Genomic DNA, 113841 nt, shown 5'->3' with positions numbered 1-113841 from the left:
CGGACAGGACCCGGGGGGAGCCGCCGGGGAGGGGTACGCGCGGACAGGGCGCCAGGGACGGGCACCTGCGGACGGGGAGCGGAAAGCTCGGGCACGAAGGTGCGAAGGCCCGAGGGCGCGGCGCGGGCTGCGGGCTACGAAGACCAGTCGTCCGGGGGCCGGGTCCGGCGCTGTGGGCTGCGGTCGTCCACGGGTCGGTAGGGCGGGACGTCCCGGCCCGGTTGGAAGTGCGGGCCCTGGCGGATGTGCCGGACGATCACGACCAGGTCGGCGGTGATCACCAGCCAGAGGACGCCGCAGGCGATCGCCCAGCCCGGGCGGCCGACCAGGGTGAAGGCGATCGTTCCGAAGACGGCCCAGGCCAGCCCCCACACGCACAGCCAGAAGCGCGCCCGCAGCGCACTGCGCGCGGTCGACGGTTCACTGCCCGTACGCATCGGGATCATCACTCCTCTTTGGCAACGTACTCCGCGGTGCGGATGTTCTCCAGGCAGGGGGCTGCTGGGTGTCGGGCGGGCACAGGGGATCGGCTCACTCGAACGGGTGAACAAGGGCTGGGTGGGAACGGCCGTCGGGGCGCGGGCCGTTGGGCGGGCATGGGGCTGACCATGCGTGCGGGACATCAGGGGACGGGACCGGGGGCGATCACGCCGGACGGCTGCGCGGTCGAGCTGTACTCACGGCTGCCGGTGGGGAACGAGCCCGACATCATCGCAGGCGCGGTGCCCGCAGGGGCGCACCTTCTGGAGCTGGGCAGCGGGGTCGGCCGTATGACGCACCCGCTGCTGGAGCGGGGCTACCGGGTCACGGCGGTGGACGAGTCCCCGGACATGCTGGAACGTGTCCGCGGGGCGCGCACGATATGCAGCCCCATCGAGAAGCTCGACCTCGCGGAGAGGTTCGATGCGGTGCTGCTGGCGTCGTTCCTCGTCCACACCGGTGACGAAGAGGTGCGGCGGGGCCTGCTGCGGACGTGCGTACGGCACCTCGCGGAAGGCGGCTCCGTGCTGATCCAGCGGGAGGGCGAGGACTACCACACGAGCGTGCCACGCGAACGGGTCGATCCCGGTGGCTTCACTGTGCGGATCGTGTCGTCGGAGCCGGTCGGGGACGGCACGAACTCGGTGCACGCGGAGTACGAGTTCCCGGACGCGACCTGGACACAGACGTTCCGTGCCCGGCCGCTGACGAGCGAGGAGTTCGAGGCGGCGCTGGCGGAGGCCGGGCTGAGAGTGGACGAGTACCTGACGGAGGATCGGATATGGGTGAGGGCGGTGCCGGTGGCGGCGGCTTGAGCACGGCGGAGGGGCCGGTCGGCCACTCCGGCCACCCGGTCGACCCTGACCACCGCCTGCACCTGCGGACCCACCGGGCCCTGCGGACCCACCGGGCCCTGCGGACCCACCGGGCCCTGCGGACCCACCGGGCCCTGCGGACCCACCGGGCCCTGCGGACCCACCGGGCCCTGCGGACCCACCGGGCCCTGCGGACCCACCGGGCCCTGCGGACCTGGCCCTGCGAGCCCACCAGGCCCAGGCCCTCCGAGTCCGCCCGGCCCTCCTGGTCCAGCCGGGCCTCAGCGCCCGCCTGCCGCTCCCCGTCCACCCGGGCCTCCCCGCCCGTCGGGGTTTCCGAGTGCACCTGGCCCGGCGAAGCCGCCGAGGCCGCCCAGAGCGCGCAGGCGTTCCAGTTCGCGGCGGTCCCGCTTGGTCGGGCGGCCCGCGCCGCGGTCGCGGATGCCGGCCGGGGCGACGGCCTCGCGCGGCGGGGGCGGCGGACTGTTGTCGATGTAGCACTGCACGGCCACCGGGGCGCCGACCCGCTTGCGGATCAACCGCTTGACGACGACGATCCGCTCCCGGCCCTCCTGCCGGAGCCGGACCTCGTCGCCGACCCGTACGCCGTGGGCGGGCTTGACCCGCTCGCCGTTCAGCCGCACATGGCCGCCTCGGCAGGCCGTGGCGCCCTGGGAGCGTGTCTTGACCAGCCGTACGGACCAGATCCAGCTGTCGATGCGGACGGTCTCGCCGTTCGCCGGACCGGCCGCCTCGGCGGCGGCGATCGCCGCGGCCACCTTTGGGTCGTCGATCGCGTGCACCTGCGCGGGCAGCGGGGCGTCGGTGCCGGGGCCCTCGGGCGGCGGGGCGTCGGTGAACAGGGCGGGGTCGGACGGGACGGGGGCGCCGGTCGCCTCGTGGCCGCCGGTCTCCCGGGCCGGGGGCGTCTCCTGGGTACGTTCGTCGGCCGGGGCGGCGGTGGTGTCCGGGGCGTTCCGGCTGGTCCCGCCGCCGCTTGCCCTGTCCATGCGATCGGAAGCCATGCCTTTGACCTTAATCCTTCGGGCCGGGTGTGTCGGAAGGCTTTTCCAGCGGCCCGCGCGAGGGCCGGTTGACAGGGCGGAAGCCGCGCGACGAGAGCACGGATCTACGGTGGACGCATGGACAGCAGCGCCCCTGCCGGTCTGCCCGGCCTCGACCAGCGGATCGCGGGCTGCCGGGCGTGCCCCCGGCTGGTCACCTGGCGTGAGGAAGTGGCCCGTACCAGGCGCGCCGCCTTCGCCGACTGGACGTACTGGGGGCGGCCGGTGCCGGGTTTCGGTCCGCCGGACGCCCGGCTGCTGATCGTGGGCCTCGCCCCGGCGGCGCACGGGGGGAACCGCACCGGCAGGATGTTCACCGGGGACCGGTCCGGGGACGTACTGTACGAGGCGCTGTACGACATCGGCCTGGCCTCGCAGCCCACGTCCGTGTCGGCCGACGACGGTCTGGAGCTGTACGGCGTCCGCGTCACCTCGCCCGTGCACTGCGCGCCGCCCGCCAACAAGCCCACCCCCGAGGAACGTGACACCTGCCGCCCCTGGCTCGTGCAGGAACTGGGCCTGCTGCGGCCGACACTGCGGGCGGTGGTCGTGCTCGGCGCCTTCGGCTGGCAGGCGGCGCTGCCGGCGTTCACGGAAGCGGGCTGGACGGTGCCGCGACCGAGGCCGGCCTTCGCGCACGGCACGGTGGTGACGCTGCCCGCAGGACAAGGACAGGCAGCACGGACCCCGCAGGCTTCCCCACCTGTCACGTCGGCCGACCCCACCCCAGGGACCACCACCACGCCCGGTACCACCCCCGCCCAACCAACGGCGCTCCACCTCTTCGGCTGCTTCCACGTCAGCCAGCGCAACACCTTCACCGGTCGGCTCACCCCCAAGATGCTGCGGGACGTGCTGGGCAGAGCGGCACGCACTGCCGGGTTGGCGGTGCGCACTTGAAGACCACGCGGGCGCGCCGGGGATGGCGCAGGCGCTGGTGGCCGCGACGGACCGGTACGCGGCCCTGGTAGGGCCTGTTGCGAAAGTGGATCTTGGTGGTGGATGATCACGCTCTGTGGGGCGTGGGGATCTGACGAAAGCCAGTGGGCCCGGCTGGAGCCGCTGTTGCCACAGGGCATCAAACCGGGCCGACCGCCGGTATGGACGCGACGGCAGCTGATGGACGGCACACGGTGGCGGACCCGGACCGGTGCTCCCTGGCGTGATGTGCCGGACGCTACGGACCCTGGGACCGGGTCCACGACCCGTTCCGCCGCTGGCAGCGCGATGGCACCTGGGCCCGGCTCGTCACCCAACTCCAGGCCCGGGCCGACGCCCAAGGCTTGATCACCTGGGACGTGAACGTCGACTCCACGGTCTGCAGGGCCCACCAGCACGCCGCGGGGGCGTCGAAAAAGGGGACCTGCAAAAGGAGCCACCCGGCAGCATCGCCGTCGAGCCGGCCGACCACGGCCTCGGACGCTCCCGGGGCAGGCTGACCACCAAGGTCCACCTCGCTGCCGAGCAGGGGCAGGAGCCGTTGTCCGTCCTGATCACGGCCGGTCAGCGAGGCGATTCTCCGCAGTTCGAGCCGGTTCTGGAGGCGATCGGGGTGCCTCGGCTCGGTGCTGGGCGGCCCCGTAGCAGACCGGACGGGTGCGGGTGGACTGGCTTGGATGGTCGGTTCCAGCCGCCTACGGCTTTCGCAACAGGCCCTGGCGGGGTTCCGTCTCGCACAGGTGGAGCGGGTGCGCCGGTTACGCCTGGGCTGACGACGGTGGGAACCGTGCGGCTGCTGTGTCAGGGCCGCCACTCGTACCGGACGTCCGGCTCGCGCTCCTCGTTGCCGCTGCCGTCGGTGCGCTCGACGGCGACGAAGCCGTGGCGTTCGTAGAAGCGGTGGGCGGGGGTGTTGACCTGGAAGGTCCACAGGGTCAGGCCGTGTGGCCGGCGCTGTCGGGCGAGTCGCAGGAAACGGTCCCCGAGGCCTTGGCCGCGCCAGCCCGGATCGAGGTAGAGCTGGGAGAGCTGGTCGCCGTCGAGGACCATGACCCCCACCACGCCGTCCGCGGACTCGGCCACCCAGGTCTCCCGCAGGGGCACCACCACCTCGTGGAAGTAGGCCCGCACCTCGTCGTCGGAGCGCGGCCGGACGACCGTCGGCAACGCGGCGGCGAAGGACCGCAGCCAGACGTCCGCCGCGGCGCCCGCGTCGGCCGCGACGGCACGGCGGAGCGCGACCCGGCTCATGGACGGACCCCGTCCTCGTCGCCCTCGGGAACGACGGCCGTGGCCGTGATCTCCACCAACTGCCCCGTGTAACCGAGACAGGCCACCCCGAGAAGCGTCGACGAGTGAGGACCGGCACTCAGCCCGGACGCCGCCACGACCTCCCACACGGCGGACAGTACGGCCGGCTCGCCGCTCACGACGTAGACCTCGGTCGCCAGCACGTGCGCCAAGTCCCTCCCGACGGCCCGCAGTTGCTCCTCCAGGTTGGCGATCACCTGCCGGGCCTGCCGTACGGGATCTCCCTCGCCGACGAGATTCCCGTCGGCATCGAGCGGCACGGATCCGGCGAGGAAGGCGAGCTTCGTGCCGGCTTCGACGACGGAGGCGTGGGAGTAGGCCGGGGGAGGGAAGAGGGAGGGGACGGTGACGCGGTGGATCACGGGGCTCGCTCCTGGGACGGACGGCGGGTGGACGGGCACACAGGGCGGTCACGGCGGACGCGCCCGGGGTGCAGGGGGCCACACAGGGCGGTCACGGCGGACGCGCCCGGGGTGCAGGGCCACACAGGGCGGTCACGGCGGACGCGCGTACGCCGGCCCAACCCGCCGATCATCCGCTCCCACGCGAGCACACGCACCCCAATTTCTCGCGGGGCGGCGTCGGAGCCCGCAGCTCCGCATGCCGGCCCCACCCACACTCTCCCAGCCCGTCCACGCACCACTCCGGGCCGTAAATGCCTGGAGCAACGCGACCCGGCTCCATACGCTGCGCACATGCCCACGCCGGACGACGACACGTTCCTCGACACCACCGCCGACCGCCTGGCAGCGCTGCCCACCGTCCAGGCCGTGGCCCTCGGCGGCTCCCGGGCTCAGGGCACCCATGGACCCGACAGCGACTGGGACCTGGCCGTCTACTACCGCGGCCCCTTCGACCCGGCCGACCTCCGCGCCCTCGGCTGGGAGGGAGAGGTGTCGGAGGTCGGCGGCTGGGGCGGGGGCGTGTTCAACGGGGGTGCGTGGCTGACGATCGACGGGCGGCGGGTGGACGTCCACTACCGCGATCTCGAGGTGGTGGAGAGGGAGTTGGGGGAGGCGAAGGAGGGGCGGTTCCGGGTGGAGCCGTTGCTGTTCCATCTCGCCGGGATTCCGAGCTACTTGGTCGTCGCCGAGCTGGCGGTCAACCAGGTACTGCGCGGTCAGCTGCCGCGCCCCGCGGCGTACCCGGTCAGACTGCGGCGCACGGCGAGCCGCCGCTGGTACGGCACCGCCCGCGACACCCTCGCCTACGCGAAGACCAACCACGCCCCGGCCGGCCGCCTCACCGAGGTCGCGGGCGCGCTCGCCACGGCAGCCGCACAGACCGGGCACGCTGTGCTGGCGGCCCGGGGGGAGTGGGTGACCAATGAGAAGCGGTTGCTGGAGCGGGCGGGACTGCGCGACGTCGACGAGGTGATCGGCGGTCTGGGGGCCCACCGCGGTCGGATGAGCCAGGCGATCGCCGAAGCCGAGCGGCTGTTCGAGCATGCGCTGGCCGGTCACGGCGATGAGGAAGCGACGGCGACTCGCCCCTGACCTGGGGCGTCCACCGAGGTGTCATCGCCAGGTCGGCATCCCGGCGCTCCGCGCGTCATGCCGACGGGTGAACCCGGTCGACTCCGCCTGGCTGGAACTGGCCGTTCCGGAACTCTCGGTGAGCAGCGTGGGAGCTGTTCATCGCCTTCCAGCTGCCGGAATTTCTCAATACCCCGCGCACTCAGACGCCTTTTTCAGTCGCCCTTGACACTTCGCGCCGCATGTACAGTCCGGCTTCCGTCAGAGGTGACAGAGGCAGGCGCGGGTGCGTCTGGGAAACGGGGAGAGAACGGATGAAGAAGGCGCTGTTGACCGCTGGGCTGGTAGGGGCCTTGGTGGTGGGGACGGCTGTGCCGGGTTCGGCCATGTCCGACGCAGGGTCGGCGCCGCTGCCGGGCACCGGTGCCAAGGTCGTGGCGAACGCCTGGCACTGCAACGTGTACGCCGACAAGTGCTCCTTCAAGACGTCCACCAAGACCACGAAGGGCGGCGACAAGTACAGGGTCAGCAAGATCACCAATGTGGCGACCGTGAAGGCCAACGGATGGCAGGCCACTCTCTCGCTCAGCCCCAGTGGGACGCAGGTGAGTGAGAACACCCGGCAGGTCAGCTGGACCAACGAGAACACCTGGATCGCCGACATCAGCGGCATCGCCGATCCTGGCGGCTCGATGAACACGAGCATCACCACCTGCTCCGACGGCGGCGCCTTCAAGGCCGGCGTCAAGGCGTTCGCCTCCGCCTGTGCCAACGACTGACCGACGATCCGCCGTGAAGAACAGCCTTCTCCACCGGCACCCCCGTCGTCGGAACCACGTGCTCGCCGCCGTCGCGGTGGCCATGGCCGCGGCGCTGGGTGCCTGCCTGTACGGGGGCGGGCCGGTCGAGCGGCCCGGCCCGCCCGGCGGCGACCTCGCCGAGCAACTCGACGCCCTGCGCGGTGCGAATGACCTGGTACGTGCCTCCCGCGCCGACGTCGGACGGGACCCCGCGCTCTATCCGACCGCGTACGGGCGTCTGGAGGCCGCGCTCACCACGGGCCGGCAGTCCGGCGAGCCGGAACGCGAAATCCGCCCCGCTGCCCTGGCGGATCTCGCCCGCACCGACGTGCTGGACACCCCTGCCTGGCGTGCCCACTACGTCTGTCTGTCGCTCTCGGCTTCCAGGGGCCGCAGGCCGGCTGAAGCGGCGACCGTTCTGGAACGGGCCGGTGTCCGGGACCAGGCAGAGAACGAAGCGCTCGCCCATCTGCGAACGCCGGACCGCGCGGACGACGGTCTGACCTCGCTCGCCACGCGTGCCGCCTTCCTGAACACCCTGACGTGCCTCGACCGTGAGCGCGAGGTGCCCCGCGCCGCCCTGGAGCGTCTCGCTGCGGACACCGCTCGGGCCGATCAGCCCGTACCCGTGCTCTACGCGGTCGAGGCCCTGCGTGCGGTGGGCGTACGCGCCCACGCCACCCGGGCTCTCCGGGACGCCGATGTGCTGCTGGAAGGTGACTGCGTCGGCCCGGACCCGATTCAGCGAGCCGCTCTGGCCCTGCTGCGTCAGCGGCTGCCGCAGCCGACACACGACTGTCTCCGGCCCGCGCTGCGCGACCCCGACCCCCAGACACGATGGCTGGTCCGGCGCGCGCTCACCTTCGGCGCCCCCGGCTCCTCCCCGTCGCTTCCCACTCCGGTGAGCGGCGTCCGGTCCGACGGTCTCGTCGCCAAGTCCCCGGCCCAGCTCGGCACGCTCACCGCCACCTACAACGCGGCGCGGGCCCTGACCGCAGGCGCTGAACAGGAGCGCGCACCGGGCTGGTTGAAGAAGCGGCTGAGGCAGATGGGTTCGGACCGCCGCCTCGATCCGTCCGACCGCGTCCTGCTCGCCATGACGTGCCACCGGCTGGCCCTCAGGTGCGGGCCGCAGGCCGAGAAAGGGGTCGAGGAAGCGGCCGCACTCAAGGTGCCGGCACGCCTGACGGACGCCAACCAGCGCGGCTGGTACGGCGCCATGGCAGCGAGGGCCGAGTTCGGGCTGAGCTGTCGGCACACGTCCGTCACCTTGCCGGCCGACGAGGACCCGGCCGTCCCCTCCCGCTCGCTGCGCACGGTGGTCGCACTCGCCGATGCCGGCTGTGCGGATCAGGCGGCACGGCTCACGGAGGGGACCGATCTGCCGGCCCTGGCGCGCGAAGCCCTGGCCGGTGGGGATCTCCTGACCGCGTCCGACGCCGTCCAGGCGGCCCTCGCCTCCGACCAGAGCATTCCGCAGGCCTTCTGGACGCAGCTTCCCGGCCTGTTGAGGCGGTATCGCGACGCGGACTTCCCGGACCTGTACGCCCCCTCCCCGGGCGGTGTCGCCTCCGCGGACGCGACCAGAGCGGCGTACTACCTCCTCGCTTGAGGCGCACGGCCTCGAACCCGGCGTGCGATCGGGGCCGTTCCGCCCCGGCTGTCCGGCGCCTCGCAAGCTTCTCCTCCCTCAGAAGGGCACCCGTCGTATGAACCCCCCACCTCCGCCGGACGCAGCCTCCCCGCCCGCCGTCCTCGCCGAGGGCCTCGCCTTCACCTACGCGGGCGGTGCCGGACGCGTGCACGCCGACCTGGCCCTCGACGCGGGAGCGATGGCCGCCGTCGAAGGGCCCTCGGGCTCGGGCAAGAGCACCCTGCTCGCCCTCCTCGGGCTGATCCTCTCGCCGTCCGCGGGGTCGTTGCGCATCGCCGGTACGGAAACCGGTGCCCTGTCCCCGGCGGACCGCGACCTCCTGCGTCGGCGTTCGATCGGCATCGTGCTGCAGGACCTCGGTCTGCTGACGTTCCTCAACGCCTGGGAGAACGTCGCCGCCGCCTTCGGTCCCCGTCTCGCCCGGCACCGCGCGGTGGCCCGCGATCTGCTCGGCGACCTCGGGATGGAGCAGCTCGTCGACGCACCGGTGAGCGAGCTCTCCGGTGGCCAGCGGCAGCGAGTTGCCGTCGCCCGTGCCGCCGTGAAGGAACCGGTGCTCATCCTGGCCGACGAGCCGACCTCGGGGCTCGACCCCGACACCGCCGCCGCCGTGCTGGGTTCCCTGCGGTCGTGCGCCCGGCGCGGCGCCGCCGTGCTGCTCGTCACCCACGACTCCGCCGTGGCCGGGCGCTGCGACCAGCGCCACGTGCTCGACGCCGGAGTGCTGTCGGCCGTCAGTGAGGAGAAGCTGGGATGAGTCACTGGAGTCTTCTCACCTGGAAACGCGACAGGCGTTCGTTGCGCAGGGCGATGCCCACGCTCGCCGTTCTCGCCACGTTGCTGACCACGTCCGCCGGGGTGGCGGCCGGTGCCGCCGGCGCCGTCGAGCGGGACGTGTTGGGGTCGGGTGGGCTCACTCAGGTCGAGCTCTCCTCGTTCGAGGGGGATGCGTCGGTGCGGTCGCTCACCGCTTCGGCCCTGCGCGACGCCGGGAAGGTGCCGGGCGTTCGGCGGGTCGTGGGCGACTACTCCTCCGTGCTGTACGCCGAGGAGAGCGGGACGTACGACCTGACCAGCCACACCCTCACCCCGAGCGACGATCTTCCCGTGAGCGCGGGCGCCATCCCGGCGGAGTTGGGGCCGAAGGAGGTCGTCCTGCCCGCCCACGCACAAGGCACCGACTTCTCGTCGCTGCTGGGGCGCACCGTCGCCTTCGGGTACACCCAGGCGTCCGGGACGACCGACGTCGTCCAGCTGAAGATCGTCGCCCTGTACGACCCGAGCTGGCAGGCCGACGGGCCCGGCGTCGCCTATCTGTCCGAGGACACCGCCGCGTTCCTGGCCGCCGTACGCGCCGGTCTGGAGACGGAGGCCTTCCGGGAGAAGGAGGGCGCGCAGTCCGCCGTCGTGGTGGTGGAGCACCAGCGGCAGGTGGCCGCTGTCACCCGGGCGCTTCAGGACGACGGGTTCTCGGCGTCCGCGGTGTCCGATCGGGTGCGCAACCTGCCGGGGCTGTTCGGCGTGGCGGATCTCGCGATGCGCGTCGGCGTCCTGGTTCTGGCAGGGGGCGCGCTGATGCTCGGTGCCGTTCGGGCCGGGGACAGCGCGCGGGCCCGGCTCGGTCAGCTCGCCGTTCTGCGGATCCTCGGCAGCGGCCGGCCCGAACTGCGGCGCATCCTCCTCGGCGAAGCCGTCCTGTCGGGAGGGCTGGCGGGACTGGCCGGTGTTGTCGCCGGCACCGGGCTCTCCGTCGCGCTGGCCGGGCCGCTCAGCGACGCGCTCGGCCTGCGCATCACCGTCGCCGACGCCCTGCCGGGGCCCGCCTGGGCCGCCGCGGCGCTCCTCCTGCCGGCCGTCGGGCTGGCCGCCGGAACCCTCCTCGGCAGTCGCGAGGTGCTGCGCCGGGACCCGTACCTCACGGCGCGAGCGCACGGCTGACGGGAGGAAGGGAACCTCCGCGGCAGACCTCCGCGGCGTTGCGTTCATAAAGAACGTGGCTCCTCCACACATCGTCACGCGCGGTAATACAGGCGTTCCACGTCCGCCGAGACCGCGATCTACGGCAGACAGCACCACGCACAGCCCGGCCACCGTCGCCCGAAGGCATCCACCCCCGCCCTCGCCCCGACAGGAGCCCCGTGTACCGCCGCGTCACCCGCGCCCTTCCGCCCCGGCTCGCCCACGCCCTCCGCGCCCAGCGTGGCCCCGTGCCGTGGAGTGCGGTCGTTCGAGGGGCGCTGGCCGCGGGGCCGCTGCTGCTCGTCGCCGTGCTCGCCGGTCACCCCTCCGTGGGTGTCGCCGCCGTCGCCGCCATGCTCGCCGGGATCAACGACCGGCCCGGCAGCCGACGCGCGTCCGTCCGGCGGCTCGGGGTGCCCGCCCTCGCGGGTGCGGTGGGGCTGCTCGTCGGAACGTACGCCGGACAGAACACGGGTGCCGTCGCGCAGACGCTGCTCCTTACCGGGCTCGGGCTCGTCGCCGGCGGCGTCAGCGCGGTCGGGCCGGTCGCCTCGTCGGCCGGTACGCAGGTGCTGGTCGCGAGCGCGCTCGGCGCAGGCATGCCGTTGCCCGAGTCGGGGTGGCAGCGGGCGCTCGCCTTCCTCGCGGGGCCGGGTGGCTGCTCGCGCTGCGCTTGCTGCTGCCGACGCCCGGCGCCCGTGCCGGGGACTACCGGTTCGACGGGGAAGGCAGGCGGTCGCCGACGTGTACGACGCCGTTGCCGACCTGCTCGACGCCGTCGGCACGGACCACCACCACCCGGCGCGCCGCCCTCACCGCCGCCCTCGATCACGCACAGGACGCCCTCACCGGTCCCCGGCTGCGGCGGTACGCCTCCTCGGCGGCCGAGCGGCAGCTGCACGCGCAGTACGCCGCCGCGCTGCCCCTCGCCGAAGCCGCAACCGCCCTCGCCCGGGCGGGCGAGAGCCTCGACGGGCCGGCCTCCCGGCGGGCCCCGGCGGAGCCCCGACGGCTGGCCGCAGCCGTCCGCGGCACCACGCACCCCGGGCCGCTGCCCGCGCCGTCCCGGTCGATGCCCGCCCTGCGCGCCCTCGACGACGCCCTGCTGCACGCCGCCCAGGCCTTCGACCGGGGCGGGGGCGGGTGACCTGCACACCCGGCGGCGCACGGCCAGGGACCTGCTGCGGGCCGTCGTCGGCGTCGGCGGCCGGGAGTACGGGTTGCGCGTCGCCCTCTGTTTCGGCGTCGGCGTCGCCCTCCGGTCACCGGCCGAGACCGCCGTACGGCCCGGCGCGACGTCCCCGTGACCAAGCCCCGCCGCTCAGCTCCCCACCCGCACCCACACCGGCGCGTGATCCGATCCCGCTGTGCCCCGTCGCTCCGCCGGGTCCGGTCCCACCGACGACAGCCGGGGCGCGCCCGTGCCCGGCAGCCCCGTCCCCGCCGCCGTCACCCGGCGGATCAACCGGTGGCTGCACAGGACGTGGTCGATCAGCTCGCGCCGCCCGGAGTTCACCCGCGAGAACCGCTGGTCGGCGGGGATCAGCGGCGCCACGTTCCACAGCCGGGCCGCGTCGCCCCTGTCGTCCGCCGTGAAACCGGGCGTGCCCATCTCGGAACCGGGCGGGCCGAGCAGGATCTGGGTGGTCGCCGCCTGGGCCTCGTCGTTCAGATCGCCCAGTACCACCACGTCCCGCGCCCGCCCGTCGCCCGCCAGCAGCTTGTCGGCCAGCGCGCGCAGCGCCGTCGCCTCGGCGGCCCGCCGGTACAGGGCATAGGCGGCGTAACGGGCGCGTTCGCCCTCGTCGCGCGGGTGGAAACGGCCCTCCGGGTACGACAGCAGCTTCGACTTCAGATGCGCGACCGCCACCGACAGCTCGCCGGCCCGCACCGCCAGCAGACCTCGGCCCGCCCGCGCCACCGCCGGCCCCGCGTCGTCCGCCTGCACCGGCCGCAGCGGTTCCGGGAACGCCGTCGTGTCGGACAGCACCATCAGGGGCGTACGGCTGAGGAAGCCGACCCGGATGCCCCGGCTGTCGGCGTGCTCGGACAGGGCGATGTGCCAGGTGCCGGCCAGCATCCCGGCCAGGTCGGCCAGCGCGTCCGGATCCCCGACCTCCTGTACGCCGAGCAGGGCCGGGTCGAGTTCCGCGATCACGTCGGCGAGGGAGGCGAGCTTGGTCTCGTAGGCGGCCTTGTCCTGAGGGCCGAAGGGCCCGCCGGGCCGGTAGAGGTTCTCCAGGTTCCAGGTGCCGAGCAGCATGCCGGGCTCCTCTCGAAGGCCGGACGGCGGTCTGTGGTGAGGCCAGCGTGCCCGGGGCGCGCGGGTTCTGGACAGACCCGCGACATGATGCGCCGTTCACTTCTCGCGACCCGGCGACCGCGGCGTACGTTGGCGTGATGACGCCTTCTCCCGCAGAAGCCCCCGCCGACCTCGTCATCAGCGGATGCACCGTCCTCGTGCACGACGACCAGGAGCGGATCGGGTTCGAGGAGGACGCCGCGGTCGTCGTGCGCGGCGGCGTCGTCGAGGCCGTCACGACCGCCGAGGCCGTACGGCACCGGCCGGCCGTCGAGCGCATCGACGCCGTCGGCCAGGTCGCCCTTCCCGGGTTCGTCAACTGCCACACCCACGCGCCCATGGTCGCCCTGCGCGGCCTCGCCGAGGACCTGCCCACCGAGGCGTGGTTCAACGCGGTCGTCTGGCCAGTCGAGTCCAACCTCACCGAGACGCACGTGGAGTTGGGGGCGCGGCTCGCCTGCGCCGAGATGATCCGGGGCGGCGTCACCTGCTTCGCCGACCACTACTTCGCGATGGACGCGGTCGCCTCCGTCGTCGAGGAGTGCGGGCTGCGGGCCCATCTGGGGGAGGCCTACTTCTCCTCGCAGGGCGCTCAGGGGCGCGAGCGGAGTCTCGACTTCGCGCTACGGCAGCGGGGGCGCGCCGACGGCCGTATCACCACCGCCCTCGCTCCACACGCCCCCTACACCGTCGACGAGGCCGACCTCGCCGCCAGCGCCGACCTGGCCCGCACCCACGGCCTGCCCGTGCACATCCACGCCGCCGAGAACCGCGACCAGACCGAGACGAGTCTCGCCCGCCACGGCGTCACCCCCGTCGAGGTCCTGGACCGCACCGGGCTGCTGGACACCGAGCTCCTCATCGCGCACGGCACCGGCATCGTCGACCGGGACCTGCCCCTCCTGGAGCGCGCGGGCGGTCGGGTCGCCGTCGCCACCGCGCCCCGCGGCTATCTCAAGTTCGGCTGGCCCACCACCACCCCCGTACGCGCCCTGCGCGCCCTCGGCATCCCCGTGGGACTGGCCACCGACGGTGCCGCCTCCAACAACTCCCTCGACGTGTGGGAGTCGATGGCGCTCACCGCCCTCGTGCAGAAGTCCACCGAGGAGGACCCACGCTGGCTGACCGCACGTCAGGCCCTGCACCACGCCACCCTGCAGAGCGCCGCCGCGGTCGGTCTGGGCGACTGCGCCGGCTCCCTGGCTCCTGGCCGGCGCGCCGACATCGTCCTCGTCGACCTCACCGGCCCGCACACCCAGCCCGTGCACGACCTCGCCGCGACGCTGGTGCACAGCGCACGCTCCGGCGACGTCCGCACGACGCGTCGACGGGCGGGTCCTGATGCGTGACCGGGAGCTGCTGACGCTGGACGTGGCGGCGGTCGTACGGGAGTTGGGCGAGCGCCTGCCCGCGCTGCTGGACCGGAGCCACGGCCGCCGGGTGCAGGAGTACGACACGTGACACGGCGGCCGGGCGACGGGCCCCGGAAACTCGGTCGAAAAACTTCGGGGAAGCGCGATGAGTTCCGCCGCGTCCACCGGTCACCATCCGCAACGGGACCGTTGCACAGGAGGGGCCATGTCGCTTCCGGAGATCGCCTCGCGCGACGAGTGGCGCAGGGCGCGTCAGGAACTGCTGGTCAAGGAGAAGGCGGCCACACGCGCGCGGGACGCGCTCAATGCCGAGCGGCGGCGGCTGCCGATGGTGGAGGTCGACACTGAATACCTGTTCGAGGGTGGCGACGGAAAAGCGACGCTTCTCGACCTGTTCGAGGGCAGGCGCCAGCTCGTCGTTCACCACTTCATGTTCGCGCCCGAGTGGGACACCGGCTGCCGCAGCTGTTCGGCGTTCCTCGACCAGGTCGGGCATCTGGCGCATCTGCACGCGCGCGGGACGACGTTCGCGGCGGTGTCGAGGGCGCCGTACACGCGCATTCTGCCGTTCAAGGCGCGGATGGGCTGGACGCTGCCCTGGTACTCGTCGTACGGCGACGACTTCAACCTCGACTTCGAGGCGACCCTGGTGCGCGAGGGGGAGCTCGTCGATCGGCCCGGCGTGAGCTGCTTCCTGCGGGACCGGGACCGGGTCTTCCACACCTACTCGACGTACGGGCGCGGGCTGGACGGGCTCGGCTCGACCACCAGCTTCCTCGACCTCACGGCACTGGGCCGGCAGGAGGAGTGGGAGAAGCCCGTAGGGCGCGCGTCGGCCTTCGGGGCGCCTGCGGGCAGTGCGGCAATTCGGTATCACGACGAGTACGAGGAGTGAAGCGGAGGGTAACGGTAAACGGTTGAATCGGGAGATGATTCTCACCTTTGACGGTGAACGGGTGTCAACTACGTCTCAGTAGCGTCACTTGGCGAGGCGATTTCCCTTCGGAGGGCGTTAACTCCTACAAGTACGACGCTTTCTGGAGGTGCGAGATGGTGAACGGGCGAATGGTGCTCGAACGCTTTCCCGCAGGCGGGCCGCGAGGATCGTGGCCGGCGGAGGAGTTCGCGCAGGCGCGCCGGTCGGAGGGCCTGCCCGCCGAAGTGGTGATGGACCTCGCCACGGACACGTTCCTGGTGATCGTCCGGGGTGGCAACGGCACGGAGTGAGCAGGGTCAGCCCGCCTTCGGCGCGGGCGCCGGCATCGCGAACTGTTCCGCCTGGAGCCCGTACAGCTCCGCGTACACACCGCCCTTGGCGAGCAGCTCCTGCGGAGTTCCCGATTCCACGAGCCGGCCCTCGTCCAGGACGTGCACCAGGTCCGCATGGCGTACGGACGCCAGCCGATGGGTGATCAGCACGACCGTCTGGCCGCTCCCGGCCAGCGCGCGGATCTTGTCGAAGACCTCCAGCTCCGCCCGGGCGTCCAGCGCGGCCGTCGGCTCGTCCACGATCAGGATGCTGCCCCGCCGGTAGGCCGCACGGGCGATGCCGAGCCGCTGCCACTGCCCGCCGGACAGCTCGTGCCCGCCGCTGAAGTTGCGGGCCAGCAGCGTGTCCAGACCGCGCGGCAGATCCGCGACCACCTCCTCGGCGCCCGCCTCCCCGATCGCCGCCGCCAGCCGTTCCTCGGTCACCGGCGCCGAGGGACGGCCCACCGCGACGTTCACCCGGGCCGTGAACGGCCACCGCTTGAAGTCCTGCGCCACCATCGCGATCCGCTCGGCCAGGCGGTGCCGGTCCGCGGTCGCCGCGTCGACGCCGTCCCACAGGACCCGGCCCCGGTCCGGCTTGTACAGCCCCGCCAGCAACTTGACCAGGGTGGTCTTGCCGGAGCCGTTCTCACCGACCAGCGCGATGATCCGGCCCAGCGGCAGCGTCAGGGTGACGTCGTCGAGGGCGGGGCGGGTGGCGTCACCCGGGTAGCTGAACGTGACGTTCTCGAATCGGATCTCGCGCGGGTCCTCCGGCAGCGCCGCGCCGCCCACCGGAATCGCCCGCTCGGCGGCCTCCACGTACAGGCGCTCCAGATCGCCCACGAAGAGGGCCTCCTCGTGCAGCTGGTTGATCTCCAGCACGAGCGACTCCAGGCTCGCCGAGCCGGTGCGGATCGCGATCACCGCCGTGCCCGCCACCGCCAGGGACATCGCCTCCGCGAGCAGCAGACCGCCCAGGGTGGCGTACGTCGACACCGTCGCGAGGCCGGTCCAGGCCGCCGCGATCAGGCCGGTCCGGGCCGCGAGCCGGGCCAGCCGGGCCTGCTCCGACTCCGCCGCCTCCGACATCGCGCGGAAGTGCCGCAGGAGGAACGGGCCGACGCCATGGACCCGGATCTCGGGGGCCGCCGCCGGTTCCGTCAGCAGGCCGCTGATCAGGTGCCCCGCGCGCGCGTGCTGCACCCAGGTGTGGAACGACTCGTAGCGGCGCCGGGCGTTCGTCAGCGCGCTCCACGCGCTGGGCAGTGTCATCGTCACCAGCAGTGGGAGCAGCAGCGGATGCAGCACGGTGAGCACGCCGGCCGCCGCGACCAGCGAGATCATCGCGTTCACCACGCGCGTGCCGTACATGATCATCCGGCGGGCCGAGGAGGCGCCGTACTGTGCGGTGTCCAGCAGCTTGTGGAAGGCGTGGTCCTCGATCGCCGCCAGCTCGACGGCCGCGGCCCGCTCGAGATACCGCTCCGTCGCGACGCGCTCCACCTTCGGCTCCAGCCGCCCGGTCGCGTACGTCGAGGCCGCCCGCAGCAGCGCGCCGAGCAGCAGGACGACGGCGATGGCGACCAGCGCGGGGAGGGCGCCGCGCAGCCGGTCCTCGACGGGGCCCGCGCCCATCAGCCGGCTCAGCACGCTGTTGACCGCGAAGAGGCTCACCGCCTGCGCCATGCCCCGGCCCACCTCGGCCGCCAGCACGATCCGCGCGGCGCCGCGGTCGGCCTGCCGGGCCAGCCGGAAGCTGGAGGCGAGCAGGGCGGGCATCCGGGTGATCATGGCCCGGAAGGTGAGCTCCAGGAAGGCGTCCGAGTGCTGGTTCCAGCCCATGTCGTAGCGCAGGGGGCCACCGAAGAGCAGCCGCTCCGACTCGGACACCTCCGGCTTGCCGGCCCCGCCTCTCGTCCCCACCGTCGACCTCCCCCGGACCCGCACGAAGGGCCACTATCGCGGCACGGTCCGCGACTGGGCAGGGCGCACGGCGGGGGTGGGGGGCGTGCGCCGGGGTGCGCGCGGGTGTGGGTCGCGGGGTGGGGGCGTGCGGGCGCGGGTTGCGCCGGGTGGGTGAGCTGGGGGTGGGGCTTGTGCCGGGTGGGTGAGCTGGGGGTGGGGCTTGTGCCGTCGGGGTGGCCGTGGGGTCACCGCCTGCGTCGGCTGCGGGGCCGTGGCCTCGAAGCGCCGCGCCTCTCGCGGAGTGCTACGCGGTGACCGCGCGTGACCAGCTCGGCGTGGTTCCCATGATGCGGCACACCGCCAGGTAGAGCGGGATCGGCGGGGTGTAGGGGAGGGTGCCGTCGGGGCGGTGGATCAGGCGAGGTGTCTCGGGGACGACCGCGCCGATGGCGTAGCGCGCCGGAGCGGGCCACTCCAGGGCGTAGTCCGAGTCGGACGGGACCAGCCACCACCAGTGCGCGTCGTCGGCGTACACGCATCCGACGCGCGGCAGCCGGGGCAGGACGAGCGGGCCGAAGCGGGCGGGCACCTGCACCGCGTCGCACCCCACTGGGGCCGTCATGCCCTCGGGCACGGACAGCCGCGGCGACGGTGCGTCCGTACTCCGCAGCCCGCGGCTCAGGCGGACGAGCGTGTCCAGGGCGAATGCCTGCCCGCCGACGGAAGCGGCCCTCACACCCATTCGGTCCCCGTTTCCCCGCGTGGCGGCCGGCACACGCGCGCGTGTGCCTCGTCGTCGTCCTCGCGGGAGCCGCCGGACGGGCCCGGCTTGGGGCGGGCGCCCCAGCCGAGGTCGCCGCGCGGGGCGTCGGCCTGGCGCGGCAGCTCGGCCCAGACCAGCAGTCCTGGGCCGTGCTCGTGGGCGCCCCAGGCGTGCGCGAGCGCGTCGACGAGAAGCAGTCCCCTCCCGTGCTCCTCCTCGGCGCGGCCCGAAGACGGGTGGGGATCACCCGCGGCGCACCCCTGATCACGCACGGCTATGCGCACCAGCTCGTCGCCGTCGTGCAGCTCGCAGACGACGACGTCGCTCGCGGTGTGCAGGATCGCGTTGGTGACCAGCTCCGACACCACCAGCGCGGCCGTGTCGCAGGTGTCCTCGCACACGGCCCAGCCGGTGAGCCGGGTCCGCGTCAGGCGTCTGGCCTGCGCGGGAGAACCCGGGTGTGCGGCCAGTTCGAAGCGGAACCGGCGCTCGGCAGCGGACCCCAGGGGGTCGGCTGCCGCTGCTGCACCGAGGCCGGAGGGGCCTGCGGCGGCGTCTGTTCCTAAGGGCGCGGACGGAATCACGCTTGCCACTATCGCCCTGCCGCGAACAGCTTGGCAAGTGTCACTCTGAAAATTGCAGAGTGCTGTGTGACGTAGTGGATGGTCATGGCACACTGCTCGCAACAGCATGTGATGCGGCGCCAGTTGAGGTCCCGAGGTCGGCCACGACCTTCGAATGGACCTTCGAATGGCGCCGCTGGGCTGTTGGGAATCGCACACGATTCGTACGGGATCCGGGTGAATCGCGCAGCTGTCAGGACTTCGAGAGCGGAGGTGGAGTGTGAGCGAGCCGAGGTCGGCACCTACGGTCGGTCAGGTCGTCCTCGGGCGGCGCCTGCTCGACCTGCGTGAACGCGCCGGCCTCAAGCGTGAGGAAGCGGCTCGCGTGCTGCGCGTCGCGCCCGCCACCATCCGCCGTATGGAGACGGCCGAGGTCGCCCTCAAGATCCCGTACCTCCAACTGCTGCTGAAGGCCTACGGCGTCCCCGACGACGAGACCGACGCCTTCGTCGAACTGGCCGAGGAGGCCAACAAGCCCGGCTGGTGGCAGCGGTTCCACGACGTCCTGCCTGGCTGGTTCTCGATGTACGTCAGCCTGGAGGGCGCCGCATCCCTCATCCGCAGCTACGAACCGCACTTCGTGCCCGGACTCCTGCAGACCGAGGACTACGCGCGCGGCGTCCTGAGATCGGGGGCCGTCGGCCAGACCTGGCCCGAGGACATCGAGCGCTACGTCGCACTGCGCATGCAACGCCAGGAACTGCTCACCCGTCAGGACGCGCCCCGGGTGTGGGCCGTGATGGACGAGACCGTGCTGCGCCGCCCGGTCGGCGGCCCGGAGGTGATGCGTGCCCAGATCGAGAAGCTGCTCGACGCCACGAAGCTGCCCCATGTGACCTTGCAGGTCGTCCCGTTCGCCACGGGTCCGCACCCCGGCACGTACGGGCCCTTCGTGCTGTTCCGATTCGCCGTGCCCGAACTTCCGGACATGGTCTACAGCGAGTACCTGACCGGCGCCGTCTACCTGGACGCGCGCGTCGAGGTGGCGACCCACCTCGAGGTCATGGACCGCATGGCGGCGCAGGCCGCTACGGCACATCGCACGAAGGAGATCCTCGAGGATCTCCGCAAGGAGCTGTGAATGGATCGCATCACGTCCCAGCCCAGGCCGCGGGTCCGCACCGAGCGGATCTACAACGGCATGCCCGCCCGCGAACTGGGCAGCGAGGGCTGGCACAAGCCGTGGAGCGGCGGCAACGGGGGCAACTGCCTGGAGGCGATGAAGCTCGCCGACGGCCGTATCGCGGTCCGGCAGTCCACCGACCCGGACGGGCCGGCGCTGATCTACACCTCCGACGAGATGACGGCGTTCATCGAGGGCGCGAAGGCGGGGCAGGCCGACTTCCTGCTGTCCTGATGGACTTTGGCTTGTTGGTGTCCTCACCTGCTCTTTGTTTGTGGCTCAACTTCTCTATCGTGGTGCTGAATTGATCACTTCACCTCACGTCCGATGCATACGGAGTGCCTCATGACCGGGATCGACACCAGCAAGCCCCATCCCGCGCGGATGTACGACTGGTACCTCGGCGGTAAGGACAACTATCCCGTCGACGAGGAGATGGGCCGGCAGATGCTGGCCCTCGATCCGCGCGTGCCGGTGATGGCCCGGGTCAACCGCGCCTTCATGCACCGGGCCACGCGCTGGCTCGCCGGGAACGGCGTACGGCAGTTCCTGGACATCGGCACCGGCATCCCGACCGAGCCCAACCTGCACCAGGTCGCGCAGGCCGTCGCACCGGACGCGCGCGTGGTCTACTGCGACAACGACCCGATCGTGCTCGCCCACGCGGCGGCCCTGCTGCGCGGCACGCCCGAGGGCGTGACCGAGTACCTCCAGGCGGACGTGCGGGAACCGGCCGCCATCATCGAGGGGGCCCGGAAGACCCTCGACTTCGGCCGGCCCGTGGCGCTCTCCCTCGTCGCGCTGCTGCACTTCGTCCCCGACGAGGACGGCGCGCACGAACTGGTCGCGGACCTGCTGTCCGAACTCCCCTCCGGCAGCTACCTGATGATGACCCACGCCACCGCCGATTTCACGCCGGAGGAGTCCGCCGCCGCCACCGACAAGCTCAGGGCCGCGGGGGTCACGCTCGCGCTGCGCTCGCGGGAGGAGTTCGCCCGCTTCTTCGCCGGACTGGAACTGGTCGAGCCCGGCGTCGTGGTGGTGCCCGAGTGGCATCCGGAGCTGGGGGAGCCGGTGCCGGGGCAGGACGACGGGGTGATTCCCGGGTACGCGGCGGTGGGGCGCAAGGCCTAAGCGTTGCCTCTTGCGCGCACGCCCCGCGCTTCCACCCGCGCACACGCCCCATGCTTCCACCCGCGCACACGCCCCATGCTTTCGCCCGCGCACACGCCCCGCGCTTGTGCCGGGCGTCCCAGCCCCGCGCTTGCGCCGGGCTGGGACGCCGGGCGTTCACGGAGGCGGCAGTACGCCGCACAGTGCCTCCAGTGCCGCCGCGTACGCGTGGTCCGAGGGGGTCGCATAGCCGACGACCAGGCCGTCCGGTGCGGTCATGTCGGTCCGCGGGTGCCGGAACGCGGCGAGGCCGTCGAGGGCGACGCCCTGCCGGGCGGCGGCCTCGACCGTGGAGCGTTCGGTGCCGGGCGGCAGCCGCAGCACCGCGTGCAGGCCGGCCGCGATGCCGGTGACCTCGACGTGCGGGGCCTGCTCGTCGAGCGTGGCCACGAGTCGGTCCCGGCGGCTCCGGTACCGCTGCCGCATGCGCCGCACATGACGGTCGTACGACCCCTTGGCGACGAAGTCGGCGAGGCAGAGCTGGTCCAGGACGCTCGTCCAGCCCTCACGCTCGCCCTTGGCCGCGAGGACGCCGTCGACGTGGCGCTCCGGCAACACCATCCAGCCCAGGCGCAGGGCCGGTGACAGGCTCTTGCTGACCGACCCGATGTGGATCACGCGCTCGGGGTCGAGGCCCTGCAGGGCACCGACGGGCTTGCGGTCGTAGCGGAACTCGCCGTCGTAGTCGTCCTCCAGGATCACGGCCCCCCGCGCGCGTGCCCAGTCGACGACGGCGGCGCGGCGCGTGGCGTGCAGCGGGCCGCCGGTGGGGAACTGGTGGGCGGGGGTGAGCAGGACGGCCCGCTCGCGCGCCAGCAGGTCGACGCGCGCGCCGTCCTCGTCCAGCGGGAGCGGGACCGTGCGGACACCGGCCGCGGCCAGCAGCTCGCGGTGGAAGTCGAGGCCGTAGGCCTCCGTCGCCAGCGGGCCGCGCAGGACGCCGCCCCCGAAGAGCAACCGGACGGCGTGCGCGAAGCCGGAGCAGATCACGATCCGGCCGGGCTCGGTGCGGACACCACGCGCGCGTGCCAGGTATTCGGTGAGGGCCTCGCGCAGTTCTGGGCGGCCCCCGGAGTCGCCAGGGCCGAAGGCCTCACTGGGCGCCTGCTGGAGCGCCCGCCGGTAGGAGGCGAGCCAGGCCGCGCGCGGGAACGCGGACGCGTCCGGGGTGCCCTGCCGGAGGTCGTGCCGGGGGCCACGCGCGCGTGCGGGCGTCTTCTTTGCCACCCGGGCGCTGCCCTCGAAGGGCTCGGCGCGCTCGGCGACGCGGGTGCCCGACCCCTGACGAGCGGTCAGCCAGCCCTCCGCGACGAGTTCCGCGTAGGCGTCGGCGACCGTGTTGCGGGCTACACCTAGATCCGCGGCGAGCGAGCGGTACGGGGGCAGGCGGGTGCCCGGAGCCAGCCGGCCGCTGCGCACCGCGTCCCGCAGCGCCCGGATGAGGGTGGCGCGGCGGCCGTCCGGACCGTCCAGCTCCAGGTGCAGGTCGGCGCCGATGTGCCGAGCCGGGTCGACCCATGAATTGACCCATGAATCCGCCATGGAAATGCACCCTACATCCGGTCTTTGGGGCCGTAGGTTGAGTGACATGACGACGAAGACGACGCACGCGATGAAAGCGACTGACGCGGCGAACGCGGTGCAGGCGGTGAACGAGGTGAACGCCGCGGTGAAGGGGATGGACGAGACGACCGCGTTGGACGCGACGAACACGCCGCGCGCGGTGATCGCGGCGCCTGTGGCCCCCGCCCCCACCGCCGCGGACGCCATCGCCGCCGCCGACGCCCAGCGGACCCGGCTCGACTTCGCCAAGTCCGCTCCGAAGGCCTTTCGCGCCCTCATCGGCTTCGACGCGGCGGCTCGCGAGGGCCTCGACCCGGCGCTCGTCGAGTTGATCCAGATCCGCGCCTCGCACCTCAACCACTGCGCGTACTGCCTGCACATGCACACCAACGACGCCCGCAAGGCCGGTGAGAGCGAGGACCGGCTGCACCTGGTCGCCCTCTGGGGCGAGGCCCGCCACTTCTACACACCGAAGGAACAGGCCGCGCTGGCCCTCACGGAGGCCCTGACCCTGGTCGCCGACGCCGGCGTTCCCGACGACGTCTACGCGGAGGCCGCGGCGCACTTCGAGGACCGGGAACTGGCCCAGGTCATCGGCCTGATCTGCACGATCAACACGTGGAACCGGGTGGCGCTCGCCACGGCGAAGGTCGCGGGGAAGGACGAACGCCGCCGCTGACGGGTACGCGGGAGGGGCGTGACGGTGGCGCCGGTGGCCGGATGCCGGTGGCCGGGGCCGAGGGGGCCGATTTCACGGGCCGTCGGTGGCCGGGGGCCGGGGCGCCGATTTCCCGTGCCGCCGGTGATCGGGGGCCGGCGGTGCCGATCCGTCGGGCCGCCGGTCGCGTCCTCACACCACCATCGGCCGGTCGTACGGCCCGATGGGTGCCGGGAGCGCCGAACTTCCCGTCAGGTGGCGGTCGACCGCCGCCGCCACCGCCCGCCCCTCCGCGATCGCCCACACGATGAGCGACTGACCCCGCGCCGCGTCCCCCGCGGCGAACACGCCGGGGACGTTCGTCGCGAACCCGGCGTCCCGCGTGATCGTGCCGCGGGGATCCAGCTCCAGCCCCAGCTGGTCGATGAGACCGTCCTCCCGGTCCGGTCCGGAGAAGCCGAGCGCGAGCAGCACCAGGTCGACGGGCAGGGTGCGCTCGGTACCGGACACCGGCTGCCGCCGCGCGTCCACTTCCACGAGGTGCAGGGACCGCACATGCCCCTCCCCGTCCCCCGTGAAGCGGAGCGTCGACGCCGCGAACAACCGCGCGTCCGCGTCCGCCGCCGGCGCGGTCTCCAGATCGCGCGCCTCCTCGTGCGCCGCCGAGAGCCGGTAGATCTTGGGGTAGGTCGGCCAGGGCTCCGCGTCGTCGTCCCGCTCGGCGTCCGGCTGCGCGTAGATGTCCAGCTGCGTCACCGACGCCGCACCTTGGCGTATCGCCGTCCCCAGACAGTCCGCTCCCGTGTCCCCGCCCCCGACGATCACCACGTGTTTCCCGGCCGCGGACAGCGGCGAGACCTCAAGGTCCCCCTCACACACCCGATTGGCCAGCGGCAGATACTCCATCGCCTGATGAACACCGGCCAGCTCCCGCCCCGGCACGACCAGTTCACGCCAGGCGGTCGCCCCGGTCGCGATCACCACGGCGTCGTACCGCGACCGCAGGTCCGCCGCCCCGATGTCCCGCCCGACCGCCGTCGACGTACGGAACTTGGTCCCCTCGGCCCGCATCTGATCCAGCCGCCGCTCCAGATGGTGCTTCTCCATCTTGAACTCGGGGATCCCGTACCGCATCAGCCCGCCGAGCCGGTCGTCCTTCTCGTACACCGCGACGGTGTGCCCCGCCCGCGTCAACTGCTGCGCCGCCGCCAGCCCCGTGGGCCCCGAACCGATCACCGCGACCGTCCGCCCGCTCAGCCGCTCCGGCGGACTCGGCGGCGTGAAGCCCTCCTCCCAGGCCCGGTCGGCGATCGCGCACTCGACGTTCTTGATGGTGACCGCCGGCTGGTTGATGGCGAGCACGCACCCCGCCTCGCACGGCGCCGGGCACAGCCGCCCCGTGAACTCGGGGAAGTTGTTCGTCGCGTGCAGCCGGTCGCTCGCCGTCCGCCAGTCGTCCCGGGAGACCAGGTCGTTCCACTCCGGGATGAGATTGCCCAGCGGACAGGCATGGTGGCAGAACGGTATGCCGCAGTCCATGCAGCGGTCCGCCTGCTGGTTGATGATGGGCAGCAGCGCCCCGGGGACGTAGACCTCGTTCCAGTCCCGAGCCCGCTCCTCGACCGGCCGGCGGGGCCAGTCCTGGCGGGGGGTGGTCATGAAACCCTTGGGGTCGGCCATGGCCGGATTTCCTTGCATGGGGGTACGACGGGCCGTACGTCATCGGCGGCACCCTTTCGGCCACGATACGTCCCCTCGGCCACCTGCGCAGAGCCCCTCCGGGCTGCTCACACCAGGGCCAGCACGTACGCCACCACCGCGCCGGCCGCCGCGACCGTCCGGACATGGTTCCACGCCGTCCACCCGCGCACGTACGTCGGCCAGTACGCGGACGCCTCCGCGGTGCCCGCCTCCACCCTGACCAGCGCGTTGTTGCGCGGCACGTTCGCGAGCACGGTCACCCCGAAGCACCCGAACAGATACAGCGCGCTGCCCACCAGCAGCTCCACCGCCCCCTGCTCCGGCCACAGCACGAACGTCACGACGCTGATCACCGCGCACAGCAGCGTCGACCCCAGGAACACGACCATGAAGGCCGGCCGCACCGCCGTCACATTGATCGCCTTCATCGCGGCGACGCCCTGCGCGGGCGGCAGCGCGGCGAGTGCCTGCATGACGAACGTCGAGAAGGCACAGAACACCCCGGCCACCAGCCCGGCCCCGACCAGCCCCACGACCGTCAGCACGAAGTACGGCCCGTCGATCACGCCACCCACTCCCTCCACGTCGTGCCGGGTCCCCGCCCAGCACGTCCGTCGTCCGAACCCGCCCTCAGTGAATCCCGGCCGGCCGACCCGAACCATCTCCGAGCGCCGCAGCCCCATACGCGAGCGTCCAGGCAGACGTCCCCACCACGCATCCCGCCCACAGCGGCTCCCTGGTATGCCATGTGCCCACGGCCGACGGTCCGGTCACGGCCGCGCGCACGGCCGACAACTCCCGCGGCCGACAACTCCGGCACGCCTCCCGCCCACGGCCTCTCGCCCGGCGCAGTTCCGCCATGTCACCCGGCGGAGTCGAGCCCCTCCGCCCGCCACTCCCGCAGCACCGTCTGCACGGCCGCCGCGATCCTGCGCCGCGCCTCGTACCGGGGCACCCCACTCATCAGCAGCTGGTCGTACGGCGTGTCCATGTGCCGCACCGCCGCCACGACCGCCGACGTCACCGCCCCCTCCGTGAGCGCCCGTCCGGCCGCCGTCCGCCCCACGCGCCCACTGCCCCGCAGGGACGCGTACGCCGAGATCGCCCGCGCCCGCTCCGGTGGGCACCCGGGAAACAGCCGCCAGATCTCCGCCGCGAACGCCTCCGCGAACCGCGCGTCCTCCGCCGCCCTGCGCCGCGCGTCCCGCGCCCGGCGCCGCCGCCTTGCCTCCGCGTCGGCCAGGCACCGCTCCTCGGCCCGGGCGAGCCCCACCTCCTCGACGAGGACGCCCTGCCGTTCGTAACGGCTCTTGCGACGGTTGAAGCGCACGACGACCACCGACAGGGAACTCTCCTCCCGTGCCCTGCGCGTCAGCGCCGTGTCGCCGCGCGGCAGGAACACCAGGTGCCCGAGGTCGGCACAGTGCAGGCACCGCGGAACCCCGTCCTCCATGACGAGCAGCGACAGCGGCCCGCGACGGCACTTGGCGCAGCGCTTCTTCTTCAGTGACTGGATGACGACGGGAGCGGCACGGGAGCCGTCGAGGGGTCTGATCTCGCCCCCGCCGGGGGACGGGGGAGTCACACGCACTGCCATGTCCGCTTCCTTCCCACGGCCCGCCGACCCCCACGCCCCCGACCCGGCACCGCACCCCGGTCAAGCGCCCCACCGCCCTCGCATCCGCAATCATGGTCGTGTGCGACTCGAAGCGATCACCTGGGACCGGCTCGTCGACCGTCTCGTCGAACGCCTGCTCGAGCTGAAGCCGGCTGACGGCAGCCCGTGGCCGCGCATCGCCTTCGACGGCGCCCCGGCGGCCGCCCCGGGCGACCTCGCCGCACGCGTCCACGAGGCCCTGCGCGTACGCGGCCGCCCTTCGCTCGCCGTCGCTACGGACGGCTTCCTGCGCCCGGCTTCCGTCCGCCTCGAGCACGGCCATCAGGACGTTGACGCCTATTACGACGGCTGGCTCGACACCGGTGCCCTGTGGCGCGAGGTGTTCGGCCCCCTCGAACCCGGCGGCGACGGGCGCGTCCTTCCCGACCTGCTGGACCCGGTCACCGACCGCGCCACCCGCAGCCCGTACGTCCAACTGCCGCCCGGCGGGTTGCTGTTGCTCCACGGCCCCCTCCTGCTGCGTCACTGGTTCCCCTTCGACCTGACCGTTCATCTGCTCCTCTCCCCGGGCGCCCTGCGCCGGCGCACCCCGGAAGCGGACCACTGGACCCTCCCCGCCTTCGGGCGCTACCAGGACGAGACCGACCCCGCCGGCACCGCCGACGTCCTCGTACGCGCGGACGACCCGCGCCGCCCGGCGTGGAGCGGCTGACCGGAGCGCCGCCCGGCATGGATCGGCCGACCGGAGCACCGGCCGGACTCCGGACCGAGACCGCCATGTCCGTCCTTTTATATGCGCGCGCATGTAGGCTCCGTCGGTATGACGGCTTCGACCACCTCGGCGGCGTCCACGTCCCCCGTTCCCCTCGACGACCAGGTCCGCGCCCTCCTCGACGGCGGGAACTTCGCCGGCGTCGCCACCATCGGCCCCGACGGCGCCCCGCAGAACTCGGTGGTCTGGATCAAACGCGAGGGCGACACCGTCCTTTTCTCCTCGACCGAGGGCCGCCAGAAGGTGCGCAACCTCCGCCGCGACCCCCGCGTCAGCCTCTCCGTCTTCGACCTCGCCAACCCCTACACCTCGGTCGAGATCCGTGGCACCGCCGAGATCCTCCCCGACGAGCACAAGCGGCTCCCGTACGAGCTCTCGCACAAGTACCTCGGCGTCGACCCGCCCGCCGAGAAGGACGGCGAGGTCCGCGTCATCGTCCGCGTGGTGCCGAAGAAGATTGTCCGTTTCTCCGCCTGACCACCGCTGCCCCGGGTGCGTGCGCCGGTCGACCCGGCGAGAATGAAGGGCGCCGGGACTAGCGGTGCGTCCCGCGCCGCGCCGGCCGTCCGGCACCGGGAGGTACTCCATGACCACTGCCGGAGAGATCATGCACCGGGGTGCCCAGTGGATCCCCGCGCACGAGACCCTGGACCGCGCCGCCCAGCTGATGCGTGAGCTCAACGTCGGGGCGCTGCCCATCAGCGACGAGAACGAACGGCTTTGCGGCATCCTCACCGACCGCGACATCGTGGTCGGCTGTGTGGCCATGGGGCACGACCCCTCCAAGGTCACCGCGGGCGAGATGGCCCAGGGCACGCCGCGCTGGATCGACGCGAACGCCGATGTCGGCGAGGCGCTGCAGGAGATGAAGGATCACCAGATCCGTCGTCTGCCCGTCATCGAGAACAAGCGCCTGGTCGGCATGATCAGCGAGGCCGATCTCGCCCAGCATCTGTCGGAGGACCAGATCGCCTCCTGGGCGGAGCGGGTCTACGCCAGGAGCACGAGCCGCTGACCGTCGGCCCGCCTTGCCCGCACCGGGCGGTCAGAGCCAGCCGTTGCGCCGGAATCCGCGGTACAGGACCAGGCAGGCCACGGATATGACGCCGATGACCATGCCGTAGCCGTATTTCCAGTGCAGCTCGGGCATGTGATCGAAGTTCATCCCGTACATCCCGCAGACCATCGTGGGTACGGCGATGATCGCGGCCCAGGCCGTGATCTTCCGCATGTCCTCGTTCTGCGCGACCGTGACCTGGGCGAGGTGGGCCTGCAGGATGGAGTTGAGCAACTCGTCGAACCCGGCGATCTGTTCCGTCGCACGCATCAGGTGGTCCGACACGTCGCGGAAGTAGGCCTGTATCTCCGGCTCCACCACCCGCATCGGCCGGTCGGCGAGGTCCAGCAGCGGCCGGCTCAGCGGGACCACGGCCCGCTTGAGCTCGAGGAGTTCGCGCTTGAGCTGGTAGATGCGGCCGGGGTCGGCGCGGGCGCCGTGCTCCGCGAAGACGTCCGTCTCGACGTGCTCGATGTCCGCCTGCACCGCGTCGATCACGCTCAGATATTCGTCGACGACGTGGTCCGCGACCGCGTGCAGCACCGCGGACGGGCCCTTGGTGAGTTGGTCGGGGTCGGCCTCCAGTTCCTCACGCAGCGGCCCCAGTGAGCCGTGCCGGCCGTGCCGGACCGTGATGACGAAGTCCTGGCCGAGGAACACCATGATCTCGCCGGTGTTCACCACCTCGCTGGTTGCCGTCAGTTCCTCGTGCTCGACGTAGCAGACCGTCTTGAACACTGCGAACAGCGTCTCGCCGTACCGCTCGACCTTCGGGCGCTGGTGGGCCTCGATCGCGTCCTCGACCGCCAGCGGGTGCAGGTCGAACAGTTCGGCGATACCCGCGAACTCCAGGTCCGTCGGCTCGTGCAGGCCCAGCCAGACGAACCCCGCGCCGCCCTTGCGTACCTGCTCCACCATGTCGACGAGGTCTCCGCCGAGGGACAGCCGGGTCCCCTCCTCGTAGGCCACGCAGTTGACCACCGAGGAGCCCAGCGGGGACCGGGCGGGGTGGCTCAGGTCGACCCGTCGGCCCCGCCTGGCCAACCGTGCCACCTTGCGCAGGCCGCCGACCTTGCCGAGGGCCGTGACCTTCCGCAGATTCCCTGCCATGGACATCTGGATCTCCTTGCGTGGATCCTCTCGCCGCCGCGTTCCCGCGCCGTTCGGCCAGTGTGCCAGGACCGCGTGAGCAGCGGGTAAGCCTGTGGAAAGCCCTCGTTCCGCTTGGTTCCCGGTTGTGGACAAAGGGAGTTGCCCGCAGTCCCCCGCCTTGTCTCGGGCCCCGCGCCACTGCGGATCCCTGTGGCAGACCGTGCTGTGGACCGCACGTTCGTGGCGAATCCGTCGTACCGGAGCGTCAAGCCCTCCCGGCAAATAGGATAAGTGGAATGATTTCGTTATGATGCTCACCGGAAACAACGATCGGCTCGACAGCCACCAGTCGGGGACGGTCTCGTTCTCCGACACTCTCGCCACCCTCTTCGACCCCACGACCATCCGGCACTTCGAAGCCTTCGGCGTCGGGCCCGGCTGGCGATGCTGGGAAGTCGCGGGCGGCTCCGCCGTGGTGTCCTGGCTTGCCAGGAAGGTCGGAGTGACCGGCAAGGTCGTCGTGACCGACGCCGACGCCTCGTGGGCCTCCGTGCCGTCGCGCCCGCCGGTCGAGCGGCGCGTGCACGAGGTGGGTGCGCAGGAACCGCCGGGGGAAGGGTTCGACCTGGTGCATGCCCGAGTCGCCCTCCTCCATGTGCCGGACCGCGAACGGGCGTTGCGGTCGATGGCCAAGGCCCTGCGGCCCGGTGGCCGGCTCCTGGTCGAGGATGCCGACCTCACTTTGCAGCCCTTGATCTGCCCCGATGAGTACGGCCCCGAGCAACAGCTGGCGAACCGGCTGCGGCACGGTGTGCGCCGGGTCCTCGCCGGGCAGGGCGCCGACCTCGCCCAGGGCCGCCGGCTGCCGCGTCTGCTCCGTGAGACCGGCCTGCATCGCGTCGAGGCCGACGCGTACTTCCCCGTCACGGCGCCGGCCTGCGCCGCGCTGGAGGTCGCGACGATCCGTCAGGTACGTGCGGACCTCGTCGCCGAAGGGCTCGCGTCCGACCAGGACATCGACCAGCACCTGTCGAACATCGCGTGCGGCGCGATGGACCTGGCGGCCGCCCCGATGATTTCGGCGTGGGGACGCAAGAGTTAGACCTGGTCGGCCGTCGTTCGCGCTCAGCCGCGAGGCGTCTTCTTCGGTGGTCCAGCGGCGGCACGGGTGGGCGGTGAGTCGGCTGGCGGCGCCGGAGGGCGGCGCGCGGCTCAGTCGATGGCGGCCCTGCCCCCACCGGAGGCCGGAGCCGCGGGTGGTTTTCCGCCGCGAGCCGCGGGAGGTCTTCCGCCCACCTGCTCCACCGCTCGCGCCCCGGCCGCGCACCCTTCCACCGCCGCGGCCTCCGGTTCGGCGCCCGCGAGCAGGGCGGCGAGGAACGCGCCGGTGAAGGCGTCTCCGGCACCCGTGGTGTCCCGGGGCGTGGCCGGTACGGCGGGGACGCGGGCGCGAACGGTGCCGGAGCGGGCCACCAGCGCGCCGTCCGCGCCCTGCTTGGCCACCACCAGCGGGACGTGGCGGCTCAGCTTCGCCGCCGCGTCGGCCGCGTCCGGCAACCCCGTGAGCAGGCAGGCCTCGTCCCGGCTGGGCAGCAGAACCCGCACGCCGTCGACGGCCGCCAGGAAGCGGTCCACCCCGAGCTCCACGAGGAACCCGGCCGACGCCGGATCGAGGCTGACCGGCACCCCACGCGCGTGTGCCGAGGCCAGGGCCACCGGGACCAGCGCCCGGCCCGTTCCGGAGAAGAGCAGGTAGCCGGACAGGTGCAGCCAGGCGACGCCGTCGAGCAGCGCGTCCGACCAGTCCCCGGGGGCGAGCCGCAGCGAGGCGCCGCTGTCGGTGAGGAACGTCCGTTCGGCCGCGGCGCCCGTGTCCACCAGGCAGATCACCGTCCCGGTCGGCGCCTGCGGGTCGACCACCAGACGAGCCCGCACCCCCGCCGCGGTCAGCGCCCGCTCGTGCCACACCGCCGCGTCTGAGCCGACCCTCCCGAGCAGCCGTACGTCCGGGCATCCCCAATGCGCGGCCCAGCAGGCCACGTTGGCGCCCGCGCCGCCGGGCAGCGTCCGGATCGCGGCGGCCGTGTCGGTGCCCCCTGCCAGTGGCCCCCGGTGCCGGGCGACGACATCGGTCACCACGTCCCCGACGACCAGCAGTGCGCCGCTCGGCGCGCCGTCCCCCGACCCGCTCACACCGCGGCCCAGGCCGCCGCGATCCGCGCCGCCAGCCGGACGTTGCCACGCACCGCCGCCAGGTTGGCGCTCAGCGAGGCACCCTCGGTGTGCCGCACCAGGTAGTCCAGCAGGAACGGCGTGACGGCCTGCCCGGTGACGCCCTCCGCCTCGCACGCGTGCAGCGCGTCGGCCAGCACGCGCGCGTGCAGCTCGGGATCGAGTTGCTCCGCCTCCGGCACCGGATTGGCCACGATCAGCGCCGACTCCGGTCCGCCGAGCGCGTCCTGGGCCCGCATGACGTCGGCCACCTCACCCGGGCTGGAAAGCGTCCAGTCGACGGGGTGCCCGGAGTCCGACAGATAGAAGCCGGGGAAGTGGTCCGTGCCGTACCCGGCCACCGCCACGCCCAGCGTCTCCAGCCGTTGCAAGGTCGCCGGCACGTCAAGGATCGACTTCACGCCCGCGCACACCACCGTGATCCGGGCGCGGGCCAGCAGACCCAGGTCGGCCGACTCGTCCTGCGTCACCGTCCACTGCCGGTGCACCCCGCCGAGCCCGCCCGTCGCGAACACCCGCACGCCGGCCAGCGCCGCCAGCAGCGCCGTCGCGGACACCGTGGTCGCCCCGCTCGCCCCGGCGGCCACGGCGAGCGGCAGATCGCGGTGGCCGAGCTTGCGGATCCCGTCCTCGTTCGCGATCCGCTCCAGCTGCTCCTTGTCCAGGCCGACCCGGGGCCGCCCGTCCAGCACGGCGATCGTGGCCGGTACGGCGCCCTCCTGCCGTACCGCCTCCTCCAACTCCAGCGCCACCCGCAGATTGCGTGGACGCGGCAGTCCGTGCGCGATGATCGTGGACTCCAGCGCCACCACGGGCCGGCGCGAGTGGACCGCCTCCCGCACCTCTTCGGACACCACCAGCGTCACGCGCCTGCCTCCTGTCTGTCGGTCTTCCCTCATGCCTGGCGGGCGGCGAGTCCCGTCAAACCCTTGCGGCCCGTGCCGGACCACACCAGCCTGGGGGCATGACGGACAACACGACACGTCTCGACCACGTCGTCCTCTGGGTGCGCGACCCGGTCGCCGCCGCCGACTTCTACGAGAAGGCGGTCGGCCTTGAACCGGTCAGGCTCACCGAGTTCGCCGCGGGACAGGTGCCCTTCCCCTCGGCGCGCGTCAACGACGAGACGATCATCGATCTGATGCCCCTGACCATGGCGGAGCGCATGACGATGCTCACGGGTGCGGCGGACAGTTCCGGCCACCCCGTCAACCACGTCTGCCTCGCGCTGTCCGAGGACGACTTCGACGCCCTGCGCGCCCGCCTCCAGGAACGCTCGGTCCCCGTGACGGACATCGGCCACGACTCCTTCGGCGCCCGTGGCAACGCCCGGCGAAACTTCTACTTCCGCGACCCGGACGGCAACTTCTTCGAGGCGCGCCACTACGCGTGAGACGCGTCCGCGGGGGCCCGCACGGTGGGCCCCCGTCGGACTAGTGCCGCGGCAGGCAGCGTTCACCCCGTCCCGACGCCCGGCACGCCCTCTCGCCGCACCGGCCGGAAGCCCAAGTACATCATCCAGTACGAGGGCTTCCGGCCGGCACGTCGAGAGCACGCACCGGACGCCGCTCCTTGCCGGGCAAACGTTGCCTGCCGCGGCACTAGAAGAGCGGCTGGGGCAGCACGCCCTCCAGGGCCAGCAGCCGCCGCTTGGTCTCCAGACCGCCGCCGAATCCGCCGATGCCGCCGTCGCTCTCCACGACCCGGTGACAGGGCACGACCACGGGCAACGGGTTGGCGCCCATCGCCGTCCCCACCGCCTGGGCCGCGCCCGGCTGACCGACCCGGTCGGCCAGATCCCCGTACCCGACCACCGTGCCGTACGGCACGGTGGACGCCAGCTCGCGCAGCACCTGGCGATTGAAGCCGGAGATCAGCGACCAGTCCAGCGGCAGTGCGAAGTCGCGGCGCTCGCCCGCGAAGTACGCCCGGACCTGGCGTATCGCCTCGGCCAGCAAGGGGGACCCGGGTGCCTCGACCGGCTCGGCGCCCAGCCGGGTCCTCAGCCGGCCGAGGGCCCTGTCCCGCACCGGGTCCGTGGCGTGGAACACGACGTTGACCAGACCCTCGCCGGTCGCGGCCAGCAGCAGCGGACCGATGTCGCCGGCGACGACGGTCCACACGACCTGCTGCTCGTACTGCCCATGGCTGTCCATGAGCCCACGGTACGACCCGCCACTGACAACGCCCGCCCCGCGGCGGTGCCGGAACGTCACTGCCCGCCGAGCGCGTCCCGGACGACGTCGGGCTTGTTGGTGATCACGCTGTCGACGCCGTAGCCGGCGACCTTGCGGGCGGTCGCGGCGTCGTCGACGGTCCGGTGAAGACCTCCAGCGGCCTGCCGTGCGCCCCGCTGACGCCGTGGACGGCGGAGACGTAGCCGTTCTCGACCCACTGGATGCCCAGCTCGGCCGCCTTGCCGACGGCGGCCAGGGTGTTCTCGGGCGCGTAGGCGGAGGCGCCCCGGTGGGCGAGGACCACGGGAGGCCGGTCGCCGTCGGCAGCCCCGCTGCCCGAAGCGGGAAGCAGCAGGGCGACGCTTCCCAGGAGCGCGGTGGTCGTGGCGGCGGCTGCACGCGCGTGCATGCGTAACCTTCACCTCGAACCCGGCACGGACAGCCCCACCGTGACAGCGGACGGTCAACGCCGGAGGGGTACCGAATGGACACAGGTTGAATGGAGTCGCCGGGTACCGCTCACCGGTGCGGCACAAGTGGGGCAGAGGCGTGTTTCTTTGCCGGAAAGTCGTTCGACCATTCCGGTGCGAGTCATACTCTCTGCCTCAACCCTGACCGCTCGGGCGGTTCTGGGAGGGGGAGCATTGCAGTAATTCCGGGACGGACGGGGCGGAAGGGCAGCCGCGCATGCAGGGCACGGTCGAGGGATTCAGCTACGGCCTCGTCACACCGCTCGTGGCCTATGTCATGGCCTGCCTCGGCGGTGCCCTCGGCCTGCGCTGCACCACCAGAGCCCTGCTCGTGGGCGGCCCCGGGCGCCCCGGCTGGCTCGCCCTGGGGTCCATGGCGATCGCCTCCGGCGTATGGACCATGCACTTCATCGGGATGATGGGGTTCACGGTCCAGGAGGCGCCCATCCACTACGACAAGCCGATGACGTACGCCAGCCTGGGTGTCGCCGTCCTGATGGTGGGCGTCGGGATCTTCATCGTCGGCTATCGGGGCGCCTCCGGCACGGCCCTGTTCACCGGCGGCACGGTCACCGGCCTCGGCATCGCCTCCATGCACTACCTGGGCATGGCCGGCCTGCGGCTGGACGGAAAGCTGGAGTACAACACGGTCACCGTCGCCGCCTCCGTCCTCATCGCCATGGTCGCCGCCACCGCCGCGCTGTGGGCGGCCGGGCAGGTCAGAGGAGTCCTGTGGAGCGTGGGCGCCAGCCTCGTCATGGGACTCGCTGTCAGCGGAATGCACTACACCGGCATGGCGGCCGTCAAGGTCCATCTGCACGGCACCGCCGATCCCGCCACGGGCGACTCGCCCGCCGCCCTGCTCGCCCCCATGCTGATCGGCCCGCTCGCCCTGCTGTGCCTCGCGGGCGTCGTCGTCCTCTTCGACCCGCTCATGATCATGGGCAGGCCCGCCTCGCCCCGCCCCGAGCACAAGCCCGGAGTCCCGGCCCACGCGCCGCTGCCGCACCAGACCCGCCGACCCGCGCTCCGCACCCGCCGGCTCCCGGCCCGCAGCCGCTTCCGCACCCCGCAGAACCGCTGAGCCTCGCACCGGCCGCCACCCGTCCTCGGCCGCTTCCGCCCCCCCCGCAGAGCCGTTGAGCCCTCGCACCGGCCGCCACCCGTCCTCGGCCGCTTCCGCCCCCCCCCGCAGAGCCGTTGAGCCCTCGCACCGGCTGCCACCCGTCCTCGGCCGCTTCCGCACCCCGCAGAGCCGTTGAGCCTCGCACCGGCTGCCACCCGCCCTCCGCCGCTTCCGTACGCGAAGAACCGCAGAGGTGCCGCACCCCGTCGGCACCCGGCCTCAGCGGCTCCCGCGTCCCGCAGGACCGCTACGGCCCCGCACCCGTCGCAGCCCGCCCCGCGCGGAGCGGCTTCGGCGTCCCAGACTGCTGAGGCTCCGCACCCCACCCCCGGCCGCAGTCGTCCCGCCCCCCAGAACCGCTGATCGGAGCCCGTTGTCAGTGCGGGGTCGTACGGTTGATGGCATGCGGCCCGTTTCCCAGATCGAACGCACGGTGGCGCCCTTCGAGGTCGTCAGCCCCTACCAGCCGAACGGCGACCAGCCGACGGCCATCGCCGACCTCGCCCGGCGCATCGAAGCCGGGGAGAAGGACGTCGTGCTCCTCGGCGCCACCGGCACCGGCAAGTCCGCCACCACCGCGTGGATGATCGAGAAGCTCCAGCGCCCCACCCTGGTGATGGCGCCGAACAAGACACTGGCCGCCCAGCTGGCCAACGAGTTCCGCGAGCTGCTGCCGAACAACGCCGTCGAGTACTTCGTGTCGTACTACGACTACTACCAGCCCGAGGCGTACGTCCCGCAGTCGGACACCTACATCGAGAAGGACTCCTCGATCAACGAGGAGGTCGAGCGGCTGCGCCACTCGGCGACCAACTCCCTGCTCACCCGGCGCGACGTCGTGGTGGTCGCCTCCGTGTCCTGCATCTACGGCCTCGGCACACCGCAGGAGTACGTCGACCGCATGGTGCCGCTGCGCGTCGGCGAGGAGATCGACCGCGACCAGCTGCTGCGCCGCTTCGTCGACATCCAGTACACGCGCAACGACATGGCCTTCACCCGGGGCACCTTCCGGGTCCGCGGCGACACCATCGAGATCTTCCCGGTCTACGAGGAGCTCGCCGTCCGCATCGAGATGTTCGGCGACGAGATCGAGGCGCTGTCCACGCTCCATCCGGTCACGGGCGAGATCATCAGCGACGACGAGCACCTGTACGTCTTCCCGGCCTCCCACTACGTCGCGGGCCCCGAGCGCATGGAGCGGGCCGTCAACGACATCGAGAAGGAGCTGGGGGAGCGGCTCGCCGAGCTGGAGAAGCAGGGCAAGCTCCTGGAGGCCCAGCGGCTGCGGATGCGCACGACGTACGACATCGAGATGCTCCGCCAGATCGGCACCTGCTCCGGTGTGGAGAACTACTCGATGCACTTCGACGGCCGCCTGCCCGGCTCCGCGCCGAACACGCTGCTGGACTACTTCCCCGAGGACTTCCTGCTCGTCATCGACGAGTCGCACGTCACCGTGCCGCAGATCGGCGCCATGTACGAGGGCGACGCCTCCCGCAAGCGCACCCTCGTGGAGCACGGCTTCCGGCTGCCCTCGGCGCTGGACAACCGCCCGCTGAAGTGGGAGGAGTTCCAGGAGCGCATCGGCCAGACCGTCTATCTGTCGGCCACCCCCGGCCAGTACGAGCTGTCCCGCTCCGACGGCGTCGTCGAGCAGATCATCCGGCCCACCGGCCTGGTCGACCCGGAGGTCGTGGTCAAGCCCACCGAGGGCCAGATCGACGACCTGGTGCACGAGATCCGCACGCGCGTGGAGAAGGACGAGCGCGTCCTGGTCACCACGCTCACCAAGAAGATGGCCGAGGACCTCACCGACTACTTCCTGGAACTCGGCATCCAGGTCCGCTACCTGCACAGCGACGTCGACACCCTGCGCCGCGTCGAGCTGCTGCGCGAACTGCGGTCCGGCGAGTTCGACGTCCTGATCGGCATCAACCTCCTCAGGGAGGGGCTCGACCTGCCCGAGGTCTCGCTCGTCGCCATCCTCGACGCCGACAAGGAGGGCTTCCTGCGCTCCGGCACCTCGCTGATCCAGACCATCGGCCGCGCGGCGCGCAACGTCTCCGGCCAGGTCCACATGTACGCCGACAAGATCACCCCGGCGATGGAGAAGGCCATCGAGGAGACCAACCGCCGCCGGGAGAAGCAGATCGCGTACAACACGGCGAACGGCATCGACCCCCAGCCGCTGCGCAAGAAGATCAACGACATCGTCGCGCAGATCGCCCGCGAGGGCGTCGACACCGACCAGCTGCTCGGCTCGGGCTACCGCCAGTCCCGCAAGGACGGCCGCGGCACGAGGGCCCCGGTGCCCTCCCTGAAGGACCACGCGGTCAAGGACGCCAAGCCCGCCAAGCGCGCCAAGGGCAAGGCCAAGGAGACCGTGCCGACCGACCGGCCGGCCGCGGAACTGGCCGAGCAGATCGAGGAGCTGACGGAGCGCATGCGCGCCGCCGCCGCGGACCTTCAGTTCGAGATCGCGGCACGGCTGCGCGACGAGGTGTCCGAGATGAAGAAGGAACTGCGCCAGATGAAGGAGGCCGGCCTGGCGTGACGGACCCGGGGGGACCGCTGTGACCTTGCCGGGGCTGCGCTGTGTTGCAAGACCGACACAAAGTGCGGACCGGAGTACGCCGCTGTCAGTGCCCCTGCGTATGGTGCTCGTCATCCGCGACTCCGCGGCAACAGGGGAATGCTCGAGAGGGGAATCAGCGCGTGACCGTCAACATGACAAAGGGTCAGGCCATCAGTCTGCAGAAGAACGACGGAGGCAGCCTGACCGCGGTGCGCATGGGTCTCGGCTGGCAGGCGGCCCCGCGGCGCGGCCTGTTCGGCTCGCGCACCCGGGAGATCGACCTCGACGCCTCCGCCGTCCTGTTCGCGGACAAGCAGCCGGTGGACGTCGTCTTCTTCCGCCACCTGGTGAGCGACGACGGCTCGGTGCGCCACACCGGCGACAACCTGGTCGGCGGTGTCGGCCAGGGCGGCGACGACGAGGCGATCCTCGTCGACCTGCAGCGCCTGCCGGTCCACATCGACCAGATCGTCTTCACCGTGAACTCCTTCACGGGCCAGACCTTCCAGGAGGTGCAGAACGCCTTCTGCCGTCTCGTCGACGAGACCAACGGCCAGGAACTCGCCCGCTACACGCTCGCCGGCGGCGGCGCCTACACGGCCCAGATCATGGCGAAGGTGCACCGCGCCGGCAGCGGCTGGTCCATGACCGCCCTCGGCACCCCGGCCAACGGCCGCACCTTCCAGGACCTGATGCCGTCGATCCTGCCGCTGCTCTGAGACGGCGGGCGGGGCGAGCGGCACACGACGACAACAGCCACACAGGGGGATTGAGGCGATGACGGCCGAGCTGGTGCGGGGGCAGAACCACCCGCTCTCCCAGGCCCGCCTGGAAATCAGGGTCTCGGCCGGCAAGCCGATCGTGGCCGTGGCCACGATCGGCGACGAGGAGGGCAGGGTCCGGGACCCGGAGCGGGTGGCCCACCCGGGCGCACCCAACCTGCCCGGACTGGAGGTGCCCCGCCAGGCGGCCGCCGTCCACCGTCTCGCGGTGGACCTGGACGCCCTGCCGGACGCCGCGCACCGCGTGCATGTGCTGCTCGCCCTGCCCACCGGTGCCGGGGGGCCGGCCCGCTTCGGCGCCGTGGCCGCCCCGTTCGTGGCGGTCACCGGACTCGACGGCTCCGAGGTCGCCAGCTACACCGTCACCGGCCTGGAGAGCGAGACGGCCGTCGTCGCCCTGGAGCTGTACCGCCGCCAGGACGCCTGGAAGGTGCGCGCCGTCGGCCAGGGCTACGCCGGCGGCCTCGCCGAGCTCTTCGCCGACCAGGGCCTGCCCCAGGCCCACCAGCTCGCCGGCGCCATCAACGACGCGGTCGCCCAGGGCATGGCCCGCTCGGTGGCCGCGCCGCCTTCCCGCACGGCGGACGGGGCGGGCACCCGCCAGGCCGCACCCACCCTGAGCCCGGACCACGGCGGCTCCCCCTACGGCACACAGACCCCTCAGGGCGCCGCGACGGGACGTACGGGCTACCCCGGAGGACCCGCGCCCACGGAGCCCTCGGTCCCCACGGACCCCTCGCTCCCGACCGACTCCTCCGCCCTCACCCAGCCGTCCGCGCCCACCGCGGGCGGCCCGATCGACTACACCCACCCGCGCCGCCGGAACTCCGCACCGCCCCCGCCCCCGCCGACCGCGCCCCCCGCGACGCCCGGCCGGCCCAGCCGGCCCGTCGCCGGTGACGCGACCGGCTGGTCCATGGACGAGCGGCTCTACAACCAGGTATGGGGCATGTTCGAGGACCTGGCGCGTGCCACGGCCGCATACCGCAGCGCCGTCGACTTCGCCGAGTCGCGTATGGACAAGGAGCTGGAACAGGTCCTCTCCGACCCGCGCAGCCGGATCGGGGGACAGGCCGACGCCGCCCGCGAAGCGGCGCGCGCCCGGCACGCCCAGCTCGTCGACCAGGCCCGGCAGGCCCTCGACCGGGACGTCGCCCAGCTCACCGCCGAGGCCGACGTCGTCGAACCGGCGCTGCCGCCGGCGTACGCCCGCTGGGACAACCCCGTCTGGCACGGCTACCGCGTGCCGATGGAGATGCCCATGGCGCTGCGCCTGGGTGATCTGCACCTGCCGGAGTGTGCCGAGCTGCGGATACCGATGCTCATCCGGCTGCCGCTGGAGCGCGGTCTGTGGATCGACAGCGGACGCGCCGGATCGCCCGACGGCTCGTTCCACGACGCGCACGACCTGCGGCGCCTGGCCATGGAGGCGGCGGTGGCGCATGTGGCGCGGCTGCTCGCCGTCCATCCGGCGGGCGAGTTCACGGTGTACGTCATCGACCCGGCCGGTTCAGGAGCGCAGACGCTGGTCCCGCTGGTGCAGAGCGGTGTGCTCGCGGCTCCGCCCGCGATCGGTGCCGCGGGGGTGGCGGACGTCCTGGGCACGCTCACCCAGCGGGTCGACCTCGTGCAGATGGCGGTGCGAGGCGGTGCGGCCGACGCCCTCCCGCCGGGCTTCGACACCTCCCACCACCTGGTGGTGGTCAACGACTTCCCGCACGGCTTCGACGACCGGGCGGTGACGCAGCTGCGCTACCTGGCCGACGAGGGCCCGGCCGTCGGCGTCCACCTCATGATGGTCGCGGACCGGGAGGACGCCGCCGCCTACGGGCCGCTGCTCGACCCGCTGTGGCGTTCGCTGCTGCGACTGACTCCGGTGCCCGACGACCACCTCGCCGACCCGTGGGTGGGGCACGCCTGGACGTACGAGCCGTCGCTGGTGCCGCACGGCAGCCAGGTGCTCCAGCGGGTGCTCGACCAGGTCGCCGCAGCCCGCACCAAGCATCGGTAAAGGCCGTCTGACCTGTGGCTTTGGCTCCCTCTTTACCAAGGGCTTTACCTTTCCTTGGTGATTGCGGTACTCTTTTCGGCACGGAGGGGAGTACTCCCTGACTACTGCGGCGTCCCCGTCAATACGGATCAGGCCAGATCCCGGGGCGTCGGCCCGCTTATGGGTGGAAGAGACCTCCGGCAGCGACGACGCTGACTGATTGTTCGCCGTTACGTACTGCCGGAGGCGCAGTGGATGTTTCCCTGACCCTGTGGGTCCTGACCATCGTGGGGCTCGCCGCACTCATCGCGGTCGACTTCTTCATCGGCCGCAAGCCCCACGACGTATCCATCAAGGAAGCCGGGATCTGGACGGTCGTCTGGATCGCTCTGGCGTGTCTCTTCGGTCTTGGCCTGCTCGTCTTCGGCGGGGGCCGGCCCGCCGGTGAGTTCTTCGCCGGCTTCATCACCGAGAAGTCGCTGAGCGTCGACAACCTCTTCGTCTTCGTCCTGATCATGGCGAAGTTCGCCGTGCCCTCGCAGTACCAGCAGCGGGTGCTCCTCGTCGGCGTCCTCATAGCCCTGGTGCTGCGCGCGATCTTCATCGCCGCCGGTGCCGCGATCATCGCCAGCTTCTCGTGGGTGTTCTACCTCTTCGGCGCCTTCCTGATCTGGACGGCCTGGAAGCTGATCCAGGAGGCCCGGGCGGGCGACGAGGACGAGGAGTACGAGGAGAACAAGCTCCTCAAGGCCGCCGAGCGCCGCTTCGGTGTGGCCGACAGCTACCACGGCACCAAGCTGTGGATCCAGCAGAACGGCAAGCGGGTCATGACCCCGATGCTGGTCGTGATGCTGGCCATCGGCACCACGGACGTTCTGTTCGCGCTCGACTCCATCCCGGCGATCTTCGGCCTCACGCAGGACCCGTACATCGTCTTCACCGCCAACGCCTTCGCGCTGATGGGTTTGAGGCAGCTGTACTTCCTCATCGGCGGCCTGCTGAAGAAGCTGGTCCACCTCTCGTACGGCCTGTCGATCATCCTGGGCTTCATCGGCGTCAAGCTCGTGCTGCACGCCCTGCACGAGTCCGGGGTCCACGTCCCGGAGATCAGCATTCCGTTCTCGCTCGGCGTGATCTGCACCGTCCTGATCATCACCACGATCACCAGCCTGATGGCCTCCCGGAAGCAGGCGGCCGCCGTGGCGGCGCAGGAGCGGAGCGAGGGCGCCCCGAAGGACAGCGTCGATGTCTGACCACCTCGGACGGGGTGACGCCCGTCGCCGGTGACACCCGTCAGAAGAAGCGGTGCTCGGTCAACTGCCGGGCACCGCTCCTCATTTTCCGAGTCCGCCCCGTGCCCAGGAGCCATGCTGTGACCTACGCGTCTCGTACGACTCCCGCCCCCTCCTACTGACCGGAATGCGAGGTGCGAACCGGTCTGCGAGGATCGCTGCATGATCGATCGGCTCAGGTCGCTCACGCATGGGTGGACGTACGTGGTGCCGGTGCTCGCGGCGGTCCTGCTGGTCTTCACCTGGGGCCGCCATGTGCCGGGCGCGGTCGTCGTCCTGATGACGGTCGTCCTCGCGGGCGCGGTCCTCGCCGCCGTGCACCACGCGGAAGTGGTCGCCCACCGGGTCGGCGAACCCTTCGGCTCGCTCGTCCTCGCGATCGCCGTCACGGTCATCGAGGTCGCGCTGATCGTCACCCTCATGCTGGACGGCGGCGACAAGAGCGCCTCCCTGGCCAGGGACACGGTCTTCGCCGCCGTGATGATCACCTGCAACGGCATCGTCGGACTGAGCCTGCTGGTGGCTTCCCTGCGCCACCGCACGGCCGTCTTCAACCCCGAGGGCACCGGCGCCGCCCTCGCCACGGTCGCCACCCTGGCCACGCTCAGCCTGGTGCTGCCGACCTTTACGACCAGCACGCCCGGCCCGCAGTTCTCGGGGCTGCAGCTCACCTTCGCCGCGGTGTCCTCACTGATCCTGTACGGCCTGTTCGTGGCGACCCAGACCGTCAGGCACCGCGACTACTTCCTGCCGATCACCCGTCAGGGCGAGGTGATCACCGTGGACGACCACGCCACCGCCCCATCCACCCGCACCGCCTGGATCAGCCTGGGCCTGCTGCTGCTCGCGCTGGTCGGGGTGGTCGGCCTGGCGAAGGGCGTGTCGCCGACGATCGAGTCGGGCGTGGCGGCCGCCGGCCTGGACCACGCCGTCGTCGGTGTGATCATCGCGCTGCTGGTGCTGCTCCCCGAGACGATCGCCGCGCTGCGCTCCGCCCGCCGTGACCGGGTGCAGACGAGCCTCAACCTCGCCCTGGGCTCCGCCATGGCCAGCATCGGCCTGACCATCCCCGCCGTGGCCCTGGCGTCCATCTGGCTGTCCGGGCCCCTGATCCTCGGCCTGGGCTCGACCCACATGGTGCTGCTGGCACTGACCATCGTGGTCGCCGCCCTGACGGTGGTGCCGGGCCGGGCCACTCCGCTTCAGGGAGGCGTTCATCTGGTGCTGCTGGCGGCGTACCTGGAGCTGGCGGTCAATCCGTAGGTCGGCGGGTCGGCCGCGGGGCTGGGGCCCCGAGTCAGCCGGCAGCCGCCGCCTCGGCCTCCGCCTCCGTCGCCCGCACCCGCATCGGCCGCGTCTCCGGAAGCAGCGCGAAACAGCCCAGGCTGAGCAGCGCGAGGCCGGTCATATAGGCGCCCACGCCCCAGGGCACCCGGCCGCCCTGCCCGGCCAGTGCCGTGGCCACGATCGGGGTGAGCGCGCCGCCGAGGACGCCGCCGAGGTTGTAACCGACCGCGGCGCCCGTGCAGCGGACCCGGGGCTCGTACAGCTCCGGCAGGTACGCCGCGATCACGCCGAACATCGTGACGAACGCGATCAGCGCCACCAGGAAGCCGAGGAACATCAGCAGCGGGGCGCCGGTCGCCAGCAGCGCCACCATCGGGAACATCCACAGGGCCGCCGCCGCGCACCCGATCAGGCACAGGGGCCGCCGCCCGTAGCGGTCGCCCAGGACCGCCGCCACCGGCGTCAGCGCACCCTTGATCACCACCGCGGCCATGACACTGGTCAGCATGACGGTACGGCTCACCCCGAGCCGTTCCGTGGCGTAGGCGAGCGACCAGGTGGTCACGGCGTAGAAGATCGCGTACCCGACGGCGAGCGCTCCGGCGGTGAGCAGGACCAGCCGCCAGTGGTCGCGCACGACCTCGACGAGCGGCACGCGCGCGTAGTCGTCGATCTTGAGGAAGCTGGGGCTCTCGGTGAGCGACGACCGCAGCCACAGCCCCACGAGGGCCAGCACGCCGGCGGCCCAGAAGGGGACCCGCCAGCCCCACGCGGCGAACTGGGCGTCGGTCAGCGTCGCGGACAGCGTCAGCACCGCTCCGTTGGCGAGCAGGAAGCCCACCGGGGGCCCCACCTGCGGAAAGCTCGACCACAGTCCGCGCCGGTCGGCCGGGGCGTGCTCCGCGGTGAGCAGCACGGCCCCGCCCCACTCACCGCCGAGCCCGAGCCCCTGCAGGAAGCGCAGGACGAGCAGCAGCACGGGGGCGGCCACTCCGATCGAGTCGAACGTCGGTACGCAGCCGACGGCGACGGTCGACGCACCGGTGAGCAGCAGCGAGCCGACGAGGACCGGCCGCCGTCCGTGCCGGTCGCCGATGTGCCCGAAGAGCACGGAGCCCAGTGGCCGGGCCACGAAGCCGACGCCGAAGGTGGCGAAGGCGGCCAGCGTCCCCGCCACCGGCGAGAACGTGGGAAAGAACAGCGGCCCCAGGACCAGCGCCGCCGCGGTCCCGTAGACGAAGAAGTCGTAGAACTCGATGGCCGTCCCGGCGAGCGAGGCGGCCGCGAGCCGCAGCATGGAAGGCGCCCTTACGGTGCGTACGTCGTGCATGCCGCGTCAACTACCCACGGTGACCACCGGTTACGGGGGCGCGCGGAGGTGAGGCCGTGCCTCAGTAGGTGACGGTGATGCGCCGGGCGGGACCGTCCACGCGGATCAGGCCGCCGTAGGGGATCACGAGTTGGGGGTCGGTGTGGCCGAGGTCGACGTCGAAGACGACCAGGGTGTCGGGGGCGTACGCCCGCAGCGCGCGCAGGACGGCCTCGCGCTGCTCGGCGGCGTAACAAGCGCCCTCCTCGGGGCTGTTGGGCCGCTCGAAGGACCACGTCTTGGGTCGGCCCATCAGCAGTGCCGGGAAGCGCCGCAGCAGCCCGCGCTCGCCCATGTTCCTCAGGGTCCGGAAGACCTCGGCGGCGCTCGGCATGTCCTCGGAGGTCTCCAGGAACAGCACCCCGCCGTCGAACTCGCTCAGGTCGTGCGGGATCTCCCGGTCGGCCATCAGCAGCCAGCCCAGGATCTCCAGGCAGCCGCCCCAGCTGCGGCCCTCCACCACACGGTCGGCGTTCACCCAGGTCCAGCCGGTGCCGGGCCGGGTCTCGGGTTCGGCGTCGAAGGTCGCCGGATCCGCCCAGTCGCGGCTCACGTCCCGCCAGCGCTCGGCCGGCTGCAGGTCGTACGGGCCCGTGGTGAACAGCGCCGCCCGCACGGACTCGGCGGTCTGCGGGTGCAGGGCGCCCGGACGGCCGAGCTCGGCCATGACGGACGCGCCGTGGTATCCGACGATGCCGGTGTTGCGCAGGAAGGCGAGCAGGTTGGTGTTGTCGCTCATTCCGAAGAACGGCTTCGGGCGGGCGCGGATCAACTCCCGGTCCAGCAGCGGCAGGACGGTGATCTGGTCCTCGCCGCCGATGGACGCGATGACGGCCTTGATGTCCGGGTCGGCGAACGCGGCGTGGATGTCGTCGGCCCGCTCCTGGGGCGTCGAGCCCATTGTGCGCGTCGCCGGATACTCCACCGGCTCCAGCCCGTACTCCTCCCGCAGCCGCTTCAACCCCAGCTCATGAGGGAGCGGCAGGATTCCGGGCAGGCCGGCCGACGGCGAGATGACGGCTATGCGGTCTCCCGGGGAGGGCTTGGGCGGATACGAGATCGTCGTCATGCCCGGAGGGTATGGGCCGTCCCGCCCGCGGCGCATCGTGATAAACCGGGGCTGTGCAGCCACCTCACCGGACCGGAGGAACCGTGCCCCGCACCCTGGCCAACGCCCCGATCATGATCCTCAACGGGCCGAACCTGAACCTTCTCGGGCAACGCCAGCCGGAGATCTACGGCTCCGACACCCTCGCCGACGTCGAGGTGTTGTGCGCCAAGGCGGCCGCCGCGCACGGCGGCACGGTGGACTTCCGGCAGTCCAACCACGAGGGCGAGTTCGTCGACTGGATCCACGAGGCGCGGCTCAATCACTGCGGCATCGTCATCAACCCCGGTGCCTACTCGCACACGTCCGTCGCGATCCTGGATGCGCTCAACACCTGTGACGGCATGCCAGTGGTGGAGGTGCACATCTCCAACATCCACCAGCGGGAGTCGTTCCGGCACCACTCGTACGTCTCGCTGCGTGCCGACGGTGTCATCGCGGGGTGCGGCGTGCAGGGGTACGTGTTCGGCGTGGAGCGGGTCGCGGCGCTGGTCGGAGCGGCACAGGCCGAAGCGTAGGAGCGTGGGGGAGCCGCCCGACCGGAGAGGGTGGGCCGCCGGCCGAGGGCGGGGATCGAGGGACCGGCGGCCCATACCGCGCCGGTGCCGTCGTCCCGCGCGGGGCTGTGTCCAGTGGACCGCACAACGCCGTGCGCGGGGAGCGCGCGCAGGACAGCGGCGCGTGCAGACGATTCACACGGGGCGCGCGTCTCGCAATCCGCGCCCCTGGCCCTCCGAGGTTCACCACCCGCGCGCCGTGGGCTCTCCGACGTTCACCACCCGCGAGCCGTGGGCCCTCCGAGGTTCACCACCCGCGCGCGCTGAGCCCCGCGAGGTGCGCCAGGTTCACCACCCGGACGCCCCGAGCCTCCGAGGCTGGTTCCGGCCGCGCACGCGCCCCCTCAACCTCCGGACGTCACCACCCGCGCGCGTGCCACTCCGGCAGATGCGGTCGTTCCGCGCCGAGCGTGGTGTCGTTGCCGTGCCCCGGATAGACCCAGGTCTCGTCCGGAAGCACGTCGAAAATCTTCGTCTCGACGTCGTGGATCAGGCTGGCGAACGCCCGGGGATCCTTGCGGGTGTTGCCCACACCGCCCGGGAAGAGGCAATCGCCCGTGAACACGTGCGGGTGCCCGTGCGGGTCGTCGTAGACCAGGGCGATCGAGCCCGGCGTGTGCCCGACCAGGTGACGCGCGGTCAGTTCCACGTGGCCCACCCGGATCGTGTCCCCGTCGTCGACGAGGACGTCGGTCGGCACGGGGATGCCGGCGGCGTCGTCGCGGCCCGCGTAGGTACGGGCGCCCGTGGCCGCGACGACCTCGGCGAGCGCCTGCCAGTGGTCGCCGTGCTGGTGCGTGGTGACGACGGACGCGATGCCGTCGTCACCGATCATGCCCAGCAGCGTGCGCGCGTCGTTGGCCGCATCGATCAGCAACTGCTCGTCGGTGGCCCGGCAGCGCAGCAGATAGGTGTTGTTGGCCATCGGGCCGACCGCGATCTTGCTGATCATCAGGTCCTTGAGCTCGTGCACGTCCGCCGGGCCACCGACCGTCACCTGTCCGCTGTACGTCATGCCGGCCAGTCTAGGGCGGCAGGGGTACGGCGAGCAGGGCGTCCGCGCCGCTACAGCGGGGGCAGCGACGGCAGTGGTCCGCCCTCGACGGCCAGCCCGGAGCCGTCCCGGCGCCCGGCGAGCCAGCCCAGCAGGTCGGCCGGGGAGCCGGTGACCGTGACCCCGCCCCCGCTCGGCGCCCGGCCGGTGCTCCACGCGCGCGTGCCGTCCGTCAGGCGCGTGTGAGGTACGTCGGGGTGGCCGCTGAACCGGTCGGCGAGGAAGTCGATCTCCCGATCCGTGAACTCGGCCGGCAGGTCCTCCAGCTCGTAGCCGATGCCGAGGTCCACGTGGTGCAGCTCGACCTCGACCCAGCGCCGGAACGGCACCCGGGACGCCGCGTCGGTCACGCCGTTGCGCAGCTCCACGGTGCGCGACCAGTCGGCGGGCACGTCGGCGGCCTCCTGCAAGCGGGCGGCGCTCTCCCGGACGTCGGCCAGCTGGACGTCGAGAGGGCGTGGGGCGTCCCGGTCGATGTCGGCGTCGCGGGCGTCCGCGGAGACGTACATGGGGCGGCCCTCGAGGACGTTCACGAGGGCGTCCGCGTTGCGGGCCAGGTGGGCGAGTACGTGACCCCGGCTCCAGCCGGGGAGCCGTGACGGTTCGGTCACAGCCGCGTTGTCCAACTTGGCTGCTGCGGTGAGCAGCCGTTCCGTCGCTTCCCGTACAGACGCCAGGTCACGCGCGTGATCAGTCATGACGCCGACCCTAGCCCCGCCACACCTTCGGGTGAAGGCGGTGAACCCCGACCGTTAATCGAATGCGCGTGCTATATGGTCATCGTACGCGTCGGGCATGCTGGAGGGCCGGGGATTGTTATGCAACTCGGGAATCCGACCGGCGTTGTCAGTGGCTCCCCCTAGTCTGAGAAAGCACGGGGGCCCCGCCCCTGTCACTTCTCTCAAGAAAGGTGCGGACCGGCGTGGCCGACCGTCTCATCGTCCGTGGCGCGCGCGAGCACAACCTGAAGAACGTCTCGCTCGACCTGCCTCGGGACTCGCTCATCGTCTTCACGGGCCTGTCGGGGTCGGGCAAGTCCTCCCTGGCCTTCGACACCATCTTCGCCGAGGGCCAGCGGCGCTACGTGGAGTCGCTCTCCTCGTACGCCCGCCAGTTCCTGGGCCAGATGGACAAGCCGGACGTCGACTTCATCGAGGGCCTGTCCCCTGCGGTCTCCATCGACCAGAAGTCGACCTCGCGCAACCCGCGCTCGACGGTCGGCACCATCACCGAGGTCTACGACTACCTGCGTCTGCTCTTCGCGCGCATCGGCAAGCCGCACTGTCCCGCATGCGGGCGCCCGATCTCGCGCCAGTCGCCGCAGGCCATCGTCGACAAGGTCCTGGAGCTGCCGGAGGGGAGCCGCTTCCAGGTGCTGTCCCCGCTGGTGCGCGAGCGCAAGGGCGAGTTCGTCGACCTCTTCGCCGATCTGCAGACCAAGGGTTACAGCCGCGCGCGGGTGGACGGCGAGACCATCCAGCTCTCCAACCCGCCCACCCTGAAGAAGCAGGAGAAGCACACCATCGAGGTGGTCATCGACCGCCTCACGGTCAAGGAGTCCGCCAAGCGCCGGCTCACCGACTCCGTGGAGACCGCCCTCGGCCTCTCGGGCGGCATGGTGGTGCTCGACTTCGTCGACCTCCCCGCGGACGACCCCGAGCGCGAGCGCATGTACTCGGAGCACCTGTACTGCGCTTACGACGACCTCTCCTTCGAGGAGCTGGAGCCGCGCTCCTTCTCCTTCAACTCGCCCTTCGGCGCCTGCCCCGAGTGCACCGGCATCGGTACGCGCATGGAGGTCGACCCCGAGCTGATCGTCCCGGACGAGGACAAGACGCTCGACGAGGGCGCGATCCACCCCTGGTCGCACGGGCACACCAAGGACTACTTCGGCCGTCTGATCGGCGCCCTCGCGGACGCCCTGGGCTTCCGCACCGACATCCCCTTCGCGGGTCTGCCGCAGCGGGCGAAGAAGGCCCTGCTGTACGGGCACAAGACCCAGATCGAGGTCCGCTACCGCAACCGGTACGGGCGCGAGCGGGTGTACACCACGCCGTTCGAGGGCGCCGTCCCCTTCGTCAAGCGCCGGCACAGCGAGGCCGAGAGCGACGCCAGCCGCGAGCGCTTCGAGGGCTACATGCGCGAGGTGCCCTGCCCCACCTGTGAGGGCACGCGCCTGAAGCCGATCGTCCTCGCGGTCACGATCATGGAGAAGTCGATCGCCGAGGTCTCGGCCATGTCGATCAGCGACTGCGCGGACTTCCTGGGCGAACTGAAGCTCAGCGCGCGGGACAAGAAGATCGCCGAGCGCGTGCTGAAGGAGGTCAACGAGCGCCTGCGGTTCCTGGTCGACGTGGGCCTGGACTACCTCTCGCTGAACCGCGCGGCCGGCACCCTGTCCGGCGGCGAGGCCCAGCGCATCCGCCTGGCCACGCAGATCGGCTCCGGCCTCGTCGGCGTCCTGTACGTCCTCGACGAGCCGTCCATCGGCCTGCACCAGCGGGACAACCACCGGCTGATCGAAACCCTGGTCCGGCTGCGCGACATGGGCAACACGCTCATCGTCGTCGAGCACGACGAGGACACCATCAAGGTCGCCGACTGGGTCGTGGACATCGGCCCCGGCGCGGGCGAGCACGGCGGCAAGGTCGTGCACAGCGGCTCCCTGAAGGACCTGCTCGCCAACGAGGAGTCGCAGACCGGCCAGTACCTCGCCGGGAAGAAGGCCATCCCGGTGCCGGACATCCGGCGGCCCCACGACCCCTCCCGGCAGCTCACCGTGCACGGCGCCCGGGAGAACAACCTCCAGGACATCGACGTGTCCTTCCCGCTGGGCGTGTTCACCGCCGTCACGGGCGTGTCCGGCTCCGGCAAGTCGACGCTGGTCAACGACATCCTGTACACGCACCTGGCACGCGAGCTGAACGGCGCCCGGAACGTGCCCGGACGGCACACGCGCGTGGACGGCGACGACCTCGTCGACAAGGTGGTCCACGTCGACCAGTCGCCCATCGGCCGCACCCCGCGGTCCAACCCGGCGACGTACACCGGTGTCTTCGACCACATCCGCAAGCTGTTCGCCGAGACCACCGAGGCGAAGGTCCGCGGCTACCTGCCCGGCCGCTTCTCCTTCAACGTCAAGGGCGGCCGCTGCGAGAACTGCGCGGGCGACGGCACGATCAAGATCGAGATGAACTTCCTCCCGGACGTGTACGTCCCGTGCGAGGTCTGCCACGGCGCCCGGTACAACCGGGAGACCCTGGAGGTCCACTACAAGGGCAAGTCCATCGCCGAGGTCCTGAACATGCCGATCGAGGAGGCCCTCGACTTCTTCGAGGCCGTCCCCTCGATCGCCCGGCACCTGAGGACGCTGCACGACGTGGGTCTCGGCTACGTCCGCCTCGGCCAGTCGGCGACCACCCTCTCCGGCGGCGAGGCCCAGCGCGTGAAGCTCGCCAGCGAACTCCAGAAGCGGTCCACCGGACGTACGGTCTACGTCCTCGACGAGCCGACCACCGGTCTGCACTTCGAGGACATCAGCAAGCTGCTGAAGGTCCTGTCCGGCCTGGTCGACAAGGGCAACACGGTCATCGTCATCGAACACAACCTCGACGTGATCAAGACCGCCGACTGGATCGTCGACATGGGCCCCGAGGGAGGCGCCGGAGGCGGCCTCGTCGTCGCCGAGGGCACGCCCGAGGAGGTCGCCGCGGTGTCGACGAGCCACACCGGCAAGTTCCTGCGGGACGTCCTCGGCGCCGACCGGATCAGCGACGCCGCCGCGGTGAAGGCCCCGCGCAAGGCCGCCGCGAAGAAGACGGTGGCGGCCGGCGCACCGGCGAGGAGGACGGCGACGGCGAAGGCGGTCAACAACACGTCGGCGAAGAAGGCGGCGGGAGCGACCAAGAAGGCCACGACCGCGAAGAAGACGACGCGGGCCCAGAAGACCTGAGGACCGCACACGAAGGGGCGGTGCCCCGCGGGCGTTCCCGCGGGGCACCGCCCCTTCGTCCTCTCCGGCCCTCTACAGCTCACCCAGCTCCGACGCGTACGGCGGCTCCGCGCCCGCCCGTGAGCAGGTGATCGCCGCGGCACGCGCCGCGAACCGCAGCAGACGCGTCCAGGCGTCGCCGTCAAGGCCGGCGAGTGCCTCGGGGGACAGGGCGTCCCAACTGGACAGGCCGTGCAGCAGGGCCGCGTTGACCGTGTCGCCGGCGCCGATCGTGTCCACGACGGCGACCCGCTCACCCGGTACGGAATGTTCCCCGCCGTCCCGGGTGAACACCGTCAGCCCCTCGCCGCCCCGCGTGATCACCACCGCCGAGGGCCCCTCGGCCAGCCACTCGCGTGGCGTGCCGCCCAGCCACCGCGCGTCCTCCTCGGACAGCTTCAGCAGCGTCACCGAGGGCAGCCAGCCGAGGAACCGCGCCCGGTAGGCGTCCGCGTCCGGGATCAGTCCGGCCCTGATGTTGGGGTCGAGCGCGGTGAACACGCCCTGCGCCGCCACGCCGCGCATCAGGCGCTCGTAGGCGCTCGCCCCCGGCTCCAGGACCAGCGAACAGGTGCCGAAGGACACCGCGCGTGCGGCGGCCGGAAAGCGGTCGGGGGCCGTGAACAGCCGGTCGGCGGTGCCCTCGACGTAGAAGGAGTAGGCGGCCGAGCCGTTCCCGTCGAGCGTCGCGACCGCCAGCGTGGTGGGCTCGGGGCCGCGCTGCACGGCCGAGACGTCCACGCCCGCCTTGCGCAACCCGTCGAGCAGGGCCTCGCCGAAAGCGTCGCGCGAGGTGCGCGAGCAGAAGGCCGTCGGCGAGCCGAGCCGGCCGAGGGCCACGGCGGTGTTGTACGGGCCGCCGCCGAGGGCCGGCCGGAGTCCGGCGAGGGCGCCCGTGCCCTGCGGTACCAGGTCGATCAAGGCCTCACCGGCGACGACGATCACGAGTCGGGTCCTTTCTCGGGGCAGCCGCAGGAGCTGCGGTGGACGAAGGTGCAGGGGAGCCGCACGGTCCGGGCGGGCCGGTCCGGAGCGGCGAGACGCTCCAGGAGGATCCGCACGGCCCGCGCGCCGAGGTCCTTGCTGGGCTGGGCGATCGCGGTGAGCCGGGGGGAGAACAGGTCCGCCCAGGCGAAGTCGTCGAAGCAGCACAGCGCGATGTCACCGGGCACGGACAGGCCGCGCTCGCGCAGGGCGCGCAGGGCGCCGATGGTCATGGCGTTGTTCGCGGTGACGAGAGCCGTGGGCGGCGTGGCGAGGGAGAGCAGCGCGGCGGTCGCCTGCTCGCCGCCGGCCGACTCGGAGTCGCCGTGCACGACGAGCCGCTCGTCGTGGGTGAGCCCGGCGGCGGCCAGACCGCGCCGGTAGCCGGTGATCCGCTCGGCGGTCGTGCTCAGCCCGCAGCGGCCGGCGACCAGCGCGATACGGCGGTGGCCGCGCTCGGCGAGGTGGGTGACCAGGCTCGCCACCGGTTCCGTGCTCTCCGCGCAGACCTGGTCGAACCGCGGGACGCCGCTCGCCGGAGCATCGGCCACGCGGTCCAGGAGCACGGTCGGCACCTCGTGGCGGTGCAGGTAGGAGAGCAGTTCGCGGGGATGCGGCGACGGCGCGACGATCAGGCCGTCCACGCGTCGCTCGTGCAGCAACTGGACGACCGTGCGCTCGTGCTGCGGGTCCTCGTGCGGGTCGGCGATGAGCAGGCTGTAACCCTCTTCAAGGGCGGTCGCCTCGACGCCCTGGAGGATCTCGGTGAAGTAGGGATTGCTGATGGCCGACACGGCCAGGCCGATCGAACGGGTGCGGGAGGTCACCAGGGAACGGGCAAGGGTGTTCGGGGTGTAGCCGAGCTGGTCGATGGCGTCCAGGACGGCCTGGCGGGTCTGCGGGCGCACCGGGCGGGTGCCGTTCAGCACGTGGGAGACGGTCGCCACGGAGACCCCGGCGCTCCGCGCCACGTCCACCATCGTCGCCATGCGGTCCCCTTCCCGGAGGCGCCGTTCCCGGGCAGCGCCCGAGCCGGGCCGCGGCCTCCGTGGCGGGGACCGTATCCCATCAAGGCCCGCACGTAAACGCTTGCGCAAACGTTTACGTCCCGCACTCGCCACTCAAGCCACCTCAGCCACTCACGCCACTGAGCCACCAAGCCACCGGGGCCACTCACGCCACTGGAGACACCAAGCCACCGGGGCCACCCAAGCCACCTGGGCGCATCTCACCGCCTAGGCGCTCCTCACCGCCACCCCACCCACCTCACCCCGCGTCCCACTCCCACCCGACCCCCACGATCCCCGCTCGCACCCGCGGTTCCACGAGGTGCACCGAGTGGTGGCGGCCGGTCAGCGGCAGCTCCTGGTGACCGCTGCGCGGGGCAGCCGCCGACTGCTGGGTGAACCGGTGGCAGCGCACCGGCAGGGCGTTCTCGTCGAACCGCACCTGAAGGGCGTACTGGCCGCCGGCCGGCCCCAAGCCGCGGACGTACTCACGCGACACCCCCGCCGTGCCGTCCTCGACGCCGTAGCGGAAGAGGAAGGAGTCGCCGGCCCGCAGTCGGGTGTCGAACAGCAGCTCGGCGACCAGGACACCGGACTCGTGGTGGCGGCGGACGCGCCCGGTGCGGCAGTTGTCCAGGGCGTGCACGCTCATGCGGTCCGGGACGCACCCGGGGTCGCCGTGGTGGACGGCCACGAAGCGGTCGACGCCGTCCCGGTCCGCGCGCACGATGTGGTGCGACTCGCGCCCCAGCAGCTCGCGGCGCGCCCCGATCCTTACCCGTTCGTGGTGCCCGAGCATGTGCAGACCTCCGTCGAGCGGGGCGTCCAGCTCGGCGAGCAGCCGTTCCAGGACCCCCGAGGCCTCGATGAGGGACCGGTAGGAGCGGCCTTCGGGGCGGCGCGCGGCCGCGCGCTCGTCGGCCGTCTCGGCGAGCAGCCGGATCAGCGACTCCTCCGGGAGCCGCAGAATCTCCTCCAGGGCGCGTACGGCCCGCAGCGACTCGGGGCGCTGAGGGCGGCGGGCGCCCTGCTGCCAGTAACTCAGGCTGGTGACGCCTACTTTCACGCCGTGCCGCGTCAGATGGTGCTGGACCCGCTGCAGCGGCAGTCCGCGGGCGGCTATCGCGGCGCGCAGCGCGACGTGGAAGGGACCGCCGCGCAGGGCCGTGTCCAGCACGGTGTCCGGATCCGTGTCCAGTTCCGCGGGGACGACGTCCGCGTGCGGTGTGGCGTGCGGCATGCAGGGGCCTTTCTGTGCTGGATCACAACGGCTGGTCAGTCCGTTGACGCGGGTGGTCCGGGTCACCCGGGCGGCGTCGGGCCGTCTTCCCCTCCGTGCGCCGCCGTGCACGGTCCCGAGTTCCTCCGCATTGAAGCGTGTTGACCATGCCGCGACAACACCTGGCGCCCAACCGTGGTGCGCTCGTGGCCGAGGATCGACCGGTGGCCCCGGGGCGTTCGCGCACCGGGGCGCCCGGCACCGCGGCGGGCGTTGTCCACAGGCCCGCCGGAGTGTCACCGCTCGCCAGTAGGGTGTGAGACATGGCCGATCCCTCCAGCTACCGCCCCAGGCCGGGAGACATCCCGGACTCCCCCGGGGTGTACCGGTTCCGCGACGAGCACCGCCGGGTGATCTACGTCGGAAAGGCGAAGAGCCTGCGCCAGCGCCTGGCCAACTACTTCCAGGACCTGGCCGGCCTGCACCCGCGCACGCGGAGCATGGTCACCACGGCCGCGTCCGTGGAGTGGACGGTGGTGTCCACGGAGGTCGAGGCCCTCCAGCTGGAGTACTCCTGGATCAAGGAGTACGACCCCCGGTTCAACGTCAAGTACCGCGACGACAAGAGCTACCCGTACCTCGCGGTGACGATGAACGAGCAGTACCCGCGCGTGCAGGTGATGCGCGGCCACAAGAAGAAGGGCGTGCGCTACTTCGGGCCGTACGCGCACGCGTGGGCGATTCGGGACACGGTCGACCTGCTGCTGCGCGTCTTCCCCGTGCGCACCTGCTCGGCCGGTGTCTTCAAGAACGCCGCCCGCACCGGCCGCCCCTGTCTGCTCGGCTACATCGGCAAGTGCTCCGCCCCCTGCGTCGGCCGTATCTCCGACGAGGACCACAAGGAGCTGGCGGAGGAGTTCTGCGACTTCATGACGGGCCGCACGGGGACGTACCTGCGCCGGCTGGAGCAGCAGATGGCGGAGGCGGCCGAAGAGCTGGAGTACGAGCGGGCGGCCCGGCTGCGCGACGACATCGGGGCCCTGAAGAAGGCCATGGAGAAGAACGCGGTCGTGCTGGCGGACGCGACCGACGCCGACCTGATCGCCGTCGCCGAGGACGAGCTGGAAGCGGCCGTGCAGATCTTCCACGTCCGTGGCGGACGCGTGCGCGGTCAGCGCGGCTGGGTCACCGACAAGGTGGAGGAGATCACCACCGGCGCCCTGGTGGAGCACGCCCTGCAGCAGCTCTACGGGGAGGAGACCGGCGACGCGGTGCCCAAGGAGGTCCTCGTCCCGGCGTTGCCCGAGCCGGTGGAGCCGGTGCAGGAATGGCTGGCCGTGCGCCGGGGCTCGAACGTCTCGCTGCGCATCCCCCAGCGCGGCGACAAGAAGGCCCTGATGGAGACGGTGCAGCGCAACGCGCTCCAGGCGCTCGCCCTGCACAAGACCAAGCGCGCCTCCGACCTGACCACCCGCTCGCGCGCGCTGGAGGAGATCGCCGAGGCCCTGGACCTGGACAGCGCCCCGCTGCGGATCGAGTGCTACGACATCTCGCATCTGCAGGGCGACGACGTGGTGGCGTCCATGGTCGTCTTCGAGGACGGGCTGCAGCGCAAGAGCGAGTACCGACGGTTCCAGATCAAGGGCTTTGCCGGACAGGACGACGTCCGCTCCATGCACGAGGTGATCACCCGCCGCTTCAGGCGCTACCTGGCCGAGAAGGAGCGGACGGGGGAGTGGGCCGACGGCGAGCCGGGCCTCACGAACGGCGCGGCGAACAGCCACACGGACGGCGTCGGCGGCCCGGGCGATGACGCGGACGCCACCGCCGGCACCGGCATCCCGAGCGACGACTCGCATGCCACCTCCGCGGCCGGCGCGACCGCCGCCGATCGCGCGGGCGGTCACGCGAAGGGCGCCACGGCAGTCACCGGCACCACCGATCGCACGAGCGGCCACGCGAACGGCACGACCGCCGACGCCGGCCCGAGCGGCCTCGCCCCCGGCGGCATCGGTGACCTCGTCGGCGCCCCCGTGGCGAGCAGCCTCACCGAGGACGACGGCCGCCCCAAGCGCTTCGCCTACCCTCCGCAGCTGGTCGTCGTCGACGGCGGTCAGCCGCAGGTCGCCGCCGCCCAGCGGGCCCTGGACGAGCTGGGCATCGACGACATCGCCGTGTGCGGCCTCGCCAAGCGCCTGGAGGAGGTCTGGCTGCCCGGCGAGGACGACCCGGTGGTCCTGCCCCGCACCAGCGAGGGCCTCTACCTGCTGCAACGCGTCCGGGACGAGGCGCACCGGTTCGCGATCACCTACCAGCGCAGCAAGCGCGCCAAGCGGATACGCTCCAGCCCCCTGGACGACGTCCCCGGGCTCGGCGAGACGCGCAAGCAGGCGCTGATCAAGCACTTCGGTTCGGTGAAGAGACTGCGGTCCGCGACCATCGACCAGATCTGTGAGGTCCCGGGCATAGGTCGCAAGACGGCCGAGACGATCGTCGTGGCGCTCGCCCGGACGGCCCCGGCCGCACCCGCCGTCAACACGGCGACTGGAGAGATCATGGAAGACGTGGAGGACGGGGAACCCGGGACGACGGCGGGTACCCCAGGGGAGCCCGTGACCACGGGCGCCCCGGACGAGCGACGGGGGCAGGAGAGATGACCGAGCACGAAGAGCAGCAGTCCACAGCGCAGCGAGATCAGCAACCCCAGGAAACTCACAAGGTGACCGGCGAGGATCCGACGCGGCAGGACGCCCCTCAGGACGACGGAGCACAGGTGGGTACGGGTATCGAAGCAGGCGGGGTCCCCGAAGCGGCCATCCCCGAACTGGTGATCATCTCGGGCATGTCCGGCGCCGGACGCTCGACGGCCGCGAAGTGTCTGGAGGACCTCGGCTGGTTCGTGGTCGACAACCTCCCGCCCGCGCTGATCCCCACCATGGTGGAGCTCGGTGCCCGCTCGCAGGGCAACGTGGCGCGGATCGCGGTCGTCGTCGACGTGCGCGGCCGCCGTTTCTTCGACAACCTGCGCGAGTCCCTCGCCGACCTGGACTCGCGGGGCGTCACCCGGCGGATCGTCTTCCTGGAGTCCTCCGACGAGGCCCTGGTGCGCCGCTTCGAGTCGGTGCGCCGCCCGCACCCCCTCCAGGGCGACGGCCGGATCGTCGACGGCATCGCCGCCGAGCGTGAGCTGCTGCGCGAGCTGCGCGGCGACGCCGACCTGGTGATCGACACCTCCAGCCTCAACGTGCACGAGCTGCGCGCCAAGATGGACGCCCAGTTCGCGGGCGAGGAGGAACCGGAGCTGCGGGCCACCGTCATGTCCTTCGGCTACAAGTACGGCCTGCCGGTCGACGCCGACCTCGTCGTCGACTGCCGCTTCCTGCCCAACCCGCACTGGGTCCCGGAGCTGCGCCCGTTCACCGGCCTCAACGAGGAGGTGTCGGGTTACGTCTTCAACCAGCCCGGCGCGAAGGAGTTCCTCGACCGCTACGCCGAGCTGCTCCAGCTCATCGCGGCCGGCTACCGGCGTGAGGGCAAGCGGTACGTGACCATCGCGGTCGGCTGCACCGGCGGCAAGCACCGCTCGGTCGCGATGTCGGAGAAGCTCGCCGCGCGGCTGGCGGCCGAGGGCGTGGAGACGGTGGTCGTGCACCGGGACATGGGACGCGAATGACGGGACGTACGTTGCGGCTGAGCCGGCTGCGCAGAGTCGCACCCGAGGGGCGTGGCGGCCGGCCCGCCGAGTCCCGGGGCGGCCGGCCGCGCCGCCGGGGCACCCAGCCCAAGGTGGTCGCCCTCGGCGGCGGCAGAGGACTGTCCGCATCGCTCGCCGCGCTGCGCCGGATCACCGGTGACCTCACCGCCGTCGTCACCGTGGCCGACGACGGCGGCTCCAGCGGCCGGCTCCGCGACGAGCTGGGCGTGCTGCCGCCCGGCGACCTGCGCAAGGCGCTGGCCGCGCTGTGCGGCGACGACGACTGGGGCCAGACCTGGGCCCGGGTCATCCAGCACCGCTTCCAGTCCGGCGGCGAGATGCACGGACACGCGGTCGGCAACCTGCTGATCGTGGCCCTGTGGGAGCAGCTCGGCGACCACGTCCTCGCCCTCGACCTGGTCGGCAAGCTGCTCGGCGCGCACGGGCGCGTGCTGCCCATGTCCGCCGTGCCGCTGGAGCTCCAGGCACTGGTCAAGGGGCACGACCGGGACCGGCCCGACGACATCGACACCGTCCGCGGGCAGGCGACCGTCGCCCTCACCCCCGGCGAGGTGCAGTCGGTGCAGCTGGTGCCGAGCGATCCGCCCGCCGTGCCGGAGGCCGTCGAGGCGGTCCTGGACGCGGACTGGGTGGTCCTCGGCCCCGGCTCCTGGTTCTCCTCGGTCATCCCGCACCTGCTGGTGCCCCAGCTGCTGGACGCCCTCACGCAGACGAAGGCGCGCCGGGTACTCTCGCTGAACCTCGCGCCGCAGCCCGGAGAAACCGAGGGCTTCTCCCCGCAGCGTCATTTGGAGGTTTTGGGACGACACGCCCCTAAACTCGCCCTGGACGTGGTGCTGGCCGACGAGGCCGCCGTGCCCGACCGCGACTCACTGACCGACGCCGCCAAGCGTTTCGGGGCCGCGGTCGAGCTGGCGCCGGTGGCCCGGAGGGACGGAACTCCGCGGCACGACCCGGAGCTGCTGGCCGCCGCGTACGACCGTATTTTTCGGATGCATGGAAGGATCGGCCCATGGCGATGACGGCAGCGGTGAAGGACGAGATCTCCCGGCTCCCCGTCACCCGGACCTGCTGCAGGAAGGCGGAGGTCTCCGCCATTCTGCGGTTCGCCGGCGGCCTCCACCTGGTCAGCGGGCGCATCGTGATCGAGGCGGAGCTGGACACCGCGATGGCGGCGCGGCGGCTCAAGCGGGACATCCTGGAGATCTTCGGGCACAGCTCGGAACTGATCGTGATGGCCCCGGGCGGACTGCGGCGCGGTTCGCGCTACGTCGTCCGGGTCGTCGCCGGCGGCGACCAGTTGGCCCGCCAGACCGGCCTGGTCGACGGCCGGGGCCGGCCGATCCGGGGGCTGCCCCCGCAGGTGGTCTCGGGGGCCACCTGTGACGCCGAGGCGGCCTGGCGCGGGGCCTTCCTCGCGCACGGTTCGCTCACCGAACCCGGCCGCAGCTCCTCCCTCGAGGTGACCTGCCCGGGCCCCGAGGCCGCGCTCGCCCTGGTCGGCGCCGCCCGCCGCCTGTCGATCGCCGCCAAGGCCCGCGAGGTGCGGGGCGTGGACCGGGTCGTCGTCCGCGACGGCGACGCGATCGGCGCGCTGCTCACCCGTCTCGGCGCCCATGAGTCGGTGCTGGCCTGGGAGGAGCGGCGGATGCGCCGCGAGGTGCGCGCCACCGCCAACCGGCTCGCCAACTTCGACGACGCCAACCTGCGCCGGTCCGCGCGTGCGGCGGTCGCCGCCGGCGCCCGGGTCGCCCGCGCGCTGGAGATCCTCGGTGACGACGTCCCCGAGCACCTCGCCGCGGCCGGCCGCCTGCGCATGGAGCACAAGCAGGCCTCGCTGGAGGAGCTGGGCGCGCTGGCCGACCCGCCGTTGACCAAGGACGCCGTCGCGGGCCGTATCCGCCGGCTGCTGGCGATGGCCGACAAGCGTGCGGCGGACCTGGGGATCCCCAGCACGGAAGCCAACCTCAGCGAGGAACTGGCGGACAATCTCGCCGGCTGACGCCCCGTCGGACACAGCCGGTGCCGACACCCGCCGAGGAGGCGGAGCACCGGCGTCAGCCCGCCGGCCGGTCCGACACCCGCCGAGGAGGCGGAGCACCGGCGTCAGCCCGCCGGCCGGTCCGGCACCCGCCGAGGAGACGGGCACCGGCGTCAGCCCGCCAGCCGGTCCGGCACCCGCCGAGGAGACGGGCACCGGCGTCAGCCCACGCCGGTCCGACACCCGCCGAGGAGGCGGAGCACCGGCGTCAGCCCGCCGGCCGGTCCGGCACCCGCCGAGGAGACGGAGCACCGGCGTCAGCCCGCCGGCCGGCCCAGCACCCGCCGAGGAGACCGGGCACCAACACCACGCCGCCCGGGCCTCACACCGGCATCCCGTAACACCCACTCCGCATGACACCGGCACCCCGCCGGCTACTACACCGCCGTAAACCGGCACCCCGCGCGACACACCCCGTGAACCGGCCCCCACACGACGACGCCGCACCCCACACGACGCCGCACCCCACACGCCGCCGCCGCACCCCACACGACGCCGCACCCCACACCGCGCCCCACAACACACCGAACCCCGCATCACCCCCGCCCCGCCCAACTCACCTGACGCGCTCTTGACTTGACCATGATCTGTCATGAGCCTGGCATCCATTCGCCACTGTGGCGAACCACCGCAAGGGGGGCTCATGAGACGAAGAGCGAGATCGATCCTCGCCGCCGGCGCGCTCCTGCTGGGCGGCCTCACCCTGGCACCCTTGGCCCAGGCCGACGAGAGGGCGTCCGACCCCGACACCGAAGAGGTCAAGGTCTTCCGCGCCGACGTCACCCGGCAGCAGGTTCCCCTGCTGCTCGCCACCGGACAGGACAGTCACGAACTCGGTGAACAGATCCCCGACAAGGGCACCGCCACCGTCGAGGTCTACCTCACCGACAAGCAGGCGGAGAAACTCCAGAAGCAGGGCGTCGACCTCAAGGAGCACACGCTCTCGGCGAAGGCACGCGCGCGCGTGGCCGCCGCCGGCGACGGCGTCTTCCGGCCGTACAGCGGCGAGGGCAACCTCAAGGAGGAGATCCTGAGGACCGGTCAGGAGCACCCGTCCCTGACCAAGGTCGTCTCCATCGGCAAGTCCCTCCAGGGCCAGGACATCCTCGCCCTCAAGCTCACCAAGAACGCCAAGAAGACCGAGGACGGGTCCAAGCCCTCCGTCCTCTATCTCTCCAACCAGCACGCGCGCGAGTGGATCACCCCGGAGATGACCCGGCGGCTGATGCACCACTACCTGGACAACTACGCCACCGACAAGCGCATCAAGAAGATCGTCGACACCACCGAGCTGTGGTTCGTGCTGTCGGCCAACCCGGACGGCTACGACTGGACGCACCACCCCGACGGCGACCGCCAGTGGCGCAAGAACATGCGCGACATCAACGGCGACGGCGCCCACACCATCGGCGACGGCGTCGACCTCAACCGCAACTTCGCCTACAAGTGGGGCTACGACGACGAGGGTTCCTCCCCGTACCCCACCAGCCAGACCTACCGCGGCGCCGGTCCGAACTCCGAGCCCGAGACCAAGGCGCTGGACGCCTTCGAACGACGGATCGGCTTCGAGTACGGCATCAACTACCACTCCGCCGCCGAGCTGCTCCTCTACGGCGTCGGCTGGCAGGTCGCCACGCCGACCCCGGACGACGTCCTGTACGAGTCCCTCGCCGGGACGCCGGAGAACTCCGCGATCCCCGGCTACCACCCGCAGCTGTCCTCCGAGCTCTACACGACGAACGGCGAGGCGGACGGCCACGCGGCGAACATCCACGGCACGGCGATGTTCACCCCGGAGATGTCCACCTGCCAGTCCGCCTCGAACGTCGACCCGAACGACGCCTGGAACCCGGCCGACTGCGAGTCGATCTTCACCTTCCCGGACGACGAGAAGCTGATCCAGCAGGAGTTCGTGAAGAACATCCCGTTCGCGCTGTCCGTCGCGGAGTCCGCCGCCCGGCCCGACCAGCCCAGGTCGTCGGTCGGCGTCGACGCCCCCGACTTCACCCCGGAGCAGTTCTCGACGTCGTACTCGCGCGGCGCCGACCAGGAGGTCTCCGTCGTCGTCCGCAAGTCCGTGCGCGACAAGGAGCTGAAGTACCGCGTCAACGGCGGCCGGACCCACGACATGCGGCTGCGGCCCTGGCAGGGCGGCGAGACGTACGGCGGTGAGGACAACCTCCACTTCGACGAGTACCGGGCGAAGGTCGCCGACGGCGCCCCGGGGGACGAGGTCGAGGTCTGGTTCACCGGCGAGAGCAGGTCCGGGAAGCGCACCGAGAGCGAGCACTTCACCTACACGGTCGCCGAACGGCCGCGCGCCGACGTGCTCGTCGTCGCCGAGGAGGGCGCACCCGCGACCCACGCGCAGACCTACGTCGACGCGCTGAGGGCCAACGGCGAGCGCGCTCTCGTCTGGGACGTGGCCACGCAGGGCGCGCCGCACGCGCTCGGCGTGCTGAAGCACTTCGACACCGTCGTCCACTACACCGGCGCCGTCCGCCCGGGTGTCGCCACCCAGCTGGAACTGCGCGCCCACCTCAACGAGGGCGGCAAGCTGATCGAGGCGGGCGAGACGGCCGGCGGCTCGGTCGACCTCGGCGGGGGCACCCTGTCGAACGACTTCAGCCAGTACTACCTGGGCGCCCACACCCGTACGTCCCTGCCGGGCGTCACCGGCTTCACCGGCACCGGGGCCCTGGCCGGCGCCACGGCCCCGCTCGGCGACGCGCCCGGCAACCCGCTGAACACCGCCGGTTCGTTCGGCGTCACCTCCGACACCCTGCCCGTGGAGAGGTTCCCGCAGTTCGAGAGCGCGGGCGCGGGCCAGTACCCGGGGACCGTCAACCCGTACGGCCCGTACGAGGGCGCGTCCATGGCCGCCGTCACCCACTCCGACTACGCCTGGAACCGGCTGACCCGCACCATCGACCTCACCTCGGTCGGCGCGGCCGACGCCCCGACCCTGCGCACCCGGATCCTGTGGGACACCGAGACGGGCTACGACCACGCCGTGCTGGAGGCGCACACGGCGGGCGCCGACGACTGGACCACGCTCCCGGAGAAGGGCGGCGCCACCGGCACCGCCGTGCCCACCGAGTGCGAGGCGGGCTACTTCATCCAGGCGCACCCGGCGCTCAAGCGGTACCTGACCCTCGGCGACAGCGGCTGCACGCCCAGCGGGACCAGCGGCGCCTGGAACAGCTTCACCGGTGCCTCCGACGGCTGGCAGCAGGTCGAGTTCGACCTCTCGGCGTACGCCGGGAAGACGGTCGAGGTCTCGCTCAGCTACATCACCGACCCCGGCTCCGGCGGCCACGGCGTCCTCGCCGACAACGCCACCGTCGTCATCGGCGGTACGGCGGGCCCGACCGACACCTTCGAGACCTCGCTCGGCGCCTGGACGACCCCGGGGCCGCCCGCGGGCAGCCCGGCGGTGGTCAAGGACTGGGGTCTGTCCGGTGAGCTGTTCAAGACCTACGGAGCGGTCGCCACGGACGACACGGTGCTGCTCGGATTCGGTCTGGAACACGTCACCGCGGCGGCCGACCGGAAGGAGTTGATCGGCGCGGCGCTCACCGCGCTCGACGACTGAAGGACCAGGTCAACGGCCGTCCACCGGACGTAGTCAGGTCGAGCGACCGGCTTGTACGGCCCGTGCGGTCCGTACCCCTACCGGCGGGTACGGGCCGCACTGCCGTGTATGAGGCATCTCGATGTCACCGCGGGGGCCTCGGGGAGGTAGGGTCGTAGGCGGTCGGGGACATCCCATACAGCTCGCCGGCATCAACGGCCGGCGTACCAACGAGGAGATCGGTTCGTGACGATCCGCGTAGGCATCAACGGCTTTGGCCGCATCGGTCGTAACTACTTCCGCGCGCTGCTGGAGCAGGGTGCAGACATCGAGATCGTGGCTGTCAACGACCTGGGTGACACCGCGACCACCGCTCACCTGCTGAAGTACGACACCATCCTGGGCCGCCTCAAGCAGGAGGTCACGCACACCGCCGACACGATCACCGTCGGCGGCCACACCATCAAGGTGCTCTCCGAGCGCAACCCCGCCGACATCCCGTGGGGCGAGCTGGGCGTCGACATCGTCATCGAGTCGACCGGCATCTTCACCAAGAAGGAAGACGCCGAGAAGCACATCGCCGGTGGCGCCAAGAAGGTCATCATCTCCGCCCCGGCGAAGAACGAGGACGTCACCATCGTGATGGGCGTCAACCATGACCAGTACGACCCGGCGAACCACCACGTCATCTCCAACGCCTCCTGCACCACCAACTGCGTGGCGCCGATGGCGAAGGTGCTCGACGAGAACTTCGGCATCGTCAGGGGCCTGATGACGACGGTCCACGCGTACACCAACGACCAGCGCATCCTGGACTTCCCGCACAAGGACCTGCGCCGCGCCCGTGCCGCCGCCGAGAACATCATCCCCACCACCACCGGTGCCGCCAAGGCGACCGCCCTGGTCCTGCCGCAGCTGAAGGGCAAGCTGGACGGCATCGCCATGCGCGTCCCGGTCCCGACGGGCTCGGCCACCGACCTGGTCGTGGAGCTGTCCCGCGAGGTCACCAAGGACGAGGTCAACGCCGCGTTCAAGAAGGCGTCCGAGGGCGAGCTGCAGGGTTACCTGACCTACACGGAGGACCCGATCGTCTCCTCCGACATCGTCAGCGACCCGTCGTCCTGCACCTTCGACTCCTCCCTGACCATGGTTCAGGAGGGCACCTCGGTGAAGATTCTCGGCTGGTACGACAACGAGTGGGGCTACTCGAACCGCCTCGTCGACCTCACGGTCTTCGTCGGCAACCAGCTCTGAGCAGCTTCCCCAGGCACCTCGGTGTGAGGGCAGGGCTCGGGCAGCGCACGCCGCGCCGCCCGAGCCCTGACTCACGTACAGAACGACCAGCCCTCTCGTATCGAGAGCCCCTCCCAGGAGCCCCTTCATGAAGACGATCGACGAGCTTCTCACGGACGGCGTGGCCGGCAAGCGGGTCTTCGTCCGCGCCGACCTCAACGTGCCGCTGGACGGCACCACCATCACCGACGACGGCCGCATCCGCGCCGTGCTGCCCACCGTCAGGGCGCTGGCCGAGGCGGGCGCCCGGGTAGTCGTCGCCTCCCACCTGGGCCGCCCCAAGGGTGCCCCGGACCCCGCCTTCTCGCTCGCCCCGGCCGCCGCGCGGCTCGGCGAACTCCTCGGCGCCGAGGTCGCGTTCGCCACCGACACGGTCGGCGACTCCGCGCAGGCCACCGTCGCCGGCCTCGCCGACGGCCAGGTCGCGGTCATCGAGAACCTGCGCTTCAACGCCGGTGAGACCAGCAAGGACGACGCCGAGCGCGCCGCCTTCGCCGACGCCCTCGCCGCCCTCGCCGACGTCTACGTCGGTGACGGCTTCGGCGCGGTGCACCGCAAGCACGCCTCGGTCTTCGACCTCCCGGCCCGGCTGCCGCACTACGCCGGCCACCTCATCGCCACCGAGGTGGGCGTGCTGAGGAAGCTCACCGAGGACGTGCAGCGGCCTTACGTCGTCGCCCTCGGCGGTGCCAAGGTCTCCGACAAGCTCGCCGTGATCGACCAGCTGCTCGCCAAGGCGGACCGTCTGCTGATCGGCGGCGGCATGGCGTACACCTTCCTGAAGGCCAAGGGCTACGAGGTCGGCATCTCGCTGCTCCAGGAGGACCAGATTCCGGCCGTCACGGAGTACATGGAGCGCGCCGAGAAGAACGGCGTCGAGCTGGTGCTGCCGGTGGACGTCCTCATCTCCACCGAGTTCCCGGACCTGAAGACCAAGGCCCCGGCCAACCCCACGACCGTCGCCGCGGACGCCATCCCGGCCGACCAGGAGGGCCTGGACATCGGTCCTGAGACCCGCAAGCTGTACGCCTCGAAGCTCGCCGACGCCGCCACCGTCTTCTGGAACGGCCCCATGGGCGTCTTCGAGCACCCCGACTACGCCGAGGGCACCAAGGCGGTCGCCCAGGCCCTCGTCGACTCCCCGGGCTTCACCGTGGTCGGCGGCGGAGACTCCGCCGCCGCCGTGCGCACCCTGGGCTTCGACGAGAACGCATTCGGCCACATCTCGACCGGTGGCGGCGCCTCCCTCGAATACCTCGAGGGCAAGACGCTCCCCGGCCTCGCCGCACTGGAGGACTGACGTTGAGCACGCGCACGCCGCTGATGGCGGGCAACTGGAAGATGAACCTCAACCACCTGGAGGCCATCGCCCACGTCCAGAAGCTTGCCTTCGCCCTGGCCGACAAGGACTACGAGGCCGTCGAGGTCGCCGTCCTGCCGCCCTTCACCGACCTGCGCTCCGTGCAGACCCTGGTCGACGGCGACAAGCTGAAGATCAAGTACGGCGCCCAGGACCTCTCGGCGCACGACTCCGGCGCGTACACCGGTGAGATCTCCGGCGCGATGCTGGCCAAGCTCAAGTGCACCTACGTGGCGATCGGCCACAGCGAGCGCCGGCAGTACCACGCCGAGACCGACGAGCAGGTGAACGCCAAGGTCAAGGCCGCCTTCAAGCACGACCTGACCCCGATCCTGTGCGTCGGTGAGGAGCTGGAGGTCCGCGACGCGGGCAACCACGTCGGCCACACCCTCGCCCAGGTCGAGGGCGGGCTCCGGGGCGTCCCGGCCGAGCAGGCCGAGACGATCGTGATCGCCTACGAGCCCGTGTGGGCCATCGGCACGGGCAAGGTCTGCGGCGCGGAGGACGCCCAGGAGGTCTGCGCCGCCATCCGCGGCAAGCTCGCCGAGCTGTACTCCCAGGACGTGGCCGACAAGGTCCGCATCCAGTACGGCGGCTCCGTGAAGGCCGGCAACGTCGCCGAGATCATGGCGCAGGCCGACATCGACGGCGCGCTGGTCGGCGGGGCGTCGCTGGACGCGGACGAGTTCGTCAAGATCGTCCGCTTCCGCGACCAGTGAGTCGATCACCGAGTCGATCAGTGAGTCGACCGGTGAGTATGCGGTAGCGGCGATCCGTCGTACCCTTGCGGGGGCATAGCGGTAGCGCTATGCCCCCGTCGTTCATCCGTATCCGAGGAAGTTGGTCCAGCCGTGGTTTTGGGGTTCTCGATCGCCCTGATCGTCTTCAGCCTGCTGCTGATGCTGCTGGTGCTGATGCACAAGGGGAAGGGCGGCGGCCTCTCCGACATGTTCGGTGGCGGCATGCAGTCGTCCGTCGGCGGCTCCTCCGTCGCCGAGCGCAACCTGGACCGGATCACCGTGGTGGTCGGTCTGCTGTGGTTCGCGTGCATTGTCGTGCTGGGCATCCTGATGAAGATCAACAACTGAGCTGCCCACGCGTTTCGCACGTAACGCCCCATGTTCGGTACGCGCAGCTGAGCGCGGCCTATCATGGGGCTTGCGTCTACGTGTGGGGGCTGTAACTCCAATCACTGGACGCGCGTTGGGCCTTACGTAGACTGAGGCGCTCGCAGCGAAGCGGAACGCCGACTCGCTTCGCGGCACCATCACGCAGGGAGTTACGACCGTGGCAAGTGGCAACGCGATCCGGGGAAGTCGGGTCGGGGCGGGGCCGATGGGCGAGGCCGAGCGCGGCGAGTCCGCGCCGCGTCTGCGCATCTCCTTCTGGTGCTCCAACGGGCACGAGACCCAGCCGAGCTTCGCCAGCGACGCGCAGGTCCCCGACACCTGGGACTGCCCTCGGTGCGGCTTTCCGGCCGGGCAGGACCGGGACAACCCGCCGGACCCCCCGCGCACCGAGCCCTACAAGACGCACCTGGCGTACGTGCGGGAGCGCCGCAGCGACGCGGACGGCGAGGCGATCCTCGCCGAGGCGCTCGCCAAACTGCGGGGCGAAATCTAGGAGTTGCATCCGGCCGGGTACCTCGCGGTGCCCGGCCGGACCTGCTCGGCGTTCAGGGCGCTGATACCTGCGGTCCAGGTGAACGTACCTGTTGTTGCACGGCACGACGACGCGACGACGGGGCACGTCCACCCCTGATCAACTAGGTTGGGACCATGAACGCAGACGGCCGTACCAGGCTGAATCAGACACCCGAGTGGACCGCTCTGGCCAAGCACCGTGAGGAGTTCGCGGACACCCATCTGCGGGATCTGTTCGCGGCGGACCCCGGGCGCGGCTCCGGCTACACGCTCCAGGTCGGTGACCTGTTCGTCGACTACTCCAAGCACCTCGTCACCGACGAGACCCTGCGGCTGCTGCGCGAGCTGGCCGCCGCCACCGACGTCTTCGGGCTGCGCGACGCCATGTTCCGCGGCGAGAAGATCAACACCACCGAGAACCGCGCCGTGCTGCACACCGCGCTGCGCGCACCCCGGGACGCGGTGATCGAGGTCGACGGCGAGAACGTCGTGCCGGGCGTGCACGCCGTGCTCGACAAGATGGCCGGCTTCGCCGAGCGGGTGAGGTCGGGGGAGTGGACCGGGCACACCGGCAAGCGGATCCGCAACGTCGTCAACGTCGGCATCGGTGGCTCCGACCTCGGCCCGGCGATGGCCTACGAGGTGCTGCGGGCCTTCACCGACCGCGACCTGACGGTCCGCTTCGTCTCCAACGTCGACGGCGCCGACCTGCACGAGGCCACCCGCGACCTGGACCCGTCCGAGACGCTGTTCATCGTCGCGTCCAAGACCTTCACCACCATCGAGACGGTCACCAACGCCACCTCCGCGCGCCAGTGGCTGCTGGCCTCCCTCGGCGACGAGGCCGCCGTCGCCAAGCACTTCGTCGCCCTGTCGACGAACGCCGAGAAGGTCGCCGAGTTCGGCATCGACACGGCCAACATGTTCGAGTTCTGGGACTGGGTCGGCGGCCGCTACTCGTACGACTCCGCGATCGGCCTGTCGCTGATGATCGCCATCGGCCCGGACCGCTTCCGGGAGATGCTCGACGGTTTCCACCTCGTCGACGAGCACTTCCGCACCGCGCCCGCCGAGTCCAACGTGCCGCTGCTGCTCGGCCTGCTCGGCATCTGGTACGGCAACTTCCACGACGCCCAGTCGCACGCCGTCCTGCCGTACTCGCACTACCTGTCGAAGTTCACGGCGTACCTCCAGCAGCTCGACATGGAGTCCAACGGCAAGTACGTGGGCCGGGACGGCCGCGAGGTGCAGTGGCAGACCGGGCCGGTCGTCTGGGGCACGCCCGGCACCAACGGGCAGCACGCCTACTACCAGCTCATCCACCAGGGCACCAAGCTGATCCCGGCGGACTTCATCGGCTTCGCCGAGCCGGTCGCCGAGCTCGGCGACGAACTGAAGGCCCAGCACGACCTGCTGATGGCCAACTTCTTCGCCCAGACCCAGGCGCTGGCCTTCGGCAAGACCCCCGAGGAGGTGCGGGCGGAGGGCGTGCCGGAGGAGCTGGTCGCGCACAAGACCTTCAGGGGCAACCACCCGACGACCACGATCCTCGCGCGCGAGCTGACCCCGTCCGTGCTCGGCCAGCTGGTCGCCCTCTACGAGCACAAGGTGTTCGTGCAGGGCGCGGTGTGGAACATCGACTCCTTCGACCAGTGGGGCGTCGAGCTCGGCAAGGTCCTCGCCAAGCGCGTCGAGCCCGCACTGACCGAGGGCGCCGAGGTGCCCGGCCTGGACGCGTCCACGCAGGCACTGGTCGCCAAGTACCGGGAGCTGCGCGGCCGTTGAGCCGTGAGGCCGGCCGCGCGGACGCAAAAACGGATGCGCGGCCCACTTCCGGCGGGTGACACTGCTCCGGCCCGTCACCCGCCGGAAGGACACACGATGGACCAGCTCCTCGCCGCGCTCGCCGACCCGGAGCGGCTGAAGCTCTACGCCCGGATCGTGCTGCAGGACCTGCCGCCCCGCGAGGAGGACTCTCCCGTCGCGCGCAAGCACCTGGGGCGCCTGATCTCGGCGGGGCTCGTGGCCCGCCTGGCCGACGGCTCGCTGAGGGCCGATCCGGCGGTCTTCCGCCAGGCACGCCCCGCCGAGCCGGCGCCGAGCGGTGTGCCCCGGCGCCTGACCGGGTTCTTCGCCCACGGGCGCCTGACGTCGATCCCGGTCCGTCCGGTCGTCCGCCGGGAACTGCTGGAGCATCTCACGCGGACCCTCTTCGCCGCCGACCGCAGCTACACCGAGCGTGAGGTCAACGAGGCGTTCCGCACCGTCCACGACGACACCTCCGCCCTGCGCCGCTACTGCGTGGAGAACGGACTGCTCGTGCGGGAGCGCGACGGCAGCAGCTACCGGCGCGTCACCGCGGTCACCGTCTGACGGCGGCGCCGCGTCCCGACCGTGGAGGGTTCAGGCCACCGCGCTGAGCGTGTCGGCGAGGCGGCGGCGGGCCGCGCGGGCCGCGGGCAGGGCGGCGAGGGCGGCGGCGCCCAGCACGGCGGCCGTGCCGAACAGCAGCAGAAGGACCGGTGACGGACCCCGCGCGATGCCGGCGCCGATGCCGCTGGAACTGCCCTGGGCGTCGATCAGCCAGTGCGCGAGGGGCAGACCCAGGGCCGTGCCGAGCAGCACCGCGGTCAGCGCGGTGCAGGCGGTGGCCGTGACGGTGACGGCGGTGATCTGCCGCGGGCTGAGGCCGATCGCCTTCAGCGCCAGCAGGTCCCGCTCGCCCTCGCGGACCGTGCCGCCGATCACGGTGAGCAGTTCGACGATCCCGATGAGAGCCAGCACGGCGATCAGGCCGAGCACCACCCCGCGCAGCGACGACAGCCCGTCCGCCGGGTTGGGCACGACGTGCACGTCCAGGTGCCCGCCGGCCGCCGTCGCCAGGTCGCCCGCGACCTCGTGCGGGTCGGCGCCGGACCGCAGCCGCAGCTTGTAGAGGGCCGGGCGCAGGCCCGGGTCGTTCTCGCGGAGGGTGTCGAGCGAGGTGGAGATGACCCGGCCGGCGTTCTCCGGCTCGATGCTGCGGCCCACGATGTGCAGGACCTGCGGCTGGTCGCCCACGGTCATCCGCACCCAGTCGCCGACGCGTACGCCGAGCAGGTCGAGCAGTCCCTGCCCGGCCACCGCCTCGTCCCGGCCGTGCGCCGGGCGGCCCTCGGCCACGGCGTACGGGTAGGGCTCCGCACGGGTGCCGAGGCCGCGCAGCGCGATCGTGCCGGTCTGGCCCGGCACCAGGGCGGCCACCTCGACGCCCGGGTGGGCCGCGGCGATCCGCGGGTCGCGCTCCAGCAGGGAACGGACCTCCCCGTCGCCGACCTCGCCGTCCGGACGGACGGTGAGCGCTGCGGCGAGGCCGACCTGCTCGGGTCGGCTGTGGAAGCGGTCGATGGTGGTCCACGCGCTCATCGCCACCACGATCAGCAGCAGCGGCAGCGCCAGCCGGGCGACCGTGGCCGGAGTGCGCGGCCGGCGGGCGAACGCCTGGTGCCAGCCCAGGACCAGCGCCGCCGGCAGCCGCAGCCCCAGCGCGCCGCGCGCCAGACCGGACAGCCGTCCGGCGGCCGGGGCGGCGGCCCGGGGCACGGGCACCGGAGGCACCCGCCCCGCCCGCCAGGCCGCGAGGCCGGTGGTCGCGGCGATGAACAGCACGGCGGCCCCCGGTATACCCGCCAGGGCCGCGGTGTGTCCGGGCAGCCCCTGCCACACGCCGACCGCGTCGCCGAGGCGGCCCGGGACACGGCTGCCCAGGCCCTCGGTGAGCACCGCCGCGGCCACCGCGCCGAGCAGGGCGTACGCGACGTGCTGAAGCAGGAAGACGCGGACGACCTGCCCGGGCGTGAAGCCGATCGCCTTCAGCACCGAGATGTCCCGCAGATGGCCGCGGATCCGGGTGCCGATCGCCCCGTGCACGGCCAGCCCGGCCGCGAGCAGGGCGCCGAGCCCGAACAGGCCCAGCACCTGGCCGAGCAGCCGGGTGTCGCCCTGCGCCTCGGACCGGGCCTGCTGCCAGGTGGAGACCTCGCTGACCGCGCCGGCCCCGAGCACGGTCACGGCGCGCTGGACGACGTAGTCCGTCTCGTCCGGATCGGTCAGGCGCAGCCCGGTCACCTCACCGTCCGGGGCGCGTACGGCGGAGGGCAGCGCCCAGACCAGGCCGGGCCGCTCCCCGGGGCGGTAGCGCGGCTCGGCGCTGTCGGCGATCCCGGCGACGGTCAGCGTGCGCGCCGTGCCGGGCAGGGTGAGGAGGTCACCGGGCTCGGCGAGCAGGGCGCGGGCCAGGTGACTCTCCAGCACCACGGCGTCGGGGTACGCGCCGTCCAGCCAGCGGCCGGAGGCGACGAGCGGGCGCCCGGCGGCGGGGCCGGGGCTCGTGCCGCGCAGTTCGACGAAGGCGCGGATGCCGCGGGCGGCAACGGTGGCGGACTCGGTGGGGTAGGGGCCCGCGACGGACTCCACGCCGTCGAGACCGGAGAGCCTGCCGGCGTCTGCGGAGGGGCTGGTGTGGAGCCACACGTGCGCGTCCCGGGACTGGGTGAAGACGCGCTGCCAGGGGTTGGTGGCGTAGCCGAACAGGGCCGTCGCGAGGAGCAGCGAGGCGACGACTCCGGCGGTCGCGAGCACGATGAACAGGGCCTCACCGCGGTGCGTGCGCAGATCGGAGTGCACCCAGCGCAGGGTCGCTCGCATCGGCTCAGCCCCTCGCAGCCCTGTGCCGTGGCCCGCTCACGCCCGGGTGACCGGCCGGCAGTGCGTCGTACACGCCGATCAGTCCCTCAGCTCCAGCACCCCGGACGCCCCCACCCGGCGCGACGGTGTGCCGGTCAGCTCCGCGTCGTCGGCGATGCGTCCGTCGAAGAAACTGATGACGCGGTCCGCGGCGCTCGCCAGCCGGGCGTCGTGGGTGACCAGCAGGATGGTTTGACCGCGCTGGTGGAAGCGGGACAGCAGCCGCATCACCTCGCGGGTGCCCCTGCTGTCCAGGCTGCCGGCGGGTTCGTCGGCCAGCAGCAGCGGCGGATGGTTGACCAGGGCGCGGGCCAGCGCGACCCGCTGCTGCTCACCGCCGGACAGCTCGCCCGGCATGCTGCGCTCCTTGCCGTCCAGACCCAGCTCGGCCAGCAGTGCCTCCCGCTCGGCCCGCGCCCGCTTCGGCGGGACCCCGGCGAGGAGGGCGGGCAGCTCGACGTTGTCGGCGACCGAGAGGTTGGAGACCAGGTTGAAGAACTGGAAGACGATGCCGATGCGACGGCGGCGCTCCACGGCCCAGCGCGCCTCGCTGTAGGAGTCCGTGCACTCGCCGTCCAGCCAGATGCTGCCGCTGTCCGGGCGCTGGAGCCCGCCGAGCAGATGCAGCAGCGTCGACTTGCCCGCGCCGGACGGGCCGGTCACGGCCACGAACTCGCCGCTCCGCACGCACAGATCGACCCCGCGCACGGCGTGCGCCGGGGCGCCCTCGCCGTGGTGCGTCTTGACCAGGCCCTCGGCGCGCAGCGCGGGAGTCGGGCGGTGCTCGCTCACTCCGGCTCCTCCAGTTCCTCCTGGCAGCGCTCCAACCAGTCGAGGTCGGCCTGCAGATGCAGCATCGCGCCCTCGATCAGCAGCTGGGCGATGCGGTTGTCCCGGTTCTCGGCGGCGGCCAGCTTCGACAGGCTGCGCATGGTGTTCAGGTACTGACGCCGCTGTTTGTTGATCAGCGCGATCTGGTCGGCCAGCCCGGTCTGCGGGGCGAGCGCGAGCTTCATGAAGAACTCGTCCCGGACCCGCGGTTCGTCCGCCGTCTCCTCGTACCAGGCGTGCAGCGCCTCCCGCCCGGCGTCGGTGAGGTGGTAGATCTTCTTGTTGGGCCGGCTCGACTGCTCGATCTCCTCGCCCTCGATCAGTCCCGACTTCTCGAGGCGGCCGAGGGTGACGTAGATCTGGCCGATGTTGGGCTGAGGGTACGCGGCGCCCAGCAGTTGCTCAAGGTCCTGCTTGAGCTCGTAGCCGTGGGCCGGGCCGCGCGCGAGGAGTGCCAGGAGGGGCAGGCGCACTCGTGCTCTCCTCCTCGCGTTCGTTCAGTGTGCTCCACGCCCTAGTATCGCCCATACCTAACAGGTATACATGGCGTCTGACTCCGGGCGAAGGGGCCCGGTGCCGGTGCACAGGGAGGAACCTATGCGGTGGATACGTGCCGCCGGTAGGGGCCTCCTCGTCCTCGTCGTCGTGCTGACCGGTTACGTCGCCTCCGGCGCCCGCGCCGACGACCGCGCCGCGGGCGGCCGTGGCCCGCTCACGCTGGCCACCGCGGGAGACCTCACCGGCTATCTCGGTCCCCTCCTCGGGGACTGGAACCGCACTCACCCCGGCGAGAAGGTCACGCTCGTCGAGCTGCCGGACTCCGCCGACGAGACCCGCGCGCAGATGATCACCGACCTGCGCGGCGGCGCCCGCGGCCGCTTCGACGTCCTCAACATCGACGTCGCGTGGACCTCGGAGTTCGCTGCGGCCGGCTGGATCCGCCCGCTGCCCCGCGACCGCTTCCCGCTCGGCGCCTTCCTGCCGCCGGTCGTCGACACCGCGACCTACGACGGGCGGCTGTACGCCGTGCCGTACGTCACCAACGCCGGGCTGCTGCTGTACCGCAAGGACGTCCTCGACAGGGAGGACGTGCCGCCGCCGCGTACCTGGGCCGAACTGGAGCGGGCGGCGCGGACCGTCGCCCCGAAGTACGGCCTCGACGGCTACGCCGGGCAGTTCCTGCCGTACGAGGGCCTCACCGTCAACGCGGCCGAGGCCGTGTACTCGGCGGGCGGCACGATCCTCGGCGACGAGGGCGAACGCGTCACCGTGAACTCGAACGCGGCCCGCGAGGGCCTCGGCTTCCTGGCCCGCGGCGTGCGCGAGGGCTGGATCCCGCAGCAGGCGCTGACCTACAAGGAGGAGGAGTCCAAGCAGGCCTTCCTCGACGGCCGCCTGCTGTTCCTGCGCAACTGGCCCTACGCCTACGCCACCGCCTCGGCCGCGGGGTCCCCGCTGGCCGGCAAGGTCGGCGCCGTGCCGCTGCCCGGGCCCGACGGGCCGGGCACGAGTGTGCTCGGCGGCTCCAACCTGGCCGTCGGCAGCCACGCGCGCCACCCCGACACGGCCGCGCGCCTGATCGCGTACCTCACCAGCGAGCCCGTCCAGCGCCAGGTGCTCACGCGCGGCGCGCTGCCGCCCGTGAGGGCCGCGCTGTACGAGGACCCTGAGCTGGTCCGGGACTTCCCCTATCTTCCGACGCTGCGCACCAGCGTCCTGACGGCGGCGCCGCGCCCCAAGAGCCCGCGCTACGACCAGGTCAGCCTGGTGGTGCAGGCGGTCGTGCGCGACGCGATGACCGGGCGCGGGACGCCCGAACGCGCGGTGCGGCGCCTGGCGCGCGAACTGGCCGCCATCTCCAGCCGATAGTTACCTGTTAAGTAACGCCGACATCTCAACTGCCTGCGAGATGTCCGGTTAGCTACCCATATGGTCTGGTCAACTCCTCGGTAGCTTGCGCCCATTCGTTGACACCCTCGCGACACACCTACTTAACATGCATGCATAACAACCGAGCTCGTAGAGATGGATCAATGGGTTGAACAGGCACCACTGGTGGCGCGATGCGGTGATCTACCAGGTGTACGTCCGCAGCTTCCTCGACAGCACCGGGGACGGCATCGGCGACCTCGCCGGGGTCCGCGCCGGGCTGCCGTACCTGAAGAAGCTCGGTGTCGACGGCATCTGGCTGAGCCCCTTCTACCCGTCGCCGCAGCACGACCACGGGTACGACGTGGCGGACTACTGCGACGTCGACCCGCTGTTCGGCGACCTCGCCGAGTTCGACCACCTGGTGCGCGCCGCCCGGCGGCTCGGCGTCAAGGTGCTGCTGGACATCGTCCCGAACCACTGCTCCAGCGAGCACCCCTGGTTCCGCGAGGCCCTGGCCTCGCCGCCCGGCAGCGCGGCACGCGCCCGGTTCCACTTCGCCGACGGCCGCGGCCCCGACGGCGCCGAGCCGCCCAACAACTGGCACGCCATGTTCGGCGGCCCGGCCTGGACCCGGGTCCCCGACGGCCAGTGGTACCTGCACATGTTCACGCCCGAGCAGCCCGACTGGAACTGGCGCAACCCCGAGACCGGCGCCGAGTTCGACCGCGTCCTGCGCTTCTGGCTCGACCGCGGCGTCGACGGCTTCCGCATCGACGTGGCCGCCGGCCTCTTCAAGCACCCCGACCTGCCGGACTCGGACGACCCGGAGGCCGACGCCCGCACCCGCGACTCGGTCAACCCGCTCGCCTGGAACCAGCCCGAGGTGCACGACGTCTGGCGGCGGTGGCGCGCGACCTGCGACGAGTACGCCGCCCGCGACGGCCGCGAGCGGCTGCTGGTCGGCGAGGTGTCCGTGCCGACCGCCCGCGAGCACGCGCTGTACGTCCGCCCGGACGAACTGCACCAGGCCTTCTTCTTCGACCTGCTCGGCGCCCCCTGGAACCCGGACGCCTTCCGCAAGGTCATCTCCGAGGCCATGCAGGACATCGCCGGCACCGGCTCCACGGTCACCTGGGTCCTCAACAACCACGACCAGGTCCGCACCGTCACCCGCTACGGCGAACCCGCCCCCGAGGGCAGCGGCCTCGGCGCCGCCCGGGCCCGCGCCGCCGCCCTGCTGATGCTGGCACTGCCCGGAGCGGCGTACATCTACCAGGGCGAGGAACTGGGGCTGCCCGAGGTCGTCGACCTGCCCGACGACGTGCTCACTGATCCGATCTTCCACCGCACCGGCAGCCGGGCCCGGATCCGCGACGGCTGCCGGGTGCCGCTGCCCTGGTCGGGGCAGGCCTCCCCGTTCGGCTTCACCTCCGGCGTCGAGGGCGTCAAGCCGTGGCTGCCGCAGCCGGACTGGTTCGCCGAGCACGCCACCGACCGGGCCCTCGCCGACACCCGCTCCTTCTGGCACCTGTACCGCGACGGCCTGCAACTGCGTTCCTCACTGCCGCAGTTGGGAGAGGGCACGCTGCGCTGGCTGGAGACCCCGCCGGGCGTGCTGGCCTTCGTCCGCGGCGACGACCTGGTCTGCGCCGTGAACTTCGGCACCGCCCCCACGCCCGCGCCGGTCTCCGGCACCCCCCTGCTGGCGAGCGGGCCCTGCCCCGAGGCCGGGGTGCTGCCCGGCTCCACCGCCGTCTGGTGGATCACCGACCCCTCGTCAACTCCCAACCCCTGAAGGGACATCAACGATGATGCGACGACGTACCACCCTGCTCACCGGCTGCACCGCCCTCGTCCTGGCGCTCGGCGCGACCGCCTGCGGCGGCGGCCCGGTCGCGGCCGGCGGCGGTGACAAGGCGCTCAGCGGCCAGACGGTCACCGTGGCGGGCGTGTGGTCCGGCAGTGAGCAGGAGAACTTCCAGAAGGTGCTGGACGCCTTCACCGAGAAGACCGGCGCGAGGACCCAGTTCGTGTCCACCGGGGACAACGTCTCCACCGTCGTCGGCAGCAAGATCGAGGGCGGGAACGCGCCCGACGTGGTGATGGTCCCGCAGGTCGGCGTGCTCCAGCAGTTCGCGAAGGAGGGCTGGCTCACGCCGCTGTCCAAGACCGCGCAGGGCGCCGTCGACGCCAACTACGCGGACGTCTGGAAGACGTACGGCAGCGTCGACGGCACGCTGTACGGCCTGTACTTCAAGGCCGCCCACAAGTCGACCGTCTGGTACAGCCCCGACGCCCTCGCCCAGGCCGGGGTCGAGCCGCCGACGACGTACGAGGACATGCTGAAGGCCGGGCAGACCGTCTCCGACTCCGGGCTCGCCGCCTTCTCGGTCGCCGGCCAGGACGGCTGGACCCTCACCGACTGGTTCGAGAACATCTACCTCTCCCAGGCCGGGCCGGAGAAGTACGACGCGCTCGCCGCGCACGAGCTGAAGTGGACGGACGCGTCGGTGGTCGACGCGCTGACCACGCTCGGCAAGCTGTTCAAGGACAAGCAGCTGATGGCCGGCGGGCAGAAGGGCGCCCTCAACACCGACTTCCCGGGCTCGGTGGAGAAGGTGTTCGGGCCGAAGCCCGAGGCCGGCATGGTCTACGAGGGCGACTTCGTGGCGGGTGTCGCCAAGGACCAGTTCGGCAAAACCATCGGCGAGGACGCGAACTTCTTCCCGTTCCCCGCGGTCGGCGGCGGTGACGCCCCGGTCGTCAGCGGCGGCGACGCGGCCGTCGTCCTGAAGGACGGCAAGAACGCCGAGGCCGGGATGCAGCTCGTGGAGTACCTCGCCACCCCCGAGGCCGCGGCGGTGTGGGCCGGGGCGGGCGGCTACCTGTCCCCGAACAAGAAGGTGGACCTCGCCTCCTACGGCGACGACGTCACCCGGGCCACCGCCGAGTCCCTGGTCGGCGCGGGCGACTCGGTCCGCTTCGACATGTCCGACCAGGCGCCGGCGGCCTTCGGCGGCACCAAGGGCGCCGGCGAATGGAAGATCCTGCAGGACTTCCTGCGCGACCCGTCCGACCCGAAGGGCACCGCCGCCGAGCTGGAGGCCGCGGCGGCCAAGGCGTACGGGAACTGACGGCCATGACCGCAACGCTCGTGACAGACGCGAGCCCTCCGGCCGCCGCGGGTGCCGGGAAGACCCGGCGCCCACGGCGGCGCGGGCCGGTCGTCGCCCTGCTCTTCGTCCTCCCCGCCCTGCTCCTGCTCGGCGCCCTCGTCGTCTACCCCGTGCTGTTCTCCGTCGGCCGCAGCTTCTTCGACGCGTCCGGCACCCGGTTCGTGGGCGGCGGCAACTACACCGAGATGTTCCGCGACCCGGCGACGCTGAAGGCCGTGCGCAACACGGCGATCTGGGTCGTCGTGGCGCCGGCGCTGCTGACCGGGCTGGGGCTGATCCTCGCCGTCCTGGTGGAGAAGGTCCGCTGGGCGACGGCGTTCAAGCTGCTGTTGTTCATGCCGATGGCGGTGTCCTTCCTGGCCGCCGGCATCATCTTCCGGCTCGCCTACGACGAGGACCCCGACAAGGGCGTGCTGAACGCCGCCGTGGTCTCCGTCCACGACGTCTTCCAGGGCACGTCGTCCTACCCGACCGCGCGGGCCCGCGACGGCCAGGGGATGACGAAGGAGGCGGACGGCGCGTACCGGACGACCGCGAACGTCTCGCCCGGGGACACGGTGGCGCTCGGCCTGGTCGGTGTGCTGCCCGGCGACCTGCCCGACGGTGCGCGGCCCGCGCACGGGGCGGCCTCGCGGGAGGCGGGCCCCGACGAGCTGCGCGGCGTCGTGTACCTGGACTTCACGCCCGGCGGGGGAGGAGAGCAGGGCCGGGTCGACCGGCAGGAGAGCGGGCTGCCCGAGATGACGGTCGAGGCGGTGCGCGACGGGAGGACGGCCGGTACGACGACCACCGCGTCCGACGGCTCCTTCCACTTCGCCGGGCTGGAGCCCGGCTCGTACGCGGTGCGGCTGCCCGCCGCCAACTTCGCCCCGCCCTACGAGGGCATCTCCTGGCTCGGGCCCGCGCTCGTGACGCCCGCGATCATCGGGGCGTACCTGTGGATCTGGACCGGTTTCGCGATGGTGCTGATCGGCGCGGGGCTGTCCACGCTGCCGCGGGACGCGCTGGAGGCGGCGCGGATGGACGGCGCCAACGAGTGGCAGATCTTCCGCAGGATCACCGTGCCCCTGCTCGCGCCGGTGCTGACGGTGGTGTTCGTGACGCTGGTGATCAACGTGATGAAGGTCTTCGACCTCGTCTACATCATCGCGCCCGGCCCGGTGCAGGAGGACGCCACCGTGCTGGCGACGCAGATGTGGCTGGTGTCCTTCGGCGGGGGCAACGACCAGGGCCTGGGCAGCGCGCTGGGCGTCCTGCTCCTGCTCCTGGTGATCCCCGCGATGGTCTTCAACGTCCGCCGTTTCCGCAGCAGTCAGCGATGAAGGAGAGTCAGCGATGAAGGGCAGTCAGCGATGAACGCCGTCCGACGGGGCCTGGGCAACAGCCTGGTCCAGGCCTTCCTCGTGGTGGTGGGCCTGATCTGGCTCACCCCGCTGGCCGGGCTGTTCCTCTCCTCCCTGCGGTCCGCCGAGGACACCGCGAAGGGCGGCTGGTGGACGGTGTTCACGAGCCCCGGCCAGCTGTCCTTCGACAACTACACGGCGCTGCTGGGGAACTCCGGGATCACACAGGCCTTCTGGAACACGGTCCTGATCTCCGTGCCGACGACGGCACTGGTCGTCGTCGTCGCGGCCCTCGCCGGATACGCCTTCGCCTGGCTGGACTTCCCCGGCCGTGAGCCGCTGTTCCTGCTGGTGGTGGCGCTGCTGGTGGTGCCGGTGCAGATCGGCCTGCTCCCGGTGGCCAAGCTCTTCGGCCGGCTGGGCCTGTTCGGCACGATCCCCGGCGTGGTGCTCTTCCACGTGGCCTACGGTCTCCCGTTCGCGGTGTTCCTCCTGCGCAACTACTTCGCCGAGATGCCGAAGGAGATGCTGGAGGCGGCCCGGATGGACGGCGGCAGCGAGTGGTGCATCTTCACCCGCCTGGTCCTGCCGGTGGGCCGGCCGGCCATCGCCAGCCTCGCCATCTTCCAGTTCCTGTGGGTCTGGAACGACATGCTGGTCGCCCTGCTCTTCGCGGACAGCTCCTCCCAGCCGCTGACCGTGGAACTGCAGTCCCAGATCCGTCAGTTCGGCAGCAACATCGACGTCCTGGCCCCCGGCGCCTTCGTGTCCCTGATCGTGCCGGTCGCGGTGTTCTTCGCCTTCCAGCGGCACTTCGTGCAGGGGGTGATGGCGGGGTCGGTCAAGTAGGCCTGCCGCCCGACGTGGCCCGTCCGTACGGGGACCCGCGCCGCTGGGTCGACGAGACGCCCCGAGACACGACGACGCCGGTGGGTACAGCGACCTCGGGAGTTCCGAGGCCGCCGCCGCGTCCAGCAGCCACAGGGTGCGGGCGCGGCCGTACGCGCCGGCCGCCGGGGCCTGGATCTCGCCCGCGCCGGACAGGGCGATCGCCGCCGCCCGAGCCTTGTCCTCGCCCGCCGCAAGCAGCCACACCTCACGGGCCGCCCGGATCGCCGGGAGGGTGAGGGTGATGCGGGTCGGCGGGGGCTTGGGGGCGCCGTGGACGCCGACCACCGTGCGGTCCGTCTCCCGTACCGCGGGCAGCTCCGGGAACAGGGACGCCACATGGGTGTCCGGTCCGACGCCCAGCATCAGGACGTCGAACGTCGGCACCGGCGCGTGGTTCTCCGGTACCGCCGCCCCGGCCAGTTCCTCGGCGTAGGCGACCGCCGCCGCGTCCACGTCCGAGCCGTACGGACCGTCCGACGCGGGCATGGCGTGCACGCGCTTCGGGTCCAGCGGCACGGAGTCGAGGAGCGCCTCGCGGGCCTGGGTGACGTTGCGCTCCGGGTCGCCCTCGGGCAGGAAGCGCTCGTCGCCCCACCACAGGTCCAGGCGGGACCAGTCGATGGCGTCGCGGGCGGGCGCGGCGGCCAGCGCGGCCAGCAGACCGTTGCCGTTGCGGCCGCCGGTCAGGACGACGGAGGCGGTCCCGCGCGAGGCCTGGGCGTCCACGATCTTCGTGATCAGCCGGGCCGCGGCGGCCTGCGCCATCAGTTCCTTGTCGCGGTGGACGACCAGTTGGGGTGTGCTCACTTCGTCGCCGCCTTCCTCACCGGTGCCGGCGCCGCCGCTTCCTTCGCGGGTGCTTTCGCGGCAGTCTCGACGGGAGCCGGGACCGCTTCGGCCTCGCCTCCGGCTCCGGCCGCGCCGCCGTCCGCCGCGCCTTCTCCTTTGGCCGGCGACGCCGCGGCCAAGGCCTCGGCCGACGGCTCCTCGGCCGACGGCAGTACTGCAGCCGGGGCGGACGCGTTCAGCCGGTTCACCCCGTACCGCAGCGCCGACGCGTACGTGTCGTCCGGGTCCAGCCGCCGCAGTTCCTCCGCGATCAGCTCGGCCGTGTCCCGTCGCTTCAGCGCCACCGCCCGGTCCGGCTGGCCCTGGATGGACAGCGTGGCCAGCGAGCCGTCGGCGCGGTCGAGGCTGATCGGGCCGCAGTCGGTGTCCATCCGGACCGCCGTGAGGCCCGGCCCCGCGGACAGCGAGCGCCGCACGGGGACGTCCAGCCGGTCCGCGAGCCACATCGCCAGCAGCTCACAGCTCGGATTGAACTCCTCGCCCTCGACCTCGACACCGCGGACCTCGCAGGCGACCTGGTCCAGGGCCGCCGCCAGCATCGAGCGCCAGGGCGTGATGCGGGTCCAGGACAGGTCGGTGTCGCCGGGCGTGTAGCTGCCGGCGCGGGCGGACAGCTCCCGTACCGGCTGCTCGGCGGCGTAGGTGTCGGTGACCCGGCGCTGAGCCAGCGCGCCGAGCGGGTCGCCCGCCGGGTCCAGGGGCGCGTTCACCGGCCACCAGACGACCACCGGGGCGTCCGGCAGCAGCAGCGGCAGCACCACCGACTGCGCCTGGTCGGCCACCTCGCCGTACAGCCGCAGGATGACCGTCTCGCCGGTGCCCGCGTCGGCGCCCACCCGCACCTCGGCGTCGAGGCGGGAGTGCGTGCGGTCCCGGTGCGTGCGCGAGACGCGCCTGATGACGACCAGGGTGCGCGAGGGGTGCTCGCGCGAGGCGTCGCCGGCGGCCTTGAGCGCGTCGTAGGCGTTCTCCTCGTCGGTGACGACGACCAGGGTCAGGACCATGCCGACGGCGGGCGTGCCGATGGCGCGGCGGCCCTGCACCAGCGCCTTGTTGATCTTGCTCGCCGTGGTGTCGGTGAGGTCTATCTTCATGGCCGGCGCCAGCTCCGTCCGTCTCGTTCGAGCATCTCGTCCGCCTCGACGGGTCCCCACGTCCCGGCCTGGTACTGCGCGGGCCTGCCGTTGCCGTCCCAGTACTCCTCGATCGGGTCGAGGATCTTCCAGGACAGCTCGACCTCCTCGGTGCGCGGGAAGAGGTTCGAGTCGCCCAGCAGGACGTCCAGGATCAGCCGTTCGTACGCCTCCGGGCTGGACTCCGTGAAGGACTCGCCGTACGCGAAGTCCATGGAGACGTCCCGGATCTCCATCGAGGTGCCCGGGACCTTGGAGCCGAAGCGGACGGTGACGCCCTCGTCGGGCTGGACGCGGATGACGATCGCGTTCTGACCCAGTTCCTCGGTGGCCGTCGCGCCGAAGGGCGAGTGCGGGGCGCGCTGGAAGACCACCGCGATCTCGGTGACGCGGCGGCCGAGGCGCTTGCCGGTGCGCAGGTAGAACGGAACGCCCGCCCAGCGCCGGTTGTCGATCTCCAGCTTGATCGCGGCGTACGTGTCGGTCTTCGACTTGGCGTCGATGCCGTCCTCTTCGAGGTATCCGATGACCTTCGCGCCGCCCTGCCAGCCCGCCGCGTACTGGCCGCGCACGGTGTCCCGGCCCAGGTCCTTGGGCAGCTGCACGGCGCCCAGCACCTTGGTCTTCTCCGCGGCCAGCGCGTCCGCGTCGAAGGAGGCGGGCTCCTCCATGGCGGTCAGCGCGAGCAGCTGCAGCAGGTGGTTCTGGATGACGTCCCGGGCGGCGCCGATGCCGTCGTAGTAACCGGCCCGGCCGCCGATGCCGATGTCCTCGGCCATGGTGATCTGGACGTGGTCGACGAAGGACCGGTTCCAGATCGGTTCGAACATCGTGTTGGCGAAGCGCAGCGCCAGGATGTTCTGGACGGTCTCCTTGCCCAGGTAGTGGTCGATCCGGAAGACCTGGTCCGGGGCGAACACCTCGTGCACGACCTTGTTCAGCTCCTCGGCCGACTCCAGGTCGTGGCCGAACGGCTTCTCGATCACCGCGCGGCGCCAGGAGCCCCGCTGCTGGTCGGCCAGCCCGTGCTTCTTCAGCTGCTGGATGACCACCGGGAAGGAGCGCGGCGGCACGGAGAGGTAGAAGGCGAAGTTGCCGCCCGTGCCCTGCGCCTTGTCCAGCTCGTCGATGGTGGAGCGCAGCCGTTCGAAGGCGTCGTCGTCGTCGAAGGTGCCCTGGACGAAGCGCATCCCCTGGATGAGCTGCTGCCAGACCTCCTCACGGAACGGCGTACGGGCGTGCGCCTTGACCGCGTCGTGGACCTCCTGTGCGAAGTCCTCGTGGGCCCACTCGCGGCGGGCGAACCCGACCAGCGAGAACCCCGGCGGCAGCAGACCCCGGTTCGCGAGGTCGTACACCGCGGGCATCAGCTTCTTCCGTGACAAATCGCCCGTGACACCGAAGATGACCAGGCCCGACGGCCCCGCGATGCGCGGGAGCCGTCGGTCTGCGGGGTCACGGAGCGGGTTCGCCCCGGAACCGGCGAAGGGGGACAAGGTGTCAGCCCTCCGAAGGCGCGAGGCGCTTCAGCTCGGCCTCGGTCGACTTCAGCAGGTCGACCCAGGACGCCTCGAACTTGTCGACACCCTCGTCCTCGAGAAGCTGGACGACGTCGTCGTACTTGATCCCGAGCTGCTCGATGGCGTCGAGGTCGGCCCGGGCCTGCTCGTACGTCCCGGCGATGGTGTTGCCGGTGATCTCGCCGTGCTCCTCGGTGGCCAGCAGGGTGGCCTCGGGCATGGTGTTGACGGTGTTCTGGGCGACCAGGTCGTCGACGTACATGGTGGCCTTGTACGCCTTGTCCTTCACGCCGGTCGACGCCCACAGCGGACGCTGCTTGTTGGCGCCGGCGTTCTCCAGCGGGCTCCAGCGGTCGGAGGAGAAGACCTCCTCGTACGCCTGGTAGGCGAGCCGGGCGTTGGCGACGGCGGCCCTGCCGCGCAGCGCCTTGGCCTCGTCGGTGCCGAGCGCGTCGATCCGCTTGTCGATCTCGGTGTCCACCCGGGACACGAAGAAGGACGCCACCGAGTGGATCTTCGAGAGGTCCAGGCCCCGCTCCTTGGCCTTCTCCAGGCCGGAGAGGTAGGCGTCCATCACCTCGCGGTAGCGCTCCAGCGAGAAGATCAGCGTGACGTTGACGCTGATGCCGTTGCCGATCGTCTCGGTGATCGCCGGCAGGCCCGCCTTGGTGGCCGGGATCTTGATCAGGGTGTTCGGCCGGTCCACCAGCCAGGCCAGCTGCCGGGCCTCGGCGACGGTGGCGCGGGTGTTGTGCGCGAGCCGCGGGTCGACCTCGATCGACACCCGGCCGTCCTTGCCGCCGGTGGCGTCGAAGACCGGGCGCAGGATGTCGGCGGCGTCGCGGACGTCCGCCGTGGTGATCATGCGGACGGCCTCCTCCACGGTGACCTTGCGGGCGGCGAGGTCGGTGAGCTGCTGCTCGTACCCGTCGCCGCTACTGATCGCCTTCTGGAAGATCGTCGGGTTGGTGGTGACGCCCACGACGTGCTGCTGGTCGATCAGCTCGGCGAGGTTGCCGGACGTGATCCGCTTGCGGGACAGGTCGTCCAGCCAGATCGCGACGCCTTCATCGGAGAGGCGCTTCAGTGCGTCTGTCATGGAAAATGCATCTCCTACGTGTCGTATATGAGCGTCAGCGCTGGGTGGCGGCGATCGATTCCCGGGCCGCCGCGGCCACGTTTTCGGCAGTGAAGCCGTATTCGCGGAAAAGGACCTTGCCGTCGGCCGAAGCACCGAAGTGCTCCAGGGAAACGGTGCGTCCGGCGTCCCCCACGTACTTGTGCCAGGTCAGACCAATGCCCGCCTCGACCGAGACGCGGGCCTTCACGGACGGCGGCAGCACGCTGTCCCGGTACCCCTGGTCCTGCTCCTCGAACCACTCCACGGACGGCATCGACACCACGCGCGTGGGCACGCCGTCGGCCTGGAGCTGCTCGCGCGCCTCGACGGCCACGTGCACCTCGGAGCCGGTCGCGATCAGGATGACCTGGGGTTCGCCGCCCTCGGCCTCGAACAGCACGTAGCCACCGCGCGCCGCGTCCTCGTTCGGCTCGTACGTCGGTACGCCCTGGCGGGTCAGCGCGAGGCCGTGCGGGGCGCCCTTGCCGTACTCCTTGGTGTACCGCTTGAGGATCTCGCGCCAGGCGATCGCGGTCTCGTTGGCGTCCGCCGGGCGGACCACGTTCAGACCCGGGATCGCGCGCAGCGAGGCCAGGTGCTCGACCGGCTGGTGCGTCGGGCCGTCCTCGCCGAGGCCGATGGAGTCGTGCGTCCACACGTACGTCACCGGCAGGTGCATCAGCGCCGAGAGGCGGACGGCGTTGCGCATGTAGTCGGAGAAGACCAGGAACGTGCCGCCGTAGATCCGGGTGTTGCCGTGCAGCGCGATGCCGTTCATCTCCGCGGCCATGGAGTGCTCGCGGATGCCGAAGTGGACCGTGCGGCCGTACGGCTGGGCCTCCGGCAGCGGGTTGCCCGCCGGGAGGAACGACGACGTCTTGTCGATCGTCGTGTTGTTCGAGCCGGCGAGGTCGGCGGAGCCGCCCCACAGCTCGGGGACGACCGCGCCGAGCGCCTGGAGCACCTTGCCGGACGCGGCCCGGGTGGCGACCGCCTTGCCCGCCTCGAAGACCGGGATCTTCTCCTCCCAGCCGGTGGGCAGCTCGCCCTTGGCGACCCGGTCGAACTCGGCGGCACGCTCCGGGTTGCTGTCGCGCCACTCCTGGTACGACTTCTCCCACTCCGCCTTGACCTGTCGGCCCCGCTCCAGCGCCTGCCGGGTGTGGCCGAGCACCTCGTCGGACACCTCGAAGGTCTTCTCCGGGTCGAAGCCGAGGACGCGCTTGGTGGCCGCGACCTCCTCGTCGCCGAGCGCCGAGCCGTGCGCGGCCTCGGTGTTCTGCGCGTTCGGGGCGGGCCAGGCGATGATCGAGCGCAGCGCGATGAACGACGGCCGGTCCGTGACCTTCTTGGCCTGCTCGATCGCGTTGTAGATCGCGTGCGGGTCCAGGTCGCCGTCCGGCTTCGGGGCCACGCGCTGGACGTGCCAGCCGTACGCCTCGTACCGCTTGACGGTGTCCTCGGAGACGGCGGTCTCGGTGTCGCCCTCGATCGAGATGTGGTTGTCGTCCCACAGCAGGATCAGGTTGCCGAGCTGCTGGTGGCCGGCGAGGGAGGACGCCTCGGCGGAGATGCCCTCCTGGAGGCAGCCGTCACCGGCGATGCAGTAGATGAAGTGGTCGAACGGGGACTCGCCCCGCGGCGCCTCCGGGTCGAACAGGCCGCGCTCGTAGCGGGCCGCCATCGCCATGCCGACCGCGTTGGCGACACCCTGGCCGAGCGGCCCGGTGGTGGTCTCGACGCCCACGGTGTGGCCGTACTCGGGGTGACCCGGGGTCTTGGAGCCCCACGTCCGGAAGGCCTTCAGATCGTCCAGCTCCAGGCCGAAGCCGGCCAGGTACAGCTGGGTGTAGAGGGTCAGGGACGAGTGCCCGGCGGACAGGACGAAACGGTCCCGCCCGACCCAGTCGGCGTCCGCCGGGTCGTGCCGCATCACCTTCTGGAAGAGGGTGTAGGCGACCGGCGCCAGGCTCATCGCCGTACCGGGATGGCCGTTGCCGACCTTCTGTACGGCGTCGGCGGCCAGGACGCGGGCGGTGTCGACGGCCCGCTGGTCCAGCTCGGTCCACTCGAGGTCTGTGGTGGTCGGCTTGGTGCTCACCCTGAGTCAGGGCTCCTCTCCACATGTCGAAGGCCGGTGTCCTGGGCGTACACCGGCTGCCGGTGCACATGGCGCCCACCGGCCGTTGTCGAGCCTACCCCCGTAAGAACGTGCCTTTTTTCGCGTCATTCAAGACTGCCGGGAGTGTCGTGGATCCGCCTCCCGACCGGGTCATTCCGCATTCGGCAAGTGAATACGAAGCCGCTCATCCGACTGCTCAATCGACGCTTCCGACGCACGTCGGAGCGCGCTGTCCAACACGACCCCACCCCCGCGAAGGTCGCGGTATGGGCAACGTCTACAGTGGCGTGGTACGCGCGAGCCTTTACCCGGACTTCACACGGGCCGGCTCGCTGGGATGTCTCTGTCAGGGGTGTGCGTGACGGCCGTTGAATCCCGTCCTGCGGGGGTTATCGGGACGAGCCAGAGCCCGAGTCACCGGCCGTTCGGGGCCCGTGTCAAGGCGTTCGTGGCGCTGACCAAGCCACGGATCATCGAGCTGCTGCTGATCACCACCGTGCCGGTGATGTTCCTCGCCGAGCAGGGCGTGCCGGACCTCGGCCTCGTGCTGGTCACCTGTCTGGCCGGGTACCTCTCCGCGGGCGGCGCCAACGCGCTGAACATGTACATCGACCGCGACATCGACGCGCTGATGGACCGCACCTCGCAGCGTCCGCTGGTCACCGGGATGGTCAGCCCTCGCGAGTGCCTCGCCTTCGGCATCGCCCTCGGGATCGCGTCGACGCTGCTGTTCGGCCTCGCCGTCAACTGGCTGTCGGCGTGGCTCGCCCTCGGCGCGCTCCTCTTCTACGTCGTCGTCTACACGATGATCCTCAAGCGCCGGACCTCGCAGAACATCGTGTGGGGCGGCATCGCGGGCTGCCTGCCGGTGCTGATCGGCTGGACGGCGGTGACGAACTCGCTGTCGTGGGCGCCGCTCGTCCTGTTCATGGTGATCTTCTTCTGGACGCCGCCGCACTACTGGCCGCTGTCGATGAAGGTGAAGGACGACTACGCGCGTGTCGGCGTGCCGATGCTGCCGGTCATCGCGTCGAACAAGGTCGTCGCCAAGCAGATCGTGATCTACAGCTGGGTCATGGTCGCCGTCTCGCTGCTGCTGACCCCGCTCGGCTACACCGGCTGGTTCTACACGCTGGTCGCGCTGGCGGCGGGCGGCTGGTGGCTGTGGGAGGCGCACGCGCTGCAGAACCGGGCGAAGGCCGAGGTGACGGGCACGAAGCTGAAGGAGATGCGGCTGTTCCACTGGTCCATCACCTATGTGTCGCTGCTGTTCGTGGCGGTGGCGGTGGACCCCTTCCTGCGGTAGACGCCGCCTGAGGCGGGCGTCACGCCCACCGTCCGTCGCAGGTCGCACTACTCGTCGGTAGCATCCTGTTCATGGGAGACACGCAGCAGGTGGACGAGCGCCGGGTGACCCGGCTCGCCAAGCAGATCAGCGCCTTCGCCAAGGCGCACGGAGGGGCCGAGGCCCAGGTCGCCTATCTCGGGCAGCGCGGCGCCCGGATCGTGCTGGTCGGCGAGGACGGCGGCTGGGGCGACCTGGTGGCGCCGTCGTACGCGACCGCCGAGAAGGCGGTGGAGAAGTCCGGCCTCACCGCCCACGAGTCCTTCGACGGCGACTTCGCGGCGAAGGTGAAGACCGGCCCGTACGAGTGGAAGCGGATGGCCGGAATCCAGATCGGCGGCTGAGCGGTCCGTCTTTCCGGGCTTTTCTTCGGCCTTCCCGGGTATTTCCCCGGACGTTTTTGCGGCGGCGCGTCGGACGCAACACCTGACACCCGGTTCACCCGTTAGGACTCGTAGGAGTACGTGGTCCAGTCCCGGGAGTCCGGATGATCGAAACGCCGTCCCTCGTGGACCAGTACTGCCACGGTGTCCTGAGAACGGAGCTGGGCCTCGGCACCTTCGAGGCCCAGCTGGCCCGCACCGAGGGCCCGCCCGCCCCCGGCACCACCCTCTTCGACACCCAGACCGGCTTCGCGGTACGCCGCTGGTGCCCCCCTCTGCTGGGCCTCGAGCCGCACTGCTCGCCCGCCCGCTATCTCGCCCGACGCCGTGAACTCGGCGTGCTGGAGGCGGCCCGGCGCCTGCTGCGCGGCAGCGGCATCACCACGTACCTGATGGACACCGGGCTGCCCGGCGACCTCACCGGCCCCACCGAGATGGCCTCGACGGCGACCGCGCAGGCGCGTGAGATCGTCCGGCTGGAGCTGCTGGCCGAGCAGGTCGCCGACACCTCCGGCACGGTCGAGTCGTTCCTGGCGAACCTCGCCGAGTCGGTGCACGGGGCCGCCGCGAACGCCGTCGCCTTCACCTCCGTCGCCGGCGTCCGGCACGGTCTGGCGCTCGCCCCCGAGCCGCCCGGGGCGGGCGAGGTACGGGGCGCGGCGGGCCGCTGGCTGGCCGGCCGCCGGGTCGGCGGCGAGCTGAGCGACCCGGTCCTGCTGCGGCATCTGCTGTGGATCGCGGTCGCCTCCGGCCTGCCCCTGCAGCTGCACGCCGGGCTCGGCGAACCCGGCCTGCGCATCGACCGCACGGACCCGGTGCTGCTCACGGACTTCGTGCGCGCCACGGCCGGCATGGGAACCGACCTGGTCCTGCTGCACGGCTACCCGTACCACCGGCACGCCGCCCACCTCGCCGGCGTCTTCCCGCACGTCTACGCCGACTCCGGCGCCGCGCTGGTGCGCACCGGCGCCCGCGCCGCCACCGTCCTCGCCGAGATCCTGGAACTGGCGCCCTTCGGCAAGATCCTCTTCTCCAGCGGCGCCCAGGGCCTGCCCGAGCTGCACGTCGTGGGCGCCCGCCTGTTCCGCGAGGCGCTGGCCCGTGTGCTCGGCACCTGGGTGGCCGAGGGCGCCTGGTCCCTGGCGGACGCCCAGCGGGTCGCGGGCCTGATCGCGGCGGGGAACGCGCGCAGGGTGTACGGGCTGGACTGAGCTGTTCAGACTGGTCGGATGCCGACCCAGGACCTGCTCGACCGCTTCCTCGCCGAGCTCCGGCCGCTCGAGCCGCTCGCCGTCTGGGCGCACGGTTCGCTCGCCGGTGGCGACTACCAGGAGGGCCGTAGCGATCTCGACCTGATCGCCGTGCTGCCGAGACCCGTGACGCCCGTGACCGCATGGCGGGTGGCGGCACTGCACAGCCGACTGCGTGCCGAGCCCCTCGCCGCCGCTCTGCACTGCAGCTATATGACGCCCGGTGCGTCGGCCGACTCCCGGCGACCGCATCTCACCTGGGCGCACCGGCAGCTGCTGCGCCGCCCGGTCACCCCCGTGACCCGTCGGGAACTGCACGCCTTCGGCCGGGTCCTGCACGGCGTCCGGCCGACGGACGTCCTCCCGCCCGTCACGGACCAGGAGCTGAACGGCTTCGTCGTACGCGACCAGCGGGACTTCTGGCGGCCCGCCGTACGCCGGGCGCCGCTGTGGACGCACGACGTCTGGGTCGACGTGGGGCTGACGACCTTCGCCCGGGCCGCCGTGACCCTGCGGGACGGGCGGTTGATCACCAAGCGGGAGGCGCTCGAGGTGCTGCCCGGCCTCGGGGCGCCCGCGGAGGTGGTCGAGGACGTCCGCGGGCGGCGGTACGGCGATCCCGCGCCGCCCGGCCCGGAGTGGACGGCGCGGCGGACCGAGCTGACGCGGAACTACCTGGGACCGGCGATCGACGCGCTGGTGGCGGCGTACTCCTGAGGAGCGGCTACGTCGCCCGGCGTCTCCACCGGGCGCTCCCGCAGGGCCAGGACCACGCGCAGGACCGCGATCCACACCAGGCACGAGCCGAGCATGTGCAGGCCGACCAGCAGCTCGGGCAGGTCCATGAAGTACTGGACGTACCCGATGACGCCCTGGGCGAGCAGGACCAGGAACAGGTCGCGGGTGCGGTCCAGCGGGCCGCGCGGGGCGTCGACGGCCTTCAGGACGAACCACAGCGCGAAGGTCAGCGTCACCACGATCCACGCCAGGACCGCGTGCACCTTGCTGACCATCTCCCAGTCCACCGGCATGCGCGGCACGTCGCTTGAGTCACCCGCGTGCGGGCCGGCGCCGGTGACGACCGTGCCCACCATCACCAGCAGGACGCTCGCGGCGACCAGGCACCACACCAGCTGCCGCACGGCCTTGCCGACCAGCGGCCGTGCCGCACCGTCGCCCTCCCGGGTCCGCTGCCACATCACCGCGGCGACCGTGATCAGTGCGGTCGTGGCGAGGAAGTGGGCGGCGACCGTGTACGGGTTGAGGCCGACCAGCACCACGATGCCGCCGAGCACGGCGTTGCTCATCACGACCCAGAACTGTGCCCAGCCCAGCCGGGTCAGACCGCGCCGCCACGGCTTCTGGGCACGGGCGGCGATGATCGCCCAGCCGACCGCCGCGCACAGCACGTACGTCAGCAGGCGGTTGCCGAACTCGATGACGCCGTGCAGGCCCATCTCCCGCGTGGTGGCCAGGGAGTCGGCCGTGCACTTGGGCCAGGTCGGGCAGCCGAGGCCCGAGCCGGTCAGCCGCACCGCGCCGCCGGTGACGACGATGACCACCGACATGACGAGTGCGACGAGAGCCGCCCGCTGAACCGTCCTGGTGGTGGGGGTCCAGCGTGCGGCGATGAAGGCGAGCGGGTTGCGCAGGGCCGCTTCGGCGTCGGCGCGGGTCAACTTTGGCACGCCCACCATCGTAGGGGGCTGCTTGTGCACACGTTCACGAGGGGTCGGCCCGGGCCGTCGCGCGCTACTCCCAGCGGAAGAACCGGCCCGCCGCCGCCAGGCCCACGACCGACCAGCCGGCCAGGATCGCCAGGTCTCCCCACGGCATCCCGGCGCCGTGCTGGAGCACGTCCCGCAGCCCGTCCGACAGCGCCGCGATGGGCAGCAGGCCCAGCACGCTCTGCGCGGCGTCCGGGAACCTCTCCAGCGGGACGACGACGCCCCCGCCGACGAGCAGCAGGAGGAAGACCAGGTTCGCGGCGGCCAGCGTCGCCTCCGCCTTGAGCGTGCCCGCCATCAGCAGACCGAGCCCGGAGAAGGCGGCCGTGCCGAGGACCAGCAGGAGCAGGACGGCGAAGGGGTTGCCCTGCGGCGACCAGCCCAGCGCGAGCGCGATCACCGTCACCAGGATCACCTGGAGCACCTCGACGACCAGCACGGACGCGGTCTTCGCCGTCATCAGGCCCCAGCGCGGGAGCGGCGTGGAGGCCAGCCGCTTCAGCACGCCGTACCGGCGTTCGAAGCCCGTCGCGATGGCCTGGCCCGTGAAGGCCGTCGACAGCACGGCGAGCGCGAGAATGCCGGGGGCCAGGAAGTCGACGGCCCTGCCCTCGCCCGTGTCGACGATGTCGACGGTGCTGAAGAGCACCAGCAGCAACGTCGGGATGATCACCGTCAGCAGCAGCTGCTCGCCGTTGCGCAGCAGCATCCTCGTCTCCAGCGCCGCCTGCGCCGCGATCATGCGGGGGAGGGGGGCCGCGCCGGGCCTGGGTGCGTACGTCCCGTTCTCGGCCGTGGTGGTCACGAGCGCAGCTCCTTGCCGGTCAGCTCCAGGAAGACGTCCTCCAGCGTGTGCCGTTCCACCGAGATCCGGTCCGGCATCACCCCGTGCTGGGCGCACCAGGACGTCACCGTCGCCAGCAGCTGCGGGTCGATCTTGCCGACGACCCGGTACGACCCCGGCGTCAGCTCGGCGGCGGCGCAGTCCGCGGGGAGCGCCTTGAGCAGCGAGCCGACGTCGAGGCCCGGGCGGCCGGTGAAGCGCAGCGTGTTCTCGGCGCCGCCGCGGCACAGCTCCTCGGGGGAGCCCTGGGCGATGACCCGGCCCGCGTCGATGATCGCGACGTCGTCGGCGAGCTGCTCGGCCTCGTCCATGTAGTGGGTCGTGAGGATGACGGAGACGCCGTCGGCACGCAGCTCGCGCACGAGGTCCCAGGTGGCCCGGCGTGCCTGCGGGTCGAGCCCCGCGGTGGGCTCGTCCAGGAACACCAGCTCCGGGCGGCCCACCACGGCCATGGCCAGCGCCAGCCGCTGCTGCTGGCCGCCGGACAGGCGGCGGTAGGCGGTGCGGCCGCAGGAGCCGAGGCCGAGGCGTTCGATCAGGGCGTCCACGTCGAGCGGGTGCGCGTGCAGCCGGGCCACATGGCGCAGCATCTCGTTCGCGCGGGCACCGGAGTAGACGCCGCCGGACTGGAGCATCACGCCGATCCGCGGCCGCAGCTCGCGGGACTGGCGCACCGGGTCGAGGCCCAGGACGCGCACCGTGCCGGAGTCCGGCCTGCGGTACCCCTCGCAGGTCTCGACCGTGGTGGTCTTGCCGGCCCCGTTGGGACCGAGCACGGCGGTGACGCCCGGCCGGGCCTCGAGGTCCAGGCCGTCGACCGCGGTCCTGTCGCCGTACCGCTTCACCAGGGCCTGCACCTGGACCACGGGCTCACTTCGCATGGGTCCAGAGTCTAGGTACGTGCCCGGTCCCTCGGACGGGCGGGTGCGGGAAGTCCTCCTCACGGGGCCGGTGCACCGCCAGCCACCGCTGTGCCCACGCCACCGCGTCCGCCACCGGGAACAGCCGCGCCTCGGCCGCCCCGACCCGGCCCCGTACGACGGGACGGTCCCGCTCGACGTCGTGGCCCGGCTCGTCGAAGCGCTCGGAGGAGATGGACACCTCGGTCACCACCTCCCGGCCCGCCGGCCCCGGCCGCCCCACCTCGACGAGCGGGGCCGGTGTCCGGTATACGGCGAGATGGAAGCTGGTGCACGCGGCGTAGCCGCGGCCGAGCAGCAGCCCCCGGGCGCGGAGCGCCTCCAGCCGGGCCGGCGGGCTGCGCTCGCCGAGCCGGCAGTCGGTGGCGTGGCCGTCGACGATCCCGGCCGCGTGGGGGCCGAGCGCCGCGAAGGACGTCTGCGGATGGGCGCTGCGCAGCGCACGGCCATCGGCGGACGGTCTCGGGGATCACGCCCACCCCGCGGGTCGGGGTGATCAGGGCGTCGTACGCGGGCAACGTGGCCCGGATCGTCGCCCACCACTGCCCGGGCACCGGCGGGTGGGCCCGCACGGCCGGGTCGACAGGTGGCCGGACTGGGTGGGCACCACGAGCGTGCCCTGCGGGCCGATCGCGTCGATCAGGCCCTGGACGACCGCGACCGTGCCTCCGCAGACCCAGCCGAGCGCCCGGAGGGAGGAGTGGACGAGCAGGGTCTCGCCCGCCCGGACACCGAGCGCCCCCAGCTCGGCGGCGACGGAGTCACGGGTCACAAGGGCCGGTCGGAGGGGGTGTGGGCATGGTCCGGGAGTGTTCCGGACGGGCCGCGGAGAGGCCGCCGCAACTTCCGCGCCGTGATCGATCAGAGATCGTTTTCGCAGGTCGGATTAGGTTTGCCTAAGTGACGCAGGGCACCTTCCGCCGCCATGGACGCCGCTTGCCTGCCTCTGAGGAATTACGCAACAATGGCGTTGTGAAAAACGTCGGCGAGGCTCGGGAGACCCCCACGGGGACCCCTCAGGAGGAGCTCGCGACCGGGGAGCGCTCAACGCGCAACCGGGTCGCGCGGTCCATCCTGGACCACGGCCCGTCGACCGTCGCCGAACTCGCCGCACGGCTCGGACTCACCCAGGCGGCCGTACGCAGGCACCTGGACGCGCTCGTCGCCGACGACGTGGTCGAGGCGCGCGAGCAGCGGGTCTACGGGGCGCGGACGCGTGGCCGGCCCGCCAAGGTGTTCGCGCTCACCGACTGCGGCCGGGACGCCTTCGACCAGTCCTACGACAAGCTCGCCGCCGATGCGCTGCGCTGGATCGCCGAGCGTGAGGGCGGCAGCGAGGCGGTCGCCGCATTCGCCCGCGCCCGTATCGCCGCCCAGGCGAACGCGTACCGCACGGCCGTCGAGTCCGCCGCCCCCGACAAGCGGACGGAAGCGCTGGCCAAGGCCCTCAGCGTGGACGGGTACGCTGCTACGGCGCGCAGCGCGCCCACCGGCGAGCAGCTGTGTCAGCACCACTGCCCAGTCGCCCACGTCGCCGAGCAGTTCCCGCAGCTCTGCGAGGCCGAGACGGAGATCTTCGCCGAGCTGCTCGGCACCCACGTCCAGCGGCTGGCCACGATCGCGCACGGCGACGGTGTCTGCACGACGTTCGTTCCCAAGACTTCCACGACCCACAACACTGCAAGCACGGCCGGGAGGAACCCCGCATGACTCTCCCCACGGAGACTGCCCACCCCGAACTCGAGGGCCTGGGCAAGTACGAATACGGCTGGGCCGACTCCGACGAGGCCGGCGCCGCAGCGAAGCGCGGCCTGAACGAGGACGTCGTCCGGGACATCTCCTCGAAGAAGTCCGAGCCGGAGTGGATGACCAAGCTCCGCCTCAAGGGCCTGAAGCTCTTCGAGAAGAAGCCCATGCCGAACTGGGGCTCGGACCTGTCGGGCATCGACTTCGACAACATCAAGTACTTCGTGCGCTCCACGGAGAAGCAGGCGGAGTCCTGGGAGGACCTGCCCGAGGACATCAAGAACACGTACGACAAGCTGGGCATCCCCGAGGCGGAGAAGCAGCGCCTCGTCGCCGGTGTCGCGGCCCAGTACGAGTCCGAGGTCGTCTACCACCAGATCCGGGAGGACCTGGAGGAGCAGGGCGTCATCTTCCTCGACACCGACACCGCGCTGAAGGAGCACCCGGAGCTCTTCAAGGAGTACTTCGGCACGGTCATCCCGGCCGGTGACAACAAGTTCGCCGCGCTGAACACCGCCGTGTGGTCCGGCGGCTCCTTCATCTACGTCCCGAAGGGCGTGCACGTCGAGATCCCGCTCCAGGCCTACTTCCGCATCAACACGGAGAACATGGGCCAGTTCGAGCGGACCTTGATCATCGTCGACGAGGGTGCCTACGTGCACTACGTCGAGGGTTGCACGGCCCCGATCTACAAGTCGGACTCGCTGCACTCCGCGGTCGTCGAGATCATCGTCAAGAAGAACGCCCGCTGCCGCTACACGACCATCCAGAACTGGTCGAACAACGTCTACAACCTGGTCACCAAGCGCGCCGTCGCCTACGAGGGCGCGACCATGGAGTGGATCGACGGCAACATCGGCTCCAAGGTGACGATGAAGTACCCGGCCGTCTACCTGATGGGCGAGCACGCCAAGGGCGAGACCCTCTCCATCGCCTTCGCGGGCGAGGGGCAGCACCAGGATGCCGGCGCCAAGATGGTCCACATGGCCCCCAACACCTCCTCCAACATCGTCTCCAAGTCGGTGGCGCGTGGCGGTGGCCGTACCTCCTACCGCGGTCTCATCGAGATCGGCGAGGGTGCCCCGGGTTCCAAGTCCAACGTGCTGTGCGACGCGCTGCTCGTCGACACCATCTCCCGCTCGGACACATACCCGTACGTCGACGTCCGCGAGGACGACGTGTCCATGGGCCACGAGGCGACCGTCTCCAAGGTCTCCGAGGACCAGCTCTTCTACCTGATGAGCCGCGGTCTGAGCGAGGACGAGGCGATGGCGATGATCGTGCGCGGCTTCGTCGAGCCGATCGCCAAGGAGCTGCCCATGGAGTACGCCCTCGAGCTCAACCGGCTGATCGAGCTGCAGATGGAAGGCGCGGTCGGCTAAGACCGCCCTCCGGCAGCCTCCCGATTTCTAGACGTAGGAAAGAGAGCACAACGACAGCCATGGCTGAGGCTCAGAACATCCCGGTCGGGTCGACCACCGCCGGTTCGATCGCGGTCGCCGCGGAGTCGACCGTCGTCTCGCGCATGAGCGCGCCCCCGTCCTTCGACGTGGCGGACTTCCCGGTCCCGCACGGCCGTGAGGAGGAGTGGCGGTTCACCCCGCTGGAGCGCCTGCGCGGCCTGCACGACGGCACCGCCGTCGCCACCGGAGACGGTGTGCGGATCGAGGTCGAGGCCCCCGCAGGCGTCGTCGTCGAGACCGTCGGTCGTGACGACGCACGGCTCGGCAGGACCGGCACCCCGGTGGACCGCGTCGCCGCCCAGGCGTACTCGGCGTTCGAGAAGGCCGGTGTCGTCACCGTCCCCAAGGAGACGGTCCTCACCGAGCCGATCCGCATCGCCGTGCACGGCCAGGGCGGGGTCGCCTACGGCCACCAGGTCGTCGAGCTGGGAGCCTTCGCCGAGGCCGTCGTCGTCATCGACCACACCGGTGACGCCGTGCTCGCCGCCAACGTGGAGTACGTCCTCGGCGACGGCGCCAAGCTGACCGTCGTCTCCGTCCAGGACTGGGACGACAAGGCCGTGCACGTGGCCCAGCACAACGCCCTCGTCGGCCGGGACGCCTCCTTCAAGTCCGTCGTGGTCACCTTCGGCGGCGACGTCGTACGACTGCACCCGCGCGTGCAGTACGCCGGGACCGGCGGCGAGGCCGAGCTGTTCGGCCTGTACTTCACCGACGCCGGGCAGCACCAGGAGCACCGCCTGCTGGTCACCCACAACACCCCGCACTGCAAGTCCAACGTCGTCTACAAGGGCGCGCTCCAGGGCGAAGAGGCGCACGCCGTGTGGATCGGTGACGTGCTGATCGAGGCCAAGGCCGAGGGCACGGACACGTACGAGATGAACCGCAACCTCGTCCTGACGGACGGCGCGCGGGTCGACTCGGTGCCGAACCTGGAGATCGAGACCGGCGAGATCGTCGGCGCCGGACACGCGTCCGCCACCGGCCGCTTCGACGACGAGCAGCTGTTCTACCTGATGGCCCGCGGCATCCCGGAGCACGAGGCCCGCCGGCTGGTGGTCCGCGGCTTCTTCGCCGAGCTGGTCCAGCAGATCGGCGTCCCGGACATCGAGGAGCGCCTGATCGCCAAGATCGATGAGGAGCTGGAGGCGTCGGTCGCATGACCACCTTCGTACGCGCCTGCGCACTGAGCGAGCTGGAGGAGGGCACCCCGAAGCGGGTGGAACTCGACGGCACCCCGGTGTCCATCGTGCAGACCGAGGGCGAAGTGTTCGCGATCCACGACATCTGCTCCCACGCGAACGTCTCGCTCTCCGAGGGCGAGGTGGAGGACTGCCAGATCGAGTGCTGGCTGCACGGGTCCTCGTTCGACCTGCGTACCGGCAAGCCGTCCGGCCTCCCCGCGACGCGCCCCGTCCCCGTATACCCCGTAAAGATCGAAGGGGACGACGTACTCGTCTCCCTCACCCAGGAGTCCTGAGGCACCCATGGCAACGCTTGAAATCCGAGACCTGCACGTCACCGTCGAGGCCGACAACGCCACGAAGGAGATCCTCAAGGGCGTCGACCTGACCGTGAAGCAGGGCGAGACGCACGCCATCATGGGCCCCAATGGCTCGGGCAAGTCGACCCTCGCCTACTCGCTGGCGGGTCACCCGAAGTACACGATCACCGGCGGCACCGTCACGCTCGACGGCGAGGACGTCCTGGAGATGTCCGTCGACGAGCGCGCCCGCGCCGGGCTGTTCCTCGCGATGCAGTACCCGGTCGAGGTCCCCGGCGTCTCGGTCTCCAACTTCCTGCGCACCTCCGCCACCGCGGTCCGCGGCGAGGCCCCCAAGCTGCGCACCTGGGTGAAGGAGGTCAAGGAGGCCATGGAGCGCCTCTCCATCGACCCCGCCTTCGCCGAGCGCAACGTCAACGAGGGCTTCTCCGGCGGTGAGAAGAAGCGCCACGAGATCCTCCAGCTGGAACTGCTCCGGCCGAAGGTCGCCATCCTGGACGAGACCGACTCCGGCCTGGACGTCGACGCGCTGCGCGTCGTCTCCGAGGGCGTCAACCGCGTCCGCGAGACCGGTGAGGTCGGCACCCTGCTGATCACGCACTACACGCGGATCCTCCGCTACATCAAGCCCGACTACGTCCACGTCTTCTCGGCCGGTCGCATCGTCGAGTCCGGCGGCGCCGAGCTCGCCGACAAGCTGGAGAACGAGGGCTACGAGGCATACACGAAGGGTGGCGCATCCGCGTGACACAGCTGCCGGGCCTCCTCGACACCGAGGCGATCCGCAAGGACTTCCCCGTTCTGGAGCGACAGGTCCACGACGGCAGGAAGCTCGTGTACCTGGACAACGCGGCGACCTCGCAGAAGCCGCGGCAGGTGCTGGACGCCCTCAGTGAGTACTACGAGCGCTACAACGCCAACGTCCACCGCGGTGTGCATGTGCTCGCCGAGGAGGCCACGGCGCTGTACGAGGGCGCGCGCGACAAGGTCGCCGCGTTCATCAACGCGCCCAGCCGCGACGAGGTGATCTTCACCAAGAACGCCTCCGAGTCGCTGAACCTCGTGGCGAACATGCTCGGCTGGGCCGACGAGCCCTACCGGGTGGACTCCGAGACCGAGATCGTCATCACGGAGATGGAGCACCACAGCAACATCGTGCCGTGGCAGCTGCTGGCGCAGCGCACGGGCGCGAAGCTGAAGTGGTTCGGCCTGACCGACGACGGCCGGCTCGACCTCTCCAACATCGACGAGATCATCACGGAGAAGACGAAGATCGTCTCCTTCGTGCTGGTGTCCAACATCCTCGGCACCTTCAACCCGGTCGAGGCGATAGTGCGCCGCGCGCAGGAGGTGGGCGCGCTCGTGTGCATCGACGCCTCGCAGGCCGCGCCGCACATGCCGCTGGACGTGCAGGCGCTCCAGGCCGACTTCGTCGCCTTCACCGGGCACAAGATGTGCGGCCCGACGGGCATCGGCGTCCTGTGGGGCCGCCAGGAGCTGCTGGAGGACCTGCCTCCGTTCCTCGGCGGCGGCGAGATGATCGAGACGGTGTCGATGCACTCCTCGACGTACGCCCCCGCGCCGCACAAGTTCGAGGCGGGCACCCCGCCGATCGCGCAGGCGGTCGGGCTGGGCGCGGCGATCGACTACCTGAACTCGATCGGCATGGACAAGATCCTCGCCCACGAGCACGCGCTCACCGAGTACGCGGTCAAGCGCCTGACGGAGGTCCCCGACCTACGCATCATCGGCCCCACCACGGCCGAGGAGCGCGGCGCCGCGATCTCCTTCACCCTCGGTGACATCCACCCGCACGACGTGGGCCAGGTCCTGGACGAGCAGGGCATCGCGGTCCGTGTGGGTCACCACTGCGCCCGTCCGGTGTGCCTGCGCTACGGAATTCCTGCGACCACGCGAGCGTCGTTCTATCTGTACTCCACGCCGGCCGAGATCGACGCTCTGGTCGACGGCCTGGAGCACGTACGGAACTTCTTCGGCTGAGGGGCGTGCTGAAACGGTGAAACTGGATTCCATGTACCAGGAAGTCATCCTGGACCACTACAAGCACCCTCACGGGCGTGGTCTGCGGGATGGCGACGCCGAGGTGCACCATGTGAACCCGACCTGCGGCGACGAGATCACCCTGCGGGTGAAGTACGACGGCTCGACGATCAGTGACGTCTCGTACGAGGGTCAGGGCTGCTCGATCAGCCAGGCCTCCGCCTCCGTACTGAACGAGCTCCTCGTCGGCAAGGAGCTGGCCGACGCGCAGCGGATCCAGGAGACCTTCCTGGAGCTGATGCAGTCGAAGGGGAAGATCGAACCGGACGACGCGATGGAGGACATCCTGGAGGACGCGGTCGCGTTCGCGGGTGTCTCCAAGTACCCGGCCCGGGTGAAGTGCGCCCTCCTGAGCTGGATGGCGTGGAAGGACGCGACGGCCCAGGCGCTGGGCGCCGACGCCGAAAGGAAGACGGCATGAGCGAGACCGTGGAGATGAAACCGGCCTCGGAGGAGGAGCTCCGTGAGGCCCTGATGGACGTCGTCGATCCCGAGCTGGGCATCGACGTCGTCAACCTCGGCCTGATTTACGGCATCCACATCGACGACGCGAACATCGCGACCGTCGACATGACCCTGACGTCCGCGGCCTGCCCGCTCACGGACGTCATCGAGGACCAGGCCAAGTCCGCCACGGACGGCCTGGTCAGCGAGCTGCGCATCAACTGGGTCTGGATGCCGCCGTGGGGGCCGGACAAGATCACGGACGACGGTCGCGAGCAGCTGCGGGCGCTGGGCTTCAACGTCTGAGCCCGCGCTCCCCGTTCCTGTCAGTGGCCCCCGGCGTCCCGCCGGGGGCCACTGTCGTACCCGTCGTGGTCGACGGAGCCTGCTCTTCCTCCTCGTGGTTGACGAAGCCTGCTCTTTTCCCGCCGTTGTGTACGCCTGTACACAACGGTGCGTACGCTGGCCCCCATCCCAGGACTCCCCGGACTCCGCGCCACCCCCGAGCAAGAGGGATGTTGACCGAGCTCACCGCCCGCCTCGGAGCGGACCGTCGGCGGGGACCCGTACCGCCCGTCACCTGAGACGCGGGCGCCCGGGTTCGCATCCGTGGCGTTCCGCCGGTTAGGTTTCCCTCATGACCGACACGACTGCTCCTCGCACCACCGGCGCCGCGGCCGCCGGCCTTGCCACGATCGCCGCTGACGGCACTGTTCTCGACACCTGGTTCCCCGCGCCCGAGCTGGCCACCGAGCCCGGCCCGGCCGGCACCGAGCGCCTCGACGAGGCGCGCACCGCCGAGCTGCTCGGCGAGCACGGCGTCGCGGCCCTCGGCAAGGACGAGGTGCGCGGCGTGGAGGTCGTGGCGGTCCGGACGGTCATCTCCTCCGTCGACGACAAGCCGCTCGACACCCACGACGCCTACCTGCGCCTGCACGTGCTCTCGCACCGGCTGGTCAAGCCGAACGAGCCGAACCTGGACGGCATCTTCGGCCTGCTCGCCAACGTCGCCTGGACCTCCCTCGGCCCGGTCGCCGTGGACACCCTGGAGACCGTACGGCTCGCCGCCCGAGCCCGCGGCCTGCACCTGAGCGTCTTCGGCGTCGACAAGTTCCCGCGCATGACCGACTACGTGGCCCCCGCGGGCGTCCGCATCGCCGACGCCGACCGCGTCCGCCTCGGCGCCCACCTCGCCGCCGGCACCACCGTCATGCACGAGGGCTTCGTCAACTTCAACGCCGGCACCCTCGGCACGTCGATGGTGGAGGGCCGGATCTCCCAGGGCGTCATCGTCGGCGACGGCTCCGACATCGGCGGCGGCGCCTCCACCATGGGCACCCTGTCCGGCGGCGGCAAGGAGCGGGTGGCCATCGGCCGGCGTTCCCTCGTCGGAGCCGAGGCCGGCATCGGCATCGCGCTCGGTGACGACTGTGTCGTCGAGGCGGGCCTGTACCTCACCGCCGGGACCCGCGTCACCCTGCCCGACGGCCAGATCGTCAAGGCCCGCGAGCTGTCCGGCGCCTCCAACATCCTCTTCCGGCGCAACTCCGTCACCGGCACGGTCGAGGCGCGTCCGAACAACGCCGAGTGGGGCGGCCTGAACGAGATCCTGCACAGCCACAACTGATCATCGGCGGCGGTGACCTGCGGCCGCCGTCTCGATCAACGCCCTGACCTGCTGCTTTGAGCTGTCGGCAGGTGTCGCGTTGGTCATCGTTGAACGCCTATCCGGTTTCTGGAAAGCCTCGGCAACCGCGGGAAGCAGCCGGTCTATTGACCAAGGCTCTCGCTGACCAGCGAGGCCAACGAAGCCCACGGCTCTGACCAGCTCAGATACCGTGGGCTTCTGTCGTTGTCGGTTGACGTCGGCTGAGCTCGGACGGGCCGCTGTGCTCCTGGACGCCGGGGAGAGCATCAGGGCCCTGAGCGAGTACCTCGGTCGCCACGACCCGAGCTTCACGCTCCGCACGTACACGCCCCTCATGCCGAACAGTGAAGCGCGTACGCGGGCCGCCGTCGATCGGGTCTTCCGGAACCCGGAGGGGTCGCGTCGTAGACCTTCACCGGCCCACTCCGGAACCGCGAACGGCGTGTTCGACGTCGTGTCATGCCGTGGACGCAGCCGAGCCGAGATCCGAATCCTGTCTCCCCTGGGCGGGCTCCGCGCTGTTCGGAGCCGCCATGGGCTGCGTCGCGTGGTCGCTGGTCGCCTGGGCGCGCGCGTACTGCGACGCGGGTTACGAGGCCGGGGGACGCTTCGAGCTCACCTTTTTGTTCCCCGTGGTCGTGGTGGCCGAGGCACTCGTCGGGCTCGCGGCGCGCGCCGTCGGCCGATGCCTGGTGCTCCACGCGCCGACGCCGGTCCGCGTCTTCCTGCCGACGCTGCTGGTGGTCGTCGCGACGGTGTGGCTCGCATGGTGGCTCTTCGCGACCCGGGGAACGCTGGAGGGCTATCCCGGCGACTCCGGCCTCTGCCCCCCGAGCAACGTCCCGCCACAGTGGCCCGGTTGGATTCCCGCCTGATCGGCTGAGGGCCTGCGAGGAACACCCGGCGTGCGCGCTCGTCTGCCGGCGGCGGCCTGCGCTCAGTCCACGCCGGGTGGCACGCGGGTGGCGTGGTGGTAATACATCCGCCAACCCGCGGCTTCGTCCGTCTTGCGCCAGATCGAGCTGTGCCTGGTCCTGCGTTCGCCGAGCATGGTCTCGAACGTCAGATGCACCACGCCCGGGGCGAGCGACACCCCTGAGATCGCTGACGGTTCGTAACGGGGAGCGTCCGTCGAACTGCCGGGATGGTCGGCCAACTCGGCGAGCATGGTCTCATACGTCCACCGCCGCCCCGACCCGCCGACCTCGACGAACTCCGGGTCGAGAAGCCGCCCGGCGCGTTCGCGCGAGGCGCGGACACGCGGGTCCATCAGTTGCAACTCGCCCGCGATCGCGGCGTTCACGTCGTCCTGGGCACTGTCCATCCACGTATCCTCTCCGGCACCACCCACCCCGCCGCAACCGAGTTGGCCCCCGGCACGACGCTTGTCGCAGCTCAGGACGATCACTTAAAAGGATTACCCTCCGTGACCTCGGGTGGCTTCCGGCAGATGATCCCGGTGGACCCAGTGTCCGGTCGGATGCCGAGACGGTGAGACGAGGACTGAGCAATGACGAACGAGCGGGCGAGGATCGCGGTGCGTCGGCTGGCCGGGGTGGTCGCCGTGGCGACGGTGTACTGGCTCCCGGCGGGCGTCGCGCACGCCGACGAGACCAACACGGGTTCCCACAACGGCCCGCGGATCGGCCTGGTCAACCTCGGCCAGGTGGACGACCCCGCGGAGGACGTGCTGGAGCACTTCCGGCTGATCGGCGACGAGCAGACCACGGAGAACGGCGCGAGCTGATCCGTCGCGCCGCGACTGCCGGCAGTGGCAGCAGTGCTGGGAAGGCCAGGAGTGAGACGAGCGCCGTGCCGGCCATGAGCGCGGCGAGCGCCAGGGCCCGGGGTCCCTACCGCGTGCGGGCCATGGAGACATGGTGAGCGGTCGGGGCCCCGGGCCTTTCCGGTCACGCGGACAGTTCCTCGTACGCCGCCAGTTCCTCGTACGCCCTCATCAGTCCGTCCCTCGCCTCACGGCCCGCCGGACGCAGGGGCGGGCGGACCGGGCCCGACGGCAGGTCCAGCGCGGACAGGACGGCCTTCGCGGTGACCGTGCCGGGGAGTCCGGCGCACATCATCGCCTCGACCAGCGGCACCGCCTGCTGCTGGCGGCGCGCCGCGCCGGCCGTGTCGCCCGCGTCGAAGTCGTCCAAGAGCGCGCGGATGTGACGGGGAATCACGTTCGCCACGGTACTGACGCAGCCCGCCGCACCCACCGCGTACAGGGCGAGCACGTGCTCGTCGCAGCCCGCGTAGTACGCCAGGTCCGTGCGGGACAGGACCTTCTGCGTGCCGAGGAAGTCGTACGAGCAGTCCTTGACCGCCACGACGCGGGGGTGCGCGGCGAGCCGGATCAGCGTCTCCGGCTCGATGCGGGTGCCGGTGCGGGCCGGGATGTCGTACAGCACGAGCGGCAGGCCGGACGCGTCCGCCACCTCCCGGAAGTGCACCTCCAGGGCGTCCTGCGGGGGCCGGCTGTAGTAAGGGGTGACGACCAGGACGCCGTCCGCGCCCGCCCGCTCCGCCTGCCGGGTGAGCTCGATCGTGTGGCGGGTGTCGGAGGTGCCCACGCCCGTGACGAGGGACGCGCGGTCCCCGACCGTCTCCCGCACCGCCCGGACGAGCGCGGCCTTCTCGGCGTCGGACGTGGTCGGCGACTCGCCCGTCGTGCCGTTGAGCACCAGCCCGTCGCAGCCCCGTGACACCAGCCGGTCGGCGAGCCGCTGCGCACCGTCCAGGTCGAGCGCGCCCGCCTCGGTGAACGGGGTGATCATCGCGCAGAGGGCGCGGCCGAAGGGCGGCGCGGGTGAGGTGCCGTCGGTGCTGGTCATGGGAGTAGTGTCGGCAGGGCGATCGTTCACATCCACTTAAATTTCCTACGACGTATTCGTAAGCGACTCTGAAGTGCGGTGTGCGGGGCGGGACGCGAGGCCCCTATGGGCAACGCGGCCCCTCATGAGTCACCATGGCCGGGACGGTCCACCACCATCTGGTCCTGGGAGGCGTCATGAAGCTCGGCAAGGCAATCGCCGCGGGAGTCGCGGAGGAGCAGCCCGTCGCCCACGAGGAAGAACTCGAACTCCCGGCCGGGATCGAGGACGTGGCGGAGTCCGTGCCCGAAGAGGCGCCGACCGCCCGATGAGGCTGCGGCTTCCGGAGGAACGCCCGACGGAGTCGCCGACCGGATACAAGATCGCCCACCCGGTGCTGTCGCGGGACGGCACCCGGGCCGGGTTCACCGGTGTGTCGCTGGGCGGCGCGCTGCCGTACGGAGTCGTGGCCGACGCGTCCTGTGTCTACGGTCTGCGGCACGCCGCGCCGCACCGCCGCTGCGACTGCGGTTTCCACTGCGTGCACGACCGATCGGTGGCCGAGGACCTGCTGTGCACCGCCGAGCACCGGACGGCCGTTGTGCTGGAGGTGTGGGTGCTCGGCCGGTACATCCGCTTCGAACGGGGCTTCCGGTACGCCCGCCAGCGGGTGCGCACGGCGACCGTCGGGCCCTGCGTCTGTGGCGCGACGGCGGTGGCGCTCGCCGACGCCGGCTGGGGCAGGCCCGGCTGGTACGGCCTGGCCCCCTCCTGCGCCGGCTGCCTGCGCGGCCGTACGTCCGTCTCCCTGGCTTCCTTCGCCCGGCTGGCCGGGGACGGGCTGCGCGTCGTGGCGGAGGCGGGCACGGACCGGAGGGCGGCCTCCGATGTGCCCGAGCGGTCGACGCCCGGACGACCAAAAGGCGGCCTCGCCGAGCCAGGCCTGCCGACCCCGATGCCCCCGGACCTCGGCGTGCCCGAACTCGTCGCCGAGGCAGCGCTGTTGCAGGCCCGCCTGGACTGGTTGCAGGCCCAGCTCGCGCGGCTCGGGCGGCGTAGGGGCGGGGAGGCGGGTCAGGGGTAGGGAGGGCAGGCGCGGGTACCCGGGTGTTCACGAACCGAGAGGAGGCGGAACACCGTGACCGGTACCACGCACGCCAGGCCCGCGGCCGAGCAGCACCACTCGGTGGGCGAACTCGTCGGGCAGGCAACCGAACAACTCTCCCAGCTCGTGCGACAGGAAGTGAGCCTCGCCAAGGAGGAACTGGCCGAGAAGGGCCGGCGCGCGGGCCGCGGCGGCGGACTTCTCGGCGCCGCGGGCGCCGTCGCCTACGCCGGGCTGCTCGCCCTCGCCGCCACGGCCACCGCCGCGCTCTCGCTGACGTTGCCGGTCTGGGCCGCGGCGCTGATCGTCACGGGCGTGCTCTTCGCGCTCGCCGGAATACTGGCCGTGACCGGCCGCTCCCAGCTGCGCCGTGCGGCACCCCCCACGCCCGAGGTGACCCTCGGCAGCGTCAGGGCCGATGTCGAGGAGATCAGGGAAAGGGCACATCGATGACAGACAGGACGACGCAGGGCACCGGCGCCAAGGGGCCCGACGAGCTGCGCCGGCAGATAGAGAAGACCCGCAGCCAACTCGGCGACACGGTCGAGGAGCTGGCGGCCAAGGCGGACGTCAAGGGGCGGGCCAAGGCGCGCGCCGCCGACCTGAAGGACAAGGCCGGCGCGATGACCGTCCAGCTGCGCAGCACCGCCGCCCACGCCGGCCACGCCGTGCAGGGCAAGGCGGCGCAGGCGGGCCACGGCGTGCAGGGCAGGGCCGCCAAGGCCGGCCACGCCGTCCAGGGCAAGGCCGCTCGGGCGAGCGAGGCCGTCGAGCACGGTGCCGTACCGCAGCCGGTGCGCACGGTCGTCCTGGCGGGGCTGCGGCACCCCGGGCCGGTGCTGGCGGCGGGCGCGGCGGCCGGTGCCGTCGTCGTGGCGGCGACGATGATGCGGCGGCGGCCGGCGCGGTCGTCGTGGCGGCGACGCTGATGCGGCGGCGGCACGGCGGGCGGTAGACGGCGCCGGACACCGACTTCCACGTGTACACCGGGCGCGCGTACCTCGCTCACCACGTTCGGTGGCGGGCCCGGTCGCCTTCGCCGGCGCGCGGGCCCGAGGGCCGGCTCCTCGACGCGATGCTCCGCTTCTTCGGGCGCGGGGCCGCCCGGCAGGGCCGGCTGAACGGGGAGTTCGGCCGGCCCTGCCGGAGTTCACGACCGGTTACGGACGGAACCGCAGCACCTGCGGGTCGTGGTCGCTGATCTGGTCGTGGAACTCGGCGTTGATGTGCACGCTGTCGTACGCGAAGTCGCAGCCGCGCCGGATCGACGGGCTGATCAGGATCTGGTCCAGCGTCTGGCTGTTGCCCTGGTAGACGTACGAGTAACGCTCGCTCCGGGGCAGCGACTTGATCGCCGACCACAGCTCGCCGTCGCCTTCCAGGATCTCCACCGTGTCGGAGAACTCGAAGTCGTTGATGTCGCCGAGCGTGACGACGTCCGCGTTCTTCTGGGTGTCCAGGATCTGCTTCACGAACGCGTTCACCGCGGTCGCCTGGAGGTGGCGCTGGGTCTCCGAGCTGCGGCTCGGCGGCTGGTACTGGGCGGTCAGCCCCTGGTCGCCGCCCTTGGAGTTGAAGTGGTTCGCGATCACGAAGACCGTCTTGCCACGGAAGGTGAACTCGCCGGCCAGCGGTTTGCGGCTGTTCGCCCACGCCGTGTTCGCCGGGTCGATCCGGCCGGGGGAGACCGTCAGCGCCGCTTTGCCGCGCTCCCTCGTCACACCCACGGCGGTCGTCGCGTCGCCGCCCGCGCGGTCGGTGAAGGACACCCGCTCCGGGTTGAACAGGAACGCCTGGCGGATGTTGCCGCCCGGCTCGCCGCCGTCGGCGTTGTTCACCGGGTCGATCGCCCGCCACTCGTACGCCGGGCCGCCCGCGGCGACGATCGCGTCGATCAGCTTGGTCAGCGTCTGGTCGGCGGCGACCGTGCCGTCGTTCTGCGCGCCGTTGTTGTCCTGGATCTCCTCCAGGGACACGATGTCCGGCGACTGCAGGTGGTGCACGATCGCGGCGGCGTGCTCGTCGAACGTGGCGTCGGCCGGGTCGAGGTTCTCGACGTTGTACGTCGCCACCGCCAGCTCGCCGCGCCCCTGCTTGCGGGTCGTCTCGCGCTTCAGGCCGCCCTGCTTCAGGGTGCCGAGCTCACGCGCGACGAGGGTGTAACCACCGAACTGGTTGTAGTCGAGCGGGCCGGCCGTGGTGCCGGCGAGCGTGTCGCCGACGTTCGCGTCCGGGAAGTCGGCGACCGCGCCGAGGGACTGGATCTGCAGCCGGCCGGTGTTCTGCGCGGAGTACGAGCCGTAGACCGTGCCGCCGTGGCGGCTCGCGTTCTCGCGCGGCTTCACCGTGACCCACAGCTCGGTGTACGGGTCGGTGGCGCCGACCACGCGGGTGTCGGCGACCTGGACGTTCATGCCTTCCAGGGACTCGTAGTGGTCCAGGGCGTACTTCTGCGGCTGGAGCGTCAAGCTGTTGACGGAGCCGTTCGCCGCCGGGTCGCCGGCCGGTGTGTAGGCGTCCGGCAGCGTCTCCGCGTCGATCACCGTGGCGGCCGGGACCGGGTTGCCGCTGGACACGACGGTGATCGTCGGCCGCGTGATCTCGGTGAGCGCCTGGTTGCCGGATGAGGTGCCGCCCGGCACGTACTCGGAGATGGTTCCGGAAACGGTCACCGAGTCCCCGACGGCGACCTTCGGGGTGGAGCTGGTGAAGACGAAGATGCCCTCACTGGTGGCCGGGTCGGCGTCCGCGCTCGGGTCCTGGATCCAGAAGCCGCGCGACGAACCGTAGGTGCGCACGCCGGTGACGATTCCGGCCACGTCCGTGACCTGCTTGCCGGCGTACGGGGAGGTCCGCGTACTGCCCTGGATGTCATGGATGCGCACCGCCTCCGCGTGCGCGGGCGAGGCGATGACGACGGTGGACGCCGCGGAACAGACGGCGGCGACGGTGAGCGCGGCGAGGCGCGCGGAAGACTTGCTCGGCAACGGGATCCCTCCGGGGATTTACGTGAGCGCCGGGACGTGGGTGGCACCTGGAACAGCGACGACGCGCGGAGAAACCGTGAACGGAGTGAACACCTGTCCCCCCAACTTCTACGCGCGTCAATTTCCTGCGCGGTCAGGCCACTTGTCAAGGTTTCGGCCGTGTACGGCATCCGACGGGGAGATGAACCGGGCGCCATGCGGCCAAATCCGTCTAGGCTGAGTGGCTGAGTCGTGCGACGGCTTGAGGCGGTCGTCCGGCGCGCAGACGCTCGTACGGCCTTCGAGGCGCTCTAGGAGATTCCCCCGATGTCAGACAGCTCCCCCCTGCCGCCGGTGCGGCTGACCTCCGAAGCGGAGCTGGCGCGCGACGCGCTGTCCACGCCGTTGCTGTCCCGGGCCGCCCGGCTCGCCCGCTGGGCCGGGCCCGGCACCCGCGTGGACGCCGGGGGCCAACTGGTCGACGAGCAGCTGCCGGCCGCGGCCGAGGCGCTCGGCCTGAGTGGGCACGACGCGACGGCGCTGGCGAGCGCTGCCTGGCGGGTGGCCCTGGACACCGGGCTGGTCGAGGTCGTCGACGAGGCGGCCGGCGCGGTCACGGCCGGCGAGGAGCTGGGCCGGCTCACCGGCGGCTCCCCGCACGACGTGCTCGACGTATGGCAGGGCGTTCTGGAGACGGTGCTCGCCGACGCGGGCGTGCCCGACCTCGACGGCCCGGCCGGCGCCGACGCGCTGCACGGGGACACCGAGGCGGAGTCCGCGCTGCTCGACGGCGTGCTCGGCAACCTCTACGTGCTCACCGTCAGCGAGGACGGTCCCGGCCGGGCGCCCGTGCCGCTGCCCGCGCTCGCCGCGTCGGTGATCCTGCCCAGCGACATGTCCGAGCCCACCAACGACGTCCTGGAGCAGGTGTCCGACGCGATGATGCGGCTGGACGACCAGTTCCGGATGCTGGAGCCGGTGGGGCTGGTGGACTACCGGCCGGTCGACGAGGCGCTGATGGCGGAGACCGAGGACGGCGACGACCCGGCCGACGTCGACGTGAACGACGTCGCCCGCTACGGCATGGTCCGGCTCACACCGCTCGGCCTGTACGGGCTGCGGGCGCGACTGCTGGACGCCGGCTTCGTGGCGCCGGCCGTGGGCGAACTGACCGACAAGGGCGCCGACGCGCTGCTCGACTCCACGGCCGCCTTCGGGCCACGGGCCGCTCAGGCCGAAACCGAGCAGTGGCTGGCCCGCCGCGAACCCCTCGTGGCCGCACGGGAGTTGCTTGCCGCCGCCCGCGGCTCCGACCGGGGCGCCCCGCTGCGCCGGCTGCGCTGCCAGCAGGCCCTCTCCCTCGTCGGCCCCGAAGCCGAACCGGCCTTGCGAGAGGTCCTCGACGATCCCGAGCTGGGCGGTCTCGCCCGGGTCTGGCTGACCGAGCACGGCTGCGCGGACGTACCCGCCCCGTCCGAGACGATGATCTTCTGGCTCACCGTGGACACCCTGGCCGCGCAGCTCGCCGCCGAGGGCAACACCGAGGAACTGAGCGCCCTCGTCGAGGGTCTCGCCGAGCAGCACAGCGGGTTCTTCGCGGCGGCCTGGCGGGTCGACCATCCGGCCACCGCCGACGTCCTGGAGGCGATGGGGCGCATCCACCCGGACAAGAGGATCGCCAAGGAAGCGCGCAAGGCGGCTTTCAAGGCCCGCTCGCAGCAGGCCGTTTGACGTCCTGCCGGTGCTGCCGGGGGAGCGGCCTGCGCCCGCTGACGGGCCGTACGGATTCACGGAAGCGAGCCCTGCGGTGTCGCCCGGTGTTCAAGCGGCGTTCACGGCCGGACGACACCGTTGCGCCGACCGAGGTCCGCCGCCCTCCACGGAACTCTTCCCGTCACAGGAGACAGCATGTCGCTCACTCGCAGGGACTTCGCCAGGACCACCGCGATCGCCGGCACCGGCGTCGTCGCACTCGCGGGCACCGTCGGCGCGCTCGCCAGCGCCCCCGGCGCTCTCGCGTCCGCCGAGACGGAGACCACGGGCGAGGAGTCCGCGGCCGGGCACGGCGGGATCGGATACGGCCCGCTCCTGCCCGACCCGGACGGCATCCTCGCGCTGCCCGCCGGCTTCTCCTACAAGATCCTCACGTACGCGGGCCGGACCAGGCTGGAGACGGGCGAGTTCACCCCCGCCGACCACGACGGCACCGCGGCCTTCCCCGGCCCGCGCGGCACCACCCTGCTGGTCAACAACCACGAGATGGACGGCCCCCGCTCCGACTACGACCACCCGGTCCCGCTCACCGAGGGCCTGGTCTACGACCCCGCCGCCCCCGGCGGCTGCACGGTCGTCGAGGTGCGCCCCGACGGCCGGGTCGCCGAATGGGTCGGCATCGCCGGCACCGCCAACAACTGCGCCGGCGGATCCACCCCCTGGGGCACCTGGCTGACCTGCGAGGAGAACGCGGACCGGGCCGGTGAGAACGGCATGACCAAGGACCACGGCTACGTCTTCGAGGTCGACCCCCGCGACCGGCGCGCCAACCGCGAACCCAAGCCGCTGAAGTTCTTCGGCCGTTACGACCACGAGGCCGTCGTCATCGACCCCAAGCGCGGCCACGCCTACCTCACCGAGGACGCCGACGAGCCCAACGGCCTGTTCTACCGCTGGACCCCGCCGAAGGGCTTCGAGTACGGCCCCGGGAAGTTCCGCACCCTCGCCGACGACGCCGGAGTCCTCCAGGCGCCCAAGTGCTTCAACTCCGGCGGCCACTTCGTCGACGACCTCTCCCGCGCCACCAAGGTCGGCACCGTCTACGGCGTCGACTGGGTCGACGTCCCGGACCGCGACGCCAGGTCCGTCTCCGTGCGCGAGCAGTTCGGCGCGGGTCAGGTCACCCGCGCCCGCAAGCTGGAGGGCATGTGGTGGGGCGACGGCGGCGCCTACATCGTCTCCTCGTACGCCCGTGAGGAGAGCCCCGTCCAGCACGGCGGCCAGGTCTGGTTCTACGACCCCAAGCGCCGCACCCTCACCCTGAAGGTGCTGCTCGGCGTCAACCCGGACCCGTCCAAGGACGGCGCCTTCGACGGGCCGGACAACATCACCGTCTCCCCGTACGGCGGCCTCATCATCGCCGAGGACGGCGAGGGCGTGCAGCACCTGTTCGGCGCCACCGACAGCGGCCGCACCTACCCCATCGCCCGCAACGACCTGAACGTCGGCAGCGAAGAGGAGCCCGAGTACAGCGAGTTCACCGGCGTCACCTTCTCGCCCGACGGCAGGACCCTGTACGCCAACATCCAGGACCCGGGCATCATGCTCGCCATCACCGGCCCCTGGAAGCGGCAGCGTCGTTAGAACACCCTGCCGGCAGGTTCGGTGACCTGGGCGGCACCGACACCACCGGGGCGGTGCGCCGGCCCTACCGCGAGCACGACCGGGCGCTGATCGTCACCGACGAGCAGTAGGGCACGGGGATGCTGGACCGGTCCGCAGCGCCGTCCGGAGAGGCCGGGCAAGGTGTCGCCGTGGCCGTCCGCGTCGCCTCCTCGTCGGTGTGCCGGCCGTCGTCGTCGGGGTGGTCGGCCTGGTGGTGCACCAGGTGATCAAGGAGCCCAACTCGCCGAACCGGGTGCGCTATTCGCTGCCCGGCGAGGCGTGCCGGCAGAGCGCGGACTCGCCGGACGCAGCACTCATCCTCGAGGACAGGACGGGCGAGGT

Annotated in this window: 101 protein-coding genes and 6 pseudogenes; 68 read left to right on the top strand and 39 right to left on the bottom strand. The window is 71.7% G+C overall.

The annotated features are described in order from the left end of the window. Positions 1–134: 134 nt before the first annotated feature. Positions 135–437 (bottom strand): DUF6343 family protein, encoded by a 303-nt coding sequence (locus IPT68_RS09300; protein WP_189698902.1) that lies wholly within the window; start codon positions 435–437, stop codon positions 135–137. A gap of 159 nt (positions 438–596) precedes the next feature. Here IPT68_RS09300 and IPT68_RS09295 point away from each other — a divergent pair, with 159 nt between their 5' ends. Continuing rightward, entirely contained in the window at positions 597–1295 is a 699-nt protein-coding gene (locus IPT68_RS09295; RefSeq protein ID WP_189698901.1) for a class I SAM-dependent methyltransferase, read from the top strand. Between the two features lie 281 nt (positions 1296–1576). Here the strand turns inward: IPT68_RS09295 and IPT68_RS09290 are convergent, their stop codons facing one another. After that, entirely contained in the window at positions 1577–2110 is a 534-nt protein-coding gene (locus IPT68_RS09290; RefSeq protein WP_189698987.1) for an RNA-binding S4 domain-containing protein, read from the bottom strand. A 327-nt stretch (positions 2111–2437) separates the two neighbouring features. Between IPT68_RS09290 and IPT68_RS09285 the strand changes: the two genes are divergently transcribed. Together IPT68_RS09285 and IPT68_RS33920 are read left to right on the top strand one after the other, a co-directional pair. Further along, positions 2438–3259 carry a uracil-DNA glycosylase gene (locus tag IPT68_RS09285; RefSeq protein WP_189698900.1) on the top strand — a complete coding sequence of 274 codons (822 nt, stop codon included), beginning with the start codon at positions 2438–2440 and terminating at the stop codon, positions 3257–3259. A gap of 102 nt (positions 3260–3361) precedes the next feature. Further along, a complete protein-coding gene (locus tag IPT68_RS33920; RefSeq protein WP_228040335.1) occupies positions 3362–3646 on the top strand; it encodes a transposase in 285 nt (94 codons plus the stop codon). A 453-nt stretch (positions 3647–4099) separates the two neighbouring features. On the opposite strand, the gene IPT68_RS09275 is transcribed toward IPT68_RS33920, so the two are convergent. Together IPT68_RS09275 and IPT68_RS09270 are read right to left on the bottom strand one after the other, a co-directional pair. Continuing rightward, positions 4100–4549, bottom strand: a complete 450-nt coding sequence (locus IPT68_RS09275; RefSeq protein ID WP_189698899.1) for a GNAT family N-acetyltransferase — start codon at positions 4547–4549, stop codon at positions 4100–4102. Continuing rightward, positions 4546–4971 (bottom strand): RidA family protein, encoded by a 426-nt coding sequence (locus IPT68_RS09270; protein ID WP_189698898.1) that lies wholly within the window; start codon positions 4969–4971, stop codon positions 4546–4548. Before IPT68_RS09270 ends, IPT68_RS09275 begins: the two co-directional genes overlap by 4 nt. A 333-nt stretch (positions 4972–5304) precedes the next feature. On the opposite strand from IPT68_RS09270, the gene IPT68_RS09265 reads away from it, so the two are divergent. The 6 genes and pseudogenes from IPT68_RS09265 to IPT68_RS09240 form a co-directional block, all read left to right on the top strand. Continuing rightward, the gene (locus IPT68_RS09265; RefSeq protein ID WP_189698897.1) at positions 5305–6105 is read left to right on the top strand and encodes a nucleotidyltransferase domain-containing protein; all 801 of its coding nucleotides are present in this window, start codon (positions 5305–5307) and stop codon (positions 6103–6105) included. A gap of 365 nt (positions 6106–6470) precedes the next feature. Next, entirely contained in the window at positions 6471–6863 is a 393-nt protein-coding gene (locus IPT68_RS09260; protein WP_228040333.1) for a hypothetical protein, read from the top strand. A 13-nt stretch (positions 6864–6876) separates the two neighbouring features. After that, positions 6877–8496 (top strand): hypothetical protein, encoded by a 1620-nt coding sequence (locus IPT68_RS09255; RefSeq protein WP_228040332.1) that lies wholly within the window; start codon positions 6877–6879, stop codon positions 8494–8496. Positions 8497–8593: 97 nt separating this feature from the next. Next, positions 8594–9295: an ABC transporter ATP-binding protein gene (locus IPT68_RS09250; RefSeq protein WP_189698895.1), complete on the top strand. Its 702-nt coding sequence runs from the start codon at positions 8594–8596 to the stop codon at positions 9293–9295. Then, positions 9292–10476 (top strand): FtsX-like permease family protein, encoded by a 1185-nt coding sequence (locus IPT68_RS09245; RefSeq protein WP_189698894.1) that lies wholly within the window; start codon positions 9292–9294, stop codon positions 10474–10476. Before IPT68_RS09250 ends, IPT68_RS09245 begins: the two co-directional genes overlap by 4 nt. Before the next feature lie 200 nt (positions 10477–10676). Continuing rightward, positions 10677–11756, top strand: a pseudogene (locus tag IPT68_RS09240) (FUSC family protein); the annotation flags it as partial. A 62-nt stretch (positions 11757–11818) separates the two neighbouring features. Here the strand turns inward: IPT68_RS09240 and IPT68_RS09235 are convergent. Continuing rightward, positions 11819–12760 carry an endonuclease/exonuclease/phosphatase family protein gene (locus tag IPT68_RS09235; RefSeq protein ID WP_189698893.1) on the bottom strand — a complete coding sequence of 314 codons (942 nt, stop codon included), beginning with the start codon at positions 12758–12760 and terminating at the stop codon, positions 11819–11821. A 137-nt stretch (positions 12761–12897) separates the two neighbouring features. Between IPT68_RS09235 and IPT68_RS09230 the strand changes: the two are divergent. The 3 genes and pseudogenes from IPT68_RS09230 to IPT68_RS09220 all read left to right on the top strand — a co-directional run bounded on the left by IPT68_RS09230 (position 12898) and on the right by IPT68_RS09220 (position 15399). Further along, a pseudogene (locus IPT68_RS09230) lies at positions 12898–14260 on the top strand (amidohydrolase). Between the two features lie 117 nt (positions 14261–14377). Then, positions 14378–15067, top strand: a complete 690-nt coding sequence (locus IPT68_RS09225) for a DUF899 domain-containing protein (protein WP_189698892.1) — start codon at positions 14378–14380, stop codon at positions 15065–15067. A gap of 155 nt (positions 15068–15222) precedes the next feature. Beyond that, positions 15223–15399 (top strand): hypothetical protein, encoded by a 177-nt coding sequence (locus tag IPT68_RS09220; protein WP_189698891.1) that lies wholly within the window; start codon positions 15223–15225, stop codon positions 15397–15399. 6 nt (positions 15400–15405) lie between these two features. On the opposite strand, the gene IPT68_RS09215 is transcribed toward IPT68_RS09220, so the two are convergent. From IPT68_RS09215 to IPT68_RS09205, 3 genes are all read right to left on the bottom strand, one after another. Further along, positions 15406–17268, bottom strand: a complete 1863-nt coding sequence (locus IPT68_RS09215) for an ABC transporter ATP-binding protein (RefSeq protein ID WP_373300613.1) — start codon at positions 17266–17268, stop codon at positions 15406–15408. 367 nt (positions 17269–17635) lie between these two features. Continuing rightward, positions 17636–18073 (bottom strand): hypothetical protein, encoded by a 438-nt coding sequence (locus tag IPT68_RS09210; protein WP_189698889.1) that lies wholly within the window; start codon positions 18071–18073, stop codon positions 17636–17638. Next, the gene (locus IPT68_RS09205; protein WP_228040330.1) at positions 18064–18687 is read right to left on the bottom strand and encodes an ATP-binding protein; all 624 of its coding nucleotides are present in this window, start codon (positions 18685–18687) and stop codon (positions 18064–18066) included. Before IPT68_RS09205 ends, IPT68_RS09210 begins: the two co-directional genes overlap by 10 nt. A 250-nt stretch (positions 18688–18937) precedes the next feature. Here IPT68_RS09205 and IPT68_RS09200 point away from each other — a divergent pair, with 250 nt between their 5' ends. The 3 genes from IPT68_RS09200 to IPT68_RS09190 all read left to right on the top strand — a co-directional run bounded on the left by IPT68_RS09200 (position 18938) and on the right by IPT68_RS09190 (position 20974). Further along, a complete protein-coding gene (locus IPT68_RS09200; RefSeq protein ID WP_189698887.1) occupies positions 18938–19798 on the top strand; it encodes a helix-turn-helix domain-containing protein in 861 nt (286 codons plus the stop codon). Continuing rightward, positions 19799–20074: a DUF397 domain-containing protein gene (locus IPT68_RS09195; RefSeq protein WP_189698886.1), complete on the top strand. Its 276-nt coding sequence runs from the start codon at positions 19799–19801 to the stop codon at positions 20072–20074. It abuts the gene before it with no gap. A 111-nt stretch (positions 20075–20185) separates the two neighbouring features. Next, entirely contained in the window at positions 20186–20974 is a 789-nt protein-coding gene (locus IPT68_RS09190) for an SAM-dependent methyltransferase (RefSeq protein ID WP_228040328.1), read from the top strand. Positions 20975–21130: 156 nt separating this feature from the next. On the opposite strand, the gene pdxR is transcribed toward IPT68_RS09190, so the two are convergent. Further along, positions 21131–22555: a MocR-like pyridoxine biosynthesis transcription factor PdxR gene (pdxR, locus tag IPT68_RS09185; protein WP_189698884.1), complete on the bottom strand. Its 1425-nt coding sequence runs from the start codon at positions 22553–22555 to the stop codon at positions 21131–21133. 136 nt (positions 22556–22691) lie between these two features. Here pdxR and IPT68_RS09180 point away from each other — a divergent pair, with 136 nt between their 5' ends. Next, positions 22692–23255 (top strand): carboxymuconolactone decarboxylase family protein, encoded by a 564-nt coding sequence (locus IPT68_RS09180; protein WP_189698985.1) that lies wholly within the window; start codon positions 22692–22694, stop codon positions 23253–23255. Positions 23256–23426: 171 nt separating this feature from the next. Here the strand turns inward: IPT68_RS09180 and IPT68_RS09175 are convergent, their stop codons facing one another. The 3 genes from IPT68_RS09175 to IPT68_RS09165 all read right to left on the bottom strand — a co-directional run bounded on the left by IPT68_RS09175 (position 23427) and on the right by IPT68_RS09165 (position 26532). After that, a complete protein-coding gene (locus tag IPT68_RS09175; protein ID WP_189698883.1) occupies positions 23427–24914 on the bottom strand; it encodes a glutamate synthase subunit beta in 1488 nt (495 codons plus the stop codon). A gap of 107 nt (positions 24915–25021) precedes the next feature. Continuing rightward, complete coding sequence (locus IPT68_RS09170; protein ID WP_189698882.1) at positions 25022–25501, bottom strand: anthrone oxygenase family protein; 480 nt, start codon at positions 25499–25501, stop codon at positions 25022–25024. A gap of 296 nt (positions 25502–25797) precedes the next feature. Further along, a complete protein-coding gene (locus tag IPT68_RS09165; protein WP_189698881.1) occupies positions 25798–26532 on the bottom strand; it encodes a DUF2293 domain-containing protein in 735 nt (244 codons plus the stop codon). A 100-nt stretch (positions 26533–26632) separates the two neighbouring features. On the opposite strand from IPT68_RS09165, the gene IPT68_RS09160 reads away from it, so the two are divergent. The 3 genes from IPT68_RS09160 (at position 26633) to IPT68_RS09150 (ending at position 28340) form a co-directional block, all read left to right on the top strand. Beyond that, positions 26633–27265, top strand: a complete 633-nt coding sequence (locus tag IPT68_RS09160; protein WP_189698880.1) for a nucleoside/nucleotide kinase family protein — start codon at positions 26633–26635, stop codon at positions 27263–27265. Positions 27266–27373: 108 nt separating this feature from the next. Next, complete coding sequence (locus IPT68_RS09155; protein WP_189698879.1) at positions 27374–27802, top strand: PPOX class F420-dependent oxidoreductase; 429 nt, start codon at positions 27374–27376, stop codon at positions 27800–27802. Positions 27803–27911: 109 nt separating this feature from the next. After that, the gene (locus tag IPT68_RS09150) at positions 27912–28340 is read left to right on the top strand and encodes a CBS domain-containing protein (protein WP_189698878.1); all 429 of its coding nucleotides are present in this window, start codon (positions 27912–27914) and stop codon (positions 28338–28340) included. 30 nt (positions 28341–28370) lie between these two features. On the opposite strand, the gene IPT68_RS09145 is transcribed toward IPT68_RS09150, so the two are convergent. Further along, positions 28371–29498 (bottom strand): magnesium and cobalt transport protein CorA, encoded by a 1128-nt coding sequence (locus tag IPT68_RS09145; RefSeq protein ID WP_189698877.1) that lies wholly within the window; start codon positions 29496–29498, stop codon positions 28371–28373. Between the two features lie 286 nt (positions 29499–29784). On the opposite strand from IPT68_RS09145, the gene IPT68_RS09140 reads away from it, so the two are divergent. After that, positions 29785–30576 (top strand): class I SAM-dependent methyltransferase, encoded by a 792-nt coding sequence (locus tag IPT68_RS09140; RefSeq protein WP_189698984.1) that lies wholly within the window; start codon positions 29785–29787, stop codon positions 30574–30576. A 110-nt stretch (positions 30577–30686) separates the two neighbouring features. On the opposite strand, the gene IPT68_RS09135 is transcribed toward IPT68_RS09140, so the two are convergent. Continuing rightward, complete coding sequence (locus tag IPT68_RS09135; RefSeq protein ID WP_189698876.1) at positions 30687–31667, bottom strand: carbohydrate kinase family protein; 981 nt, start codon at positions 31665–31667, stop codon at positions 30687–30689. Further along, complete coding sequence (locus tag IPT68_RS09130; RefSeq protein WP_189698875.1) at positions 31664–32572, bottom strand: pseudouridine-5'-phosphate glycosidase; 909 nt, start codon at positions 32570–32572, stop codon at positions 31664–31666. Before IPT68_RS09130 ends, IPT68_RS09135 begins: the two co-directional genes overlap by 4 nt. A gap of 98 nt (positions 32573–32670) precedes the next feature. Between IPT68_RS09130 and IPT68_RS09125 the strand changes: the two genes are divergently transcribed. Continuing rightward, entirely contained in the window at positions 32671–33099 is a 429-nt protein-coding gene (locus IPT68_RS09125; protein ID WP_189698874.1) for a VOC family protein, read from the top strand. 208 nt (positions 33100–33307) lie between these two features. Here IPT68_RS09125 and IPT68_RS09120 read toward each other — a convergent pair whose 3' ends face one another. After that, positions 33308–33862, bottom strand: a complete 555-nt coding sequence (locus IPT68_RS09120) for a methylated-DNA--[protein]-cysteine S-methyltransferase (protein WP_189698873.1) — start codon at positions 33860–33862, stop codon at positions 33308–33310. A gap of 56 nt (positions 33863–33918) precedes the next feature. Then, positions 33919–34292 (bottom strand): annotated as a pseudogene (locus IPT68_RS09115) (glycerophosphodiester phosphodiesterase family protein). 278 nt (positions 34293–34570) lie between these two features. Between IPT68_RS09115 and IPT68_RS09110 the strand changes: the two are divergent. From IPT68_RS09110 to IPT68_RS09085, 6 genes are all read left to right on the top strand, one after another. Further along, positions 34571–35437 (top strand): MHYT domain-containing protein, encoded by an 867-nt coding sequence (locus tag IPT68_RS09110; protein ID WP_189698872.1) that lies wholly within the window; start codon positions 34571–34573, stop codon positions 35435–35437. A gap of 445 nt (positions 35438–35882) precedes the next feature. Then, positions 35883–38033: an excinuclease ABC subunit UvrB gene (gene uvrB, locus IPT68_RS09105; protein WP_189698871.1), complete on the top strand. Its 2151-nt coding sequence runs from the start codon at positions 35883–35885 to the stop codon at positions 38031–38033. A gap of 161 nt (positions 38034–38194) precedes the next feature. Then, positions 38195–38773: a TerD family protein gene (locus IPT68_RS09100; RefSeq protein WP_189698870.1), complete on the top strand. Its 579-nt coding sequence runs from the start codon at positions 38195–38197 to the stop codon at positions 38771–38773. 58 nt (positions 38774–38831) lie between these two features. After that, on the top strand, positions 38832–40847 hold the full coding sequence (locus tag IPT68_RS09095; RefSeq protein WP_189698869.1) for a TerD family protein: 2016 nt from the start codon (positions 38832–38834) through the stop codon (positions 40845–40847). Between the two features lie 230 nt (positions 40848–41077). Continuing rightward, positions 41078–42079: a TerC family protein gene (locus IPT68_RS09090; protein ID WP_189698868.1), complete on the top strand. Its 1002-nt coding sequence runs from the start codon at positions 41078–41080 to the stop codon at positions 42077–42079. 201 nt (positions 42080–42280) lie between these two features. Continuing rightward, the gene (locus tag IPT68_RS09085; RefSeq protein ID WP_189698867.1) at positions 42281–43381 is read left to right on the top strand and encodes a calcium:proton antiporter; all 1101 of its coding nucleotides are present in this window, start codon (positions 42281–42283) and stop codon (positions 43379–43381) included. A gap of 34 nt (positions 43382–43415) precedes the next feature. Here the strand turns inward: IPT68_RS09085 and IPT68_RS09080 are convergent, their stop codons facing one another. Both IPT68_RS09080 and IPT68_RS09075 read right to left on the bottom strand, forming a co-directional pair. Next, positions 43416–44702, bottom strand: coding sequence for an MFS transporter (locus IPT68_RS09080; protein ID WP_228040326.1), 1287 nt, complete (start codon positions 44700–44702; stop codon positions 43416–43418). A 94-nt stretch (positions 44703–44796) separates the two neighbouring features. Continuing rightward, positions 44797–45843 (bottom strand): S66 family peptidase, encoded by a 1047-nt coding sequence (locus tag IPT68_RS09075; protein ID WP_189698865.1) that lies wholly within the window; start codon positions 45841–45843, stop codon positions 44797–44799. Positions 45844–45926: 83 nt separating this feature from the next. On the opposite strand from IPT68_RS09075, the gene aroQ reads away from it, so the two are divergent. After that, positions 45927–46400 (top strand): type II 3-dehydroquinate dehydratase, encoded by a 474-nt coding sequence (gene aroQ / locus IPT68_RS09070; RefSeq protein ID WP_189698864.1) that lies wholly within the window; start codon positions 45927–45929, stop codon positions 46398–46400. 397 nt (positions 46401–46797) lie between these two features. Here the strand turns inward: aroQ and IPT68_RS09065 are convergent, their stop codons facing one another. Beyond that, entirely contained in the window at positions 46798–47454 is a 657-nt protein-coding gene (locus tag IPT68_RS09065; RefSeq protein ID WP_189698863.1) for an MBL fold metallo-hydrolase, read from the bottom strand. Between the two features lie 50 nt (positions 47455–47504). Next, positions 47505–48191, bottom strand: coding sequence for a maleylpyruvate isomerase family mycothiol-dependent enzyme (locus IPT68_RS09060; protein WP_189698862.1), 687 nt, complete (start codon positions 48189–48191; stop codon positions 47505–47507). Positions 48192–48415: 224 nt separating this feature from the next. Between IPT68_RS09060 and uvrA the strand changes: the two genes are divergently transcribed. Further along, complete coding sequence (gene uvrA / locus IPT68_RS09055) at positions 48416–51445, top strand: excinuclease ABC subunit UvrA (RefSeq protein WP_189698861.1); 3030 nt, start codon at positions 48416–48418, stop codon at positions 51443–51445. A gap of 72 nt (positions 51446–51517) precedes the next feature. Here the strand turns inward: uvrA and IPT68_RS09050 are convergent, their stop codons facing one another. From IPT68_RS09050 to IPT68_RS09040, 3 genes are all read right to left on the bottom strand, one after another. Continuing rightward, entirely contained in the window at positions 51518–52429 is a 912-nt protein-coding gene (locus IPT68_RS09050) for a carbohydrate kinase family protein (RefSeq protein WP_189698860.1), read from the bottom strand. Beyond that, positions 52426–53457, bottom strand: coding sequence for a LacI family DNA-binding transcriptional regulator (locus tag IPT68_RS09045; protein ID WP_189698859.1), 1032 nt, complete (start codon positions 53455–53457; stop codon positions 52426–52428). Before IPT68_RS09045 ends, IPT68_RS09050 begins: the two co-directional genes overlap by 4 nt. 277 nt (positions 53458–53734) lie before the next feature. After that, on the bottom strand, positions 53735–54715 hold the full coding sequence (locus tag IPT68_RS09040) for a hypothetical protein (protein ID WP_189698858.1): 981 nt from the start codon (positions 54713–54715) through the stop codon (positions 53735–53737). Positions 54716–55017: 302 nt separating this feature from the next. On the opposite strand from IPT68_RS09040, the gene uvrC reads away from it, so the two are divergent. The 12 genes from uvrC to IPT68_RS34955 all read left to right on the top strand — a co-directional run bounded on the left by uvrC (position 55018) and on the right by IPT68_RS34955 (position 70693). Then, a complete protein-coding gene (gene uvrC / locus IPT68_RS09035; RefSeq protein ID WP_189698857.1) occupies positions 55018–57351 on the top strand; it encodes an excinuclease ABC subunit UvrC in 2334 nt (777 codons plus the stop codon). Continuing rightward, the gene (gene rapZ, locus IPT68_RS09030) at positions 57348–58367 is read left to right on the top strand and encodes an RNase adapter RapZ (protein WP_194074065.1); all 1020 of its coding nucleotides are present in this window, start codon (positions 57348–57350) and stop codon (positions 58365–58367) included. The genes uvrC and rapZ overlap by 4 nt, the downstream gene beginning before the upstream one ends. Then, on the top strand, positions 58364–59431 hold the full coding sequence (locus tag IPT68_RS09025; RefSeq protein WP_194074064.1) for a gluconeogenesis factor YvcK family protein: 1068 nt from the start codon (positions 58364–58366) through the stop codon (positions 59429–59431). Before rapZ ends, IPT68_RS09025 begins: the two co-directional genes overlap by 4 nt. Then, positions 59422–60411 (top strand): DNA-binding protein WhiA, encoded by a 990-nt coding sequence (whiA, locus tag IPT68_RS09020; protein ID WP_189698854.1) that lies wholly within the window; start codon positions 59422–59424, stop codon positions 60409–60411. Before IPT68_RS09025 ends, whiA begins: the two co-directional genes overlap by 10 nt. A gap of 682 nt (positions 60412–61093) precedes the next feature. After that, positions 61094–64045 carry a M14 family metallopeptidase gene (locus IPT68_RS09015; RefSeq protein WP_189698853.1) on the top strand — a complete coding sequence of 984 codons (2952 nt, stop codon included), beginning with the start codon at positions 61094–61096 and terminating at the stop codon, positions 64043–64045. A 225-nt stretch (positions 64046–64270) separates the two neighbouring features. Beyond that, the gene (gene gap / locus IPT68_RS09010) at positions 64271–65278 is read left to right on the top strand and encodes a type I glyceraldehyde-3-phosphate dehydrogenase (protein WP_189698852.1); all 1008 of its coding nucleotides are present in this window, start codon (positions 64271–64273) and stop codon (positions 65276–65278) included. A gap of 127 nt (positions 65279–65405) precedes the next feature. Then, a complete protein-coding gene (locus IPT68_RS09005) occupies positions 65406–66617 on the top strand; it encodes a phosphoglycerate kinase (RefSeq protein ID WP_189698851.1) in 1212 nt (403 codons plus the stop codon). A 2-nt stretch (positions 66618–66619) separates the two neighbouring features. Next, positions 66620–67396, top strand: a complete 777-nt coding sequence (gene tpiA / locus IPT68_RS09000) for a triose-phosphate isomerase (protein ID WP_189698850.1) — start codon at positions 66620–66622, stop codon at positions 67394–67396. A gap of 138 nt (positions 67397–67534) precedes the next feature. Then, positions 67535–67765, top strand: a complete 231-nt coding sequence (gene secG, locus IPT68_RS08995; protein ID WP_189698983.1) for a preprotein translocase subunit SecG — start codon at positions 67535–67537, stop codon at positions 67763–67765. A 247-nt stretch (positions 67766–68012) separates the two neighbouring features. Next, positions 68013–68300: an RNA polymerase-binding protein RbpA gene (locus IPT68_RS08990; RefSeq protein WP_004002138.1), complete on the top strand. Its 288-nt coding sequence runs from the start codon at positions 68013–68015 to the stop codon at positions 68298–68300. 155 nt (positions 68301–68455) lie between these two features. Further along, positions 68456–70105 carry a glucose-6-phosphate isomerase gene (gene pgi, locus IPT68_RS08985; RefSeq protein WP_189698849.1) on the top strand — a complete coding sequence of 550 codons (1650 nt, stop codon included), beginning with the start codon at positions 68456–68458 and terminating at the stop codon, positions 70103–70105. 96 nt (positions 70106–70201) lie between these two features. Then, a complete protein-coding gene (locus IPT68_RS34955; protein WP_189698848.1) occupies positions 70202–70693 on the top strand; it encodes a DUF2087 domain-containing protein in 492 nt (163 codons plus the stop codon). A gap of 30 nt (positions 70694–70723) precedes the next feature. Here the strand turns inward: IPT68_RS34955 and IPT68_RS08975 are convergent, their stop codons facing one another. From IPT68_RS08975 to IPT68_RS08965, 3 genes are all read right to left on the bottom strand, one after another. Continuing rightward, a complete protein-coding gene (locus IPT68_RS08975) occupies positions 70724–73006 on the bottom strand; it encodes an FtsX-like permease family protein (RefSeq protein ID WP_189698847.1) in 2283 nt (760 codons plus the stop codon). A 78-nt stretch (positions 73007–73084) separates the two neighbouring features. Next, the gene (locus tag IPT68_RS08970; RefSeq protein ID WP_189698846.1) at positions 73085–73837 is read right to left on the bottom strand and encodes an ABC transporter ATP-binding protein; all 753 of its coding nucleotides are present in this window, start codon (positions 73835–73837) and stop codon (positions 73085–73087) included. Continuing rightward, on the bottom strand, positions 73834–74349 hold the full coding sequence (locus IPT68_RS08965; RefSeq protein ID WP_189698845.1) for a PadR family transcriptional regulator: 516 nt from the start codon (positions 74347–74349) through the stop codon (positions 73834–73836). The genes IPT68_RS08970 and IPT68_RS08965 overlap by 4 nt, the downstream gene beginning before the upstream one ends. A 124-nt stretch (positions 74350–74473) precedes the next feature. On the opposite strand from IPT68_RS08965, the gene IPT68_RS08960 reads away from it, so the two are divergent. The 5 genes from IPT68_RS08960 (at position 74474) to IPT68_RS08940 (ending at position 81116) form a co-directional block, all read left to right on the top strand. Continuing rightward, positions 74474–75745 (top strand): ABC transporter substrate-binding protein, encoded by a 1272-nt coding sequence (locus IPT68_RS08960; RefSeq protein ID WP_189698844.1) that lies wholly within the window; start codon positions 74474–74476, stop codon positions 75743–75745. A gap of 169 nt (positions 75746–75914) precedes the next feature. Next, positions 75915–77543, top strand: coding sequence for a glycoside hydrolase family 13 protein (locus IPT68_RS08955; protein ID WP_189698843.1), 1629 nt, complete (start codon positions 75915–75917; stop codon positions 77541–77543). Between the two features lie 13 nt (positions 77544–77556). After that, on the top strand, positions 77557–78882 hold the full coding sequence (locus tag IPT68_RS08950) for an ABC transporter substrate-binding protein (protein WP_189698842.1): 1326 nt from the start codon (positions 77557–77559) through the stop codon (positions 78880–78882). A 5-nt stretch (positions 78883–78887) separates the two neighbouring features. Next, entirely contained in the window at positions 78888–80246 is a 1359-nt protein-coding gene (locus IPT68_RS08945) for a carbohydrate ABC transporter permease (RefSeq protein WP_189698841.1), read from the top strand. A 30-nt stretch (positions 80247–80276) separates the two neighbouring features. Further along, entirely contained in the window at positions 80277–81116 is an 840-nt protein-coding gene (locus IPT68_RS08940) for a carbohydrate ABC transporter permease (protein WP_189698840.1), read from the top strand. A gap of 72 nt (positions 81117–81188) precedes the next feature. On the opposite strand, the pseudogene pgl reads toward IPT68_RS08940, so the two are convergent. The 5 genes and pseudogenes from pgl to tkt form a co-directional block, all read right to left on the bottom strand. Continuing rightward, positions 81189–81965: pseudogene (gene pgl / locus IPT68_RS08935) on the bottom strand (6-phosphogluconolactonase); the annotation flags it as partial. Further along, positions 81962–83101 (bottom strand): glucose-6-phosphate dehydrogenase assembly protein OpcA, encoded by a 1140-nt coding sequence (opcA, locus tag IPT68_RS08930; RefSeq protein ID WP_189698839.1) that lies wholly within the window; start codon positions 83099–83101, stop codon positions 81962–81964. The pseudogene pgl and the gene opcA, both read right to left, overlap by 4 nt. Continuing rightward, positions 83098–84636, bottom strand: a complete 1539-nt coding sequence (gene zwf, locus IPT68_RS08925) for a glucose-6-phosphate dehydrogenase (RefSeq protein WP_189698838.1) — start codon at positions 84634–84636, stop codon at positions 83098–83100. The genes opcA and zwf overlap by 4 nt, the downstream gene beginning before the upstream one ends. A 4-nt stretch (positions 84637–84640) precedes the next feature. Further along, positions 84641–85759: a transaldolase gene (tal, locus tag IPT68_RS08920; protein ID WP_189698837.1), complete on the bottom strand. Its 1119-nt coding sequence runs from the start codon at positions 85757–85759 to the stop codon at positions 84641–84643. A 34-nt stretch (positions 85760–85793) separates the two neighbouring features. After that, positions 85794–87881, bottom strand: coding sequence for a transketolase (gene tkt / locus IPT68_RS08915; protein WP_189698836.1), 2088 nt, complete (start codon positions 87879–87881; stop codon positions 85794–85796). A gap of 358 nt (positions 87882–88239) precedes the next feature. Between tkt and IPT68_RS08910 the strand changes: the two genes are divergently transcribed. The 4 genes from IPT68_RS08910 to IPT68_RS08895 all read left to right on the top strand — a co-directional run bounded on the left by IPT68_RS08910 (position 88240) and on the right by IPT68_RS08895 (position 91597). Then, positions 88240–89208 carry a heme o synthase gene (locus tag IPT68_RS08910; protein ID WP_373300605.1) on the top strand — a complete coding sequence of 323 codons (969 nt, stop codon included), beginning with the start codon at positions 88240–88242 and terminating at the stop codon, positions 89206–89208. A 71-nt stretch (positions 89209–89279) separates the two neighbouring features. Then, on the top strand, positions 89280–89591 hold the full coding sequence (locus IPT68_RS08905; RefSeq protein ID WP_189698835.1) for a hypothetical protein: 312 nt from the start codon (positions 89280–89282) through the stop codon (positions 89589–89591). A 143-nt stretch (positions 89592–89734) separates the two neighbouring features. After that, positions 89735–90841 (top strand): amidohydrolase family protein, encoded by a 1107-nt coding sequence (locus IPT68_RS08900; protein WP_189698834.1) that lies wholly within the window; start codon positions 89735–89737, stop codon positions 90839–90841. An 18-nt stretch (positions 90842–90859) separates the two neighbouring features. Continuing rightward, positions 90860–91597, top strand: a complete 738-nt coding sequence (locus tag IPT68_RS08895) for a nucleotidyltransferase domain-containing protein (RefSeq protein WP_189698833.1) — start codon at positions 90860–90862, stop codon at positions 91595–91597. Here the strand turns inward: IPT68_RS08895 and IPT68_RS08890 are convergent. The 4 genes and pseudogenes from IPT68_RS08890 to IPT68_RS08875 all read right to left on the bottom strand — a co-directional run bounded on the left by IPT68_RS08890 (position 91552) and on the right by IPT68_RS08875 (position 95171). Further along, positions 91552–92577, bottom strand: a complete 1026-nt coding sequence (locus IPT68_RS08890; protein ID WP_189698832.1) for a COX15/CtaA family protein — start codon at positions 92575–92577, stop codon at positions 91552–91554. The two genes, IPT68_RS08895 and IPT68_RS08890, sit on opposite strands and share 46 nt — an antisense overlap. A gap of 55 nt (positions 92578–92632) precedes the next feature. Continuing rightward, positions 92633–93349: an ABC transporter permease gene (locus tag IPT68_RS08885; RefSeq protein WP_189698981.1), complete on the bottom strand. Its 717-nt coding sequence runs from the start codon at positions 93347–93349 to the stop codon at positions 92633–92635. Between the two features lie 59 nt (positions 93350–93408). Beyond that, on the bottom strand, positions 93409–94332 hold the full coding sequence (locus tag IPT68_RS08880) for an ABC transporter ATP-binding protein (protein WP_189698831.1): 924 nt from the start codon (positions 94330–94332) through the stop codon (positions 93409–93411). Next, positions 94322–95171, bottom strand: a pseudogene (locus tag IPT68_RS08875) (aminoglycoside N(3)-acetyltransferase). Before IPT68_RS08875 ends, IPT68_RS08880 begins: the two are co-directional and overlap by 11 nt. 172 nt (positions 95172–95343) lie before the next feature. On the opposite strand from IPT68_RS08875, the gene IPT68_RS08870 reads away from it, so the two are divergent. The 11 genes and pseudogenes from IPT68_RS08870 (at position 95344) to IPT68_RS08825 (ending at position 104112) form a co-directional block, all read left to right on the top strand. Further along, positions 95344–96081, top strand: coding sequence for a helix-turn-helix transcriptional regulator (locus IPT68_RS08870; protein WP_189698830.1), 738 nt, complete (start codon positions 95344–95346; stop codon positions 96079–96081). Then, positions 96078–97499, top strand: a complete 1422-nt coding sequence (gene sufB / locus IPT68_RS08865) for a Fe-S cluster assembly protein SufB (protein WP_189698829.1) — start codon at positions 96078–96080, stop codon at positions 97497–97499. The genes IPT68_RS08870 and sufB overlap by 4 nt, the downstream gene beginning before the upstream one ends. 59 nt (positions 97500–97558) lie before the next feature. After that, on the top strand, positions 97559–98743 hold the full coding sequence (gene sufD / locus IPT68_RS08860) for a Fe-S cluster assembly protein SufD (RefSeq protein ID WP_189698828.1): 1185 nt from the start codon (positions 97559–97561) through the stop codon (positions 98741–98743). Continuing rightward, a complete protein-coding gene (locus IPT68_RS08855; protein WP_189698827.1) occupies positions 98740–99060 on the top strand; it encodes a bifunctional 3-phenylpropionate/cinnamic acid dioxygenase ferredoxin subunit in 321 nt (106 codons plus the stop codon). The genes sufD and IPT68_RS08855 overlap by 4 nt, the downstream gene beginning before the upstream one ends. Positions 99061–99067: 7 nt before the next feature. Next, positions 99068–99832: a Fe-S cluster assembly ATPase SufC gene (sufC, locus tag IPT68_RS08850; RefSeq protein WP_189698826.1), complete on the top strand. Its 765-nt coding sequence runs from the start codon at positions 99068–99070 to the stop codon at positions 99830–99832. Further along, the gene (locus IPT68_RS08845; RefSeq protein ID WP_189698825.1) at positions 99829–101085 is read left to right on the top strand and encodes a cysteine desulfurase; all 1257 of its coding nucleotides are present in this window, start codon (positions 99829–99831) and stop codon (positions 101083–101085) included. Before sufC ends, IPT68_RS08845 begins: the two co-directional genes overlap by 4 nt. A 16-nt stretch (positions 101086–101101) precedes the next feature. Then, entirely contained in the window at positions 101102–101566 is a 465-nt protein-coding gene (gene sufU / locus IPT68_RS08840; RefSeq protein WP_189698824.1) for a Fe-S cluster assembly sulfur transfer protein SufU, read from the top strand. After that, complete coding sequence (locus IPT68_RS08835; protein ID WP_067271562.1) at positions 101563–101895, top strand: metal-sulfur cluster assembly factor; 333 nt, start codon at positions 101563–101565, stop codon at positions 101893–101895. Before sufU ends, IPT68_RS08835 begins: the two co-directional genes overlap by 4 nt. A gap of 331 nt (positions 101896–102226) precedes the next feature. Then, entirely contained in the window at positions 102227–103216 is a 990-nt protein-coding gene (dapD, locus tag IPT68_RS08830) for a 2,3,4,5-tetrahydropyridine-2,6-dicarboxylate N-succinyltransferase (protein ID WP_189698823.1), read from the top strand. Positions 103217–103472: 256 nt separating this feature from the next. After that, positions 103473–103631: pseudogene (locus IPT68_RS33910) on the top strand (site-specific integrase); the annotation flags it as partial. Positions 103632–103770: 139 nt separating this feature from the next. Then, positions 103771–104112 carry a hypothetical protein gene (locus IPT68_RS08825; RefSeq protein WP_228040755.1) on the top strand — a complete coding sequence of 114 codons (342 nt, stop codon included), beginning with the start codon at positions 103771–103773 and terminating at the stop codon, positions 104110–104112. A gap of 62 nt (positions 104113–104174) precedes the next feature. Here IPT68_RS08825 and IPT68_RS08820 read toward each other — a convergent pair whose 3' ends face one another. Next, a complete protein-coding gene (locus IPT68_RS08820) occupies positions 104175–104561 on the bottom strand; it encodes a nuclear transport factor 2 family protein (RefSeq protein WP_189698822.1) in 387 nt (128 codons plus the stop codon). Between the two features lie 186 nt (positions 104562–104747). Between IPT68_RS08820 and IPT68_RS08815 the strand changes: the two genes are divergently transcribed. Continuing rightward, positions 104748–104984, top strand: a complete 237-nt coding sequence (locus IPT68_RS08815) for a hypothetical protein (protein WP_189698821.1) — start codon at positions 104748–104750, stop codon at positions 104982–104984. 163 nt (positions 104985–105147) lie between these two features. On the opposite strand, the gene dapA is transcribed toward IPT68_RS08815, so the two are convergent. Beyond that, entirely contained in the window at positions 105148–106071 is a 924-nt protein-coding gene (gene dapA / locus IPT68_RS08810) for a 4-hydroxy-tetrahydrodipicolinate synthase (protein ID WP_189698820.1), read from the bottom strand. Between the two features lie 134 nt (positions 106072–106205). Between dapA and IPT68_RS08805 the strand changes: the two genes are divergently transcribed. Genes IPT68_RS08805 through IPT68_RS08790 form a run of 4 tightly spaced genes read left to right on the top strand, consistent with a single transcriptional unit; the run spans position 106206 to position 108084 of the window. After that, a complete protein-coding gene (locus tag IPT68_RS08805) occupies positions 106206–106382 on the top strand; it encodes a hypothetical protein (protein ID WP_189698989.1) in 177 nt (58 codons plus the stop codon). Then, a complete protein-coding gene (locus IPT68_RS08800) occupies positions 106379–107134 on the top strand; it encodes a hypothetical protein (protein ID WP_189698819.1) in 756 nt (251 codons plus the stop codon). The genes IPT68_RS08805 and IPT68_RS08800 overlap by 4 nt, the downstream gene beginning before the upstream one ends. Positions 107135–107188: 54 nt before the next feature. Next, the gene (locus tag IPT68_RS08795) at positions 107189–107608 is read left to right on the top strand and encodes a phage holin family protein (RefSeq protein WP_189698818.1); all 420 of its coding nucleotides are present in this window, start codon (positions 107189–107191) and stop codon (positions 107606–107608) included. Continuing rightward, on the top strand, positions 107605–108084 hold the full coding sequence (locus IPT68_RS08790) for a DUF3618 domain-containing protein (RefSeq protein WP_189698817.1): 480 nt from the start codon (positions 107605–107607) through the stop codon (positions 108082–108084). Before IPT68_RS08795 ends, IPT68_RS08790 begins: the two co-directional genes overlap by 4 nt. A gap of 231 nt (positions 108085–108315) precedes the next feature. On the opposite strand, the gene IPT68_RS08785 is transcribed toward IPT68_RS08790, so the two are convergent. Further along, complete coding sequence (locus IPT68_RS08785; protein ID WP_189698816.1) at positions 108316–110142, bottom strand: endonuclease/exonuclease/phosphatase family protein; 1827 nt, start codon at positions 110140–110142, stop codon at positions 108316–108318. 306 nt (positions 110143–110448) lie between these two features. Between IPT68_RS08785 and IPT68_RS08780 the strand changes: the two genes are divergently transcribed. Together IPT68_RS08780 and IPT68_RS08775 are read left to right on the top strand one after the other, a co-directional pair. Then, positions 110449–111852, top strand: a complete 1404-nt coding sequence (locus tag IPT68_RS08780; RefSeq protein ID WP_189698815.1) for a hypothetical protein — start codon at positions 110449–110451, stop codon at positions 111850–111852. 177 nt (positions 111853–112029) lie between these two features. Next, positions 112030–113478 carry an alkaline phosphatase PhoX gene (locus IPT68_RS08775; RefSeq protein WP_189698814.1) on the top strand — a complete coding sequence of 483 codons (1449 nt, stop codon included), beginning with the start codon at positions 112030–112032 and terminating at the stop codon, positions 113476–113478. Positions 113479–113841 lie beyond the last annotated feature (363 nt).

This window comes from Streptomyces chromofuscus, assembly GCF_015160875.1.
GTDB classification, from domain to species: domain Bacteria; phylum Actinomycetota; class Actinomycetes; order Streptomycetales; family Streptomycetaceae; genus Streptomyces; species Streptomyces chromofuscus.
This window is presented reverse-complemented; position numbering and strand designations above follow the sequence as displayed.

Coding starts and splice junctions, on each gene's coding strand:
- IPT68_RS09180 (WP_189698985.1), top strand. CDS start 22,692: ATGGACGAGACGACCGCGTTGGACGCGACGAACACGCCGCGCGCGGTG.
- IPT68_RS08835 (WP_067271562.1), top strand. CDS start 101,563: ATGAGCGAGACCGTGGAGATGAAACCGGCCTCGGAGGAGGAGCTCCGT.
- IPT68_RS09190 (WP_228040328.1), top strand. CDS start 20,186: ATGACCGGGATCGACACCAGCAAGCCCCATCCCGCGCGGATGTACGAC.
- IPT68_RS08910 (WP_373300605.1), top strand. CDS start 88,240: ATGTCTCTGTCAGGGGTGTGCGTGACGGCCGTTGAATCCCGTCCTGCG.
- IPT68_RS08825 (WP_228040755.1), top strand. CDS start 103,771: ATGGGCTGCGTCGCGTGGTCGCTGGTCGCCTGGGCGCGCGCGTACTGC.
- IPT68_RS09220 (WP_189698891.1), top strand. CDS start 15,223: ATGGTGAACGGGCGAATGGTGCTCGAACGCTTTCCCGCAGGCGGGCCG.
- IPT68_RS08960 (WP_189698844.1), top strand. CDS start 74,474: ATGCGGTGGATACGTGCCGCCGGTAGGGGCCTCCTCGTCCTCGTCGTC.
- uvrB (WP_189698871.1), top strand. CDS start 35,883: ATGCGGCCCGTTTCCCAGATCGAACGCACGGTGGCGCCCTTCGAGGTC.
- IPT68_RS08945 (WP_189698841.1), top strand. CDS start 78,888: ATGACCGCAACGCTCGTGACAGACGCGAGCCCTCCGGCCGCCGCGGGT.
- IPT68_RS09025 (WP_194074064.1), top strand. CDS start 58,364: ATGACGGGACGTACGTTGCGGCTGAGCCGGCTGCGCAGAGTCGCACCC.
- IPT68_RS09275 (WP_189698899.1), bottom strand. CDS start 4,549: ATGAGCCGGGTCGCGCTCCGCCGTGCCGTCGCGGCCGACGCGGGCGCC.
- IPT68_RS09125 (WP_189698874.1), top strand. CDS start 32,671: ATGACGGACAACACGACACGTCTCGACCACGTCGTCCTCTGGGTGCGC.
- IPT68_RS08815 (WP_189698821.1), top strand. CDS start 104,748: ATGACGAACGAGCGGGCGAGGATCGCGGTGCGTCGGCTGGCCGGGGTG.
- IPT68_RS08940 (WP_189698840.1), top strand. CDS start 80,277: ATGAACGCCGTCCGACGGGGCCTGGGCAACAGCCTGGTCCAGGCCTTC.
- IPT68_RS09045 (WP_189698859.1), bottom strand. CDS start 53,457: ATGGCGACGATGGTGGACGTGGCGCGGAGCGCCGGGGTCTCCGTGGCG.
- pdxR (WP_189698884.1), bottom strand. CDS start 22,555: ATGGCGGATTCATGGGTCAATTCATGGGTCGACCCGGCTCGGCACATC.
- IPT68_RS09195 (WP_189698886.1), top strand. CDS start 19,799: ATGGATCGCATCACGTCCCAGCCCAGGCCGCGGGTCCGCACCGAGCGG.
- IPT68_RS09150 (WP_189698878.1), top strand. CDS start 27,912: ATGACCACTGCCGGAGAGATCATGCACCGGGGTGCCCAGTGGATCCCC.
- IPT68_RS08855 (WP_189698827.1), top strand. CDS start 98,740: ATGACCACCTTCGTACGCGCCTGCGCACTGAGCGAGCTGGAGGAGGGC.
- IPT68_RS08820 (WP_189698822.1), bottom strand. CDS start 104,561: ATGGACAGTGCCCAGGACGACGTGAACGCCGCGATCGCGGGCGAGTTG.
- IPT68_RS09225 (WP_189698892.1), top strand. CDS start 14,378: ATGTCGCTTCCGGAGATCGCCTCGCGCGACGAGTGGCGCAGGGCGCGT.
- IPT68_RS08800 (WP_189698819.1), top strand. CDS start 106,379: ATGAGGCTGCGGCTTCCGGAGGAACGCCCGACGGAGTCGCCGACCGGA.
- IPT68_RS08805 (WP_189698989.1), top strand. CDS start 106,206: ATGGCCGGGACGGTCCACCACCATCTGGTCCTGGGAGGCGTCATGAAG.
- IPT68_RS09210 (WP_189698889.1), bottom strand. CDS start 18,073: ATGGGTGTGAGGGCCGCTTCCGTCGGCGGGCAGGCATTCGCCCTGGAC.
- pgi (WP_189698849.1), top strand. CDS start 68,456: ATGAACGCAGACGGCCGTACCAGGCTGAATCAGACACCCGAGTGGACC.
- IPT68_RS09145 (WP_189698877.1), bottom strand. CDS start 29,498: ATGTCCATGGCAGGGAATCTGCGGAAGGTCACGGCCCTCGGCAAGGTC.
- dapA (WP_189698820.1), bottom strand. CDS start 106,071: ATGACCAGCACCGACGGCACCTCACCCGCGCCGCCCTTCGGCCGCGCC.
- IPT68_RS09085 (WP_189698867.1), top strand. CDS start 42,281: ATGATCGATCGGCTCAGGTCGCTCACGCATGGGTGGACGTACGTGGTG.
- IPT68_RS08790 (WP_189698817.1), top strand. CDS start 107,605: ATGACAGACAGGACGACGCAGGGCACCGGCGCCAAGGGGCCCGACGAG.
- uvrC (WP_189698857.1), top strand. CDS start 55,018: ATGGCCGATCCCTCCAGCTACCGCCCCAGGCCGGGAGACATCCCGGAC.
- opcA (WP_189698839.1), bottom strand. CDS start 83,101: ATGAAGATAGACCTCACCGACACCACGGCGAGCAAGATCAACAAGGCG.
- IPT68_RS09075 (WP_189698865.1), bottom strand. CDS start 45,843: ATGACGACGATCTCGTATCCGCCCAAGCCCTCCCCGGGAGACCGCATA.
- IPT68_RS09295 (WP_189698901.1), top strand. CDS start 597: ATGGGGCTGACCATGCGTGCGGGACATCAGGGGACGGGACCGGGGGCG.
- IPT68_RS09065 (WP_189698863.1), bottom strand. CDS start 47,454: ATGACGTACAGCGGACAGGTGACGGTCGGTGGCCCGGCGGACGTGCAC.
- IPT68_RS09155 (WP_189698879.1), top strand. CDS start 27,374: ATGACGGCTTCGACCACCTCGGCGGCGTCCACGTCCCCCGTTCCCCTC.
- IPT68_RS09060 (WP_189698862.1), bottom strand. CDS start 48,191: ATGACTGATCACGCGCGTGACCTGGCGTCTGTACGGGAAGCGACGGAA.
- IPT68_RS33920 (WP_228040335.1), top strand. CDS start 3,362: ATGATCACGCTCTGTGGGGCGTGGGGATCTGACGAAAGCCAGTGGGCC.
- IPT68_RS08895 (WP_189698833.1), top strand. CDS start 90,860: ATGCCGACCCAGGACCTGCTCGACCGCTTCCTCGCCGAGCTCCGGCCG.
- tal (WP_189698837.1), bottom strand. CDS start 85,759: ATGACAGACGCACTGAAGCGCCTCTCCGATGAAGGCGTCGCGATCTGG.
- IPT68_RS08775 (WP_189698814.1), top strand. CDS start 112,030: ATGTCGCTCACTCGCAGGGACTTCGCCAGGACCACCGCGATCGCCGGC.
- sufB (WP_189698829.1), top strand. CDS start 96,078: ATGACTCTCCCCACGGAGACTGCCCACCCCGAACTCGAGGGCCTGGGC.
- dapD (WP_189698823.1), top strand. CDS start 102,227: ATGACCGACACGACTGCTCCTCGCACCACCGGCGCCGCGGCCGCCGGC.
- IPT68_RS09285 (WP_189698900.1), top strand. CDS start 2,438: ATGGACAGCAGCGCCCCTGCCGGTCTGCCCGGCCTCGACCAGCGGATC.
- sufC (WP_189698826.1), top strand. CDS start 99,068: ATGGCAACGCTTGAAATCCGAGACCTGCACGTCACCGTCGAGGCCGAC.
- IPT68_RS08885 (WP_189698981.1), bottom strand. CDS start 93,349: ATGATCGCGGCGCAGGCGGCGCTGGAGACGAGGATGCTGCTGCGCAAC.
- IPT68_RS09080 (WP_228040326.1), bottom strand. CDS start 44,702: ATGCTGCGGCTCGCGGCCGCCTCGCTCGCCGGGACGGCCATCGAGTTC.
- IPT68_RS08975 (WP_189698847.1), bottom strand. CDS start 73,006: ATGCGAGCGACCCTGCGCTGGGTGCACTCCGATCTGCGCACGCACCGC.
- IPT68_RS09265 (WP_189698897.1), top strand. CDS start 5,305: ATGCCCACGCCGGACGACGACACGTTCCTCGACACCACCGCCGACCGC.
- IPT68_RS09250 (WP_189698895.1), top strand. CDS start 8,594: ATGAACCCCCCACCTCCGCCGGACGCAGCCTCCCCGCCCGCCGTCCTC.
- IPT68_RS09235 (WP_189698893.1), bottom strand. CDS start 12,760: ATGCTGCTCGGCACCTGGAACCTGGAGAACCTCTACCGGCCCGGCGGG.
- IPT68_RS09260 (WP_228040333.1), top strand. CDS start 6,471: ATGTCCGACGCAGGGTCGGCGCCGCTGCCGGGCACCGGTGCCAAGGTC.
- IPT68_RS08900 (WP_189698834.1), top strand. CDS start 89,735: ATGATCGAAACGCCGTCCCTCGTGGACCAGTACTGCCACGGTGTCCTG.
- IPT68_RS09175 (WP_189698883.1), bottom strand. CDS start 24,914: ATGGCCGACCCCAAGGGTTTCATGACCACCCCCCGCCAGGACTGGCCC.
- IPT68_RS34955 (WP_189698848.1), top strand. CDS start 70,202: ATGGACCAGCTCCTCGCCGCGCTCGCCGACCCGGAGCGGCTGAAGCTC.
- IPT68_RS09005 (WP_189698851.1), top strand. CDS start 65,406: ATGAAGACGATCGACGAGCTTCTCACGGACGGCGTGGCCGGCAAGCGG.
- IPT68_RS09095 (WP_189698869.1), top strand. CDS start 38,832: ATGACGGCCGAGCTGGTGCGGGGGCAGAACCACCCGCTCTCCCAGGCC.
- IPT68_RS09040 (WP_189698858.1), bottom strand. CDS start 54,715: ATGCCGCACGCCACACCGCACGCGGACGTCGTCCCCGCGGAACTGGAC.
- IPT68_RS09140 (WP_189698984.1), top strand. CDS start 29,785: ATGCTCACCGGAAACAACGATCGGCTCGACAGCCACCAGTCGGGGACG.
- IPT68_RS08990 (WP_004002138.1), top strand. CDS start 68,013: ATGGGCGAGGCCGAGCGCGGCGAGTCCGCGCCGCGTCTGCGCATCTCC.
- IPT68_RS09165 (WP_189698881.1), bottom strand. CDS start 26,532: ATGGCAGTGCGTGTGACTCCCCCGTCCCCCGGCGGGGGCGAGATCAGA.
- IPT68_RS08950 (WP_189698842.1), top strand. CDS start 77,557: ATGATGCGACGACGTACCACCCTGCTCACCGGCTGCACCGCCCTCGTC.
- IPT68_RS08890 (WP_189698832.1), bottom strand. CDS start 92,577: ATGGTGGGCGTGCCAAAGTTGACCCGCGCCGACGCCGAAGCGGCCCTG.
- IPT68_RS09120 (WP_189698873.1), bottom strand. CDS start 33,862: ATGGACAGCCATGGGCAGTACGAGCAGCAGGTCGTGTGGACCGTCGTC.
- IPT68_RS09300 (WP_189698902.1), bottom strand. CDS start 437: ATGCGTACGGGCAGTGAACCGTCGACCGCGCGCAGTGCGCTGCGGGCG.
- sufD (WP_189698828.1), top strand. CDS start 97,559: ATGGCTGAGGCTCAGAACATCCCGGTCGGGTCGACCACCGCCGGTTCG.
- IPT68_RS09015 (WP_189698853.1), top strand. CDS start 61,094: ATGAGACGAAGAGCGAGATCGATCCTCGCCGCCGGCGCGCTCCTGCTG.
- whiA (WP_189698854.1), top strand. CDS start 59,422: ATGGCGATGACGGCAGCGGTGAAGGACGAGATCTCCCGGCTCCCCGTC.
- IPT68_RS09110 (WP_189698872.1), top strand. CDS start 34,571: ATGCAGGGCACGGTCGAGGGATTCAGCTACGGCCTCGTCACACCGCTC.
- rapZ (WP_194074065.1), top strand. CDS start 57,348: ATGACCGAGCACGAAGAGCAGCAGTCCACAGCGCAGCGAGATCAGCAA.
- IPT68_RS08905 (WP_189698835.1), top strand. CDS start 89,280: ATGGGAGACACGCAGCAGGTGGACGAGCGCCGGGTGACCCGGCTCGCC.
- IPT68_RS09215 (WP_373300613.1), bottom strand. CDS start 17,268: ATGGGCTGGAACCAGCACTCGGACGCCTTCCTGGAGCTCACCTTCCGG.
- IPT68_RS08880 (WP_189698831.1), bottom strand. CDS start 94,332: ATGCGAAGTGAGCCCGTGGTCCAGGTGCAGGCCCTGGTGAAGCGGTAC.
- IPT68_RS08780 (WP_189698815.1), top strand. CDS start 110,449: ATGTCAGACAGCTCCCCCCTGCCGCCGGTGCGGCTGACCTCCGAAGCG.
- IPT68_RS09245 (WP_189698894.1), top strand. CDS start 9,292: ATGAGTCACTGGAGTCTTCTCACCTGGAAACGCGACAGGCGTTCGTTG.